This is a genomic window from Brevibacterium litoralis (assembly GCF_040212315.1).
Classification (GTDB): domain Bacteria; phylum Actinomycetota; class Actinomycetes; order Actinomycetales; family Brevibacteriaceae; genus Brevibacterium; species Brevibacterium litoralis.
Map to the genome: position 1 here is coordinate 1 of NZ_JBDIUY010000023.1, position 83,133 is coordinate 83,133.

At 70.6% G+C, this 83,133-nt stretch carries 68 protein-coding genes, 2 tRNA genes, 2 pseudogenes and 1 riboswitch; of the genes and pseudogenes, 31 read left to right on the forward strand and 41 right to left on the reverse strand.

Going from position 1 to position 83,133, the window contains the following annotated elements; genetic code table 11:
• Positions 1-91 precede the first annotated feature (91 nt).
• From AAD496_RS08620 to dctP (AAD496_RS08635), 4 genes are all read left to right on the forward strand, one after another.
• Entirely contained in the window at positions 92-280 is a 189-nt protein-coding gene (locus AAD496_RS08620; protein WP_349828258.1) for a hypothetical protein, read from the forward strand.
• On the forward strand, positions 277-612 hold the full coding sequence (locus tag AAD496_RS08625; protein WP_349828259.1) for a hypothetical protein: 336 nt from the start codon (positions 277-279) through the stop codon (positions 610-612). The genes AAD496_RS08620 and AAD496_RS08625 overlap by 4 nt, the downstream gene beginning before the upstream one ends.
• Positions 613-665: 53 nt before the next feature.
• Entirely contained in the window at positions 666-1,967 is a 1,302-nt protein-coding gene (gene dctP, locus AAD496_RS08630) for a TRAP transporter substrate-binding protein DctP (protein ID WP_349828260.1), read from the forward strand.
• 143 nt (positions 1,968-2,110) lie between these two features.
• A complete protein-coding gene (gene dctP / locus AAD496_RS08635) occupies positions 2,111-3,442 on the forward strand; it encodes a TRAP transporter substrate-binding protein DctP (RefSeq protein ID WP_349828261.1) in 1,332 nt (443 codons plus the stop codon).
• Positions 3,443-3,460: 18 nt separating this feature from the next.
• Here dctP (AAD496_RS08635) and AAD496_RS08640 read toward each other — a convergent pair whose 3' ends face one another.
• From AAD496_RS08640 to AAD496_RS08650, 3 genes are all read right to left on the reverse strand, one after another.
• Positions 3,461-5,194, reverse strand: coding sequence for an AMP-binding protein (locus AAD496_RS08640; protein ID WP_349828262.1), 1,734 nt, complete (start codon positions 5,192-5,194; stop codon positions 3,461-3,463).
• A 112-nt stretch (positions 5,195-5,306) separates the two neighbouring features.
• Positions 5,307-6,527, reverse strand: coding sequence for a trans-sulfuration enzyme family protein (locus AAD496_RS08645; protein WP_349828263.1), 1,221 nt, complete (start codon positions 6,525-6,527; stop codon positions 5,307-5,309).
• 64 nt (positions 6,528-6,591) lie between these two features.
• On the reverse strand, positions 6,592-7,584 hold the full coding sequence (locus AAD496_RS08650) for a LysR family transcriptional regulator (RefSeq protein WP_349828264.1): 993 nt from the start codon (positions 7,582-7,584) through the stop codon (positions 6,592-6,594).
• A gap of 97 nt (positions 7,585-7,681) precedes the next feature.
• Here AAD496_RS08650 and AAD496_RS08655 point away from each other — a divergent pair, with 97 nt between their 5' ends.
• Both AAD496_RS08655 and AAD496_RS08660 read left to right on the forward strand, forming a co-directional pair.
• Entirely contained in the window at positions 7,682-8,884 is a 1,203-nt protein-coding gene (locus tag AAD496_RS08655) for a YeiH family protein (RefSeq protein ID WP_349828324.1), read from the forward strand.
• 312 nt (positions 8,885-9,196) lie between these two features.
• Positions 9,197-10,645 (forward strand): SLC13 family permease, encoded by a 1,449-nt coding sequence (locus tag AAD496_RS08660; protein ID WP_349828265.1) that lies wholly within the window; start codon positions 9,197-9,199, stop codon positions 10,643-10,645.
• A 24-nt stretch (positions 10,646-10,669) separates the two neighbouring features.
• On the opposite strand, the gene AAD496_RS08665 is transcribed toward AAD496_RS08660, so the two are convergent.
• Positions 10,670-11,269, reverse strand: a complete 600-nt coding sequence (locus tag AAD496_RS08665; RefSeq protein ID WP_349828266.1) for a MarR family winged helix-turn-helix transcriptional regulator — start codon at positions 11,267-11,269, stop codon at positions 10,670-10,672.
• 168 nt (positions 11,270-11,437) lie between these two features.
• On the opposite strand from AAD496_RS08665, the gene AAD496_RS08670 reads away from it, so the two are divergent.
• Both AAD496_RS08670 and AAD496_RS08675 read left to right on the forward strand, forming a co-directional pair.
• Positions 11,438-13,618, forward strand: coding sequence for an MMPL family transporter (locus tag AAD496_RS08670; RefSeq protein WP_349828267.1), 2,181 nt, complete (start codon positions 11,438-11,440; stop codon positions 13,616-13,618).
• Between the two features lie 76 nt (positions 13,619-13,694).
• Positions 13,695-15,311: a DUF418 domain-containing protein gene (locus AAD496_RS08675; RefSeq protein WP_349828268.1), complete on the forward strand. Its 1,617-nt coding sequence runs from the start codon at positions 13,695-13,697 to the stop codon at positions 15,309-15,311.
• Between the two features lie 28 nt (positions 15,312-15,339).
• Here the strand turns inward: AAD496_RS08675 and AAD496_RS08680 are convergent, their stop codons facing one another.
• Positions 15,340-16,284: an ornithine cyclodeaminase family protein gene (locus AAD496_RS08680; RefSeq protein ID WP_349828269.1), complete on the reverse strand. Its 945-nt coding sequence runs from the start codon at positions 16,282-16,284 to the stop codon at positions 15,340-15,342.
• A gap of 139 nt (positions 16,285-16,423) precedes the next feature.
• Here AAD496_RS08680 and AAD496_RS08685 point away from each other — a divergent pair, with 139 nt between their 5' ends.
• From AAD496_RS08685 to AAD496_RS08695, 3 genes are all read left to right on the forward strand, one after another.
• Positions 16,424-16,807, forward strand: a complete 384-nt coding sequence (locus tag AAD496_RS08685) for a GNAT family N-acetyltransferase (protein ID WP_349828270.1) — start codon at positions 16,424-16,426, stop codon at positions 16,805-16,807.
• A gap of 305 nt (positions 16,808-17,112) precedes the next feature.
• Positions 17,113-18,567: an NAD-dependent succinate-semialdehyde dehydrogenase gene (locus AAD496_RS08690; protein WP_349828271.1), complete on the forward strand. Its 1,455-nt coding sequence runs from the start codon at positions 17,113-17,115 to the stop codon at positions 18,565-18,567.
• Positions 18,568-18,682: 115 nt separating this feature from the next.
• Complete coding sequence (locus AAD496_RS08695) at positions 18,683-19,702, forward strand: acetamidase/formamidase family protein (RefSeq protein ID WP_349828272.1); 1,020 nt, start codon at positions 18,683-18,685, stop codon at positions 19,700-19,702.
• Between the two features lie 215 nt (positions 19,703-19,917).
• Here AAD496_RS08695 and AAD496_RS08700 read toward each other — a convergent pair whose 3' ends face one another.
• The 3 genes from AAD496_RS08700 to galU form a co-directional block, all read right to left on the reverse strand.
• On the reverse strand, positions 19,918-22,086 hold the full coding sequence (locus AAD496_RS08700; protein ID WP_349828273.1) for a hypothetical protein: 2,169 nt from the start codon (positions 22,084-22,086) through the stop codon (positions 19,918-19,920).
• Positions 22,087-22,125: 39 nt separating this feature from the next.
• Entirely contained in the window at positions 22,126-22,914 is a 789-nt protein-coding gene (locus AAD496_RS08705; RefSeq protein ID WP_349828274.1) for a GNAT family N-acetyltransferase, read from the reverse strand.
• A gap of 171 nt (positions 22,915-23,085) precedes the next feature.
• Positions 23,086-23,988 carry a UTP--glucose-1-phosphate uridylyltransferase GalU gene (galU, locus tag AAD496_RS08710; RefSeq protein WP_349828275.1) on the reverse strand — a complete coding sequence of 301 codons (903 nt, stop codon included), beginning with the start codon at positions 23,986-23,988 and terminating at the stop codon, positions 23,086-23,088.
• A gap of 49 nt (positions 23,989-24,037) precedes the next feature.
• Between galU and AAD496_RS08715 the strand changes: the two genes are divergently transcribed.
• From AAD496_RS08715 to AAD496_RS08725, 3 genes and pseudogenes are all read left to right on the forward strand, one after another.
• Positions 24,038-24,691, forward strand: coding sequence for a 5-formyltetrahydrofolate cyclo-ligase (locus AAD496_RS08715; protein ID WP_349828276.1), 654 nt, complete (start codon positions 24,038-24,040; stop codon positions 24,689-24,691).
• 32 nt (positions 24,692-24,723) lie between these two features.
• A pseudogene (locus AAD496_RS08720) lies at positions 24,724-24,915 on the forward strand (FmdB family zinc ribbon protein); the annotation flags it as partial.
• 172 nt (positions 24,916-25,087) lie between these two features.
• Positions 25,088-25,948 carry an SAF domain-containing protein gene (locus tag AAD496_RS08725; protein WP_349828277.1) on the forward strand — a complete coding sequence of 287 codons (861 nt, stop codon included), beginning with the start codon at positions 25,088-25,090 and terminating at the stop codon, positions 25,946-25,948.
• 61 nt (positions 25,949-26,009) lie between these two features.
• Here the strand turns inward: AAD496_RS08725 and mscL are convergent, their stop codons facing one another.
• From mscL to AAD496_RS08740, 3 genes are read right to left on the reverse strand one after another with little or no spacing between them, the layout of a single operon-like run.
• Positions 26,010-26,447 (reverse strand): large conductance mechanosensitive channel protein MscL, encoded by a 438-nt coding sequence (gene mscL, locus AAD496_RS08730; RefSeq protein WP_349828278.1) that lies wholly within the window; start codon positions 26,445-26,447, stop codon positions 26,010-26,012.
• Positions 26,448-26,504: 57 nt separating this feature from the next.
• Positions 26,505-26,756 carry a hypothetical protein gene (locus tag AAD496_RS08735; protein WP_349828279.1) on the reverse strand — a complete coding sequence of 84 codons (252 nt, stop codon included), beginning with the start codon at positions 26,754-26,756 and terminating at the stop codon, positions 26,505-26,507.
• Positions 26,746-31,731: a DUF4011 domain-containing protein gene (locus AAD496_RS08740; protein WP_349828280.1), complete on the reverse strand. Its 4,986-nt coding sequence runs from the start codon at positions 31,729-31,731 to the stop codon at positions 26,746-26,748. Before AAD496_RS08740 ends, AAD496_RS08735 begins: the two co-directional genes overlap by 11 nt.
• 115 nt (positions 31,732-31,846) lie before the next feature.
• Here AAD496_RS08740 and AAD496_RS08745 point away from each other — a divergent pair.
• Positions 31,847-31,919 (forward strand) — tRNA-Arg (locus AAD496_RS08745).
• Between the two features lie 106 nt (positions 31,920-32,025).
• On the opposite strand, the gene AAD496_RS08750 is transcribed toward AAD496_RS08745, so the two are convergent.
• The 5 genes from AAD496_RS08750 to pdxH form a co-directional block, all read right to left on the reverse strand.
• Positions 32,026-33,057: a universal stress protein gene (locus AAD496_RS08750; protein WP_349828281.1), complete on the reverse strand. Its 1,032-nt coding sequence runs from the start codon at positions 33,055-33,057 to the stop codon at positions 32,026-32,028.
• 205 nt (positions 33,058-33,262) lie between these two features.
• Entirely contained in the window at positions 33,263-33,766 is a 504-nt protein-coding gene (locus tag AAD496_RS08755) for an HNH endonuclease (protein WP_349828282.1), read from the reverse strand.
• 491 nt (positions 33,767-34,257) lie between these two features.
• Positions 34,258-35,130 carry a C40 family peptidase gene (locus tag AAD496_RS08760; protein WP_349828283.1) on the reverse strand — a complete coding sequence of 291 codons (873 nt, stop codon included), beginning with the start codon at positions 35,128-35,130 and terminating at the stop codon, positions 34,258-34,260.
• Positions 35,128-35,269: riboswitch (cyclic di-AMP (ydaO/yuaA leader) on the reverse strand. It overlaps the preceding gene by 3 nt.
• A gap of 319 nt (positions 35,270-35,588) precedes the next feature.
• Positions 35,589-36,275, reverse strand: coding sequence for an iron-dependent transcriptional repressor DtxR (locus AAD496_RS08765; protein ID WP_349828284.1), 687 nt, complete (start codon positions 36,273-36,275; stop codon positions 35,589-35,591).
• Between the two features lie 271 nt (positions 36,276-36,546).
• The gene (pdxH, locus tag AAD496_RS08770; RefSeq protein WP_349828285.1) at positions 36,547-37,275 is read right to left on the reverse strand and encodes a pyridoxamine 5'-phosphate oxidase; all 729 of its coding nucleotides are present in this window, start codon (positions 37,273-37,275) and stop codon (positions 36,547-36,549) included.
• Positions 37,276-37,312: 37 nt separating this feature from the next.
• Between pdxH and serC the strand changes: the two genes are divergently transcribed.
• Entirely contained in the window at positions 37,313-38,443 is a 1,131-nt protein-coding gene (gene serC, locus AAD496_RS08775; RefSeq protein WP_349828286.1) for a phosphoserine transaminase, read from the forward strand.
• 89 nt (positions 38,444-38,532) lie between these two features.
• On the opposite strand, the gene AAD496_RS08780 is transcribed toward serC, so the two are convergent.
• The 5 genes from AAD496_RS08780 to AAD496_RS08800 all read right to left on the reverse strand — a co-directional run bounded on the left by AAD496_RS08780 (position 38,533) and on the right by AAD496_RS08800 (position 42,344).
• Positions 38,533-39,027 carry a DUF456 domain-containing protein gene (locus AAD496_RS08780; protein WP_349828287.1) on the reverse strand — a complete coding sequence of 165 codons (495 nt, stop codon included), beginning with the start codon at positions 39,025-39,027 and terminating at the stop codon, positions 38,533-38,535.
• Positions 39,028-39,111: 84 nt separating this feature from the next.
• Positions 39,112-40,374, reverse strand: coding sequence for an MFS transporter (locus tag AAD496_RS08785; protein WP_349828288.1), 1,263 nt, complete (start codon positions 40,372-40,374; stop codon positions 39,112-39,114).
• 100 nt (positions 40,375-40,474) lie between these two features.
• Entirely contained in the window at positions 40,475-41,467 is a 993-nt protein-coding gene (locus AAD496_RS08790) for a DUF3027 domain-containing protein (RefSeq protein WP_349828289.1), read from the reverse strand.
• The gene (locus AAD496_RS08795; protein ID WP_349828290.1) at positions 41,467-41,847 is read right to left on the reverse strand and encodes a cold-shock protein; all 381 of its coding nucleotides are present in this window, start codon (positions 41,845-41,847) and stop codon (positions 41,467-41,469) included. The genes AAD496_RS08790 and AAD496_RS08795 overlap by 1 nt, the downstream gene beginning before the upstream one ends.
• Positions 41,848-42,095: 248 nt before the next feature.
• Positions 42,096-42,344 carry a hypothetical protein gene (locus AAD496_RS08800; RefSeq protein WP_349828291.1) on the reverse strand — a complete coding sequence of 83 codons (249 nt, stop codon included), beginning with the start codon at positions 42,342-42,344 and terminating at the stop codon, positions 42,096-42,098.
• Between the two features lie 127 nt (positions 42,345-42,471).
• Between AAD496_RS08800 and AAD496_RS08805 the strand changes: the two genes are divergently transcribed.
• The 8 genes from AAD496_RS08805 (at position 42,472) to htpX (ending at position 52,832) form a co-directional block, all read left to right on the forward strand.
• A complete protein-coding gene (locus AAD496_RS08805) occupies positions 42,472-44,640 on the forward strand; it encodes a helicase-associated domain-containing protein (protein ID WP_349828292.1) in 2,169 nt (722 codons plus the stop codon).
• On the forward strand, positions 44,637-46,286 hold the full coding sequence (locus AAD496_RS08810; protein ID WP_349828293.1) for a DNA repair helicase XPB: 1,650 nt from the start codon (positions 44,637-44,639) through the stop codon (positions 46,284-46,286). The genes AAD496_RS08805 and AAD496_RS08810 overlap by 4 nt, the downstream gene beginning before the upstream one ends.
• Before the next feature lie 66 nt (positions 46,287-46,352).
• Positions 46,353-47,111: a response regulator transcription factor gene (locus tag AAD496_RS08815; protein ID WP_349828294.1), complete on the forward strand. Its 759-nt coding sequence runs from the start codon at positions 46,353-46,355 to the stop codon at positions 47,109-47,111.
• A gap of 77 nt (positions 47,112-47,188) precedes the next feature.
• Positions 47,189-48,976 (forward strand): sensor histidine kinase, encoded by a 1,788-nt coding sequence (locus AAD496_RS08820; RefSeq protein WP_433913748.1) that lies wholly within the window; start codon positions 47,189-47,191, stop codon positions 48,974-48,976.
• An 18-nt stretch (positions 48,977-48,994) separates the two neighbouring features.
• Positions 48,995-50,563: a S1C family serine protease gene (locus tag AAD496_RS08825; RefSeq protein WP_349828296.1), complete on the forward strand. Its 1,569-nt coding sequence runs from the start codon at positions 48,995-48,997 to the stop codon at positions 50,561-50,563.
• Between the two features lie 125 nt (positions 50,564-50,688).
• Entirely contained in the window at positions 50,689-51,489 is an 801-nt protein-coding gene (locus AAD496_RS08830) for a PspA/IM30 family protein (RefSeq protein ID WP_349828297.1), read from the forward strand.
• Positions 51,486-51,770: a PspA-associated protein PspAA gene (gene pspAA, locus AAD496_RS08835; protein WP_349828298.1), complete on the forward strand. Its 285-nt coding sequence runs from the start codon at positions 51,486-51,488 to the stop codon at positions 51,768-51,770. Before AAD496_RS08830 ends, pspAA begins: the two co-directional genes overlap by 4 nt.
• Positions 51,771-51,932: 162 nt before the next feature.
• Complete coding sequence (gene htpX / locus AAD496_RS08840) at positions 51,933-52,832, forward strand: zinc metalloprotease HtpX (protein WP_349828299.1); 900 nt, start codon at positions 51,933-51,935, stop codon at positions 52,830-52,832.
• Here the strand turns inward: htpX and pspAB are convergent.
• The 4 genes from pspAB to AAD496_RS08860 all read right to left on the reverse strand — a co-directional run bounded on the left by pspAB (position 52,822) and on the right by AAD496_RS08860 (position 55,369).
• Complete coding sequence (gene pspAB / locus AAD496_RS08845) at positions 52,822-53,403, reverse strand: PspA-associated protein PspAB (protein WP_349828300.1); 582 nt, start codon at positions 53,401-53,403, stop codon at positions 52,822-52,824. The two genes, htpX and pspAB, sit on opposite strands and share 11 nt — an antisense overlap.
• A gap of 16 nt (positions 53,404-53,419) precedes the next feature.
• Positions 53,420-53,668, reverse strand: a complete 249-nt coding sequence (locus AAD496_RS08850) for an RNA-binding S4 domain-containing protein (RefSeq protein ID WP_349828301.1) — start codon at positions 53,666-53,668, stop codon at positions 53,420-53,422.
• Entirely contained in the window at positions 53,668-54,477 is an 810-nt protein-coding gene (locus tag AAD496_RS08855; RefSeq protein ID WP_349828302.1) for a hypothetical protein, read from the reverse strand. Before AAD496_RS08855 ends, AAD496_RS08850 begins: the two co-directional genes overlap by 1 nt.
• A gap of 136 nt (positions 54,478-54,613) precedes the next feature.
• Positions 54,614-55,369 (reverse strand): sulfite exporter TauE/SafE family protein, encoded by a 756-nt coding sequence (locus tag AAD496_RS08860; protein ID WP_349828303.1) that lies wholly within the window; start codon positions 55,367-55,369, stop codon positions 54,614-54,616.
• Between the two features lie 136 nt (positions 55,370-55,505).
• Between AAD496_RS08860 and AAD496_RS08865 the strand changes: the two genes are divergently transcribed.
• Positions 55,506-56,237: a DUF1707 SHOCT-like domain-containing protein gene (locus AAD496_RS08865; protein ID WP_349828304.1), complete on the forward strand. Its 732-nt coding sequence runs from the start codon at positions 55,506-55,508 to the stop codon at positions 56,235-56,237.
• 94 nt (positions 56,238-56,331) lie between these two features.
• Here the strand turns inward: AAD496_RS08865 and groL are convergent, their stop codons facing one another.
• On the reverse strand, positions 56,332-57,969 hold the full coding sequence (groL, locus tag AAD496_RS08870; RefSeq protein ID WP_349828305.1) for a chaperonin GroEL: 1,638 nt from the start codon (positions 57,967-57,969) through the stop codon (positions 56,332-56,334).
• Positions 57,970-58,193: 224 nt separating this feature from the next.
• On the opposite strand from groL, the gene AAD496_RS08875 reads away from it, so the two are divergent.
• Positions 58,194-59,669: an MFS transporter gene (locus AAD496_RS08875; protein ID WP_349828306.1), complete on the forward strand. Its 1,476-nt coding sequence runs from the start codon at positions 58,194-58,196 to the stop codon at positions 59,667-59,669.
• 158 nt (positions 59,670-59,827) lie between these two features.
• On the opposite strand, the gene AAD496_RS08880 is transcribed toward AAD496_RS08875, so the two are convergent.
• From AAD496_RS08880 to AAD496_RS08895, 4 genes are all read right to left on the reverse strand, one after another.
• Entirely contained in the window at positions 59,828-60,031 is a 204-nt protein-coding gene (locus AAD496_RS08880; protein WP_349828307.1) for a cold-shock protein, read from the reverse strand.
• Between the two features lie 290 nt (positions 60,032-60,321).
• Positions 60,322-60,918 carry a LytR C-terminal domain-containing protein gene (locus tag AAD496_RS08885; protein WP_349828308.1) on the reverse strand — a complete coding sequence of 199 codons (597 nt, stop codon included), beginning with the start codon at positions 60,916-60,918 and terminating at the stop codon, positions 60,322-60,324.
• 2 nt (positions 60,919-60,920) lie between these two features.
• Positions 60,921-61,268, reverse strand: a complete 348-nt coding sequence (locus AAD496_RS08890; protein ID WP_349828309.1) for a DUF3263 domain-containing protein — start codon at positions 61,266-61,268, stop codon at positions 60,921-60,923.
• 363 nt (positions 61,269-61,631) lie between these two features.
• Positions 61,632-63,110: an aldehyde dehydrogenase family protein gene (locus tag AAD496_RS08895; RefSeq protein WP_349828310.1), complete on the reverse strand. Its 1,479-nt coding sequence runs from the start codon at positions 63,108-63,110 to the stop codon at positions 61,632-61,634.
• Positions 63,111-63,248: 138 nt separating this feature from the next.
• Here AAD496_RS08895 and AAD496_RS08900 point away from each other — a divergent pair, with 138 nt between their 5' ends.
• Positions 63,249-63,995, forward strand: a complete 747-nt coding sequence (locus AAD496_RS08900) for a uracil-DNA glycosylase (RefSeq protein ID WP_349828311.1) — start codon at positions 63,249-63,251, stop codon at positions 63,993-63,995.
• A gap of 102 nt (positions 63,996-64,097) precedes the next feature.
• On the opposite strand, the gene AAD496_RS08905 is transcribed toward AAD496_RS08900, so the two are convergent.
• Both AAD496_RS08905 and AAD496_RS08910 read right to left on the reverse strand, forming a co-directional pair.
• A complete protein-coding gene (locus AAD496_RS08905; RefSeq protein ID WP_349828312.1) occupies positions 64,098-66,383 on the reverse strand; it encodes a threonine/serine exporter family protein in 2,286 nt (761 codons plus the stop codon).
• Positions 66,384-66,492: 109 nt separating this feature from the next.
• The gene (locus AAD496_RS08910; protein WP_349828313.1) at positions 66,493-67,767 is read right to left on the reverse strand and encodes an amidohydrolase; all 1,275 of its coding nucleotides are present in this window, start codon (positions 67,765-67,767) and stop codon (positions 66,493-66,495) included.
• 117 nt (positions 67,768-67,884) lie between these two features.
• Between AAD496_RS08910 and AAD496_RS08915 the strand changes: the two genes are divergently transcribed.
• The gene (locus AAD496_RS08915; protein WP_349828314.1) at positions 67,885-68,904 is read left to right on the forward strand and encodes an SGNH/GDSL hydrolase family protein; all 1,020 of its coding nucleotides are present in this window, start codon (positions 67,885-67,887) and stop codon (positions 68,902-68,904) included.
• A gap of 326 nt (positions 68,905-69,230) precedes the next feature.
• On the opposite strand, the gene AAD496_RS08920 is transcribed toward AAD496_RS08915, so the two are convergent.
• Positions 69,231-70,745 carry an NCS2 family permease gene (locus AAD496_RS08920; RefSeq protein WP_349828315.1) on the reverse strand — a complete coding sequence of 505 codons (1,515 nt, stop codon included), beginning with the start codon at positions 70,743-70,745 and terminating at the stop codon, positions 69,231-69,233.
• A 298-nt stretch (positions 70,746-71,043) separates the two neighbouring features.
• Between AAD496_RS08920 and AAD496_RS08925 the strand changes: the two genes are divergently transcribed.
• Positions 71,044-72,165 carry an SPFH domain-containing protein gene (locus tag AAD496_RS08925; RefSeq protein WP_349828316.1) on the forward strand — a complete coding sequence of 374 codons (1,122 nt, stop codon included), beginning with the start codon at positions 71,044-71,046 and terminating at the stop codon, positions 72,163-72,165.
• A 168-nt stretch (positions 72,166-72,333) separates the two neighbouring features.
• Here the strand turns inward: AAD496_RS08925 and AAD496_RS08930 are convergent, their stop codons facing one another.
• From AAD496_RS08930 to AAD496_RS08960, 7 genes are all read right to left on the reverse strand, one after another.
• Entirely contained in the window at positions 72,334-73,521 is a 1,188-nt protein-coding gene (locus AAD496_RS08930; protein WP_349828317.1) for an ABC transporter ATP-binding protein, read from the reverse strand.
• 3 nt (positions 73,522-73,524) lie between these two features.
• On the reverse strand, positions 73,525-74,889 hold the full coding sequence (locus AAD496_RS08935; protein ID WP_349828318.1) for an ABC transporter substrate-binding protein: 1,365 nt from the start codon (positions 74,887-74,889) through the stop codon (positions 73,525-73,527).
• Positions 74,890-74,945: 56 nt separating this feature from the next.
• A complete protein-coding gene (locus AAD496_RS08940) occupies positions 74,946-75,800 on the reverse strand; it encodes a carbohydrate ABC transporter permease (protein ID WP_349828325.1) in 855 nt (284 codons plus the stop codon).
• Between the two features lie 110 nt (positions 75,801-75,910).
• Positions 75,911-76,912, reverse strand: a complete 1,002-nt coding sequence (locus AAD496_RS08945) for a carbohydrate ABC transporter permease (protein ID WP_349828319.1) — start codon at positions 76,910-76,912, stop codon at positions 75,911-75,913.
• A 192-nt stretch (positions 76,913-77,104) separates the two neighbouring features.
• Positions 77,105-77,177, reverse strand: a tRNA-Thr gene (locus AAD496_RS08950).
• 111 nt (positions 77,178-77,288) lie between these two features.
• A complete protein-coding gene (locus AAD496_RS08955; protein WP_349828320.1) occupies positions 77,289-78,182 on the reverse strand; it encodes a DsbA family protein in 894 nt (297 codons plus the stop codon).
• A 149-nt stretch (positions 78,183-78,331) separates the two neighbouring features.
• Positions 78,332-80,269 (reverse strand): serine/threonine-protein kinase, encoded by a 1,938-nt coding sequence (locus tag AAD496_RS08960; RefSeq protein ID WP_349828321.1) that lies wholly within the window; start codon positions 80,267-80,269, stop codon positions 78,332-78,334.
• Between the two features lie 134 nt (positions 80,270-80,403).
• On the opposite strand from AAD496_RS08960, the gene AAD496_RS08965 reads away from it, so the two are divergent.
• On the forward strand, positions 80,404-81,939 hold the full coding sequence (locus AAD496_RS08965) for an alpha,alpha-trehalose-phosphate synthase (UDP-forming) (protein ID WP_349828322.1): 1,536 nt from the start codon (positions 80,404-80,406) through the stop codon (positions 81,937-81,939).
• Positions 81,924-82,859 (forward strand): trehalose-phosphatase, encoded by a 936-nt coding sequence (locus tag AAD496_RS08970; RefSeq protein WP_349828323.1) that lies wholly within the window; start codon positions 81,924-81,926, stop codon positions 82,857-82,859. The genes AAD496_RS08965 and AAD496_RS08970 overlap by 16 nt, the downstream gene beginning before the upstream one ends.
• Positions 82,860-82,928: 69 nt before the next feature.
• On the opposite strand, the pseudogene AAD496_RS08975 reads toward AAD496_RS08970, so the two are convergent.
• A pseudogene (locus AAD496_RS08975) lies at positions 82,929-83,133 on the reverse strand (C4-dicarboxylate ABC transporter substrate-binding protein); the annotation flags it as partial.

An 83,133-nucleotide genomic window follows, 5' to 3' on the forward strand; every position in this document is an offset into this window, starting at 1 on the left:
GGGGCGGACCCCACACGGGTCCGCCCCGGCTCACGCCGTGTCCGGACACGGGCACGGTCCGACCACAGGACGACAACAGGAGACACCTGACGTGAAGCGATCCATCCGCCTTCTCGCCCCCGCCCTCGCCGCGGGCGCCGCACTCACCCTCACCGCATGCGCCGGTTCCGCCGGCAGCACCGGGGGTGGGGCCACCACCGGTGACGGCGCCGGATTCGAGTACGGAGCGAGCCAGGAGGAGGTCGACGCGGCGATCGCGGACCTCGACCCGGTGGCATGACCGCCGTGATCGGTGGCAGCGCGGACGCGGTCGCCCAGGCCAAGGCCGCCGGTGGCACCGTCCAGGCCTTCGACGAGGACGTCCAGTCCGCGATCGGTGAGCACTCCACCTCCCTCATCGAGGCCGGTGTCGAGAACGGTGTCCTGCCCGCGGACATCACCACGCAGATCGCCGACGGAGTCGCATACTGGCAGGAGGAGTTCGCCGGGGTCGGTTACACCGACCAGGGTGACCTGTCCGACTTCGACGAGTGGTACGAGACCGACACGGACTACATGCCCTACGCCGAGATGCAGTACCTGCGTTCGGGGATCAACCACCGCCCCGAGTGACCCGCTCCATCCCCACCGTCACACCGACCGTCACATTCCAGAGGAGATACGTCTTGACGGACACGACCACCCGCCGGGGCCTGCGCGCCCTGACCACCCGCAGGGCCGGTGTCGGCCTCGCCGGCGCCGCCGCCCTCACCCTCGCCCTCACCGCCTGCGCCGGCGGTGTGAGCCAGTCCGGCGGTAGCGCCGGTGGCGGCACCGGCTACGAGCCGGGCGCCTCCCAGGAGGAGATCGACGCGGCCCTCGCCGACCTCGACCCCATCACCATCACCTACCAGCCCTCGGCCGCGTCCGAGGCGTCCGTGCAGTCGCCCTCGGGCACCGTCCTGCGCGACGCGATCGAGGAGCGTTCCGGCGGCAAGATCACCGTCGACACCGTCTGGGGTCAGGCGATCGCCGGCTACACCGAGGTGCACGAGGCTCTCGCCGACGGCCGTGTCGACCTCGCCTACACCCTTCCGGTGTACCTGCCGCAGGAGTACACCGCGGCCAACGCCCTCGGTGACGCCATGTCGACGCTGCCGCCCTCTCCCTACGTCGGCGAGATGGTGACGAACGCAGTGGCCACCTCGGTCGCCTGGGACACCCCGGAGATCATCGACCAGTACGAGGAGAAGGGCATCAGCCCGATCGCCCCCGTGGTCGCCTCGGGCGGCTACTACAACGTCTGCTCGGACCCTGTCACGGACATCGACGGTCTGCAGGGCAAGCAGGTGCGGATCGCCAGCTCCTCGCAGCACTCCATGGTCCAGGACCTCGGTGCCTCCCCCGTCTCGATCGAGTACGTCGAGACCTTCGAGGCCCTGCAGCGTGGCACCGTCGACTGCACCCTCGCCCAGCTGGTCCCGAGCGCCGAAGGCGGCATCTTCGAGGTCGCCCCGCACATCTCCTACTTCACGGACACGAGCGTCTCCCGAGCCCCGGGTGCGCTCCTGGCCGGGTCGTCCTTCGACTCCCTGCCGCTGGCCTACCAGCAGGTGATCTTCGACTCCTACGCCGACTACTTCCACGGCCAGATGCACACGACGATCGGCGGCAACGCCCACGCGGTCGGGATGTCCAAGGAGGCCGGTGGTGAGATCCAGCCCTTCGACGCGGAGGTCCAGGACACCGTCGCCGAGTTCAACACGACCCTGCGCGAAGAGGTCGACGCCGCCGGTGAGGGCGGCGAGGGCCTGGTCGCCAAGGTCGACGAGGCGACCGCGCACTACACCCAGCTGGTGAGCGAGCTCGGCTTCGAGGACTCCGGTGCCACCGAGGACTTCGACGAGTGGTTCGACCCCGAGACGGACTTCCGTCCCCTCGGCGAGGCGGTCTACGAGGAGGCACTCCTTCCCCACCGCCCGAGCTGATCCGACCTGACGTGAACGCCACCGGGCCCGGTCTGTGTCCTCGGACACAGACCGGGCCCGGTGACGTGCGTGCGGGACTACACTCCCTGACGGCCGTCTGCACACCGGTGGCCCTTGTTTGTACACAACCGTCAGGAGTCCTCGTGACCGTCCCCTCGCCGTTCCGTCCTCACCGCGCCGCCGCGACACGGCCCCGGACCCGCCGCACGACCGCGATCCTCGCCGGTTCCGTCGCCGCCGGCATGGTCCTCACCGGCTGTGCGGCCGGCGTGGGATCCGGAGGGCAGGGCGCCTCGGCCGCGGAGGACGGCACCGACTCGACCGGATACGCCTGGGGCGCCCCGCAGGCCGAGGTCGACGCGGCCCTCGACGACCTCGACCCGATCACGCTGACCTACCAGCCCACCGCGGCGAGCGGGGAGTCGATCATGGCGCCCGGCGGCACGGTACTCGCCGAGGCGATCGAGGAGCGCTCCGGCGGGAAGATCGAGGTCGACGTCGTGTGGGGCCAGGCGATCGCCGGGTACACCGAGATGCACGACGCCCTCGCGGACGGCCGCGTGGACCTCGCCTTCACCCTGCCCTCGTACACCCCGGCCGAGTACGCGAGCTTCGACGCGATCGGCACAGCGATGTCGGAACTGCCCACCTCGCCCTTCGTCGGCGAACTCGCGACGAATGCCGCCGGCATCGACCTGGCGTGGAACACGCCCGGTGTCCTCGCGGACTTCGAGGCACAGGGGCTCGTGCCGCTCATCCCGCTCATCGCCTCCGGCGGGTACTACACGATGTGCTCGGAGCCGGTGTCCTCGGCGGCGGACTGGGACGGCCTGCAGGTGCGGGTCGGTTCGGCCGCGGCGGACAAGCAGGTGCGGAACCTGGGCGCCTCGCCGGTGTCGATCAGCTTCCCGGAGACGTACGAGGCGCTCCAGCGCGGCACCGTCGACTGTGACCTCGGGCAGTTGATCCCGAACGTCGAGGCGGGCACCTTCGAGGTGGCGCCGCACATCGGCTACACGACCGATCACAGCTTCTCGCGGTCGGCCGGTGCCTACCTGGCCGGGCAGACCTACTCCGAGCTGCCGGTGGCCTACCAGCAGGTCGTCTTCGACTCGATGGTCGCCGCCTTCGACGGCCAGATGCAGGTGTCCGTCGGCGGGAACGCGCAGGCCGTCGCCGCGGCCAAGGACGCCGGGGGCACGATCACCGAGTTCGACCAGGACGTCCAGGACACCCTCGGGGAGCACGCGGCCGGGCTCGCCGCGACCGCCGGGGACGAGGTCGGTGAACCGGAGCTGGCCACGGACCTCGTCGAGGCGGGCGAGACGTGGACCGCCCGGGTCGAGGAGCTCGGCTACACCGACGGTGGCGGGTTCCCCGAGCTCGACGAGTGGTACCCCGAGGACACCGACTACTCGCTGCTCGGCACGGAGATCTTCGAACAGGTCATGCTGCCGCACCGCCCGGGCGCCTGATCAGGCCCGGGCGTCGGATCACACCTCCTGGCGCAACACCGTCTTCTGGATCTTCCCCGTACCCGAACGTGGGAAGGCGTCCTTGACGATCACGTCCTTGGGCAGCTTGTACCGGGCGAGCTTGCCGTCGCAGAAGTCCCGGATCTCGTCGAGCGTGGGCGGGGTGTCGGTGTCGGTGTCGGTCGTCGGCACGATGATTGCCACCGGCACCTCGCCCCACCTCTCGTCCGCCCGGCCGACGACCGCGACCTCCGCGACCTTCGGATGCCAGGCGATGACGTTCTCCAGCTCGGCGCAGTAGATGTTCTCGCCACCGGAGATGATCATGTCCTTGACCCGGTCGACGACGTAGAGGAACCCCTCCTCGTCCTGTCGGACCAGGTCGCCGGAGTGGAACCACCCGCCGGCGAAGGCCTCCGCGGTCGCCTCCGGCCTGTTCCAGTAGCGGCTCATGACGCCCGGTCCGCGGTAGACGATCTCGCCCACTTCACCGGGCGCGACGTCGATCAACTGCTCGTTGCCGTCCGCGTCGACGTCGACGATCCCCGGCTGCACCACCCGGATGCTGAAGTTCCGGTCCGGCACACCCACGCTCCCGAGCTTGCGCACCGAGTCCTCGTGACTGAGCGACACCCCGGAGGCCGAGGTCTCCGTCTGCCCGAAGGCCGCCTGCGAGCTCGACCCGGGGAAGGTCGCGGTCATCTGTTCGAGGAGCGCCTCGGTCGCGGGTGCCGCGCCCCAGCTCCAGAACTGCAGGGACACGTCCCGCGGGTTCCGGCCCTGCTCGTCGGCGAGCATCTGCCACTGCGCGGGCACCATGAAGGTCCGGGTGACGCCGTGGGCGGCCATGACGTCGAGCAACCCGCCCGCGTCGAACCCGCTGGACGGGGTCACCACGCACCGGGCGCCGTTCGCGAGCGAGGTGGTGAGCACGTTGAAGGCGGCGATGTGGAACATCGGGCTGCCGATGAGCACCGAGTCCCGCCCCGGCACGTACCCCCAGGACGCCGAGGACCGCATGGTCGTCGACAGGAAGTTCGAGTAGCTGAGGACCGCCCCCTTGGGCCGTCCCGTCGTCCCCGAGGTGTACATGATCGCCTGGTCGTCGTCGAGCGCGGGCACCGCCGGTGCGGGGACGAGCAGGTCGTCCCCCGCTCCCGAGGCGCCCTGCCCTCCGGTGCCCGACTGCCCTGCGCTGACCGCGTCGAGGTCCAGCAGGGTCGGCTGCGTGGCCGGCGCGGTCGAGGCCGGTGTGCCGGGAGCGGCGGAGCCCTGCTCCTCGTTCGCCGCCAGTGCGGCCTCGACGGTGGCACGGCGTTCCTCGTCGACGACGACGGCGACCGGTGCACTGTCGGCGAGGATGTAGGCCACCTCGCCGGCGGCCAGCCGGAAGTTCACCGGCACGATGATCGCGCCCAGGTACTGCGCGGCGTAGACGACGACCGCGTAGGTCGCGCAGTTGCCGGCGACGATCGCCACCCGGTCGCCCGGGCGCACACCGGTGGCGGCCAGCCGGGCGGCCGCCAGACGAATGCGGTCCCAGAACTCGGCATAGGTGAGGGTGGCGGCGGTGCTGCCGGGAGCGGAGGGCGCCTCGGCGGCGGGGTCCGTCGCGGCGGACGCGGGGTCGGCGTCGACGAGGGCGATCGAGTCGGGGATCTCGTCGGCGTGCCGGACGATCCCGGCGATCGGCAGGTGGGTGCGGGAGAGGTGCAGACCCAGGGTGGGGTCCAGTGCGGGGAGGGCGACCACGGCAACTCCTTCGTTGCGGACGGCGGCTGATGCACGCCCTATCTTAACGGACGTTCAATCACCTGGCCCGGGTGTCCCGGACGGCGGACACCGCCATCCGGGACGCCGCCGGTCACAGGACGCGGTCGAGTGCCCGCTTGAGGTCGGCCCAGAGGTCGTCGACGTGTTCGATACCGACGCTCAACCGCACGAGTCCCTCCGGGACGGAATGCGGTTCCGCGTCATGGCGCCGACGGCGTTCGATGAGTGATTCGACGCCCCCGAGCGAGGTCGCCGGGGTCCACAGACGGACGGTCTCGCAGAGCTCCTGGGCCTGGGCACCGGTGGGGAGGACGAGACACACGACCGCACCGAAACCGGTCATCTGGGCGGCGGCGCGGGTGTGCCCGGGGTCGTCGGGCAGACCGGGGAAGCGGACCTCGAGGCCGGGCATCTCAGCGAGGCGGTGGGCGAGTTCGAGGGCGTTCTCCTGCGAGCGCTCGACCCGCAGGGCCATGGTCCGCAGGCCGCGCAGGCCCAGCCACACCTCGAAGGGACCGGCGATCGAACCGCGGATGGTCCGGTGACCGTGCAGGCGTTCCCGCAGAGCGGGGTCACGGGTGACGGTCGCGCCGAGGACGACGTCGGAGTGCCCGGCGATGTACTTGGTCGCGGAGTGGACGACCACGTCCGCGCCGTGGTCCAGGGGCCGCTGGACGAGCGGGGTGCAGAAGGTGTTGTCGACGACGGTGAGCGCGCCGGCCTCCTTCGCGTGGCCGAGAACGGCCGGGAGGTCGGCGACCTCGAGCATGGGGTTCGTGGGACTCTCGATCCACAGGAGGGTGCCGAACTCGTCGACCCCCGTCCCGATCCCCTGTTCCTGCGCCCGCTCCACCGCCCGGCCGACCGCGGCCTTCACCGCCGCGGTGTCGGCCATGTCGACGGGGACGAGTTCGAACCGACCGGTCGCCGCCGTCTGCTGGGCCCCGGACAGGGTGCCCAGATAAGCGTGCACGGGCAGCACGACGGTACCGCCGGGGGCCACGAGATCGAGCGCCGCGGTGATGGCCGCGAGGCCGGAACCGAACACGAGGCCGGGCAGGTCACTGCCCTCCAGCTGTGCGAGGAGGGACTCGAAGGGGTCCCAGGTGGGGTTGCCCTGCCGGGCGTAGCCGTACTCGCCCGGCTGGTCCGGACCCGTCCCGATGTACGTCGAGGTGAGCGTGATGGGGTGGTTGAGGGGGGCGTCGTGCCGCCGGTCAGGGCGAGCCGCCTCGACGAGCAGGGTCTCGGGGGCGAGATGATCCGGGCCGGGGACCGTGTGCGCGGGGGACTGGGGATCCTGGGTACTCATGCGGTGAATGCTAGTGCCGTACGCACCCGGGGCCGCACGCACTCCCACCGTCCGGACGTACCCCTCACGAGAGGGGGCGGCCGAGGGCGATGGAGACGAAGTCGGCCGCGAGCGCGGACGGCTTGCTGCCCGGCGCCCACACGGCGCGCAGGTTGCGGGAGAGGTCGACCTCGGGATCCACCGCGAGGACGACGAGGTCCCCGCTGCGCACGGCGTCGGCGAGTGCCACGCGGGACAGTGCCACGGGCGCCAGGCCTGCCGTGGCCGCGACCTTGCAGGCGGCGTTCGACCCGAGTTCCTGCGCGATCACGAGTCCCCCGAAGCCGTCCAGCGCGTCCTCGACGACGCCACGGGTGCCGGACCCCTCCTCCCGGACGAGGAGCGGGAGCGCGGCGAGCTGCTCGCCGGACAGGCGCCTCGGCGGCATCCCGTCCCCGCCGGCGGGGTGGTCGCTCGCGGCCGGGAGGCCGTACCGGCGGGCCAGGGGGTGGTGCGCGGCGACGGCGATCTGCAGGGAGTCCTCGCCGACCGTCGTGTACTCGACACCCTCCGGTGCGGGGGCCGACTCGACGAAACCGAGATCCCGGGCGCCGGTGCGCAGGTGGTCGACGACGGCCGCGGAGTTCTCGACGGTGAGACCCACCTGGACCTCGGGGTGGCGAGTGCGGAAACGTTCGAGCCAGCCGGGCAGCAGGTGCTCGGCGACGGTCATCGAGGCGCTCACCTGGAGGGTGGCGGTGAGGCCGGCCCGGAGTGCCTCGGTGCCCGAGAGCAGGTGGTCGTAGCCGTCGACGACCTCGGCGGCCCAGGCGGCGAGCGCGGCGCCGCGTTCGGTGAGGCGCGACCCACGCGGCGAGCGCTCGAGGAGGGGAAAGCCCAGGTCCTCCTCGTAGAGGCTGATCATGCGCGAGGCATTGGGCTGGGCGATGCCGAGGGCGTGGGCCGCCGATCCGATCGAGGCGGTCCGGCCGGCGCCACGGGCACGGTCGATCTCGACGAGCAGCGCGAGCGTGAGGGGGTCGGGTGGGCGGGTGGAGATCCGCTGGCGCGTCGACACGTGGTGATTCTCGCACAAGAGGACATATCGGATCCATATGGGTCACCCGGCCGCCCGGTCCTACCGGGCGGGATGGAGAACCGGGATCGTGGACGGCATGTCCCGGACCTCCACGCATGTGCTCGCCTCCACGCCCGCGGACCGCGTTCGCTCGTCAGCGACGGGGACGGCGGGATCGTGGTCCCGGATCCGGCGGACGGTACCCGGACTGGCGGTCGTCGGCCTCGCGACCGCGCTGTGCATGACGCTGCAGGCCCTGCTCGGCGGCGTCCTGCCCTTCCTCAGCGCCGTCCTGCTCGCGATCCTCGGCGGGATCCTCGTGCGGAACCTGTGCCCACCCCTGCCCGCCGCACTCGGTCCGGGCGTCGATGTCGCCGCGAAGCCGCTCCTACGCACGGGTGTCGTGTTGCTCGGCGCCCAGCTGGCACTCGGACAGGTGCTCGATCTCGGGTGGGGCGTCGTGGTGCTCGCCGTCCTCGTCGTCGTCGCAGGATTCCTGGCCGCGTGGGGGTGCGGGCGTGCGCTCGGGGTCGACCGGGACCTCTCCCTGCTCATCGGCGCCGGGTTCTCGATCTGTGGCGCCGCTGCGGTGGCCGGGGCCCAGACCGTCGTGCGGGCCGGCAAGGAACACGTGGCGACCGCCGTGGCGCTCGTCGTCCTGAGCGGCACGGCGATGATCGCCCTCGTCCCGGCACTCGCCGGTCTGCTCGGACTCGAGGGCGGACGGGCCGGGGTGCTCGCCGGTGCCGCGACCCACGAGGTCGCCCAGGTCGTCGCGATCGGGGCGCTACTGACCGATGCCGCGGGCGGTGGCCCCGGTCCCGGAGGCACCGACCTCGCCGATTCCGCTCTCGACGCGGCGGTGCTCACCAAGCTCACACGGGCCCTCCTGCTCGCCCCGGTCGTCGCGGTGCTCGGGCTCGTCCTGTCCCGTGCGGTCGGCCTCGGGCCCGCGCGGGACGGGAGACGGCAAGGCGTGATGCGAGGGCAGGACCGAATGCATGGGCAGGGCGCCTCGGCAGCGGGGACCCGGGAGACCGCTCCGCCGCTCGTGCCGCTGTGGGTGCTGCTCTTCCTCGCCGTGGCGGGGCTGCGAACCCTCGGCCTGCTGCCGGGGTGGGCCGTCGACCTCGCGGCACTCGGACAGACGGTGTGCCTCACCGCGGCGATGTTCGCCCTCGGACTCGGCGTGAGCGCACGGTCGCTGCGCACCACGGGGTTCCGACCACTGGTTCTCGCACTCCTCGTCACCGCGGTCGTCACCGCCGTCGCGACGGCAGGCGCCCTGCTCCTCGTCTGATCCGGAAACCGTCGACCGGGCCTGAACGCGACCCACCGCACGAAACGCCGGACGCAGTCGTCGGAAACTGACACTCCCCTGATAGTTTTTCGTCCATCACGCACAGGAGGACGGCGCCGTCGCTCTAGCGTGCACCCGGTGCGACCGGCGGTTCGAGTCCCGCCGCGCACCGACCGGCACCACAATCCCCGTCCGACAACCCCGTCGCACCCGCCGGTCCACCCCGCCACACGGCAGTCCGCTCAGTCCTGGGGCTCGCCCGTCCTGTGGCAGGAGTGGGTCGCGCCCGGGTGACCGACCCGAGGAGACCTCGTGGCCACACAGATACTCGCAGTACTCGTCTTCGTCGCGGTGTTCGCGATCGGCGCCGTCCGCGGCGTCCACATCGGCATCCTCATGATCGCCGGCGCCTCCGGGACAGCGCTGCTGCTCAGCGACATGACCCTCGACGACGTCGTCGCCGGATTCCCCCTCAGTCTCATGGTGCTGCTCACCGGTGTCACGTACTTCTTCGCGATCGCCCAGAGCAACGGGACGGTCGACACCCTCATCGACAAGGCACTCGCGAAGGTCGGCTCGAACGCGGTCCTCCTGCCCCTCGTCTTCTTCGTCATCACCGGTGGCATCGCGGCCATGGGTGCACCGCTCGCCGGTCTCGTCATGATGCCCGTCGGCATGCAGGTGGCCCGCCGCTACAACGTCGACTTCGCGCTCATGGGCCTGGCGATCTGTTTCGCCATCGGCGCCGGCGGGTTCGCCCCCACGAGCCTCTACGGCATCGTCACCTACGGCACCGCACACGATGCGGGCATCGCCCTCAACCCCTTCGTGCTGTGGGGCATCACGATCGCCACCTACCTGCTCATGCTCATCGGCGCGTACCTGCTCTACGGTCGGGAGGCCTTCCGGAACCGTGGCCGCACCCCGTTCCACGTGAACCCGCACCTCGCCGAGGCGGACGCTCCCGGCAACCACCCCTTCGAACGGCAGACGGCCATCTCCCGTGGGGGCGCCTCGGCCGCGGACATCGACTTCGGGGAGGACGACGAGGACGCGGCGAAGTTCGACGAGTCGACCGCTTCCGGTTCGGGAGCGGGTTCGGGCGATTCCGAGGACGGCACCATGCCCGGCGCCCTGGCCTCCTTCGGTTTCGTCCAGTGGCTCACCGTCGCCTTCATGGGCGTGCTCATCGCCTCCGTCGTCGTGCTCGCCGCGCTCGGCCTCGACCCGGACATCGGCCTCATCTGTTTCGGGCTCGCCTCGATCCTCACCCTCGTGGACCCCGGCACCGCCAAGTCCGCCGTCGGCAAGATCGACTGGTCGACCGTGCTGCTCGTGGGCGGCATCATCATGTTCGTCGGCGTGCTCCAACACATGGGTGCGGTCGACATGCTCGGCAATGCGGCGAAGTCGATCGGGTCCCCGCTCGTCGCCGCCTTCGTCCTGTGCATGATCGGTGGTCTCGTCTCGGCCTTCGCTTCGACGACCGGCATTCTCGCCGCGCTCGTCCCGCTCGCACTGCCCCTGGTCGCCGAGGGTGACCTGCCCGGCTGGGCGCTGCTCGCCGCTCTCGGTGTCTGCTCCGCGGTCGTCGACGTGAGCCCCTACTCGACCCTCGGCGCCACGACCGTCGCCACCGCGCCGGAGGAGGCCCGCCAGCGCCTGGTCGGCATCCTCATCCGATTCGGCCTGTCGATGGTCGTCGTCGGACCGATCCTGCTCGTCGGTGGTCTCGTGTTCCCGGCGATGCTCGCGAGCTGAGGTCGGGTCGCCCGGCCTCCCCGCTCAGCCGCGCCCGGGGTCCGCACCCGGATACACGTCGTCGTCGCGTGCGGGGAGTCCGTCCTCCGTCACGGCCGTGAGGTTCCTGAGGAACCGGAGGACCGCCGCCCGTTCGGTGGAGTCGAGGTCCGCGGCGACGACGAACCTCCGGGAGTGGTCCCGCCCGACGGTCGACCACGCCGCCTGCCGTGTCCCCTCGCTCACCTCGACGACGGTGCTCCTGCCGTCGTTCGGATGGGGACGTCGGACGATGTGTCCTCCGGCTTCCAGACGGCGGAGGAGCTTCGTCGTCGACGGCATGGTGATGCCCAGGTGCTCGGCGATCGCCACAGGGGTCGCCACTCGACGGTGATTACCCATCGCGAGGAGGAAACGGACCGCCGCCATGTCGGTCTCCCCGAGTTCCATGTACCGCCGGGACGCTTCCCGCGACCTCCGCTCGGCGGAGTGCCAGTCACGCAGGGCTTCGAGCACGGCGACGGCGCCGGCGATCCTCTCCGGCTCCATCCCCGCCAGATCGACGTGACGTCTCGCGGGGTCGAGCACGCGGGGATCCATCATCGACGGATCAGACTGGTGCCGCGGTACTGCTTCCGAATCCACGGCAGGAGTCTATGCCGCGGCATCGCGGGAGACCGACTTCACCTCACCGATTCCACCCCCATCCTAATCCTCAATCAGGAATCCTTGGTGAGGAGGACGTGTAGTCTTCGAGAAGATACTTAGCCAGGCTCACCATCATCTCGCTCCCGGCCCCGGAAAGGTGCTCCGATGACCGCTCCACGCCTCACTCCCCTTTCGTCTGTGACGCGGTGGACGCGGGTTCTCGTCCCCGCCCTTCTGATCCTTGCCTGGACCCTCTCCGCGGGGCTCGGAGGACCTCTGTTCGGTCGTGTCGACGAGGTGTCCTCGAACGACCGAACGGCGTACCTGCCTGATTCCGCCGAGGCTACGGCCGTCGCCGAACGCCTCGCGGGTTTCCGCACCTCCGAGACGATTCCCGCGATCGTCGTCCTCGGCGCCGAGGACACTTGGGACGACTCCACACGGAAGGTCGTGGACGACCGGAGGAACGAGGTCGACGCACTCGAGGTCGTCACCGGGGAGCCCTCTCCCGTCATCCCCTCCGAGGACGGACGTGCCCTGCAGGTGATCGTCCCCGTGGACCCGGAGGCGGATCCGGGTCGGGCCGCCGCGGAGATCCGAGACGTCTTCGCCACGGGACTGCCAGAAGGCGCCGTCGTCCACGTGACCGGTCCGGTGGGGTTCTCCGCCGACCTCTCAGCCGCCTTCTCGGGAATCGACGGGTTGCTCCTCGTGGTCGCCCTGGCCGCGGTGTTGATCATCCTCGTGGCCGTCTACCGTTCCCTGCTCCTCCCCGCAATCGTCCTCCTCACGAGTCTCTTCGCACTGTGCACCGCACTCCTCGTCGTGTGGCACCTCGCCGACGCCGGAGTGCTCCTCCTCACCGGACAGACCCAGGGCATCCTGTTCATCCTCGTCATCGGCGCGGCCACCGACTACTCGCTCCTCTACGTGGCCCGGTTCCGGGAAGAACTCACCCACACCGCGTCCCGGTGGGTGGCGACCCGCCGCGCCTGGCGGGCCTCTCTCGAACCCGTCCTCGCATCCGGCGGCACCGTCGCGGCAGGACTCCTGTGTCTTCTCCTGAGCGAATTGCGGTCGAACAGTGCCCTCGGCCCGATCGCGGCGATCGGTGTGGGTTTCGCCGTCCTCGCCGCGCTCTCGCTACTGCCCGCTCTCCTGTTCGTCACAGGGCGTGCCGCGTTCTGGCCCCGTATTCCGACACCTCGGCCCACCGGTGCCGACGGGGACCGGCTCCCGGGCGGGCCTTGGGCTCGCGTGGCAGGACTCGTCTCGCGGCACACCCGTCCCGTGTGGATCGTGACCGCTCTCGTCCTCGCCGTCGGCTGTCTGGGACTCACCCGACTCGACGCCTCGGGCGTCCCTCAGTCGGATCTCGTGCTCGGCGCCTCCGACGCCCGTGCTGGGCAGGAACTCCTCGCTGCCCACTTCCCCGCCGGATCGGGGAGCCCGGTCCAGGTCGTCGTCGACGAGGACGAGGCCGACCGTGCCGCCGAGGTCCTCCTCGACACCGCGGGTGTCGCTTCCCTCACCGTCGCTGTCGACTCCCCTGCGGGCTCCGCGCCCTTCCCCGGTGACGACCTCGGCCCGGCAGGACAGGAGGGAGCGCCCGCGCCCCTCGTCTCCGACGGCATGGTCCTGCTGGAGGCGACGCTCTCGGACCCCGCGGATTCACTCGCCGCGGAGGCCACGGTCGAGGAGGTCCGGACCGCGCTGGAGGGGCCGGCACCCTCGGCGCTCGTCGGCGGGGAATCGGCGACCGATCTCGACACCAACGACGCCTCCGAACGGGACCGGACGCTCATCGTCCCCGTCGTCCTTCTCGTCATCCTCGTGTTCCTCGTCCTCCTGCTCCGGTCCGTCGTGGCCCCCGTGCTGCTGGTCCTCTCGACCGTGCTGTCGTTCGGCACCGCCATGGGCATCGCCGCACTGGTGTTCACCCACCTCCTCGATTTCCCCGGCGCCGACCCTGCGGTGCCGCTCTACGGCTTCGTGTTCCTCGTGGCGCTCGGGATCGACTACAACATCTTCCTCATGACACGGGTCCGGGAGGAGGCCCTCGTCCACGGCACTCGGCAGGGGGTCCTGCGAGGGCTCCGCCTCACCGGCGGGATCATCACGTCCGCCGGGGTGGTGCTCGCCGCAACCTTCGCCGCTCTCGGCGTCGTCCCGGTGTTGTTCCTCGCGCAGCTCGCCTTCATCGTCGCCTTCGGCGTTCTGCTCGACACCTTCGTGGTCCGATCGCTGCTCGTCCCTGCCCTCGCGCTGGAGCTCGAGCGCGTGTTGTGGTGGCCGTCCCGTCGTATCCGATCGACACGCTCCACCACGTCCCCGACCACCCCGTGATCGTCCCCGTCGAGGTCGAACCGATCTGGGGACATTCCCCTGTGGAAGCCGTCGAGGCGCCCTCTAGGCTGGCACCATGACGGACCCCTCGCACTCCCCCGACCGCGACGCCGCACAGTCCCGTTTCGCACCCCCGGGTGAACGCCCTGTTCCTGCACCCGGACCCGCCCACACCACCGGGTCCACGTACTCCACCGGCCCCGCCGAGGCACCACCTCCGCCGTCGGCACCTCCGACCACACCCGGGACCGTCCCCGAGGGGTACGTGGCCGTCCCGGTGGATGCGGCCGGGCAGTATGCCGCGGCACCGCAGCACCCGGCGGCACCGCAGTACCCGACGACACAGCCCTACCCGGCGGGCGCCTCGGCCGCGGTGGTCCCGCGGGACCCGACGGTCCGGCGCGGACCCGTCACCGTGCGGGAACGCGCGGTCGCACCGGACCTCGCCCGCGGGTTCGCACTGCTCTTCATCGCACTGGCGAACACGCCGTTCTGGTTCTTCGGCGACGCCGCGCCGGATCCGCTGTCCGGTTCGCTCCACCCCGCGGGTTCCGGGCTCTGGGACCAGGTGGTCAACGCCTTCGTCATGATCGCGATCGACCAACGCACCTATCCGCTCTTCGCCCTCCTGTTCGGCTACGGGATGATGCTCGCCCACCGACGCCAGGTGGAGGCCGGCACGCACCCCGACACCGCCCGGAACCTGCTCATCCGCCGGAACCTGTGGCTCCTCGCCTTCGGAGGCGTCCACGCCCTCCTGTTGTTCAGCGGCGACATCCTCGGTGCCTACGGCCTCACCGGCATCATCGTCGCCGCCGCCTTCCTCAAGGTCCGCGACCGGACCCTCGGCATCTGGTTCTGGTCCCTCCTCGGCCTGCAGGTGGTGTTCGGTGGCCTCATGGTCGGGCTCGTGTTCCTCATGGGTTCCTTCGTCAGCGACCAGGACCTCGCGGCACAGACCGGCGATCCGACAGCCGGGATGATCGACCCCACCCTCCTCGACGAGGCGGCCCAGTCCAACTACTTCCTCGCGATGCTGTTGCGTCTGGGCAACTGGGTCCTCGCCACCCCGATGACCGTCCTCATGCTCACGGTGCCCACCATGTTCCTCGCCGGGATCTGGGCCGCACGGAAACACCTGCTCGAACAGCCCTTCACCCGCACCCGCCTGCTCGTCTGGACCGCGGTCCTCGGTCTGCTGGTCGGATGGGGCTCGGCCGTTCCCGGCGCGCTCGTGCACCTGGGCGTGCTCGACATGCCGCTGCTCTCGCAATCGGGCCTGCTCACCGTCTCGACGGTCACGGGCATGGCCGCCGGCCTGGGGTACGCCGCGCTCTTCGGTCTGCTGGGCGGCGCGGTCCAGGCCTCCCGGGCCCGCAGGGCCGTCCGGCGGGCGGAGCGTGGCGCACCGGTCCCGGACCACGAGCCCTGGGGCCTCCCCCGGGTGCTCGGCGCCGTCGGCAGTCGCTCGCTCACCTGCTATCTGCTGCAGTCGGTGGTCTTCGCCCCCGCCCTCGCCGCCTGGGGATTCGGTCTCGGGGACGACCTGGGCCCGGCGACGATGGCCGCCTTCGCCCTCTCCGTCTGGGCGTTCACCGTCCTCGTCGCCTGCGTTCTCGAGGCGTGCGGCGTGCGCGGCCCGGCCGAATCGCTGTTGCGTCGCCTCACCTATCGCCGGGCCGCTCGCGCCTGAGGCGCCCCACCCGGGGCCGTGGGGAGGTTCAGAGGTTCTTCTCGTACACCGCCGAGGCGACGACCAGGTCCTCCCACGACATTCCCGTCGTCTTGAAGACGAACGGCCGGTCATCGGGCACCTGCTCGCCCCCGGCTTGCACGACCTCCCGGAGAGTGAGGACGTCGTCCCAGGTGAACGTACCGTCGGCGATGGCCATCACGACGTCACCGGCCTCGGCACGGGCCGTGTGTTCCGACTCGACGAGGACCGTCGACCGCCCGAGCAGCGCGGCCGGCAGCTCCCGCTTGCCCGGGTCGTGCGACCCCATGGCGACGACCACCGCGTCGTCGGCCACGTCGGAGTCCGCGACGACCGGCTCACCTGCCGGAGTCGCAGTGACGACGAGACCCGAGGCCCGGAGCGCGGCCGAAGCCGCCTCCGATCCGAGCACCGCCTCGGCCGCCTCGACACCGAGGTCCGCGCAGTGGGCCAGGAACGACTCCCCGCGCCCGGCACTGCGGACGAGGACGGTCGCCTTACGGACCGGGAGCACGGCGAGCGCGGCGTCGACGTGCAGCGAACCCTGGATTCCGCCGCCGACGACGGTCATCTCCACACCGTCCGGGAACCGGCGGGCCAGGACGTCGGCCACACCGGCCAGCGATACGGCCGGGGTGCGCAGGTTGGTGAGAGCCACGCCGTCGAGCAGAGCGAGCGTGGCGTGGGTGTGCGAATCGAGGAGCAGGCAGCTGCCCTGGATGAGCGGGTTGTCCTCGGCCGGGTTGTCCGGGGTGACCGTGAGGATCTTGACGCCCGCGTACTTCCCGATCTCCGACGGCATGAAGAGGAACTGGCCGCGCGACAGCGGGGCGGGGATCCGGGTGGCATCCGTCCGTGGGTCGTACCCGGATCGGAGCGCATCACGCAGGGCCTCGATCGCGCCGGCGTGGTCGAGGGAGGCGTTGAACTGGTCCGCGTCGATGTGTTTCATGCCCTTTACTCTCCCACGACCCTCGGACACCGGAGTGACCCAGGTCTCCGACCGCCCACCGACACGGGTCGTCCACCGCACCCCTTACGGTCCTCCTCCACCCGATGACAGCGGGCCGCCGAGGTGGGACCATGGCCCCATGGCCGCAGAACCCCTCCTCGTCCCCCTCGACGGTCTCACCGTCCGCCTGAGCCACCTGCCGGCCGAGCGTCGGTACGTGGCGGAACTCGTCACGCCCCAGGGCAACGACTGGCACGCCCACGGCCGTGTCGGCTTCGCCTCCTATGTCGACTCCGGCCACCCCGACCACGACGCCGCCGACGCCGGGTCCGACCCGACGGCCGAACGGACCTTCGACCACACCGTCACCCACCACCGCTACGAGGGCAAGGGCATCGCCGCCGCGCTCGTCCGGTACGCCCTCGACGACACCGTCGCTGCTGGATTCCGCATCGTCCCGGTCTGCTCCTATGTCGTCTCCTTCGTCCGGGACCACCCCGACTGGGACTCCCACCTCGCCTGAGCGGCACGGGAGCACCGCCACCGCGGCGAACTCGTAAGCTCGAAGCCCGACCCCGGGGCGTCTTCGCTCCTCCGCCTTGTCCTGACGGCACTCCGGCACCGCTCACGAGGGGGTGTCCCCGCGGTCAACGGCACGTCACGGCCGTCTCACCGTCCCCGGGACGTCCGTGCGGCGTCCCACGTCGTGGAAGGTGTGACCTGACCCACCTGACCCACCCCCTAGACTGGGCGGTGTTTCCCCACGGGGCGGGTTCCGACAACCGGGCACCCGTCCTCACGACTTCGACCCAGACACGGAGGCCAGACGTGGACGTCCAGCCCATCATCGACAAGATCAACACCGGCCTGTACATCAACGGTGAGTGGCGCCCCGCCGAGGGCGGCAAGACGATCGACGTCGTCAATCCCGCCACCGGGAAGGTCCTCACCACCGTCGCCGACGGTTCGGCCGCCGATGCCCAGGAGGCCATCGAGGTCGCCGGTGCCACCCAGAAGTCCTGGGCCGCGACCCCGCCACGTGAGCGTGGCGAGATCCTGCGCCGCGCCTGGGAGCTCCTCATCGAGCGCCAGGACGAGATCGCGGCCGTCATGACCGCCGAGATGGGCAAGCCCCTGTCCGAGGCCAAGGGTGAGGTCGCCTACGGCGCCGAGTTCTTCCGCTGGTTCGCCGAGGAGGCCGTGCGCATCGGCGGCGACTACACCATGTCGACCGACGGCAAGACCCGCCTCATGATCAGCCACGAGCCGGTCGGCCCCGCCGTCCTCGTCACCCCGTGGAACTTCCCGCTGGCCATGGGCACCCGCAAGATCGGCCCGGCCGTCGCCGCCGGCTGCACCATGGTGTTCAAGCCCGCCAAACTCACCCCGCTCACCTCGCTCATGCTCGTCCAGGCCCTCGAGGACGCAGGGCTCCCCAAGGGCGTCATCAACGTCGTCACCTCGAACTCCGCCGGGCGCGTCGTCACCCCGTGGATGGAGTCGGGCATCGCCCGCAAGGTCACCTTCACCGGCTCGACCGAGGTGGGCGTGGGTCTGCTCAAGCAGGCCGCCGACAACGTCATGAAGTCCTCGATGGAGCTGGGCGGCAACGCGCCGTTCATCGTCGCCGAGGACGCCGACCTGGACAAGGCCGTCGAGGGCGCCATGCTCGCCAAGATGCGCAACATCGGTGAGGCCTGCACCGCCGCCAACCGCTTCTTCGTGCACCGCTCGGTCGCCGACGAGTTCTCGCAGCGCCTGGCCGACCGCATGGGCGCCATGAAGCTCGGCAACGGTCTGGACGAGGGCGTCGAGGTCGGCCCGCTCGTCGAGGAGAAGGCCCGCGACAAGGTCGCCGAGCTCGTCGACGACGCCGTGGCCAAGGGTGCCAAGGTCCTCACCGGCGGATCCGCCGTCGAGGGCGAGGGCTACTTCTACGAGCCCACCGTCCTCACGAACGTCGCCGACGACGCGGACATCACGACCGAGGAGATCTTCGGCCCCGTCGCCCCCGTCTTCGTCTTCGACACCGACGAGGAGGCCCTCGAGAAGGCCAACGCCGTGGAGTTCGGTCTCGCCGGCTACATCTTCTCCGAGAACCTGGAGCGCGCCCTGCGCCTGTCGGAGAACCTGGAGTGCGGCATGATCGGCCTCAACACCGGCCTCGTCTCCAACCCCGCCGCTCCCTTCGGTGGCGTCAAGCAGTCGGGCCTCGGCCGCGAGGGCGGCTCCGTCGGCATCGAGGAGTTCCTCGAGATCAAGTACGTCGCCACCCCGCGCTGATCCCGCGCGCAGGCACCCGGCGGGGTCCCTCCCCCGCTCCCGAGGCGCCCTGGTCTTCTCCACGACGCAACCTCATCGTCGGGGAGAAGACCAGGGCGCCTCGTACTATTGCGGGATGACCACTCCCCCTTCATCCCCCACACCCGACCACCTCGTCGTCGCCGACGCCTCGAACTCGATCATGGGGTTCTTCCCCCAGGACCATCCGCCGGCCGTCCGCGTCGCCAGTGGCGCGACCGTCCGGATCGACGCGGTCAACCAGTTCGGCGTCCACCACCCCGACGGCCCCACCGCGTACTTCGCGGAGCTCGGCGTCGATCCGGCCGACGTCCTCCCCGAGTTGGAGGACATCGCGCGTCTGCCCCGGCCCGACTTCGCCTCCGGTCACGTCCTCACCGGCCCCGTGTACGTCGAGGACGCCCGGCCGGGAAGCGTCCTGCGCGTCGACATCCTCGACATCTCTCCGCGCGTGGACTACGGCGTCAACGTCTCGGGGCACGGGTCCGGGGTGCTCCCGGATCTCCTGGAGGGCCGTCACGTGCGCCTGCTGCGGCTCGATACGACCCGGTCCCACTACGACTTCGAGGCCGGCATCCGCGTGCCCTTCCGTCCCTTCAGCGGCATCACGGCCGTCGCCCCGCCCGATTCCGCCGGTGACGTCTCCGCGAACCCGCCGGACCGGTGGGGCGGCAACATGGACATCAAGGACTTCGTCGCGGGCTCGACGCTGTACTTCCCCGTCTTCCAGCCCGGCGGCCAGTTCTGGATCGGTGACACCCACGGCGCCCAGGGGCACGGCGAGGTCAATCAGACCGCCGTCGAACACTCCATGTCGTTCACGGCACGGTTCACCGTCGAGGAGCGTCCGGCCGACCACGGCCCCCTCGAATGGCCGCGTGCGAAGGTGGCCGACCACTGGGTGCTCATGGGCGCGCACGAGGACCTCGACGTGGCCCTGGAGATCGCGGTGCAGCAGGCCATCGACTTCCTCGTCGAGTACACGGCCGGGGCCCTCGACACCGCGGCGGCCTACTCCCTGTGCTCGATCGCGGTCGACTTCGTCGTCGGCGAGGCCGTCGACGGCAACAAACTCGTCGCCGCCTACGTGCCCGACCACCTGCTCGAGGGCTTCTGAGCCCACCCACACGGATCACCTGCTGGAAGACCCGCGGTTTCACAGCGGCCCGTGAGCGCAGGTCTTTCAGCAGCCGATCTCCGTATCCGCCCTGAGGGTGGAGACGGGTGTGCCACCAAGGCGGAGGAGCGAAGACGCCCTCGTTTCAGTTCAATGAACGCTGCGGGCTTCGAGCGACGACAACGCCGGTGGTGCGCCCGTATCCGCCCTCAGGGTCAGGCGCGGCGGCGGGCGAGGAGTTCGTCGAGTCCCCCGGTCATCGCCGTCCGGGTGCGGTCGGCGCCGATCGCCGTCCGCCCGTGGTCGAGGGCGCCGGAGGTCTCCCGCGCACTGTCGGCCAGTTCCGGCCGGAAGCCCAGTTCCTCCGCGAACTCCGCCGCGATCGACTCCCGCGTGCGCGGTTCGAGGCTGAAGGAGGTCGCATCGGCCACGACCGGATCCGGTGCGTTCCGCGGTGCCTGGTCCTTGCCGACGTAGGTGGGTGTCGGCACCGGCGAGGGCTTCCAGGCCGTGTCGGCCCCGATCCGGGCGGCGGCCTTCTTCGCGTTCTCCCGGCGGGCGGCGTCCATCCGCTGCTCGAACAGACCCCGCCGGGACCCCGTCGGGACCGTCCGCGGAGTCTCCGTCGCGAGGTCGTCCCCGCCGTTCGCCTCCGGGGTCGTCGCCGCCGAGGCGCCCTCCCCGGCCCCTGCCCGCGTGTCCGCGGCAGCCGTCCGGTCGGTGGTGCCGGCAGTGCCCGCCTGCGCGGACTCGTCGGTCCGCGAGGCCCCCGCGGTCCGGCGCTTGACGCGTTCCTGCCAAGGCTTCTCGGTGCGCTCGGTGAGCAGCGGCACGCGGACGGTGTCCGTGCCGGAGATGATCGCGACCTCGTCCTCCCGGACGGAACCGGGCAGGACCACCCGGTCGACCCCGGCCTCGGCGGCCGAACCCGAGGTGGCCTGCGTCGAGGTGGACTGTGTCGAGGCGGACTGCGTCGAGCCCGCCGGCGCCGAGGTGGATCGTGCTTCGGCGGCCTTCCCGGTCGCGGCGGTCCGCGTGGTCGGGGTGGACGGTGCCCGGTCGGACGCGACCTCGTTCGAGGCCGCCTCGGCCGCGGACTTCTTCGGGACGGTCTTCCGCGCGGTGGCGGCTCGACGGGCGGCGGCCGCCCGGGCCATCGGCGAGGCGGTCCCCGGCCGGTCCTCCGCCGAGGACGCGCGACCCGAAGACTCACGACCTGCCGAGGAGGTACGACCCGACGTGGCCGCACCCTCACGTGCCGAGACAGCCGAGTCCCGCGCGCCGGCCGCACCGGACCGGTCCCGCGCCGTGACACCGCGGGGCGACACGTGCCGGGCACCCGAGGCCTCCTCGGGCTGCCGACCGGTCAGCGTCCTGATCCGGGTGTGGAGGGTGCGGAGGACGACGAAGGCGCCGGCCGCGAGTACGGCGCACAGACCCGGCAGAGCCCAGGAGACGAGGGAGAAGACGGCGAGCAGTGCGGAGACGAGTGCCGCTCCTCCGAACAGGACGACGAGACCCCCGGCGATCGGCACGGTCCGACGGACGGACCGCAACTGCTCGGACACGCCGTCGGTGTCGGCCCGGTCCACGCCCTGGTGCCCCCGACCGGCGGTCGCGGACGCGAGGCGGTCACCGTCCCGACGCCCGGACCGTACGGAACCGGCGGTGTGACGGGAGGTGGAGGGCGCCTCGGGAGCGGAGTCCGAACCCGCACGCGGGGAGCGCCCTGCTGGTGCCGACCCGGTCGACGCGGGCCGGGGACGACCGGCCGCCCGGCGGACACCGGCGGGGGCCGGGCGGGAGGGGCCGCGACCGGCGGCGGGACGGGATCCGGGGGTACCGGACCCGGGTCCGCGGGAGGGACGGCGGGCGTCGCCGGAGGGCGTCTGGTTCGAAGGGCTCATCGAGATGTCCGGACGGTCGAGGTCGGGGGAAGCAGTGAATGTGGGCACGGTGTACAGGGGACCGCTCTGGCCGACGGCGAGGGGGAGCACCTGGACGTCCTCCTCGACCGCGGACCCCACGTCGGCGACGGGCTCGGCCTCGACCTCCCGCGTGGCGCCGGGTGCGGAGAGGTCCCCGTCGATGACGGAGAACTGCGGGAGGGCGCGGTCCAGGCGGAGGCGGGGCGCCTCGGTGGCGCAGTCGGGGCCCGCCGGGGGCAGGAACGCCGCGGCCTCGGTCTCGGCGTCGAGGAGCCGGGGCCCGTCGGAGCGCAGGCAGGAACCGACTCCGGTATCCGGCCCGACCTCCTGCGCCTGGGCGGGCACCCTGTCGAGGTCCGCACGTTCGGCCGCCCGGCCGATCCGCTTGAGGAAGGAGGGCAGCACGACGGCGAACACAACTGCGAAGATGAGTGCGATCGTGATGCTCGTGTCCACGGGTACAACCCTAGGGGTGCGGACCGGATCACGATCGCATCACGACTCGCGTGTCGGACCACTTTCCGGACCGTGTCCACCGATCCCGCCCGACACGCCGTCCGGGGTCTCCTCCGTGTCGAGAGCCCAGGTCCCGGGGTCGTCGGGCCAGTGCTCCGGGTCCTCGCCGCCGAGGAGCCCCGCCGCGGCCGTCCCGTCGACCTCCCCGTCCTCCTCGGCGTGGAGGGCACGCAGGTGTTCGAGCTCACGCAACCATCCGTGCAGAAGACCGTGCGGAGCGTCCTCCCTGGTGAGGGCGAAGGTGCGGTGGTCACGCCAGGCTCCGTCGATGTGCATGAAGTTCCGGCGCACACCCTCGTCCCGGAAACCGAGCTTCTCCACGACACGGAGGCTCGCGGTGTTCTCCGGCCGGATGTTGATCTCCATCCGATGGACCCCGAGGGCGAACCAGCAGTGGTCGGTCGCGAGCGCCACGGCGGTCGGGGTGATGCCGCGGCCGGCCATCCGCCGGTCGATCCAGTACCCGAGCGTCGCGTTGAGCATCGACCCCCACTGGAAGGGGCCGACGGTGAGTTGTCCGCGCAGTTCTCCGTCGACCTCGACGGCGAAGGGGAGCATGTGCCCGCGGCGACCTTGGTCGGCGAGCATCCGGCGCATCTCGTGGAACCGGGGAGGGCCCTGGTCGGAGCCCGGGACGGTCGCCTCCCAGGGTCGCAACCACGCGGTGTTGGCCCGCCGGATCTCCGCGTAGGCGCGGGCGTCCTTGCGGTGGAAAGGACGCAGGACGATCCCGTCCGCTTCGAGGGTCACCGGCCAGAAACGCGACATGGGAGGAGAGTAGTCCCTCTCCTCCCATGTCGTGCCACCCGGGGCGCCGGGCGGCGTCGGATTCAGCGGGGGTGCCGGGGTCCGGGCGGCGTCGGACTCAGCGGTGGGGTGCCGGGATCCGGGCTGCGTCGGATTCAGCGGTGGGGTGCCGGGGTCCGGGCGGCGTCGGACTCAGTCGAGGCCCGCGACGTACTCCTTGAGCCACTCGTTGAGCTCGTCACCCAGGTCGTCCCGCTTGCCCGCGAGGATGACGTTGGCCTTGAGGTAGCTGAGCTTGTCGCCGGTGTCGTACCGGTCGCCGGAGAAGACGACGCCGTAGACGCCGTTGCCCAGTTCGTCGGCGGCCATGGTCTGCAGTGCGTCGGTCAGCTGGATCTCGTTGCCGCGGCCGGGCTTGGTGTTCGCCAGGACCTCGAAGATCTCCGGGGCGAGCACGTACCGGCCGATGATCGCGAGGTTCGAGGGCGCGTCCTTCGCCTCCGGCTTCTCGACGAGCCCGGTGATCTTCACGACCCCTTCCTCGCCGGTCTTCTCGACGGCCGCACACCCGTACAGGTGCACGTCCTCCTCCGGGACCTCCATGAGCGCGACCACGCACCCACCGGTCCGCTCCTGCACCTCGATCATCTGCGGCAGGATCGGGCAGTCCTCACCGATGAGGTCGTCGCCCAGCAGCACGGCGAAGGGTTCGTCGCTCACGTGCTGGGCCCCCTTGAGCACCGCGTGACCGAGGCCCAGCGGGTCGCCCTGACGCACGTAGTGCACGTCCGCGAGTTCGCTGGCCTCCTGCACCGCCGACAGCTTCTTGTAGTCACGCTTCTTCGTGAGCGCGTCCTCCAACCCGTCGACCTTGTCGAAGTGGTTCTCCAGAGGGTGCTTGGCCCGGCCGGTCACCATGAGGATGTCCTTGAGGCCCGCGCCGACGGCCTCCTCCACGACGTACTGGATGGCGGGCTTGTCGACGACCGGCAGCATCTCCTTCGGGATCGCCTTCGTCGCCGGCAGGAACCGGGTGCCCAGACCCGCGACCGGGATGACGGCCTTGCGCACAGAGGGGTTCTTCGTCGATGTCATGCCCGGAAGTCTAATGTGGCGGTGTGACACACCTCGTGAGAACACCCTCATGCAGGCCGGATTTCACCTGCGCGTCATCCGGTGGGCCGTCGTGACCGACGCTCGGGAACGCTTGCGCCGCGGGATCCGCGAGAGCCGCCGGGCCCGCACCGCGGCTCTCCCCGCCGCCGAGGCGCCCTCCCCCTTCACCCGCCCCCTCGCTCCTCTGCTCGCCGGGGCGGACCTCGTCGTCGGGTACGCCGCGCTGCCGGGTGAACCGGACGTCGACGCCGCGCTCGAGGCGGTCCCGGCCACCGGCGGCCGGGTGCTCCTGCCCGTCACCCACCGGGGCGAACCCCTGTTTTTCGGTCCCGCCACGCCACCGCTGTCGGCGCTGGCCCGCCGCGGGCCGTTCCGCATCCGTGAGCCGGAGGCGTCGTGGTCCGCCACCGACCTGCCGGACCTGCCCGCCTGGCGGTCCGGCCGTGTCGTCGTCCTCGTCCCGGGCCTCGCGTTCTCACCGGCCGGCGGGCGACTGGGGAACGGTGGCGGGTTCTACGACCGCACCTTCGGACCCACGGGCGTCGTCCCCCTCGACCGTGAGCCGACCGTCACGACCCTCGGCGTGTGCTGGGACGAGGAGGTCCGCGACGACGTCCCCCTGGCCGACTGGGATCTCCGCGTCGACCGGATCGTCACCGAGGCGGGGACGCGCGACCTATAATCGAGTGTTCACGTTTCGCGAAAGGATGCTCAGTGCCCACGTACACGTATTCCTGCAAGAGCTGCGGCCACGTCTTCGACGCCCGGCAGTCCTTCACCGAGGACTCCCTCTCGGTGTGCCCGGAGTGCTCGGGTGCGCTCAAGAAGGTCTTCGGGAACGTCGGCGTGACCTTCAAGGGTGACGGCTTCTACCGCACCGACTCCCGCGCCTCCGCACCCGCCGCCGACTGAGCCCTCGGCCGCCCGAGCCCGCAAGGGTGCCGGCTTCACCAGGGCGGATGCACCGGAGGTCACAGGTGGCGCACTCAAGGTCACCTGTGGACAGCGGGGGCCGAGCCGTCCACAGGCGGAAATGACCCCTTCCGGTCGCGCACGGGACCCCGCAGTCTCGGGTGGTATGACGACCTTTCTCTCCGTCCTCGCGCGGTTCCTCCACGCCCTGCCCGTCATCGGCCGCTTCGTCCCCGCGGCCACGTCCGCTCCACCACCGGCGACCCGGAGACCGGGCGCCCGGCGCACCGTCCGCCGACTCCTCGCCGCCGGGTGCCTGGGAGTGGCGACCGTCCTCGTCATCGACCTCTTCCTCCCCGAGTCCGCGGACGTCCCCGCCGTCGTCACGACACGGGACGTTCCCGCCGGCCAGGAGCTCACCGCGGCCGATCTCGAGATCCGTACCTTCACCCCGGGCACCGTCCCCGCGGGCGCACCCGCCACCGTCGCCGAGGTCGCCGGCGCCACGACGGCCGGGGTCCTCGGCGCGGGGACCCCGATCACGCCCGCCGCCCTCGTCTCCGCGGACGCCGGGGCGGGTTCCGTCCCACCCGGGATGCTCCTCATGCCACTCACGGTTACCGACCCGGCACTCGCCCAGGTCGTCTCGACCGGCCGCCACCTGCGCATCTTCGCCCGCGCGTCGAGTGCCGGCTACACCGTCCAACCGCCCTATCCGGGCGACGGGACGACCGAGGACGAGGAGGACTCCGAGGGTTCTTCCGGGGACGCGGACGCCGGGACGCACGACGCCGCCGCGGCATCCCCGTCCGGGGACACCGCGGCGGCGGGTGGGGCGACGGTCCTCGTCCCGGACACGGTCGTGACGAGCGTGACCGAACTGGGCGGCGGCGCCATGTCGACCTCCACGGGCACCGTGCTCGTCGTGCTCGTCACCGAGCAGGAGGCCGCGACGCTCTCGGCTTATCAGGCCACCGGTTTCGGTTTCGCGCTCCTGCCGACGGCCGAGGAACGCGCACCGGACTGATACCGGGGACCGGGCGGCGTCCTATTCAGGACCGCGGTGGGGTACCCGGTCCGGCCGGCGATCACGACCGCGGTCCGTCCTCGCCGAGCACCTCCTGCGCACGGGCGGAGTTCTGCTCCTTGAGGAGGTCGCGGGTCTCGATGAGCAGGTCGTCGGTCGAGGGCGGCACCTCCTCCTCGTCGGCGCCGGCCTTGCGCATCGCGGCGACCTTGTTCATCGGTGCGACGAAGACGAAGTAGACGACGGCCGCGACGATGACGAAGTTGATGGCCGCGGTGATGACGACACCCAGGTCGATGGTCGTCGTCTCGGCGAGAGCCGGACGGATGGTCCACGTCAGCGCCGAGGAGTCCGGCGAGCCGATCGCGGCGATGATCGGGTTGATGACGTGCTCGGAGATCGCCGTGACGATCGCCGTGAAGGCGGCACCGACGATGACGGCGGTGGCGAGTTCGATGACGTTGCCACGGAGCAGGAAGTCCTTGAAGCCCTGGAACATGGAGACCCTTCGCATTCGAGTGGGAGAGGAGGGAACACTCAGGAGATTACCAGGACATCAGGACCCCCTGTCGGAACCCCGGTCCTCGTCCTTCCGCCCGTTCCGCTCGTTCCGCGCCGTGGACCGGAACCTTCCGGCCACCGTGGGAGGGGCCCAGTGGGGCGGCCGGTCGGCCAGGTAGGCCGCATCGCTCGACGCACCACGGCCCGCGTCCCCGTCCGGCTCCTCCGCGCCACCGGATTCATTGCGCAGGGTCCGCTTGTAGGACTCGATCGCACGGCGCGCGGCCGCGGATCGATCATCGCCCATCCGCAGAACCCTTCCGATCGGAGTCCGCCGAGGCGCCCTCCCCGTCCTTCGTGGACGTGTCCTGCGTGGACGTGTCCTTCGTGGACGTGTCCTTCGTGGACGTGTCCTTCGTGGACGTGTCCTTCGGGTTCGTGCCCTTCACGGTCTCACCCGCCGACTCCTCGCCCTTCCCGGACGCGGGATCACCGGACCCGGCGCCCTTCCCGAGCGCACCCTGCAGGCGGGCGAGCAGGGGCCCGTCCGAGGGAGTCCCCCGCAGACCAGCGTCGAGGAGGTCCTGTTCGCGTAGCTTGCCGGTGTCGAAGAGAGGCATGACCTCGGCCTGGTCGACTGCGGCCCCACGGGTCTCGAAGTGGACGTCCCCGTCCGCCCTACCGGAGTCCTCCGCCGACCCTGCGGCACGGTCCGTTCCGTCGGTGCCGGCCTCGGCCCCTGCGGCGCCGGTTCCCGCGGGGCCTGAGCCCTTGCCCGCGGCACCCGCGAGGTCCCGCACCTCGGCGGCGGTCCGCTTCGTCTCCTGGAACCGCTTGCGGTAGCGGGCGACGGCGGAGTCGAGCACCCGCTCGACCCGGGGACTCGCACCCTTCTGGGCGAAGGCCGCCCGGAGGTGCGCCTTGATCTCCGCGTCGGAGCGGCCGATCCCGTCGGACTGGATCCAGTCGACGGTCGCGTCGATGTCCTCCTGCGCGTATTTGTGCAGCGGCAGGCCCGGGGTCACCTTGGGGCGGGTGCCCTGTCGGCCGACGACGACCGCCGCCGCCCGGGCCGCGTTGAGCACCGCCTGGGGCGAGAGGTCCTCGACGGTCTCCTTCCACACCTCGAAGATCTTCTCCGCCTGGGACTGGGGATCGACGAAGGCGTCGGTCGACCACAGGCGCTGGCACCGCCACCCGCGGCGGGCCAGGATCTCCGGGCGCAGGCGCTCGCGCTCGCGCAGGGAGGGGGTGCGGGCGTAGTCGGGTCCGTCCGTCTCGACTGCCAGGGCCATGCCCTGGTCGTCCTCGTGCGACACGGCGACCGCGAGGTCGATCCCGGCGTAGTCCTCCTCGCCGGCGACCCCCATCCGCCACAGGCGCTGGGCGATGTCGATGACGAGCGGGTCCTTCTCCTCACCGGTGACGGCCGGCCGGGTCCGGCCTCCGGCGGCGACGGCGGCCAACAGGTCCGGCAGGAGACGCGCACCGTGGGCCAGACGCCGCCGGTCGAAGTCCTCCGGCGAGAAGCAGGAGACGAGGGTGAGCTTGCGACGGGCCCGCGTGATCGCGGCGGCGAGCATGCGTTCACCACCGAGCTTCGACAGGGCGCCGAAGTCCGGGAGCACCCGGCCCTGGAGCGTCCGACCGTAGCCGAGCGAGAAGATCACCGAGTCCCGGGCCATCCCGTGGATCCGTTCGCAGTCGGTCACGACGAAGGGTTCCTTCGAGGCGTCGGTGAAGAAGGACGCCACGTAGGGGTACTGCCGGATCGCCTGCTGGATCCCGGTGGCCACCCGTTGCGCGTGCCAGGGGGTGAGCGTGACGACGGCCAGGGACTGCCGCGACCGGGTCCGGGCGTGCCGGATGACGAGGTCGACCACCCGCTGCACCTCGGCGTCGGGGCTCTCGACCTGACCGGTGGCGGTGTCCGGGGACCCGAGGGCATCGGCCACGTAGGAGAACTCCAGCCCGGGGCCCTCGTGGGTGAGCGCCGTCGGCAGGCTCGTGACCGCGTCGTCGTAGAACAGGTCGTTGACGAGGTCGACGAGTCCCGGCGGCGAGACCCGGTAGTTCATGTGCAGCCGGTGCACAGGCAGGAACTCCGCGAGCTCGGAGAAGACGCTGCGTGTGCCCTCCTCCGGGGTCGGGGTCCGGCGGTCGACGGTGACGGAGAAGTCCCGCGGGCCGAGCAGCCGGTCGTCACCGAGGGCGATCACCTGCTTGGCACGGGCGATCGCCGGGAGCACCTCGGGCACGGTGAGGCGCCCGGCGTCGGCGACGACGACGGTGTCGAACAGGGGCGCGGCGGCGAACAGCTCCGGCACCCGGAGGGGGCTGGCCATCCACACCGGGGCGATCGACGTGAGGATGTCCGGCGCCTCGGCACTGAAGGCGCGGACGTCCAGGTGGGTGGACCGCAGGTGAGCACGTGCGGCCTTCGCCTGGTCGCCGCGGTCCCCGATCGCGGCCTTCCACTTCTTCGAGTGGCTGAAACGCAGACGGTCGGCCCCGGCGGCCACGTACTTCTTGTCGCTGATCCGGTAGTCCGCGGCGACCCGGTGGAGGGCCAGTCCGTCGTGCCCGCCGACCTGCGGGTCGGCGACCGCGAGGCTCTGGAGGACCGAGGCCCAGTAGGCGAGGTCGAACTCCTGCCCGACCGCCTCGTGCGGCACCCGGCGCGCCCGCAGGTCGTCGAGCAGGGCGCCGAGCCCGGCGTCCCGCAGCGTGTCGTCGAGCGCGGTGCAGGCCGGCAGGGCCACGAGCCCGGCCTTGTCCTCACCGAGCGCCTGGAGCCGGGCCTGCAGCTCCTGGAGGTCCATCGACTCCAGGTCACCACCGTCGGGGGTCGTCTCCAGGTAGGGCGCCAGCTGCGCGAGGTCGCGGGTGATCTCCCGGTGCGCCTCGTCGGCCTCCAGCAGTCCCCGGGGCACCCGCGGACGGGTGGGACCGCCGGAGAGCTCCGCGAGCGCCTCGCGCTGCTTCTTCGCGTCGACGAGGGCGGAGTGCAGGTCGTTCACCACGACTCCGGGGCGCAGGAACTCCTTGGCCGCCTTGCGCAGGCGGCGCCGCTCCCACACGCCCATCTCAATACCCTGGGCCTTCCGGTACTCGGCGTCGCCGGTCGCGGCGATGAGATCGGTGAGTCCGTGGGAGAACACGTCCGGGGAGAAGGAGTCGAGCGTCCGGCGCACCCCGAGCAGGAGTGACAGCGCCCGCCCCCAGGCCGCGACCGTCCGTGTGGGCTCGACCTGGGCCCGCTCGAGCACCGGCTCGGCGAGCTCGACGAGACCCGGCAGCCGCTTGGCGGCCCGGGCGGCGAGCGCGCGGGCCTTCTCCGCCTCCTCGGTGTCCGTGAAACGCGCACCGAACCACACGGTGTCGGCGACGTCGAGGGTGAAGGCGCCGAGTGAGGAGTACTCCAGCAGCTTCCTCCGCAGCTCGGCCCGGCGTTCCGGGACCGCCTCGACGATCGCGGCGTCGAACCGGACCGGTGTCGAGGGGCCCGCATGATCGGCGGTGAGCGCCGCCAGGTGTTCCATCGTCGAGTGCACCGACACGCCCCAGGGTTCGCGGACCCGGTGCAGGGACTCGGTGTGCGCGAGCAGCGTCTCCCGCTGCTCGGTGAGCGTCTTCAGCAGGTCCGTGAGGTCCGGCTTCTCGGCCTTCTCGGCCGACCCGATGAGCGAGATCAGCCGCTTGTGCACGTCCGTCGTCGAATCCCGGCCGTCGACCGCGAAGTCGGGCAGGCCGCAGGAGGCCATCCGGGCGGCGAAGTCGTCGAGCGCATCGGAGTTCTGGGCGACGTAGAGGACGCTGCGTCCCATGTGGGCGAGCGTCGTCGCGACCGCGACGGCCACCTGGGTCGCACCGGTGCCCGGGGGCGTGTCCACGACGACGGAACGACCGGCCATCGCCGCGTCGACGACGGCCTGCTGGTCACCGTCGACGTCGATCGCCACGAACTCCTCCTGCGGCCGGCGGTCTGGCAGCGGCGTCGGGGTCCGACCCGCGGTCGTCGGGGCGGGGGTGACGGCGGGGTCCTCCGTCGCTTCCTCCCCCGCGGCCGGGTCCTTCTCCGCCTCCGCCGCCGAGGCGCCCTCCCCGGAGGGTGCCGAGGTGGGCTTCTCGGCCGTGTCGGTCTTCGCCGGTGTCCCGGCCTTGGCGGTCTTGTCGCTCTTCTCCGGCTTCTCGACCTTTTCGCTCGTGTCGACCGTGTCGGTCTTCTCCGGCTTCGCGGCGTTCCGGGCCGAGCCCGAGAGCACGCCGCCGGCAGTGAGCGAGACCGCTTCCGTCCGGGGCGGCTCGACGGAGGACTTCCCTTCGGCGGCCGACTGCCCCTCCGCAGGGGTCTTCTCCGCGGACGCGTCCTTCTCCTCGGCAGGTGACTTTCCGGCCTTCTCCGCGGTCGGTGCCTCGTCGGCGGGAATCGGGACGGTGGCCGCCGGGTCCCCGGCGATCCGCTCGGTCGGGCGGGCGTCGTGGTCGACGGAGGCCTGTGCGGCCACCGGTCCACCGAAGCCCACGCGGGCGGTCTTCTCGCCGGCGAGCGCACGGAGCATCGGGTGGGCGGCCGGGAGTTCGTCGGTCGTGAAGGGGGTGACGATGTTCGCGAAGGTGCCGATCACGTAGCGCTGGTTGACGAGCACACCGGCCACACCCTTCGTCACGGCGCGCAGACGCTCGTAGACGGGGTGCGGGTCGAAGGTCTGGCCACCGCCGGTCGCGGCGACCCACTCGGCGACGTCGATCTCGATGCCGTGCTCGCGTTCCAGGTAGCTCACGAGCGCGGGGTTGACGGTGACGTCGGCGTCGAGGGCGACCTCGTAGTCCTCGACGGTCGTACCACGCGGCACGAGGGTCACATGACGGAGGAGGACCGGGGCGGAGTACTCGGTGCGCGAGGGCGTGTCCGTCCGGGTCCAGGTGGCGAAGCCGATCGCCAGGTGCGCGGTGTTGATCCCGCGGTCGCTCGCCAGCCGCTCGGCCTTCTGCCGGATCGAGCGGGCGCGACGGCGTGCGTCGGAGAGCACCTCGGGATCGCGGAGCAGGCTCGACAGCCGCGTGGACCGCCCGGCGAGCAACTGCGCCAGGCCGGAGGGGTGGGCGCCGGACAGGTCGATGGTGCCGTCCCGGGAGTCCCGGTGGTGGAGCATCGTGTCACGTCCGCCGATCCGGGCAGCACTGTCCCGCCACGCGGCGAAGGCATCGCTGACCGCGGTCCGGGTCGCGGCCCGGTCGTCACCGGAGGACGTCTGTGGAGCGGAGTTCGGATTCGACACATTCGGAAGCCTATCTGTCCCGCGCGCCACTGCGTGGGTGGCGCGCCGGGGCACGGGACACCTGGCGGACACTGGTAGAATCTGGTCGGTCCGGTCGCGTCGAGCGGCCGGGTCCGGCTCCGTAGCTCAGGGGATAGAGCACCGCTCTCCTAAAGCGGGTGTCGTAGGTTCGAATCCTATCGGGGCCACTCGGTCATCGTGGTCGAGATCGAAGCGGAGGGGCCCTGTCGCCCGCCAGTCCACAACTGGCGAGCGACAGGGCCCCTCATCTATTCATCGGTCCGATGGAATCGGTCAGAGATTCAGTTCCGGGGGTGGGGTGTGCAGGTGCCGGGTGTGCTTGGCCTCGACGACCATGGTCGGGCACCCGGAGTAGGGCAGCACCGACTGCGAGGTCGAACCGAGCAGGAGACCGGCGAACCCACCACGTCCACGGGTGCCGATGACGAGGACCTCGGCAGTGTCCGAGGCCCGGACGAGCACCTCGGCGGGCTGACCGTCGTAGAGCGTCCAGTGCACCGTGAGATCGGGGAACTTCTCCCCCACCACGGCTGCGGCGGCCCGCAGCTTGTCGGTGCCCTCGTCGAGCAGCCGCTGCATGTCACCGGCACTCGGCAGCCACTCCGGTCCGACCACGGTCGTCGAGACGACCGCGATGATCCGCAGCGGCGTCCCCCGCTTCCGGGCCAGGGCCGCGGCGGCCCAGAGTGCCGGCGAGTCCTTGCCGAGCGAGTCGACCCCGACGACGACACTGCCGGAGTGGTCGAGACCGGGCACGGTCTCCGCGTCCTCGTCGAGGGAAAACTCTGTGCCCGCGTCGTCGCGGACCGGCCGTGACGAGCTGTTCTTGGGCGTCCGTTCTGCGTCCGCCGACCAATCGACGGGCACGACGACGGTCGGGCAGTGGGAGTGGGCCGGCAGCGCACTCGACACGGTGCCGAGCAGACGCCCTGCGAACCCGCCGCGTCCGCGCGACCCGACGACCGTGAGCACGGCCTGCGATGACTCCTCGACGAGCACCCCGGCGGCGTCACCGATCTCGATGACGGCCTCGACCTCGACGCCGGCGGCCTTGACCTCCGCCGCGGCCTCCTTGAGGACGGCGGTGACCGAGGCCCGGATCGAGGTGTCGTCGATGGGCACGTAGGACACGTCGATGGTCGCCGCGGCGACACTGGGGATGGTGTAGGCGCCGACGAGCCGGATGGACCGGCCGAGCGCCCGGGCCTCCGTGATCGCCCATCCCAGGGCGTTCCGGCTGGCCTTGGATCCGTCGATTCCGACGACGATCGCCTGCGGATCGGCGACGGTGACCTTGTCCGTCATGGCTCTTCCTCCTCGTGCCTCGTCACGTGGTGACGGCCCCCGGGTGTCGGCCCCGGGTGTCGGACCGTCCCACCTCGCTGAGACGTGTCCCACTGTAATGGCCCGTGACCGGGCACGGCAGGCCCCGGACGGATTTCGATCGCGGGTGTCTCACAAGGGAGAACGCCCGCTCCACCGGAGCGTGGCAGGTTCCGGAAGAAACCGCTCAGGCGGCCGTCGCGTAGGACAGGAAGGGTCGCCACTGCTCGACGGGGGCGTCGACGTCACGCAGCCAGAAGTTGCCGGTGCGCGGCCGGGTGGGCGTGAAGCGCAGCTCCCACCCGATCTCCTCCGGGGTCCGGTCACCCTTGCGGTTGTTGCACGTCCGGCAGCAGGCGACGAGGTTCTCCCAGGTGTTCGCCCCGCCTCGGGACCGCGGCAGGACGTGGTCGACGGTCGTCGCGTGCCCGTCGCAGTACGCGCAACGGTGCCGGTCCCGCCGGAGCACACCACGGCGCGAGAGCGCCACCGACCGGTCCCGCGGCGGCCGCACGTAGCGGCGCAGGAGGATGACGGAGGGTTGCTCCATCGACAGCGTCGCGCTGCGCACGCGCGCCCCCTCCTCCGCGGCGAGCACGGTCGCCTTGCCCGCGAGGACGAGGACGACCGCGCGGCGGAACGAGACGATCGACATCGGCTCGTACCCGGCGTTGAGGACCAGTGTCTTCATGGCAGTACTCCTTGCTCCGGGCGAGTCCGTGCCCGGTCCAGGAAACGACACGAGGCGCTGCGCAGGAGCGCAACGCCTCGGGTGAAGGGCGGGAAGGGTATCCGGTCGTGCTCGACGACGGACACACGCACGGGTATCCGCACGGCGGTGACGGATATCCGGTGTCCCGGCCGCACTCCACCCCGGGCCCGGGTGTCGACGACACGGGCCCGCGAGCGATGCACACCGTGGTGCAGGCGGCGACGGGACACGGTTCTCCTCCTCATCGCGACCCCGCGAGAGGGGGTCACTGCGGATCCTTCCGCCTGCCAGCCTAACCCAGGAGGTGACGTACACCACTCAGGAAGGGGTCAGGGGGAGGACCGGGACATGAATGTCCGGTGAATGCATCGATCGATGAATGCACCGATCCGCCCCACCCGGACAGGACGACCGGAGGAGGCGGATCGGTGGTGAGGGACGCGCTGCGGCGAGCAGCGCGATCCGGGAGATCAGAGCACGCGGATGTAGGTGACCGAACCCATCCAGGAGTGCGAGCGGTACGAGGTGCCGGAGCTCGGGGAACCGGCGTCGTACATCATGCCGTTGCCGGCGTAGATACCGATGTGGCCGGGGCGGTAGACGAGGTCGCCGGGACGGGCCTCCGAGGCGGAGACGGTGTAGCCGGCAGCGGCCTGGGCGCCGGAGGTGCGCGGGAGGTCGACGCCCACCTGGGAGAAGACGTAGGCGGTGTAGCCGGAGCAGTCCCACCCGGAGGTGCTCGTGCCACCGTAGACGTAGGGCACGCCGGTGTACTGGGCGGCGATCGAGATCACCGAGGAGGCGGAACCGGAAGCCTGCGACGAGGCCGAGGACTCCGAGGAGGACGATGCCGAGGACTCCGAGGAGGACGACGATGCCGAGGACTCCGAGGAGGACGACGATGAGTCGGAGCTCGACCGCTCGTTCGAGCGGGAGCTGGAGGTGCCACGGTCGGACCGGTCCGAGGAGGACGCGGAGACGGGCTCCGGCTCCGGCTCCGGCTCGGGTTCCGGGGCGGCCTCGGCGGTGACGGAGGTGGAGGCGGACACCATCGGGAGGGCGTTGTCGCCCTCCTCGGGTGCGGCCACGGTGACCGACTGCGAGGTGTACTCGACGGCCTCGGGCTTCTGCGCCTCGGTCGAGACCTGCGGGGCGTCGGACTTCTCGTCCGTCTGGCCGATCGCCGGCATGCCGGCGGCCACGACGAGTCCACCGGCGGCGGCCACGACGGCCGCGCGGCGGCCGACGGCACCGGAGTTGGCGCCGAGGGCGGCGGTGAGATCGGTGAGCGGGGTCTTGACGCGGGTGTCGGCCGCGCGACGACCGTGCTTCTTCTGGGTCACTGTGTCCTCCACTGCCGCCGGGGTGAGCTGTCGGGCTCGGACGAAGGATGTCCGGTCCGCCGGTGCGGACTTCGCCCCGAGTTCCTGTGCGAGCAGGAACGAGAGGTGGGTCCCCCGTTGCCGTCGGAATGTCCTGTGTCCTCCGTGAGCGGCGACGGCACCAGGCACTCCGCTCGAAGGGTCACCCCCATCGAAGGGCGACGGGAAAACAGTAACCGAACGACAACGCAATGTCACATTACGATCACGGGATCGTGTCGAAACCGTGGCGAGAGCACCTGTTCTCCCTGGTCACGGCTCTGTAACGAAAAAATGTGATTCATAACGGACCCGCCGCGACACAGCATGCGCTGAGCGGCGCGGGAGTGCGTGCAGGGCAAGGCGGAGGAGCGAAGGAGTACGTGGGTTTGGTACTTCGAGCGATCGACAACGCAGCCCTGCGCGTGCTCCCGCGTCGCTCAGGTCAGGGTCACGAAGACGTGGGAGGCAGTTTCTTCGGGCAGGTCGAGGACGGTGTCGTTCCCCGGGGTGCGCAGGGTGACGTACTCACCGGCCTGGACGACCTCCACCTCGGCACCGGGCATCACACCGGTCTCCTGGAACTGCGCGAGGAGATGGATGTCCACCTGGAGGGGCTCGCCGAACCACACGATCCACACCCGGTCGCCCACTCGTGCGGGTGCGACCCGGGCCAGCGACTGCGTGGTCGGCGTGGGCACGGCCTCGACGCCGAGCGCTTCGAGACCCGGCACGGGGTTCCCGTAGGGGCTCGTCGAGTGTTCGGGGAGGATTTCGACCAGGCGTCGTTCCACCTGCTCGCTCATCACGTGCTCCCACCGGCAGGCCTCGTCGTGGACGAGTTCCCAGTCGAGCCCGATGACGTCCGAGAGCAGACGCTCGGCCAGGCGGTGCTTGCGCATCACGCCGGTCGCGATCGCCCGCCCCTCGGCGGTGAGCTCGAGATGCCGGTCCGCGTCGACGACGAGCAGCCCGTCCCGTTCCATCCGAGCCACGGTCTGCGACACGGTGGGGCCCGAGTGGTCCAGCCGCTCGGCGATCCGGGCGCGCAGGGGCACGATGCCCTGCTCCTCCAGCTCGACGATGGCCTTGAGGTACATCTCGGTGGTGTCGATCAGATCGTTCACGTGCCGCCTTCAGCTCCCGGTGTCCGTCTCACCCGCATCCTAATCGGGTGCGGGGTGCCCGTGCGCCCGCCGTCCGCCCGGCGAGGACCGCCGACCGGCACGACGACCGTCGGGCCACGATCCAGTTTAGAACGATTCCATTCTGTGCGGGAGGGGCAGGACAGGCCCCACCACCGCTCACGGCTGTGTTCCACGCCGCCCGAACCCCGGCACCCCTCCACTGCTCACGGCTGTATCGCGCGCCGCCCGAACCCCGGCACCCCTCCACTGCTCACGGCTGTAGCCGCGTGGCGGACCAGTCCGCGGCTTCCGCGAGGCTGGCCTCGTCCACCCCGGCGCGGAACACGAAGCGGTCGTGGAGGCGGTGGGCACCGCCCTGCCAGAACTCGATCGTCGTGGGCCGCACCCGGTACCCGCCCCAGTGGGGTGGCCGCTCCCCCACCCCCTCCCGGAACCGGGGCTCGGCGGCCAGGGCCTCCAGCCGTGCCTCCAGAGTCGCGCGGTCGGCGATCGGCTCCGACTGCTTGCTCGCCCAGGCACCCAGCCGGGCACCCTCGTCGCGGGACAGGAAATAGGTGTCGGACTCCGCGGCCGTCACCTGCTCCACGACGCCCCTCACCCGGACCTGGCGCTGCACCGGGTGCCACGGGAAGGTGAGTGCGGCACGGGGGTCGGCGGTGAGCTGCCGACCCTTGGCAGACAGGTAGTTGGTGTAGAAGACGAACCCGTCGGGGGCGAATCCCTTGAGCAGGACGATGCGCGCGTCCGGACCGTCCGCGTCCGCCGTCGCGACCACCATCGCGTTGGGCTCGACGATGCCCGGATCCGCGCCCGCCTCGCGGTACCACCGCACGAAGAGTTCGTACGGGGTCGCCGGCACCTCGCGGAGACGGTCCTGCCCGTATTCCCGTCGGGTGGCGGCGAGCAGGGCGAAGGGGTCGTCGGGGATGGTTCCCGGTCCGGAACCGTTGTCCGCACTGTGGGAGGAGTGGGAGTCCATGCGGGCAGGATAGACCCACGCGACTAGAATCACACGGGTGACTGACACCCAGAATCCCATGAAGATCCCTGCCGAACTCCTCCCGGCCGACGGCCGTTTCGGATCCGGTCCCGCCCGCGTCCGCGACGCCCAGATGCAGGCGCTGTCCGCCGCCGGGCGCACCGTGATGGGCACCTCCCACCGCCAGGCCCCCGTGAAGGACCTCGTGGGCCGTGTACGCACGGGCCTCACCGAGCTCTACGACCTGCCCGCCGGGTACGAGGTCGTCCTCGGCAACGGCGGCTCCACGGTCTTCTGGGACGTCGCCGCCTTCGGGCTCGTGCGGAACAGGGCGGCCCACTCCCAGTTCGGCGAATTCGGTTCCAAGTTCGCCAAGGCGACCCGCACGGCGCCCTTCCTCGACGAGTCCGTGGTCGTCGACGTCGCGCCCGGCTCCGGCGGTGTCCCCACCGCGGTCGAAGGGGCCGACGTCTACGCCTGGCCGCACAACGAGACCTCCACCGGTGTCGCCACACGCATCGAGCGCCCCGCGGGTATCGACGACGACGCCCTCGTCCTCATCGACGCCACCTCCGCGGCCGGTGGCCTGGACGTCGACATCACGCAGACGGACGTCTACTACTTCGCCCCACAGAAGAACATGGGCTCCGACGGCGGCCTGTGGATCGCGATCATGTCCCCGCGGGCGATCGCGCGCGCACAGGAGATCAAGGAGTCCGGCCGGTGGATCCCGGCCTCGCTCGACCTCGTCACCGCGATCGACAACTCGCGCAAGAACCAGACCTACAACACCCCCTCCGTCGCCACCCTCCTGCTGCTGGCCGAGCAGATCGAGTGGATCAACGGCAACGGCGGGCTGTCCTGGGCCGCCGAACGCACCGCCACCTCCTCCGGCCTCGTCTACGACTGGGCCGCGGACTCCGATGTCGCCACCCCCTACGTCACCGACGCGGCCGACCGCTCGTCCGTCGTGTGCACCATCGACTTCGACGAGTCCGTCGACGCCGCCACCGTCGCGAAGATCCTGCGCGCCAACGGTGTCGTCGACGTCGAGCCGTACCGCAAGCTCGGCCGTAACCAGCTGCGGATCGCCACCTTCGTCTCCGTCGACCCGGAGGACGTGAAGGCGCTTCTCGGCTGCCTCGACTACGTGCTCAGCGGCATGTGAGATCACGGAAAACGGCACGGATCACGGGTTCCGGAACCCGTGATCCGTGCCGTTTTCCGTGATCTCACCCGGGGCCGAAGAGGTACGCCTCAGATCCAGTGGACGAGGTTGCCGACCGTGAAGGTGCCCGCGGCGAGGGCCGCGCAGCCGAACTCGACGATGATGCCGATGCCCGCCGCCTTGATCGCGGTCCAGCTGGAGTCCCAGGCCTCACGGGGGTCCTTGAGACGGACGTACTCGGACAGGTAGAGACCCGCGACGAACCCGACCAGCAGCCCGATCACCGGGATGACGAAGAAACCGACGATCGCGGCGAGCCCGCCCCACAGCAGGGACGAGTTGGGGATCCCCCGGTCCTTGAGCTTCGTCCCGGTGAGGATCCACGAGGCGCTCATGCCCGCGGCGACGAGCACGGCGACGATGCCGAACACCACCCAGCCGGTCGTGCCCCCGATGAAGAACGCCCACACGAGGACCGCGAGCCCGATGAGGATCGAGCCGGGCAGCACGGGCAGGACGATGCCCAGGCAGCCGACGAGGACGGCGAGGGAAGCGAGGACGGTGACGATCACATCGGCGGTCATACCGCGATTCTCCCACGCGTACCCGCCCCCTCACCCCGAGGAGAACCCCAGACACCGGCTGCCGACGAGTCCGCGCCGCCCGCCTCAGGGATGCCCGTCGTAGCTCAGGTGGAGCCGCAGCCGGGAGACCCGCCGCACCCGCATGTGCTTGGCGGTCACCATCCAGCCGGCACCGATGAGGATCCCGACGACACCGGCCGCCCCGGCGATGAGGAGCCCGACCCTCGGCCCCCACAGGTCGACGGCCCACCCGGCCAGGGGTGCGCCCAGCGGTGTCCCTCCCATGATGACGGCGGCGTGGATCGACATGACCCGGCCACGCACGTGGGCCGGCGTCGTCATCTGGATGTACGCGTTCGCCTGCGTCATCATCGACACACTGGAGAACCCGATCGCCACGAGCGCGACGACGAAGGTGACGTAGGTCGGCATCACGGAGGCCACGAGACAGGCGAGGCCGAAACCACCGGCGAACAGGAAGATCCTCCGCAGGCGCGGGTTCGCCCGCCGGGCGGCGATCAGCGCACCGGCGAGTGACCCGACGGCCATCACCGAGTTCATGAGCCCGAACCCGCCGGCGTCCTGTCCGAACTCGATGCTCGCCATCGTCGCGGTGTACAGGCCGAAGTTGAACCCGAGCGTCGTGATGACGAAGAGGATGGCGAGCACCACCGCGAGGTCCGACCGTCCGGCGATGTACCGGAAGCCACCGACCAGGCCCCGGAGCCCGCCCTGGCGTCGCCGTTCCGAACGCCGCAGACGGCCGGTGTCCATGAGCAGCATGCCGACGATGACACCGAAGAACCCGAGTCCGCTGAGCAGGAACACCGGCCCCGCGCCGAGCACGACCGTGAGCACACCGGCCACGGCGGGGCCCACGAGGCGTGCGGAGTTGAAGGAGGCGGAGTTGAGCGCCACGGCGTTGGGCAGCAGCTTCTCGCCCACGAGTTCGGACACGAAAGTCTGCCGGTTCGGGGCGTCCCAGGTGGCGACCACCCCGAAGAACAGTGCCGTCGCGTAGACGTGCCAGAGCTCCAACCATCCCCCGACGGTGAGGACGAACAGCAGGAGCCCGGTGCAGCCCATGAGCGCCTTCGTGACCATGAGCTGATGCCGCTTGTCGAAACGGTCGGAGAGCGCACCGGTGAAGGGGAACAGGAGGAGCTGCGGGAGCATCTGCAGCGCCATCGTGAGGCCGAGCGCCACCGAGTCGTGGTCGGTGAGCATCGTGAGGACCACCCAGTCCTGCGCCGTGCGCTGCATCCACTGCCCCGTGTTCGACACGGTGACGCCCGCGAACCAGTTGCGGTAGTTGGGCTCGGACAGTGAACGGAAGGTCGCGCTCATGGGGGTGACGGGGATCCTGATCTGCGCGGGCCGCGCGGGGAGGGTGCAGCAGGGAAGAGGAACCGCCGACGGCGCGGGGCCATCGGCGGGTGGGATGTGATCAGTGGTGCACGAGATCGCCGGAGGAGGCGGCACCCGTCCGACCGGGATCGCCCCCGACGACGTCGAGGTCCTCGTGCAGGTCGTCGACCACCGGGCTGGGACGCTGCGGATCCGAGCGCTCGTGGTCGGTCTCCGAGTGCGCACCGCACCCGGCGTCGAGGGCGACCACCCGCCCGTCGAAGGGCGACCAGGCGTTGGCGCACACGCCGAACCGGGTGCGGAAGGACCCGGCCATCGGCATGAGGTAACCGCACGTCGAGCAGGGTGCGGAGGCCTTCTGCGCGTACTCGCCACCGGGCCCGGCCTCGGACTCCTCCCAGCGGGTCGCGGCGGCCCGGATCCCCTCCGGCGAGAGCACCCGGGTCCTCCCGAGGCCCAGCTCGTAGGTCTGCAGCTGGTCGATGTCGGCGTTCTCCGACCAGTCGACCTGGGCCAGTCCCGGCTCCAGGTTCGGGTCGTCGTCGACCTTCGGCAGGGTGTCCTTGGGCGTCATGTCACCCGGCTGGACGCGCTTCTCCCACGGCACCCAGGCGGGCGCCACGAGCGCTTCGTCGCCGGGCAGCAGGGCGGTCTCGCAGACCGTCACCTTCTTCGACCGCGGCGCGCGCGCCAGCACGGCGACCCAGTGCCAGCCGCGGTACCGACGGTCGGTGCACACGAAGGAGTGCGTGGCCAGTCGCTGCCCCTCCATGACGGCACCCAGGTGGTCGCCGATGTGCGCGGGGTCCGCGACCTCCGCGATCGCCGACCGGGCCACGTCCACGGCGGCCAGCAGGATCGCGTCCTGCGCGGGCTTGGCGGGACGGGCCCGGCGGGCCCGCGGCTTCGTCTCCTCGGTCGTGCCCTCGACGGTCGCGGCCGAGGCGCCCTGCCCGGGACCGGCCTGGGTGCCCGAGGCAACGGGTGCGGTCTGTTCCACGCCGGTCGGCGCGGCGCGGGAGGCTGCCGCCTTACCCGCTGCGTCCGACCACCGTGCGAACAACTCGCTCATCAATTCTCCAATTCGTCTGCGACGGCCCGCAGGACCGAGGCGATCCTGTGGGAGTGTCCGGCATCAGGATACCGGCCCTTGCGCAGACCCGCCGACGTGTCGTCGAGGACCTTGATGACGTCCTCGATCATGACGGCCACCTTCTCCGGATCCTTGCGGCGGGGCTTGCGCCGGGGTGCGGGATCGTCGAGCACCCGGGCCTTGAGCACCTGCTTGCCCTTGCGGCCGTCGATCATGTCGAAGTCCAGGCGCATCCCGGCGTGCGGTTCGACCCCGGCGGGCACCGTCGAGGCGTGGAGGAACACCTCCTCACCGTCGTCGGCGGCCACGAAACCGAAACCCTTGTCGGCGTCGTACCACTTCACGCGTCCGTGCGGCATGTCGATCACTGTCCTTTTCGTCCGGTGGGTCCCACCGCGGTCGAGGTGGGTCCGGGGCCACCCCGCCGTCCGCTCCGCAACCCGCCGCCGACAGCGACGGGAGGTGTACGGACGCACGGCAGGTGCTCCGGTTCGAGATGGGTTTCCACGGGATCGCGCCCGTGGTCGGTGGGCATCCGTGACCACGGGAGTCGTCCTCCCGGTGGTGGGATGCAGCGCGCGCGGCCGGTGTCGTCGGCCCGTCGGGGTCAGGCGGCGGATCTCCGGGCCAGGAACGACCTGACCAGTTCGATGGCCATGACGAGGAACGCCAGCGGGATCACGATCATTCCGAACCACGTGAGGACCACACTCGGTGTCGCACCGGCGATCCCCTGCACGCTCACGATCACGATCGCGAGGAATCCGAGGACCCCCACACCCGCGGCCCAGAGCAGGACACCTGACACACGCCGGGATCGCGCTGCCGCCGACCCGTCCGTCGTCGTCCTGCTCACGAGGACCTCCTGAAGTCCGATCTGTCTCACGTCCTCCCGCCGCCGGTCGGACACGGGGATCCCACGGCGGAAGGAGCGGACCTCGAGTATATAGGGACCACGGCCGCACGGTCGTAGGGTGGGGACGATGTCCTCCTCGACCCCCCTCACCTTCACCGCCTGGTTGCGTGGTGCCCCGGACGCCCGGTTCGGGGCCTTCTGCCGCACCCGGCGGGATCTGTTGCGCACCGACGCCCCCGGTCTGCGCGCCGTGGCCGCGGCCGCCGCCTCCCGCTCCTCCGTCGCCCTCGTCCTCGAATCCCTCGACACCGGCCTGCTGCGCATCGTCCACCGTGCCGCCGTCGCCGCCCGTGTCGAACCCGTCGTCCCGGCCCACGTGCTCGGGGCGGGCCCCGAGGAGATCTCCCGACTGCTCGACCTCGGTCTCCTGTGGCCGGCCCACGCCGCGGACCTCCCGGATCCCGTGGGCGCCACGGCCTTCCGCCTCCAGACGGAGGCCGTCGGTCTGCTGCCCACATCCGCCGCCGAGCGGGCCACTCCCCCGGCCTGGTCCGAGGAGTCCCCCACCGCCGCCCAGGCGCCCTCCCCTCCCCGGGTCCGGACCGTTCCGGGCCCGATCGTCGAGAACGCCCAGGCCGCGGCGACCGCGCACGTGCTCTCCCAGGTGTTCGGCCTCGCCGACGCGCTCGAGGCGGAACCCGCCTCACAGCTGGTGAGCGGCGGGATCGGCAAACGGGACGTCCAGCGGCTGGCCCGGGCGCTCGACGTCGACGTCGCCCATGCCGTGTTCCTCCTGGAGACCGCCGGTGCCGCGGGACTACTGGGGGTCGGGGGATCGGAGACCGATCCCGCCTGGGAACCGACCCTCGAGTACGACCGACTCCTCGCTGCGGACCGGGCCGAGGCCTGGGGCGTGCTCGTCCGCGCCTGGGCGACCCGCGAGGTCGACACCGCGCACGTCCTCGAGGGCCGCACCGGCCGTGGGGACCGGACCCACGCCCTGGCGACCGTCGCACGAGCCGGCGGTCCCTCGCCCTATGGCGGGTTCCCGTCCTCGCGTCCCCAGGTCCCGTGGCTCACCCATCTCGTCCTCCTCACACTCGCGGACCTCGCGGGCGACACGGAGGGAAGGGCGGTGGCCGACGCGGACCTCGTCGACCGCCTCCGCTGGGACCACCCCCTGTCCCCCGCGGTGAACGCCGCCTCGATCTCCCACGTCCTCGCGGAGGCCGAGGCCTTCGGTCTCCTGTGCACCCCTCTCGCGGACCCCCACGCCCACGCGCTCACCGGACTCGGCGGGCACCTGATCGACGACCACCGCACCGCGATGGCGGGCCTGCCACCTCTGCTCCCCTTCGACCCGGACCTCGTCACGGTCTCCCCCGGGCTCCTGGAGCGGGTCCGGGAACTGCTGCCGGCGACCACCTCGACCGTCGTCCTCCAGTCCGATCTCACGGCCGTGGCCACCGGACCCGTCGACCCCCGGGTCCACGCACAGCTGCGCCGTGTCGCCCGGGTCGACACCCGGGGGCAGGGCACTGTCTACCGGTTCACCGCCGACTCCGTGGGGGACGCCCTGCGGGACGGCATGGAGGCCGGCGACGTCACGGCGCTGTTGCGGCGGATCTCGACGACGGGTGTCCCCCAGCCCCTCACCTTCCTCCTGGAGGACGCCGCTGCCCGGCTGCGTCGGACCCGGCTGGCCCCGGCCCGCTCGGTGATCGTCGTCGACGACCCCGACGACCTCACGACCCTGCTCGCGGATCCGCTGCTCGTCTCCGCCGGTCTCGAACGCCTCACCGACACCGTGGGCATCGCACAGGTCACCCAGGACCGTCTGGCCCACCTCATGGAGGCGGCAGGGCGTCCGACCCTGCGCCACGAGGTCTCCGGTCCCGCACCCCGTGCACCCCGGCCACCCCGCCCGGCCCCGGCGGTGCGGAGGACCACACGGGTCCCCGACCACCGGCTGGAATCCTTCATGGCATCCCTGCGTTCCCCTGCCGCCGAGGGGTCCGGGGACGCCGAGGTCGCCCCGGTGAGCGTCCTCGACGTCCTGCGCGACGCGGCGGCGACCCGTACTGAGGTCGACGTGCTCGTCGTCGGCTCCGACGGCACCCGGCGCACCCTGCGCCTGCGGCCCACCCACGTGTCCGCGGGGCGGGTCCGGGCCGTGCGCCGGTCCCGGGCCGGCGACACCGAGGTGACCCTCGGGATCTCCCGCATCGTCTCGGTGCGCGGGACCGGGACGACACGCGGTGAGGAACAGCGCGAGGAACAGGGAGGAGACCGGTGAACGGACCACTCATCGTCCAGTCGGACCGCACGGTCCTGTTGGAGTCGGGACACGAGGACGCCGCGGAGGCCGCGATCGCGATCGCACCTTTCGCGCAGTTGGCGCGCACCCCCGAACACGTGCACACGTACACGATCACCTCACTGGGACTGTGGAACGCCCGGGCGAGCGGGCACGACGCGGAGAGCGTGGTCGACACCCTGCTGGAGTACGCCAAGTACCCCGTCCCGCACGAACTCCTCCTCGAGATCGTCGACGTCATGGACCGGTTCGGGGTGCTCACCCTCCACCAGCACCCGATCCACGGGCTCGTGCTGCGCAGTGCTGACACGGCCCTCCTCACGGATCTCGTCGGGCAGCCGGATCTCGTGGGGCTGTTCGGACCACGCGTCGAGGACGACACCGTCCTCGTCCACCCCTCGGAGCGTGGCGAGCTCAAGCACCGCCTGCTCAAGCTCGGCCATCCGGTCGCCGACCACGCCGGGTACGTGGACGGGGAGGCCCACCGGATCGCGCTGTCCGACGACACCCATGCCGCCGACCCGGGGACGGCGAAGTGGCACCTGCGCGACTACCAGGCCGATGCGGTCGACGCCTTCATGCACGGCGAGTCCGGGGTCGTCGTCCTGCCCTGCGGTGCCGGGAAGACGGTCGTGGGCGCCGCGACCATGGCCGAGGTCGGGACGACGACGCTCATCCTCGTGACGAACTCCGTGTCCGCCAAGCAGTGGAAGGCGGAGCTGCTGCGCCGGACCTCGCTCACCGAGGACGAGATCGGCGAGTACTCCGGGGCCGTCAAGGAGATCCGGCCGGTGACGATCGCCACCTACCAGGTGCTCACCACCCGAAGGAAGGGCTCCTACCTGCACCTGGAGCTCCTCGACGCCCGCGACTGGGGCCTCGTCGTGTACGACGAGGTGCACCTGTTGCCGGCACCTGTCTTCCGCCTCACCGCTTCGCTCCAGGCCCGCCGTCGGCTGGGTCTCACGGCGACCCTCGTGCGCGAGGACGGCCGCGAGGACGAAGTGTTCTCCCTCATCGGCCCCAAGCAGTTCGAGGTGCCCTGGAAGGAGATCGAGAAGGCCGGGTACATCGCGACCGCCACGTGCCACGAGGTGCGCGTGCGCCTCGACTCCTCCTCCCGGATCGCCTACGCCCACGCCGAGGGCGAGGACCGGTACCGGATGGCGGCGACGACGGACATGAAGGTCCCGGTCGTCGAACGTCTGGTCGCCGAGCACCCGGACGCCCAGGTCCTCGTCATCGGCCAGTACCTCGACCAGTTGGAGGAACTCGGCGCCGCCCTCGGGGCCCCGGTCCTCACCGGGAACACGCCGCTGGGCGAGCGCCAAAGGCTGTTCGCCGGGTTCCGGGACAAGGAGATCCGGGTGCTCGTGGTCTCGAAGGTGGCGAACTTCTCCGTCGACCTGCCCGAGGCCTCCGTCGCGATCCAGGTCTCCGGGTCCTTCGGGTCCCGCCAGGAGGAGGCGCAGCGCCTGGGCCGGATCCTGCGACCCAAGGAGCACGCGGAGCCGGCGACCTTCTACACCGTCGTCGCCGCGGACACCGTCGACGAACAGTTCGCCGCCCACCGCCGCCGGTTCCTCACCGAACAGGGCTACGACTACACCATCAGCAATGCGTGACCGAGGCTGCACTCGCGTACAGCTGAGGTTCAGGAGACATCCAGGATCGGACTTCATGCTGGATCCATGACTGCACAGAGCGAACCCCAGGAGGTCGAGGCCACGCTGCTGGTCGTCGACGACGAGCCCAACATCCGGGAGCTCCTGTCCACCAGCCTCCGCTTCGCCGGTTTCGACGTGCTGTCCGCGGCCAACGGCGCGGAGGCACTCCGACTGGCCGAGCAGGCCGAACCCGACCTGCTCGTGCTCGACGTGATGCTGCCGGACATGGACGGCTTCACCGTCACTCGTCGCCTCCGCCAGGCCGGCCGGCACATCCCGGTCGTGTTCCTCACCGCACGTGACGACACCACCGACAAGATCACGGGGCTCACCGTCGGCGGCGACGACTACGTGACGAAGCCCTTCAGCCTCGAGGAGGTCGTCGCCCGCATCCGCGCCGTCCTGCGCCGCACACACGCCGCGGACGAGGAGGACGCGGCCGTCATCGAGGTCGGCGATCTGGAGCTCGACGACGACACCCACGAGGTGCGCCGCGGGGGGATCCTCATCGACCTCTCGCCCACCGAGTTCAAGCTGTTGCGCTACCTCATGCTCAACGCCAACCGCGTGCTGTCGAAGGCCCAGATCCTCGACCACGTGTGGGAGTACGACTTCGGCGGCGACACCGGCATCGTCGAGTCCTACATCTCCTACCTGCGCCGCAAGATCGACGCCGCACCGACGACCGACGAGGCCGGCAACCCGATCGACGTCACCTGGGCCCCGATGATCCAGACCAAGCGTGGCGTCGGCTACATGCTGCGGACCGCCGAGGCCAAGTGACTTCCTCCCGCCACGGGGCGGGCCCCCGCAGGGTGTTGTGGGAGGACTGGTCGCTCACGACCAAACTCCTCGTCATCATGCTCACCCTCGTCACCCTCGTCCTCACCGGGACGAGTTCCTGGGTACTGGCCAACCTGCGCGCCAGTCTCATCGAGCGGACGGACCAACGTCTCATCGACACCTCCTCGGCCCTGGCCGTGGAGGCCGCGGAGATCGTGTTCACCCCCACTCCGGAGACGACGAACGAACAGGAGTCACGCGCCGAGGAGTCGCTGCGGGACCTCCTCCCGCCGTCCTACTACGTGCAGTTCTACCTGCTCGACGGCACCCGGGTGTACGACCCCGTCTCACCGACGACCGACAACACACCGGCCCTGCCGACCATCGACTCGCAGACCGTGTCGTACATGAACGGCAGTCCGTTCACCGTCAACGGCACCGGCTCGCAGTGGCGGGTCCGGGCGCTCAAGGTGGAGAACTCCGATCTCCTCGTGGCGATCGCCATCCCGTTCGACGCGGATGTCGACGCCATCAGTGAACGGGCCCGGAACACGATGGTGGGGATCGGTCTGCTCGCCTTCGCGCTCGTCGCCGGAGTGGGCTACTTCCTCATCACGAACACCTTCCGTCCCCTCAAGGACATCGAGAAGACCGCCTCGCGCATCGCCGCCGGGGACCTCTCGCAACGTGTCACCCCCTATCCGCGGGGCACCGAGCTCGGCCGTCTCTCGGCGGCACTCAACACGATGCTCGGACACATCGAGGACTCCTTCGACGGGCAGACCCGCTCGGAGAAGAGGATGCGGCAGTTCATCTCCGACGCCTCGCACGAACTCCGGACCCCGCTGGTGACCATCCGCGGGTACGCCGAGCTCCACCGGGTCGGGGCGCTCACCGATCCCGAACACCTCGGCCAGGCCATGGGACGGATCGAGGCGGAGGCCAAGCGTCTGGGTGTGCTCGTCGACGACCTCGTCGTCCTCGCCCGCCTCGACGAGAAGCGGGCCACGGAGATCGGTGCCGTCGACATCGGGGCGATCGTCCGCGACGCCGCCGCCGACGCCGCCGCCCAGGCCCCGGACCGTGACATCGCGTTCCTGTCGCTGAGCGGCGGGGACGCCGAGGAGGTGCCCGCCGTCCTCGGCTCCGAGGCGAAACTGCGACAGGTGATCGTCAACCTCGCGGCCAATGCCGTGCGGCACACGCCCGAGGGCACGGCGATCGAGTTCGCCGTCGGCGTCGTCGGACGCCCGGGCACCACCGTCGACCCGGACACCGGCGAGACGCTCACCGTCGACGAGGAGACGGAGAACACACCGGACACAGGCAGGACCAAGGATGCACTCGGCTTCGTCACGGGGCCCGTCCGTATTCTCGGTTTCGGCAACAGATCAGGAAACAAGGAGAACGACGGGGGTTCCGGACAGGAGCCGTCGACGCCGGACGGGCCCGGTCCCGCACCGGACACCGGGAGCAGGGAACCACAGAGATCCGAGGGCCTCACCGGGGAACAGACCCTCATCCGACCGGACGTCACCGCGGCCGGCGGGGTGAGCGTGAGCGACCGGCTCGCGGGTTTCCCCGACGGCCGGGTCCGGTTCGAGGTCCGTGACCATGGCGAGGGCATCGACCCCGAGCTCGTCCCACGGATCTTCGAACGGTTCTACCGCCTCGACGCCTCCCGCACCCGGGACACCGGCGGCTCCGGCCTCGGACTGTCGATCGTCAAGGCGATCGTCGAGTCGCACCAGGGCGAGATCTCCGTGCATCCCACCCCCGGCGGCGGCGCGACGTTCCGCGTCGACCTCCCCGTCCCTCCTTCCAACGGATCCGGCACCGCTCCCTCGACGGACGGCGGCCGATGATCGAAAGGTGTTTCATCGATGACCGATCCCACACGGCCCGATCCCACCCGTCCCGACGCCGCCGGGCCGACCGGTCCGGCGGCACCGACCCCTCCGGACCACGCACCGTCCACGGGCCGGACCCGCGCCACCGGACAGGCACTCTCCGCTGACGAGGCGACCTCCCCGCAGGTCCCGCCCGTTCCCCACGGTGCCCCGCAGGGTGCCGCCGGACCCGGCTCGCCCTACGGTCACCGTGGTCCGCTGCCGGGGTCCGCACCCGGGCAGGGATCCGCGTACGGGCAGAACCTCCCGTACGGACAGAGTTCGCCTCACGGGCAGACCTCCCCCTACGGACAGGGCGCATGGCAGGGACAGGGATCCGGCCAGGGGCAGGGCGCCTCGGCGGCGGGGACCTTCGGAGCGGCACCGGGGGCACGGCCTCCCGGAGGGTCGGCTCCCGAGGGTCCGCGGCGTGGTCGTCGGGGCCCCGGCTGGGGCGGGGTCCTCGGGATCGCCCTCGTCGCGGCCCTGCTCGGCGGCGGTCTGGGGGCCGGGTCCGCCTGGTTCCTCGACGACTCCGCGGGTTCCGCGACCACCCCGACGGTCGCGGCCGGCAAGGACTCCCCCGACGCTGTGAACACGGACGGGCTGGCGTGGACCGATGTCGCCGCCGCCGCGTCCCCGGCGGTCACCGCCATCCAGGTGGTGGTCGGCGGGCAGTTGGCCGGGCAGGGATCCGGCTGGGTGTACGACGCCGAGAACGGATACATCGTCACGAACAACCACGTCGTCGCCGAGGCGGACACCCCCGGCGGTACGGTGCAGGTGGTCTTCAGTGACGGGCAGACCGTCGAGGCCACGATCGTCGGCCGCGACCCGGAGACGGACATCGCCGTCATCCAGGTCCAGCAGCTGCCCGAGGGCACCCCGGCCCTGTCGATCGGTGACTCCTCCGGCCTCGAGGTCGGCGACCCCGTCATGGCGCTCGGCAACCCCCTGGGACTCGCGGACACCGTGACGACCGGGATCGTCTCCGCGCTCGACCGGCCGGTGACGACGACGAACATCGGGCAGAACGCGAGCGAGCAGGAGGTGGCGCAGACCATCACCTCGGCGATCCAGACGGACGCCGCGATCAACCCCGGCAACTCCGGCGGACCGCTCGTGAACGCCGCCGGTGAACTCGTGGGCGTGAACTCCTCGGCGGCGACCCTGCAGGACGCCGGGGCCTCCGGGCAGGCCGGGTCGATCGGCATCGGGTTCGCCATCCCCGCGTCCCAGGCGCAGAACATCGCCGACCAGTTGATCGAGCACGGGTCCGCCGAACACCCGGTCCTCGGCGTCTCGATCGCCTCCGGCGAGGCGGAGGTCAACGGACTGCCACGGGCGGCCGTCACCCTCGTCGACGTCCAGGCCGACTCCCCCGCCGCCGATGCCGGGCTGCAGGCCGACGACCGGGTGATCTCGGTCGACGGCAAATACGTCAACGGGATCATCTCGCTCCAGGCGCTCGTCCGTGCCCACGCCGTCGGTGACGAGGTCACCATCGGGTACGTGCGTGACGGCGAGGTCGAGGAGACCACCGCGGTCCTCGCCGGGGAGTGAGGCCGGGTGGCGGTCCGGATGTGTCCCGGCCGCCACCCGGGGGAAATCCGGGAGGCAACATCCAGACTCCCCCGGTAGTGTTGGGCGCGACACAAGGACCGGTCGTCCGAAGGAGACACCCCCGCATGAGCATCTTCAAGCGCATTGCGATGATTTTCGGCGCCAAGGCCAACAAGGCCCTGGACAAGGCCGAGAACCCGAACGAAACGCTCGACTACTCGTACCAGAAGCAGCTCGAACTGCTGCAGAAGGTCCGTCGCGGTGTGGCCGACGTGGCGACCAGCCGCAAGCGGTTGGAACTCCAGATCGGGCAGCTGGAACAGCAGCAGGGCAAGCTCACCGAACAGGCCCAGAAGGCCATGTCGATGGGTCGGGAGGACCTGGCACGCGAGGCCCTGACCCGCAAGTCCGGTCTCACCAACCAGATCAACGACCTGCAGACCCAGCACCAGGCACTCCAGCAGGAGGAGCAGAAGCTCACCACCGCCTCGCAGCGCCTGCAGGCCAAGGTCGACGCCTTCCGTACCAAGAAGGAGACCATCAAGGCCACCTACACCGCCGCCGAGGCGCAGACCCGGATCGGCGAGGCCTTCTCCGGCATCTCCGAGGAGTTCGGTGACGTCGGGATGGCCGTGCAGCGGGCCGAGGACAAGACCGCGGAGCTGCAGGCCCGCGGTGCCGCCGTCGACGAGCTCATCGCCACCGGTGCCCTCGACGACGTGACCGGTTCCGGTCAGGACGACATCTCCCGCCAGCTCGACGCCCTGTCGAGCGACAACGAGGTGGAGATGGAGCTCGCCCGCATGCGGGAGGGCCTGCCCGCCGGTCAGTCGACCCCGCGCGCGGCGCTCGAGGCCGAGGACGCCACGGTCGTCGACCCGCAGCAGCAGACCACCGGTCAGCCGCAGCAGGGAGGTGCCCAGTGATCGTCCGCATCATGGGAGAGGGCCAGTTCGACGTCGCCGACGTCGAGCAGGACACCCTGCAGAAGTACGACGACGAGGTCGAGACCGCCGTCGAGGGCGGCGACTCCGAGCACGTCCACTCCGCGCTCGTCGCCCTGCGCGAGTTCGTCCTCACGCACGCCAAGCCGGTCCCGGACGACTACCTGGGTGCCTCCGACATCGTCGTGCCCTACCCGGACGCGGAGATCGCGGAGATCACCGAGCTCCTCACCGGTGAGGGATTCATCCCCGAACTCGGCTGAACTTCACGCCGCCCGAGCCCCGGCACCCCGCCGCTGCTCACGGCTGATGCACCTCCCGACTGAATCCACCGACGGGACCCGGTACGCCACGAGCGTGCCGGGTCCCGTCGATTGACACCCTCGCCCGCCTTCCACGTCCCAGCACCACTCGAAAGGCTCCTCATGGCTTCCTCCCGCTTCGTCAAGGACCGTGGACTGTCCGCCCGGATGGGTCTCACGATCTTCCTCAACGGGCTGATCTACGTCGTCCTCATCCTGGCGATCTGGTACCTGCTGGGCCGCAGCCTCCTCGGCGTCCTCGGTGCGGTGGCACTGAGCGCCGGGATCTTCTTCTTCCAGTGGTACAGCTCGGACAAGCTCGCCATGCGCTCGATCGGTGCCCGGGAGGTGTCCGCGCAGGACGCCCCGGAGCTCCACATGATGGTCGACCGGCTGTGCCAGTTGGCGGACATGCCCAAGCCGCGGGTCGCCTACTCCCCCTCGGCGGTGCCCAACGCCTTCGCGACCGGCCGCTCCCCCGACCACTCCGTCGTGTGTGTGACCCGCGGACTCCTGGAGACCCTGGAGCCCCCGGAGGTCGAGGCCGTCCTCGCCCACGAGCTCTCCCACGTCGCCCACCGCGACGTCACCGTGATGACCGTCGCCGGCGTCACCGGTGTCGTCGCCGGCCTCATGATGCGGTCCTTCCTCTACGTCCGGATGGGAGGTCGGGACAACAAGGGGCTACCGGTCATGCTCGTGGCGATGCTCGTCGGGGCACTCGTCTACGCCCTGAGCTTCGTGCTCATCCGGGTGCTCTCCCGGTACCGGGAACTCGCCGCCGACCGGGCGGCCGCCCATCTCACCGGTGCACCCTCCACGCTGGCCGCGGCACTCACGAAGATCAGCGGACAGGCCACGCAGGTCCCCGCGAAGGACCTGCGGGAGACCTCCGCCGCGAACCATCTGGCGTTCATCCCCGCGATCAACGGGAAGGACGTCCGTCAGTTCTTCTCGACGCACCCGTCGCTGGAGAAGCGTCTGGAGCAGCTCGCGGAGATCTCCCGCGACCTCAGTCGGTGAGGCCGGGGGCGTCCCAGACCGGGGACCAGCGGGACATGTCCGATTCGATGTCGAGATCGGTCGACAGGACCCCACGCATCTGGATCTCCAGGGCGGAGTCGCGCGTGTGTGGACCGGTCTGCGCGAACGGGTAGAAGGTCCCGCGCTTGTACAGGTAGACGAGCGCCATCCGCCGTCCCTGTGGATCGGCCAGGTACAGTGTCGAGCACAGCAGCATGGGGCCGAACCCCTGGTTCTCCAGGGAGGAGTTCACCGCGTGCATGCTCGTCACCAGGTGCGGCACGTCCGTGACCGCCGCGGTGTTCGTGATGACCTGCCAGGTGAAGCCGTAGCCGTCGTTCTCCTGCCGGACCGTCGTGTCCGGATCCGAGGCGATGAGGGCACGGCTCTCGGCCTCCACCGAGTCGAAGGCCGCACCCTCGACCTCCCGGAAGGCCACCGCGGCGACCCCCGTCGGGGTGAAACCGGTGGCCGCCTGCACGGTGAGGACCGCCGGGGGCAGTGCGAAGAGGTCGTCGAGGTTCGCCTTCTTGGGCGTCGACCGGCCGAACAGGGCGTCGAGGAATCCCATGCGTGCGTGTCCCGCCTCAGCGCAGCGGCGCGCTCTGGCCGCGGGAGGCGATCTCGAACTCGACCCCGGCCGCGGGGACGGCCACGACGTCACCGACGTGCAGGCGCTTGCCCCGGCGGGTGTCCGGCTCGCCGTTCACCAGGACCTCGCCGGCGGCGATCATGTCCTTGGCCATGGCGCCGTGCTCGGCCACCCCGTGGAGCTTGAGCACCTGGCCCAACTGGATCTCCGCGTCGCGGATCTCCACCCGTTCCCGTTCAGTCATCAGAAATCGAATCCTCCGAAGTCGCCACCGAAATCGCCGCCGAAGTCGCCTCCGGCGTCACCACCCATGTCGCCGCCCGTGTCACCGGAGGCGGCACCGTCCTCGTACCCCTCGGCATAGGAACCGTCCCAGCCGCCACCGAATCCACCCATGAGCATGGAGCCCATGAGGATGCCCGGCAAAAGTCCGGAGCCCGCATAGGAGTTGAAGTAGCCGCGGTTGTACTCGGCATAGGCCGGGCCCGCCTCGTAGTAGGCCCGGCGGCCGTGCCCGTCGGCGGTGGCCACCTTGCGGACGGCGGGTTCGGCACCGACGGCCACCCGCTCGGCATCGGCGGCGCAGACCGGCACGGGACGCAACTGGCCACCGGCCGGGGCCCAGTCGACGTCCTCGACGCTCGGGCCGTGCTGGGGGTTGAAGAAACAGGGCGGACGGCGGACCGGCAGGTCCTCCCCCGCGATCCGGGCCCGCACGCACTTCGCGGCGTAGCGGCCGTCCTCGAGCGCCTCGGTGACGTGCCGGACGTCCTCCGGCTCGTCGATGCACTCGAGGGTCTCCTTCGCGGTGTCGTAGGCCTCGAGCGCCCGCTGGTAGTCCTGCCGGGCACCGTCGTCGAGGTCGACACCGGCGGTGACGACGTCGAGGTCGGCGACCTCCTCACCGAAGGACGTGACGTCCTCGGCGGTCGCCTTCTTCACCAGGTCCAACTCGTGGCGCTTCTGCTCCAGTTCCCGCTGCTTGGTACGGCGGGAGGATATGACGAAGACGACGAGTCCACCGATGAGGAGGGCGAAGAACAGATAAGCCATGTGGTCTACTCCGTGGTCGTGCGGACCGGTCGTGCGGTGGCGGACGGTACCGATTGTCCGTCGGGATCCTGTGGGGCGGCTGTGTTCGGCAAAGGGGACTTGCCGACCCGGGTCCGTTCCCGCCCCGGGCAGGAGATCACAGGAGCCCGGTCACGCCCTTGACCAGGGTGAACGCTCCCCCGGCGAAGGCCAGCGCGATCATCCCGGCCCGGGCGGCGCCGAGCGGGACCCGCCGGGACAGCCCGTCGCCCGCCGCGAGTCCCACGAGCATGGCCACGAGGATCGCCACCCACACCTGCCAGGTGAGGTGCGGCAGTGCCCGCGCCGGGTCCAGGGCCACCTTGGCGATCACCGCACAGGCGGCGTTGGCGAGGAAGTAGCCCTGGGCCGTCGCGGCGAAACTGCGCTGTTCCCAGCGGGTCATGATCGCGTAGACGCTCAGCGCCGGACCCCCGACCCCGGCGGCTCCGCTCATGAACCCGGAGACCACACCGGCGGTCCCGGACTTCCACGGGCGTGGGACGACGGGAGCGGCGAACCGGGAGCCGAGCAGGGAGGAGGCGATTCCGAGCACGATGAGTCCCCCGACGAGCACGTACAGCGCATCGGAGCCCATCGACACTGCCAGCCACGCGCCCGGCAGGATGCCCACGAGTGACCCGGCCAGCAGGACCGCCACCCGCTTCCACCGCACCTGGCGCCACACACGGGTGAGCACGAGGGCCGCCGACACGACACTGCACAGGTTGACGAGGACGACCCCGGGCACCGGGTCGAGCAGGAGGACGAGGAACGGGCCGGCGACGAGTGCGAACCCCATCCCGGTGATCCGTTGGGTCGCAGCACCCACGAAGACGGCGGCGAGGACGAGGAGGACGACGGTGACGGACACCCCGCGAGTCTATTTGCCGGGGTCCGTGCCCTGCGCCGGGGTCCGTGCCCGTGCCTCCTGTGCACATTCTCCGCGTCTCGTCCGGGTCTCCGACTCCGGGCCCCGTACACCCGCCGTCGGGACTACCCTGTGGGGCATGGCTCTCAACCCCTCCCACTGGGACGGCTTCACCGCCGACCCGCACGAGACCCCGGACCTCCGCGCCTCGGACGCGGACCGGGAAGTCTTGTTCGAGGTGCTCGGGACCGCCTTCTCCCAGGGCCTGCTCGACGTGGACGAACACGCCGAACGCATGGAGACCGCCGGATCCGTCCGGACCCTCGGGCAGGTGCTCCCCCTGCTCCAGGACATCGTCGCCCCGCCGGGCACGGACACCGGGACGGGCACCTCGGCGGCGTTCTCCGGCTCCCACGACCTCGTGCGTCGCGCCACCGGACCGACCACCCCGGCAGCCCGCCGTGCCCTGCGCGATCTCGACGAGCTCGACGGGCTGCCCACGGACCCCGAAGGCATCGAGGACGCAGCCCTCGCCCACTTCAAGGACCGGATGCGGCGTTCGATCGGGTCCGCGGCCGTCCCCATCGGGATCACGCTCGCGATCTGGCTGGTGAGCGTCCTCGCGTCCGGCTCGTTCATCTTCTTCTGGCCGGTCTTCGTCATCCTCGGCTTCGGCTCGAACGTCGCGAGCACAGCATTCAACCGGCAGAGCATCATCACCGAGCGTCGCCGCCTGCTCACCACCCGGGCCCGGGCCAAGCTCGGCGACCCGGAGGCCCGCGCCCAGGTCGAGGCCAAGCCGAGCCTCTACTCGCCCGAACACCTGAGCAGCACCCGCGCCCAGCGTCGGCACCGCAAGCGCCGGCGGTGAATGCGACGGACCCCCGTCCCGACCCTGAGGTCGGTGACGGGGGTCCGTCGTGGTGCAGGCGCCTCGGCGTCGCCGAGGGGGCCTGGCGGTGGGATCAGAAGCCCATGCCGCCCATGCCACCCATGTCGCCCATGCCCTCGGCACCGGCGGCCGGAGCGGGCTCCGGCTTGTCGGCGACGACGGCCTCGGTCGTGAGGAACAGACCGGCGATGGACGCGGCGTTCTGCAGGGCCGAACGGGTCACCTTGACCGGGTCGTTGACACCGGCGGCCAGCAGGTCCTCGTACTCACCGGTGGCGGCGTTGAGGCCGTGACCGGCGGGCAGACCCTTGACCTTCTCGGCGACGACACCGGGCTCGAGGCCGGCGTTCGTGGCGATCTGCTTGAGCGGCGCCTCGATGGCGACCTTGACGATGGAGGCACCGGTGGCCTCGTCGCCGGACACCTCGAGGGTCTCGAAGGCGGTCTTGCCGGCCTGGATGAGCGCGACGCCACCACCGGCGACGATGCCCTCCTCGACGGCGGCCTTCGCGTTGCGCACGGCGTCCTCGATGCGGTGCTTGCGCTCCTTGAGCTCGACCTCGGTGGCGGCACCGGCCTTGATGACGGCCACGCCGCCGGCCAGCTTGGCCAGGCGCTCCTGGAGCTTCTCGCGGTCGTAGTCGGAGTCCGAGTTCTCGATCTCCGCACGGATCTGGGCCACGCGACCGGCGATCTCGTCGGCGTCACCGGCACCCTCGACGATCGTCGTCTCGTCCTTCGTGACGACGACCTTGCGGGCGGTACCGAGCAGATCGGCGGTGACGTTCTCGAGCTTGAGGCCGACCTCCTCGGCGATGACCTGACCGCCGGTGAGGATGGCGATGTCGGCCAGCTGCGCCTTGCGGCGGTCACCGAAGCCGGGGGCCTTGACGGCCACGGACTTGAAGGTGCCGCGGATCTTGTTGACGACGAGCACGGCCAGGGCCTCGCCCTCGACGTCCTCGGCGATGATGAGCAGCGGCTTGCCCGACTGCTGCACCGTCTCGAGGACCGGGAGCAGGTCCTTCACGTTCGAGATCTTCGAGTTGACGATGAGGATGTAGGGGTCCTCGAGCACCGTCTCCTGACGCTCCTGGTCGGTCACGAAGTAACCGGACAGGTAGCCCTTGTCGAAGCGCATGCCCTCGGTGAGCTCGAGGTCGATGCCGAAGGTGTTCGACTCCTCGACGGTGACGACGCCTTCCTTGCCCACCTTGTCGATGGCCTCGGCGATCTTCTCACCGATCTCGGCGTCACCGGCGGAGATGCCTGCGGTCGCGGCGATCTCCTCCTTGGTCTCGATCTCCTTGGCGGAGTCGAGCAGGACACCGGAGACCGCCTCGACGGCCTTCTCGATGCCGCGCTTGAGCGACAGCGGGTCGGCACCGGCGGCGACGTTGCGCAGGCCCTCGCGGACGAGTGCCTGGGCGAGCACCGTGGCGGTCGTCGTGCCGTCACCGGCCACGTCGTCCGTCTTCTTCGCGACCTCCTTGACGAGGTTCGCGCCGATCTTCTCGTAGGGGTCCTCGAGCTCGATCTCCTTGGCGATGGAGACACCGTCGTTGGTGATCGTGGGGGCGCCCCACTGCTTCTCCAGAACGACGTTGCGGCCACGCGGGCCGAGGGTCACCTTGACGGCGTCGGCCAGCGTGTTGAGGCCGGTCTCCAGACCGCGACGAGCTTCCTCGTCGAATGCAATGAGCTTTGCCATGTGACTGGGGTCCTCCCTGACAGGGGTGGATGGAACGAATCGACCCGCAGGCGCCCGCGACGGCAGGACCCCACCGCATTTCTCGTCAACGCGGATGGGAGTCCACGACCTGCTCGGTCGAATTTCACCGCTCACAGTTTTAGCACTCTCCCCACCCGAGTGCAAAGTGACCACCCGGGGGTGACGCCACCCATGGCCGCCGGAAACCGGATAGCCTCCGGACTGTGGTGAAGACGCCTGCTCCCCCGAATCCCCCCGCACCGGGCCCCACCGGTCACCGACCCCGTCCCCCGGCCCCGGAGTGGGCCGTCGTCGCGTCCCTGGCCTTCGCCGGGATGTGCTCGGCCTTCATGTTCACGCTCGTCGTCCCCCTCCAGGCCGACCTGCCACGCCTGCTCGACGCCTCCCGGTCCGACACCTCGTGGGTCGTGACGATCACCCTGCTCGTCTCCGCGGTCGCCACCCCTATCAGCGGACGCCTGGGCGACATGTACGGGAAACGGCGGGTGCTCGTGTACCTGCTCGCCGCACTCATGGTCGGCTCCCTCATCTGCACGTTCGCCCCCTCGATCGAGTGGCTGATCCTCGGTCGCGGGCTGCAGGGCATCACCTCCGGCACGATCCCGCTGGGGATCGCCGTCATGCGCGACGTGCTCCCGGCCGAGAAGTTGGGCACGGCCGTCGCACTCATGTCCGCGACGATGGGTGCCGGCGGCGCCTTCGGCATGCCCCTGGCCGCCTACCTCGCGCAGGGCCACGACTGGCGCACCCTCTTCTGGGTCTCCTTCGGACTCGGACTGATCGGCGCGCTCGCGATCCGGTTCGTCCTCCCCCGCGACACGCTGTTCGCGCCGGGGCGCCTCGACCTGCTCGGCGTCCTGGGGCTCGCCGGTGGCCTCACGGGGCTGCTGCTCTACGTCTCCCGCGGCGGCACCTGGGGCTGGGGCTCACCGGTCTCCCTCGGCACGCTGGCCGCGGGCGTCCTCGTCCTCGCCGTCTGGGGCGTGTACCAGTGGCGGACCCACGATCCGCTCGTCGACCTCCGGGTCGCCTCACGCCCGGCGGTGCTGCTCACCAATCTCGCCGCGATCGGCATGGGGTTCGCGATGTTCGGCTCCCAGGTGTCGTTCCCCCAGCTCATGCAGTTGCCGCAGGAGACCGGGATCGGGATGGGGCTCACGATGGTGGAGTCCGCGCTGTGCATCATGCCGGCGGGCATCATCATGATGGTGCTCTCGCCGCTCTCGGGACACCTGCAGAAGGCCTTCGGACCCCGACCCCTGTTCACCGTCGGCACGACCGGGATCGTCGTGTCCTACGTCTTCGTGCTCCTGTGGTCCGACCAGGTGTGGCACATCGTCGTCGCCAGCTGCGGTGTCGGACTGGGCATCGCCTTCTCCTTCGCCGCGATGCCGATGATCATCATGCGGGCCGTCCCCGCCGACGAGACCGGTGTCTCGAACGGACTCAACGCCCTGTTCCGGTCGATCGGCACCTCCTCGGCCGCGGCGGTCATGGGTGGCGTGCTCGCCACCCAGGTCGTCCGGGTCGAGGGCCTGCAGGTGAACACCCCGACCGCGGACGCCTTCGCCCTGTGCTTCTGGATCGCGATCGGCGCCGCGGCCGTCGCCATGGCGCTCACCTTCTTCATCCCGCGGCACCGCCCCGAGGACACCCGCCGCACCTGCCCCACGGACTGAGTGCGCCCGGGACTGAGTGCGCCCGGGTCCCCCGGACACGAGAGAAGCACCGGAGGACGAATCCTCCGGTGCTTCTCTCACAAGCCCTGCCGCGATGAACGGATCACCGCGACGGAGCCGAAACCTGGGGGTCCCAGGTCGGTGTGATCAGGGGCTGATCAGAGCGGGGAGACCTTCTCCGCCTGCGGGCCCTTGTCGCCCGAGCCGACCTCGAACTGGACCTGCTGACCCTCTTCGAGGGAGCGGTAGCCGTCCATCTCGATCGCGGACCAGTGGACGAAAACGTCCTGGTCGTCGCCGTCAACGGTGATGAAGCCGTAGCCCTTTTCAGCGTTGAACCACTTGACGGTGCCTTGTGCCATGAATTTCTCCGTAGAACTGTTTCGGTGGATGCGGTCGCATCCTCAACCGGCGTCCGAACGGGCCGATGTGCACCTTTCGCGCACCGGACCGTACGAAACGAAAACCGATCCCGACCAGGAGAATCGGAGAAACCCTGGAAGAGGTGGTGTAATCATTTCGTGACATTTACACCTTACCACGGGAAATCGTCCCGGGAGGACCGGTCCACGACAATTTCACCTGCGGCGGAAATGCGGCGCCACCTGGGAAAACGCTGACAGGACGTGGATCACGTCCCCGCCGCGGGAGGTCACTCCTCCTCGGTCGTCCCCGTGGGCTCCTCCGTGTCCTCCGCCGCCGGCGGATCGTTCGCGATGTCCGAGCACAGCACGATCGTGAGGTCGGCGGTCGTGAAGTCGGTGGACTCCTCCGCACCGGCGGCACCGATCTCCTCGGCCAGGAGGGTGGCCTGGGCCTCGAACTCGGGGTCCGAGTAGTAGACGAAGGTCTCCGAGTCCGGGGTCGAGTGGTTGCCGACCTCGACGACCTCCCAGTCGCGGTCCGCGACCGCGGTCTCGAAGTCCGCGCCGGCACCGGAGACCCCGGAGGCGTTGAGGACGGAGACGGTCGCCGTCTTGTCGATCGCCGGTGCCGAACTCTCGACCTCGGTCGGCTCCGCGGTCGCCTCGGCCCCGGAGCTCTCCTCGGCGATGACGTCCGCCGGGTCGGAGGTCGAGCGTTGGATGATGTTCACCGCGCCGACCACCAGCAGGATCGCGGCGAGCGCGAGCACCACCACGAGGGCGACGGCGCCGGCCTGCGAGGAGGGTCCGGACGTCCGGCGGTGGGCGCCACGGCGCTCACTGGGCTCCAGACGGTCGAATTCGTCGGTCGGGTACTCGGACATCGTCACCTCGCGATTCGGGCCTGTGCACGGGTCCGACGACGGGTGTCGCGGATCCGGCGGAGTCGTGTGATGAGCACGGGGTCCGCGGCCTGGGCGGCCGGGTCGTCGAGCAGCGCCCCGAGCATCTGGAAGTAGGCGGCCGCGGACATGTCGAAGCGTTCGCGGATGGCGTGGTCCTTGGCGCCCCCGTAGGTGGACCACCGGCGCTCGAACTCCAGGACCTCCGCCTGCAGGTCGGTCAGTCCCCGGGCCTCGGCGACACTCGTGGGGCGGTGTTCAACCCGTGCGGGGGCGTCACCACCCGCCGGCGTCGAGGTGTCCCCGGGACGCGCCGCTGGTTCCTCTGGCATGTCACCGACTTCCTTCTCCTGCGTGGTCGGACCCATCCTAGCGAGGAACGACACCCCTGTGGTTCCGGTGCACACGGTGTCGCATCACAAAAGGAGCAAAGCAGCCGGACGTCGGCCACGAACGCCCACGACCCGGACACCTCCGAGCCGGACGGAGCGGCGAGGTGCCCGGCAATCATGCCGAGGAGGGCAGGGCGTGGGGTCCACCCCGAGGGGAGAGCGGCCGGGCATACGATGCCGCCGCCCCCGACCGGAGTCCTACGGAGGTCGGGGGCGGCGGCATCGTGGGCGGGAGGGGTGGACCCCACGCCCCGCCCGTCACACGAGATGCCAACTCCAGGGCACCTCGGGCGCGGAAGAACCTCAGCCGAACTTCACGTTCACCTGTTTGATCTGGGTGAACCCTTCCAGCAGACCCTCCAGCGAGGCCTCACGGCCGAAGCCGGAGGTCTTGTACCCGCCGTAGGACTGGCCGGCCATCTGGGGACCGCCCTGGTTGACCTGGACCCAGCCGGACTCGATCCGGTCGGCCATGGACAGGGCCTTGTCGATGTCCTTGCTGAAGACGAAGGCGGCCAGACCGTAGTCGCTGTCGTTGGCCATCGAGACGACCTCGTCCTCGTCCTTCCACGGGATCACCGAGAGGACGGGACCGAAGATCTCCTCGCGGCTGGTGCGCCACTCGTTGCGCGCCTTCGAGAGGATGAGCGGCGCGTGGTAGAAGCCGGGCTCGCCGACGGTGAGGGACTCCCGCCCGTCGTAGGCGATCTCCACCCCGTCCATCGAGGTGCCGATCTCGATGTAGTCGGCGATCCGCTTCCACTGCTTCTCGTTGATGACACAACCGATGTCGGTCGCCTCGTCGCGCGGGTCGCCGACGGTCATGCGGGAGATCCGCTCGACGACGCCGGCCAGGAACTCGTCGTAGACGTCCTCGTGGAGGAACAGCCGCGATCCCGAGGTGCACGACTGCCCCTGTCGGGCGAAGCGGGTGGTGAGGACGACCTGGTCCATGACGTCCTCGGTCGCGGAGTCCGGGAAGACGATGGTGGGGCTCTTGCCCCCGAGTTCCATCGAGGAGTGCGCGAGGCGGGCGCCTGCGACCTCCGCGACGTGACGTCCCACCTGGGTCGACCCGGTGAAGGACACCTTGTCGACGTCCGCGTGCTGGACGAGCGCCTCGCCGATGACGCCGCCGAGTCCGGTGACGATGTTGAGGACGCCGGCCGGCAGGAACTCCTCGATGATCTGACCCATCCGCAGGATCGTGAGGGGGGCGTCCTCGGCGCACTTGAGGACGAGGGTGTTGCCGGCGGCGAGAGCGGCCGGGGTCTTGAAGGCGGCGATCATGAGCGGCGAGTTCCACGGCAGGATGCCCGCGACGACACCCAGGGGTTCGCGACGGGTGTACTGCAGCTGCCCCTCACCGGCGGGCAGGGTCACGCCCTTGACCTCCCCGGCGACACCTCCCATGTACCGGAACAGGTCGACGAGCGTGCCGGTCTCGGGACGGGCCTGGGTACGCAGCGCGTTGCCGGTGTCGAGCGCCGTGAGCTGCGCGAGTTCCTCGGCGTGTGCCTCGAGTGCGTCGGCGGCGGCGAGCAGGCGCTTCTGGCGCTCCTTGAAGTGCAGGGCGCTCCAGGCCGGGAAGGCCGCACGTGCGGCGGCGACCGCCCGGTCCGCGTCCGCGGCCTTGCCCTCGGGCACACGCGCGATCACGACGTTCCGGTCGATCGGGGTGATGACGTCGGCGCGTTCTCCGTCGAGCGCGTCGACCCACTCACCGCCGATGAGCATCTTCCAGTCCTGGGCGGCGGGGAACTCTGCCGGGAGGTCCGTCATGAGCGGTCCTTTCGTCGGGGATGTCGGGGGTGTGGGTTGCCGGGGGACCCTGTGGCGGACGCCACTGTCCTCCCGGTCGATCTTCGCACGCCCACCGGGCGCACCGCGACCATGGACTCCCCGCTAGTCTCGGAGCCCATGAGCACCCCGCACGGCACACCCGTCCCCGGATCCACCCCTGGATCCGCCGCTGAGTCCGCCGCCGGTGCACGGCGGCCCCTCACGGAGATCATGAGCCCGGACTGGGCCGCGGCACTCGCGCCCGTCGAGGACCACATCCACGCGATGGGCGACTTCCTCCGGGCCGAGAACGCCGCCGGCCGTGGCTACCTGCCCGCGGGCGAGGACGTCTTCCGCGCCTTCCGCGAGCCCCTCGCCGATGTGCGGGTGCTCGTCGTCGGGCAGGACCCCTACCCCACCCCCGGGCACGCGATCGGGCTCTCCTTCGCCGTCGCCCCCGAGGTCCGCCCGATCCCCCGCTCCCTGCAGAACATCTACGCCGAACTCGCCGACGACCTGGGCATCCCGCCGGCACCCCACGGTGACCTCCGTGCCTGGTCCCGCCAGGGCGTCATGCTCCTCAACCGCGTCCTCACCGTCCCGCCGGGGAACGCCGCCGGCCACCGCGGCAAGGGGTGGGAGGCCGTCACCGACCTCGCGATCGACACCCTCGCGGCACGCGGCGGACCGCTCGTCGCGCTGCTCTGGGGCCGCGACGCCCAGTCGCTCACTCCCCGCCTGGGCCGGGTGCCGATCGTCGCGAGCCCGCACCCCTCTCCGCTGTCGGCCCGCCGCGGGTTCTTCGGGTCCCGCCCCTTCTCCCAGGTCAACGCCCTGCTCGAACAGCAGGCGGCCACCCCCGTCGACTGGCGCCTCGACGGCTGATCTCACCGCCGCCCCGTCCCCGGCACCCCACCGGCCGACCGACCCGCCGCCGAGGCGCCCTGCCCGGGGCACAGCAGGTCCGGGGCACTTCGGGAGCGCTGGTCAGCGGGCCGGTTCGGTCGCCTCCGCGCCGTCGGTGGACGGGGTGTCCTCCTCCGCGCGGGCATCCTCGTCGGCGACGACGATCTCGTGGGCGCCGAACCGCTTGCCCAGGCGCTTGCTCACCGGACGGGCCAGCCAGTCACCGAGCACGACGCCGACGGCGATCGCCGCGTTCGCGATGATCGCGGCGAACAGCGCACCGAGACCGGTGGCCAGCGGCACGTACTCGGTGGGCTGGACGATCTGGTAGACGGCGGCGAACACGCTCAGACCCTGCAGCAGCGGGAAGACGCCGGGGATCACCATGACGACGGCCGGGGACCCCCGGTAGAGGGCGACGGGCCGGCACAGGAACCCGACGAAGGTGGCCGCGATGAACGTCACGAGGATGTTGTCGAGGCCCAGGCGCGCGAGCAGGGTCCACGCGATGAACCCGGCCATACCGATGAGCGCGGCCGGGAGGATGATGCGCTTGGAGGTCTGCATGCCCACCGCGCCCGTCGCGGCGACGCCGAAGGCCGCCACGAAACTGAGGATCCAGACGAGACTGCTGCCCCCGCGGGACTCGACGAGCACCTCGATCTCGTGCATCCCGAAGGCCTGCCCGATCATGAGCGACACCGCGATACCGGTGACGATACCCGCGAGTGACATGACGACCTGGACGGTCCGCCCGGCCGCCGTGATCGGGAACCCGAGGAGGGCGTCCTCGATGACGGAGATGAGCGTCTGCGTGGGCAACAACAGGATGATCCCGCTGGCGACCAGGTACTGCGGTGACCCGATGAGCTCGAACTCGGCGGCCGTCATCGCGACGAGGGTCGTGAAGGCCGCCATCACCGCGGCGGAGAAGAAGGCCGGTAGACCCAGACCGCCGAGCTTGGCGCCCACCCGGTCGTTGAGCACCGCCATGAGCATGCCCAGCAGGGCCGACGGGTAGGACCCGCCGATGAGGAGGGCGAAGCACCCCGCGAGGATCCCCCACGCGATCGTGACCGCCCAGTTGGTCCAGGGGCGCTTCTGCCGGCGGATCGCGTCGATGCGTTCGCGGGCCGTCACGTAGTCGATCTCGTGGTCGACGATGTCGAGCACGAGGGCGTGGACGGCCGAGAGCTTGGCGTAGTGGAAGGACTGCTCACGGGCCACCCGCATGACCGTCACCAGACGCCCGTCCGGGTCCTGGTAGTGGGCGACGAGCGAGTTCGCCGTGAGGTCGACCTCCGCGGTGTCGAGGCCGAGGGCACCGCAGGTCGCGATGACGGAGACCTCGACGTCCGAGGTGCCGGCACCGGCCCGCAGCATGATCGACCCGATGTCGACCGCGAGGTCGAGGATCATCCGGGCCTCGTCCTCGCTGCGCCGCTCGGCGACGATGGGCTCCTGATAGGGCGTCCCGCGCAGGACGGAGACGATGGGGATCGGCTGGGTGTCGGCCTCCTCGGCCGCCCGCGTGGAGAACCGCGACTTCGCCGACCGCACCAGGTAGTCCGAGATCTTCTTCGAGGCGCGCCCGCCCGACTTCAGCAGTTTCTCCGCCTTGTCGCGCTTGCGTTCCCCCGTCTCTCCCGCGAGGTCGGGGGCGAGTGCCGGATCCGCGGCCGCGGCGCGCGCCGCGTCCACCTGCCACCCGGCTCCCGACCGCTGCTCGGCGGTGTCCGGGGACGGGGTGTCGTGGTGGTGCCCACGGCGGGGGCGCGAGCGCTCGCGGAAGTACTCGGAGACCTTCTCGGAGCGCCCGTGCCGGCGCCTCCGGTCGGTGTCGGCCGGCGCGTCGGGGTCGGTGGAGGCGTCTGGTTCGGTGGGTCCCTCGGGTTCGGCCCGCCCGGTGTCGGTCCGCTCGGTGTCCGGTACCGCCGAGGCGTCCTGTCCATCGTCCGTCGCGCCACCGGCCGGACAAGCGAAGGCGGTTCCCGGCAGCGAGGCACCCGGCACCTCGTCGGTGTCCGTGCCCGCGACGGTGGGGCTGGGCGTGGAGGGCGCCTCGGGAGCGGGGGTCCGGGTCGGAGCCCGGTGCACAGTGGTGAGGACGTCTCCGGTGTCCGGGTCGGTGTGGTCGGCCGAAGGGTCGTCGACGTGGGGGATCTCGGCGGTCTCGGCGTCGTCGGATTCGAGGATCTCGCCGTGTTCGTCGGTGTAGAGGCCGGCCTCGGCCAGGGCGTCGGCAGCGAGCTCGCGGGAGTTCGCCGTGGTGCGCAGGGCGGCTCCGGCGGTGGGGCCGGTGTAGCCCTGGTCCTCCGGATCCGTGTGCGGGGAGTGCGCGTCGTCCCGGTCCTGCTCGTCGTGCATGTGCCGCTCCGTCCTGCCTCTGGTGTCCGATCGTCGGGGATGTGGGGAGGGATGACCCGTGTGAGAGGGGGTCGTGGCCGGTGGGCCTGCCGTCGGGCGAGGAGTGCCGTCAGGCGGGGGTGGCCACGTAGGTCTCGCCGAAGGGGTCGGCCCACAGGCCCTTGCCCGTCGCGGCGTCGTGCGTGTAGACCTCGCGGCCGCCCACATAGACGTGCTCGGCGCGGGCGTCGAGGTCGAGCGGGTGGCGGTCCCACACGACGACGTCCGCGTCCTTGCCGACCTCGAGCGAGCCGATGCGCTCGTCGAGACCGAGGATCCGGGCCGGGTTGACCGTCACGGTCTCCAGCGCCACGACCGGGTCGAGTCCCGCCTTCACACAGAGGGCCGCCTCGTGGATGAGGAAGTCGATCGGGATGACCGGGGCGTCGGTGGTGAGCGCGATGCGGACGCCGGCCTCGGCGAGGACGGCCGGGGTGGCGAGCGTCCGGTTGCGCAGTTCCACCTTCGAACGGGTGGTCATGAGCGGGCCGACGATCGCGTCGACGCCCTTGGCCGCGATGTAGTCGGCGATCAGGTGGCCCTCGGTGCCGTGGTTGACGACGAGGCGGTAGCCGAACTCCTCGCTCAGGCGGATCGCGGTGGCGATGTCGTCGGCGCGGTGGCAGTGCTGGTCCCAGGCGAGCGTGCCGTCGAGGACCTCGGCCAGGGTCTCGAGCTCGAGATCGCGGTCGAAGGGCTCACCCTTCTCCTCGGCGGCCGCACGCTTGGCCGCGTAGTTGGAGGCCGCGACGAAGGCGTCGCGGATGACCTTGGCGGTGCCCATCCGGGTCGAGGGCAGCTGGGTCCGTTCCCCGTAGACACGCTTGGGGTTCTCGCCGAGGGCCGACTTCACGGACACGTCCTGCGAGATGAGCATCTCGTCGACGATCCGACCCCACAGCTTGATGGCGGCGGTCCGGCCCCCGATCGCGTTGCCGGAACCGGGCTTGACGACCGCGGCGGTGACGCCCCCGCGCAGGGCGTCCTTCATACCGATCTCGCACGGGTCGATCCCGTCGATCGCGCGGACACCGGCCTGGTTGGGCGCGGTCATCTCGTTCGTGTCGTTGCCGGACCAGCCCTCGCCGTCCTCGTGGATGCCGACGTGGCCGTGGGCCTCGACGAGGCCGGGCGTGACGACCTTGCCGGAGACGTCGACCGTGGTCGCGCCCTCGGGGACCGTGACCGAGGCGGCCGGACCGACGGCGGTGAGGCGGCCGTTCTCGAGGACGACGGTGCCGTTCTCGATCGGCGCAGCCCGTTCACCGCGCGCTGCGATCGGCAGGACGGTTCCCCCGGTGAGTACGACGGTGGTCACGGGCGGGACGGGGACGGATGTGTACATTCTTCGGATACTCCTGATCGGGGATGGAGGGTGCACGGACAACGGTAGTCGGTGCGCGCCGGTGGCGGAGACCGCTCCGCGGTGCCGACGGACGCCCACCGGACTAGAGTGCGGTCCATGACCTCGACGATCACGCGTTACGTCGCCCTCGGTGACTCGTTCACCGAGGGCCTCAACGATCCCGACCCCACCGGGACGCCCGACCGGTTCCGTGGCTGGGCCGACCGGCTGGCCGAGTCCCTCGTGACCTCCCCGGCCGGCAGTCCCGACCTGGAGTACGCCAACCTCGCGGTGCGCGGTCGGCTGCTCGAACGGATCATCGACGAGCAGATCCCCCGCGCGCTCGCGCTCGAACCGGACTTCGTGACGATCTGCGCCGGCGGGAACGACTGCATCCGGCCGGGAACCGATGTCGAGTTCCTGGCCGAGAGCTTCGAGCGTGCGATCACGGTGCTGCGCGAGGAGGGGATCCGGGTGCTCATCGTCAACGGGTTCGACACCTACGCCTCCTCGCCGCTGTTCCGCACGCTGCGTCCCAAGGTCGCCGTCTACAACTGTCACCTGTGGACGATCGCCCAGCGCCACGGTTGCCAGATGCTCGACATCTGGGGCCTGCGGGAGCTCTACGCCGCCGAGTGCTGGTCGGAGGACCGTCTGCACCTGAGCTCCACCGGTCACACCCTCGTCGCCGAGGAGGCGCTCAGTACCCTCGAACGTTCCTGGCTCTTCCGTGGCGGCGTGCCCGGCGAGTCCGCCCACCCGGACGAGGCCGCCACGGTCCTCGCCGAGGGGTCCACAGGTGTTGTCGGAGGGCAGGGCACCTCGGCCGCGGGATCGGACGGGGCCGGTGCGACCGACGATCCGGCCGAGTCCGTTCTCGCCGACGAGGTGGCCGCCACCCACCGGGCGACCGCCGGTCCCGAGACACACGACCCACGCCGCGGCTTCAAGGTGACGCCGCGTCCGCCGCGCCCCGTCAGGGACGCCCTCATGGAGGAGTCGGTGTGGTTCCGCGAGTACTTCGTCCCCTGGGTGAGCCGTCGTCTGCGCGGGGTGAGCTCCGGGGACGCCGTCCGCCCTAAACGCCCCGTCCCCACCCCGGTGGTCGACCCCGAAGCCCCCGACCCCGAGTCCTGACCCTCCCCACACGAAATCACGTACTTCGGCTCGGATCACGGGTTCCGAAACACGTGATCCGAGCCGTTTCCCGTGATCCCACATCCCACCGAAGTGAATGACTCGGAGACCGGGCGCGACCCCACCCGAGGACCCCAGCCGTCATGCCAAAGGAGGGCGCGGCGCGGGGAAACCCCGAGGGGAGTGGCTTCGGGCATATGACGACGGACCCCCGACCGGAGCGCTGGCGCAGGTCGGGGGTCCGTCGTCATGGGCGGGAGGGGTTCCCCGCGCCGCGCCCGTCACGAGAAATGCCAGCAACAGGGCACCTCGGCAGCAGGGAGCCGTCAGGCGAAGAGCTGCTGGAGGGGCCCACTCACGAAGTACACGACGAACATCGCGGCGCTCACGTACATGAGCGGGTGCACCTGGCGGCCCTTGCCGCGCAGCAGCTTGATGGCGACGTAGGTGATGAAGCCGGCGCCGATGCCGTTGGTGATCGAGTACGAGAACGGCATGAGGACGATCGTCATGAAGGCCGGGATGGCGATCTCGACGTCGGCCCAGTCCACCCGGGTGATCTGCTGCATCATGAGGAAGCCGACGAGCACGAGGGTCGCGGCGGCCGCCTCGGAGGGCACGATGTTCGCGACCGGGGCGAGCACGATGGTGAGCAGGAACAGGACACCGGTGACGACCGAGGCCAGGCCGGTGCGGGCGCCGTCGCCGACGCCGACGGTCGACTCGACGAAGCCGGAGTTCGAGGAGGTCGAGCCCATGCCACCGCCGATGGCGCCGAGGGCGTCGGCGACCATGATGCGACGGGAGGAGGGGATCTCACCCTTCTCGTCCTTGATGTCACCCTGGTTGGAGATCGCGACCATGGTGCCGAGCAGGTCGAAGAAGTTGGCGATGAGGAGGGTGAAGACGGCGAGCGCGGAGACGACGATGCCGACGTTCGTCCAGGAACCGAGCAGGTTGAAGTTGCCGATGAGCGAGAGGTCGGGGAGGACGAACCACTGCTGGTCGAGGCTCGGGACGGTGAGGCCCCACCCGGTCGGGTTGACCGCGCCGTCGTCACCGATCTTGGGGCCCACGCGGAAAGCGCGCTCGAAGATCAGCGCGAGCACGGTGGCACCGATGATCGAGTAGAGGATCGCGCCCTTGACCTTGGCCGAGTGCATGGTGAACAGGCCGACGAGGGAGATGACGAAGACGAGCATGGGCCAGCCGAACAGGGAGCCCGCGTTGCCGAGCGTCAGGCCGTTGCCGCCGGCGTTCGAGATGAAACCGGCGTTGATCATGCCGATGAGGGCGATGAACAGTCCGATGCCCACGCTGATCGCGTCCTTGAGGGACTGCGGCACGGAGTCGAAGATCGCCTTGCGGAAACCGGTGAGGACGAGCACGAGGAGAACGATGCCCTCGAGGACGACGAGGCCCATGGCGTCGGCCCAGGTCATCCCCGGCAACACGACGATCGCGGCGACGAGGAAGGCGGACAGGCCGAGCGAGGACGACACGGCCATCGGGAAGTTGCCGACCAGACCCATGAGGATCGTGAGGAGGCCGGTGACGAGCGAGGTGGCCGCGGCGATCGCGGCGAGGTTCGGGGTCTCGCCGCCGCCCAGGTAGTTGCCCATCGAGTCGGTGACGGTCCCGAGGATGATCGGGTTGAGGACGATGATGTAGGCCATCGCGAGGAAGGTCGAGAGACCGCCGCGCAGCTCGCGGGTGACGTTCGACCCCCGCTCGGTGATCTTGAAGAAGCGGTCGAGGGCGGAGGCGTCGCCCGCCCCGGCCCCCGTGGCCGCGCCGGCCGTCGTCTGTGTCGTGGACTCCGCGCTCACGGATACCTTCATTCTGTGCTCGGTGGCACGCGGGTGTCCGGACCGCGCCGGGATCGACGCGGTCGGGCACGGATCCGTGCCGGTGAAAGGGGTCCTCGCCAGTGTAGGACCGGGCAGGTGACGAGATCGGTACGGATCCCGGCCTTTGTAGCCCATCGCACACCGATAGGCTGAGGGACGAGCCCGAACGCGTCACCCGGGTCACCCGGTGGTTCGCGGGTCGGAACCATCCACTGGGTTCGCGGTGTGCGTCGCACACACGCACCGCGCACGCGCTCCCCACTCGCACACCCATTGAGAGGACGGGAACATGACAGTCGCAGTACTCGTGGTCGTCGCCGTCATCGTCGTCGGATTCTTCATCCTCCTCGCGCTGCTGTTCGGCGGCCTGAGGACGAGCATCTTCTTCACCGTGAAGACGCAGGAGAACGTGATCGTCGAACACTTCGGCAAGTTCAAGAAGGTCGCCACCCCCGGCCTCAACACGAAGATGCCCTTCGTCGAGACGACGACCAAGCCGATCTCGCTGCGGATCCAGCAGTTGGAGGTCAACATCGAGACGAAGACGAAGGACAACGTGTTCGTCTCGATCCCGGTCGCCGTGCAGTACCAGGTCGATGCCAACCGCGTGGCCGACGCCTACTACATGCTGTCCAACCCGCAGGAGCAGATCCGTTCCTACGTGTTCGACACCGTGCGCTCGGCCCTGTCCTCCCTCACCCTCGACAGCGCCTTCGAGTCGAAGGACGACATCGCCAAGAGCGTCGAGCAGCGCCTGTCGCAGTCGATGAGCGCCTACGGCTTCATCATCCGCAACACCCTCGTCACCGACATCGCCCCGGACATGCGGGTGCGCGACTCGATGAACTCCATCAACGCCGCCCAGCGCGACCGCGAGGCCGCCCAGGCCCTGGCCGAGGCCGACAAGATCAAGCGCGTCACCCAGGCCCAGGCCGAGGCCGAGTCCAAGCGCCTCCAGGGTGAGGGTGTGGCCGCGCAGCGCAAGGCGATCGCCACCGGTATCGCCGAGCAGTACGAGATGCTCAAGAAGGTGGGCATCGAGCAGACCGCCGAGCAGCTGCTCCTCATGACCCAGTACTTCGACACGATGCAGGACGTGGCCCGCAACGGTCGGTCGAACGTCCTGTTCCTGCCCTCGAACCCGGGCCACCTGGGCGAGATGTCCCAGGAGATCCAGAACGCCCTGCTCACCTCCTCCGAGGCCGCGAAGGCCCGCGACACGGCCGGTCCCTCGGTCCCGGAGATGGAGGAGACAGCGCACGACGAGGAGGAGAAGGAGCACTCCCGCCGCAACCGCCGCATGCAGGAGCAGGTCGAGGCCGCCCGCGCCCGTGCCGCCCAGGCCGCCCAGCAGGCGTCCCAGGGCTTCGGGAACATCCCGGGTCCCCCGCAGACGCCGCCCATGCAGTGAGACGGCTGCGGTGAGCACACCACCGCGGTGAGATGCCTCGCCGACACCGGAGCCGCCGAGGCGCCCCACCCCACACGAGAACCCCGCACGTCCCTTCCGGGAGGTGCGGGGTTCTCACGTCGTGCGGGTCGTCGTGCAGGGATCTCGCGTCGTGCGCGGTGTCGACCCTCAGGCCGGGGCCGGCGTCGTGACCGGCTCCGCAGCGGGTTCCGACACCCGCGCCCCGGAACCCAGTCGGGCCTCCGACCCGGCGTCGAAGACGAGCACCCGTTCCGGGTCGACCCCCAACCGCAGTCGGGTGCCCACCGCCGGGTGCTCTCCCTTGGGCAGACGGGCCACGTACCGTTTGTCCGGGACGTCGCCCTCGCGCACGCCGTACACGTAGGAGTCCGAGCCGAGTTCCTCGACGAGTTCGACGACCACCTCGAACCGTCCCATCTCCTCCGGTGCCGGAGCAGCCGGGTCCGCCGCGCCCGAGGCGCCCGTCGTCCGGGTGCCGTCCCCGACGACGTGCAGGTCCTCCGGGCGGATCCCGACGAGCACCGGACCGGTCGGATCCACGCCCGCGAGCAGCGGCACCGTGAACTCCCCGTCGACGGCGCGACCGTCCTCCACCCGGGCCGGGAGGAGGTTCATGGTCGGGGACCCGATGAAGCCCGCGACGAACAGGGTCGCCGGGGTGTCGTAGAGCTCCCGCGGTGTGCCGACCTGTTCGACGCGGCCACCGTTCATCACGACGACCCGGTCGCCCATCGTCATCGCCTCGGTCTGGTCGTGGGTGACGTAGACCGTCGTGACACCCAGGCGTCGCTGTAGCGAACTGATCTGCGCCCGGGTCTGCACGCGCAGTTTCGCGTCGAGGTTCGACAGGGGTTCGTCCATGAGGAACACCTGCGGGTCGCGCACGATCGCCCGGCCCATCGCCACGCGCTGCCGCTGCCCGCCCGAGAGCTGCCGCGGTTTGCGGTCGAGGAGCCCGTCGAGTTCGAGGATCGCGGCGGCCTGGTGGATCCGCCGTCGGCGTTCCTCCTTGGGCACCCCGGCGTTCTTCAACGAGAACTCCATGTTCCCGGCCACCGTCATGTGGGGGTACAGGGCGTAGCTCTGGAACACCATGGCGACGTCGCGGTCACGCGCGGTGACCGCGGTGACGTCCTCCTCACCGAAGCGGATCGACCCGGCACTCGGCAGTTCGAGACCCGCGAGCATCCGCAGGGTCGTCGACTTGCCGCACCCCGAGGGACCGACGAGGACCAGGAACTCGCCGTCGGCGATCTCCAGGTCCACGTCGGCGACCGCGGGCCGGTCCGCGCCGTCGTAGGTGAGCGAGACGCCGGAGACGGAGACTGCGACCACGACTCAGTTCTCCAGGGTGTCGGCGAGGTCCGACTCGTAGAGTCCGGTCATGGTCTCCTGCGAGGCCTGCAGACGTTCCTCGACGTCGACGTCCGTCGTGAGGATCTCCTGGAGGGCCTGCGAGAGCTCGTGGTCACCGCCGGGCAGCAGCACACGGCCGAAGTCCTGGGTGCGCGAACGCTCCTCGAGCTGGTTGACCGCGATCTCGTAGTTCGGGTTCTGCTCGTAGAGCGCCGAGAGGTCCGAGTCCGTCCGCACCGGCATGTAACCGGTGAACTCCGAGAACTCCGCGGTGTTCTCCGCGTTCGTCACGAAGTCCATGAACTGCGCGGCCGCCAGCTGCTCCTCCGGGGTGGACTTGGCGGAGATGCCGATACCGGCACCACCGGTCGGCACGACGAGATCCTGCTCGACAGGGCCGCCGGGCAGCAGTCCGACGCCCACCTCGAAGTCGGCGGAGTCGGTGACACCGCCGAGCGATCCGGTCGAACCGATGTACATCGAGGCGGCACCGGCGGCGAAGTCGTCTCCGGCGGAGTTCGAGGACACCGTCGCCCAGCCGTCCTGGACGGCGGTCTGTGCGAAGGTGACGGCCTCGACGGTCTCCGGGGAGGTCAGCGCGCTCATGTCCCACTCGTCGGACCAGCCGCCGCCGTACCCCCAGACGAGGTTGTTGAGGACCCAGGCCGGGTAACCGTCGGCCGGCGGGAAGGCGAAGGCCGCCTGCTGTCCCTCGATGTCGGCGTCCATGAGCGTCTGCGCGGCGGCCTTCACGCCCTCCCAGTCGGACGGGACGGCGTCGTCGAGACCGGCGGCCGCGAAGTGGTCCTTGTTGTAGTAGAAGACCGTCGTCGACCGCGAGTAGGGGACGCCGTAGTGGGAGTCCTCGTACAGGTAGTCGTCGTAGAGGGTCTGCTGATAGGTCGAGACGTCGTTCCCGACGGCCTCCATCACCTCGTCGACGGGCAGCAGCGAACCGTTGACGTGGTTGGAGAACCAGGTCGCGTCGGAGACGACGACCATGTCACCGATGTCGTTCGAGGTCTGCGCGGTCTGGAACTTCTGCGAGACCTCCTCGTAGTTCGCACCGGCGGTCACGAGCTCGACCTCGATCCCGGTCTCCTCGGTGAAGGCGTCGATGAACTCCTGCTCGAGCTCCATCGTGCCGCCGGGGTGGTTGGACCAGAAGGAGATGGAGTCCGCGGGTTCCACGGTGGCCCAGTCCACGGCGGCGGCCTCGTCGGAGCCGGAGTCGTCACCGACGGCGGGGCCGCAGGCGCTCAGGCCGAGTGCGGCGACACCGGCCAGGGCCGCGACAGGGAGGGCGCGCGCCTGCAGGACGCGGGGGAACGGGGTGTGACGGGTCATGTGTGGGTTCTCCTCGGGAGTGGATGGATCCGGGGTGGTCGGGGTGGTCGGAGAGATCATTTGACGGCCCCCTGCGTGAGACCGGCGACGATGTACCTCTGGAGCGCGGCGAAGACGACGAGCACGGGGATGACGACGAGCACGGCACCGGCCATGAGCACGCCGTAGGAGCCTGTCGAAGTCTCCAGCGACTGCAGGAGGTTGAGACCGACGGGCAGGGTCATGACCTCGGGGGTGTCCGTGATGACGAGCGGCCACATGAAGTTGTTCCACTCCCCCACGATGGTCACGAGCGCGACGGTCGCGATGCTCGGCGCGGAGACCGGCACGACGACCGTCCACATCCGCTTCCAGTGACCGGCGCCGTCCATCTCGGCGGCCTCGAGGAGTTCCTTCGGCAGCGTCTTGAACTGCTGGCGCAGCAGGAAGGTGCCGAAGGCCGTCCCGAGGCCGGGCAACAGGATGCCCAGCAGGGTGTTCCGCAACCCCAGGCCGGTGATCGTCATGTAGTTGGGCAGCAGGGCGACCTCCGGCGGCACCATGAGTGCGACGAGGATCGCGATGAAGATGACGTTCTTGAACCGCACGTCGACGAAGACGAGCGCATAGGCCGTCGCGATCGCCAGGTACACCTTGATCGCGGAGCCGACGACGGTGACGATCACGCTGTTCGTCATGACCCGCAGCAGCGGGACCTGGTCGGCGACCGCGCGGTAGTTGTCGAGGGTCGGGTCCTGCGGGAGGAGACGGGGGCTCGTCGTCGTGATCTCGTGGGGCGGCTTGAACGATCCGATGACCATCCAGAGCAGCGGCAGCACGATGAGCAGGAACGCGATGAGCAGCGGCAGGTAGCCGCCCAGGAGCGTCGCGGCGAGGTTCTGCCGCGAGAAGGGACCCCCGCCGCGCAGCACTCGCCGCTTCTTGGCGGCCGCGGTCCTCCCCGGATCCCGAGGCGCCCCGTCCCCGAGTGCCGCCCGCTCGGTGTCCGGCCGCTCGAGCGTGGTGGTGGTCTCGGTCGTGCTCACGAGTAGTGCACCTTCCGTTCGACGAAGCGCATCTGGACGGCGGTGATGACGAACAGCGCGAGGAAGAGGACGACGGAGATCGTCGCGGAGTAGCCGGCACGCTGGTAGGCACCGAAGCCTTGGAGGTACAGCTCGAAGACGATGGTGTTCGTACCGTTGCCGGACGGGGTCATGATCTTGAGGATGTCGAAGGCCTGCATGGAGCTGAGGATCGTCGTGATGAAGAGGAAGAACACGGTGGGGCTCAGCAGCGGCAGGACGACCGTGAAGAAACGGCGTACCGGCCCGGCCTTGTCGATCGCGGCGGCTTCGAGCAGGTCCTGTGGGATCGACTGGAGGCCGGCGAGATAGACGACCGCGCAGTAGCCCAGGTTCTTCCACACGTAGACGATGATGACCATGACGAGCGCGAGGTCCGGGTCGAGGAACCACTGTGGCGAATTCATGCCCCACTGGCGCAGGAAGTAGCCGAGGACGCCGATCGCCGGGTCGAAGATGAACGACCAGATCATGCCCACGCCGACTCCGGAGAGGACGTAGGGGCTGAACAGGGCCGTCCGCGCGAGGGTCCGACCGGGCAGCGCCCGGTCGAGGACGAGGGCGAGGAGCAGGCCGACGACCATGGCACCGAGCACCGTGGTCCCGGTGAAGATCAGGGTGACCCGCCACATCTCCAGGCCCGCCGGGTCCGTGAAGAGCTTCACGTAATTGTCGAACCCGGCCCAGGAGGCAGCTCCCGCACCCATCCGCCAGTCGAGGAACGAGTAGTACACGTTCGAGACGAGCGGGTAGTAGATGAACGCCGCGATGATGAGGATGTTGGGCCCCGCGAGGGCGGCGAACACCAGCCAGATGCGGGCGGCCCGGCGGCGTCGGGTCCGGCGGATCCCGGCGGTACCACGGGAGACAGGGCCTGTGGCGGCGGTCGGGCCGGGGGCGGTGGCCGCCGCGGTCGGGGTGTCAGGCCCGGGGACGGGTCCGGTCACCTGCACGGTCATGGAGGGTCCTCACTGGGAACGGGGATGTCATGTGGTGTTCGTTCGAACACCGCATGACAGCCAATCGTTCCGGTGTGAACTGCTGACGCGGAAAAGGTGAACGGAGGAAAAAGCCCAGGTGAAAGAGGTGCGGGCGCGCACATGCGACAGGCCCGGGTCGGACGTGATGTCCGGCCCGGGCCTGTGAATCGGAGCCCCCTGTCGGGATCGAACCGACGACCTACGCTTTACAAGAGCGTCGCTCTGCCAGCTGAGCTAAGGAGGCGTGCCGTGCAATGGTACGGCACCCCGGCGCGGCCCGTCATATCGATCGACGTCGACGGACCCGCCGGGAGACGGGGGTGGCGATCAGCCTGTGTGGATCAGCCCGTGGTGATCAGCTGCTCGCCTGGATGAGCGTGGTGGCGAAGGACTGCGGGTTGCCCCACACGTCGCCCTCGACGGCCTCGCCGTTCACCAGGACGGTCGGCGTACCGGACACTCCTTCGTCGCCCATCGCCTCGGTCGTCGTCTTGCCGACGGTGTCTGCGAAGGTCTGCTCGGTGATGCACTGCTCGACCGTGGGTGCCGCACCCTCCTCGGGCACGGTGGCGATCGGGGTGGACGGGTCGACCCCGGCCTCCTCGGCCAGTGCGATGAGCTGCGCGTCCTCCATGCCGTTCTGGCCCTCGGCCGGCTGGTTGGCGAAGAGCGTCTGCATGAACGGGACGAGCGTCGCGTCCTGACCGGAGTCGGCCACACACGCGAAGGCGTTGGCCGAACGGGTCGAGTACTCGTTGCCGTTGGACTGCGAGTCGAGGAAGGCGATCGGTTCGAGCTCCATGACGAGCGAGCCGTCGGCGATCATGTTGCCGATAGCGGTGCCGTTGCCCTCCTCGAAGGCCTTGCACGCCGGGCACTGGAAGTCGAGGTAGACCTTGAGGTGGGCGGCCGTGTCCTGGGCACCCGAGTCGGCGACCGTGGGGAGGCCGGCGGGCACCTCGGCGTCGCCGGGCTCCGGGGAGGCGACGACCTGCAGTTCCTCGGAGTCCGCTGCTTTGGCGAGCGTGACGCCGCCGCTGACGTAGGCCTGCGGGCTCAGGGCCGGCTTGTTCGCCTGGACGAGCAGGAAGGTGATGACGAGGGCCACCGCCACGACCACCAGACCCAGGCCGGAGAACAGGATGATGCGCGAGAGCTTGTCCCGGCGGGCCTGTTCGTCGGCCAGCTGGCGGGCCTTCTCGCGTGCGTTCTGCCTGCGCTCCGGGCCGGAGGGCGTGTTCTTGGCCATGGGTCCTCACATGATCGACGGGTGCGTCCGGGAGCCATCCTAACGGGGAGGGCGGTGCTGGGAGGGCCGTGGGGGCGACCGGAAGTTGAACCTTCAAGCAACTCTCGGGAACGCGCCCGGGAGCGGCCCGAGGGAGGCCTCGCCGACGCTCAGTTCGTCATCGGCACGTGGGAGAACAGGTTCTCCCCCGCCGGCCACCACAGGGTCGCGGCGCCGGAGACGACCGCGGCGATCGCGAGCACCCCGACGGTCGCCAGACCCGCGAGTGCGATCCACTGTCCGACGGGGATCCGCACGACGGCGCGGACGATCTGCCGGGACCCCACCCTCAGGTGGACGGAGCCGGGACCGAGCCACAGGACGACCCCCGCGACGGCACCGGCCGCCCACAGGGAGAACACCTCGGACATCCCGTCGGGCACGATCCCCAGCGGGTCGAGCCGCATGAGCACCGCGACGGCGAGCGCGGCGACGATCGGCAGCACGTGCGTGACGAGGCCGAGTGCCGCCTCGGCGAGGAGCGCCAGCGGCACCCGCCCCACCGACCCCATGGTGCTCAGTGCGCCGGGCCCGTAGACCGTGAGGGTCCGGTGCCGATACCGCAGGACGTTGGCGACGGTGCGCGCCGCGAGCACCCACAGGAAGGACAGGAAGGCGACGACGAAGGGGCCCAGCGGCGTCATGGCCGTACCGAGGAAGGCCATACCGAGCACGGCCCAGTTCCCGAAGGACGCCGCCGAGGTGCCCTGTCCCCCACCGACACCCGCGCCCGGCATCTGCCCGGGGGCACCGGCCGGAGCGTTCGGACGGTGTGGGACCGGGGTACCGGGGGCCGGGCCGGAACCCTGGGGACGGTCGAGGCCGAGCGGACCGTAGGGCCGTGCACCGGGACGCGGACCCGAACCGGCCGGGGCCTGCCGGGCCGGGGCGTTCGGGCCGGGACCACCCGGGGGTGCACCGGGGCCGGGCCGACCCTGCGGGGAGCCGGGGCCGGGACGGTGTGGGGGTGGACCGGTCGGGGCGCCTCGGCCGCGGGGATCCGTGGGAGCGCCGGGAGGGACCTGTCCGCCGGGGCCCGTGGGCGGACCGGGACGGGGACCACCGGGGCCGGCGGGTCGCCCGTGGGGACCGGGCGGGACGACGACCCCGGCACCGGTCCCGCCGGCACCGCCGGGCACCGGACGACCGGCACCCGGGTGCTGCTGCCGGGGCACACCGGCCTGGACCGGCATGCCACCGGGACCGGGACGGGGCACGGGCGGACCCGGACGCCGGGACTGCCCGAGCGTCGGCATCCGCCCGGACTCGATGTCGACGAGTGCTTCGAGGATCATGTCGCCGCTGGGGCGCCGCTCCGGCCGCGGATCGAGACAGGCCCGCAGGAGCGGGACGAAGAGCGAGGGGACCCCGGTGAGGTCCGAACGGCCCATCGCCACGCGTCCGAGGACCGCTTCGAGCGGGCCCGACCCGTAGGGGTTGCGGCCCGTGGCGGCGAAGGCCATCGTCGCGGCCCAGCCCCACCAGTCGGTCTTCTCGTTCGAGGGCTTCCCGTCGGCGATCTCCGGACTCAGGTAACCCGGGGTGCCCATGACGAGGCCGGTCGCGGTGACACGGACTTCGTCGGCGACCTGGGCGATACCGAAGTCGATGACCATCGGCTCGCCGTCCATGATCATGACGTTCGCCGGTTTGAGGTCACGATGGATGACCCCGGCGTCGTGGACCGCCCGGAGTGCGTCGAGGAGCCCGTGGCCGAAGTGGACGAGTTCGTCCTCGGCGAAGGGTCCGTTCTGGCGGACGTCGTCGGACAGGGTCATGCCGTCGACGAACTCGGTGATGATGAAGGGGTGGTCGGAGTCGAGCTCCGCGTCGAGGACCTCCGCGATCCGCGGGTGCTTGATGCGACGCAGGGTCCGCACCTCGCGGGCCAGGCGGGCACGGGCGGTCTCGTCGTTCGCGATGTGCGCATGGAGAACCTTGACGGCGACCGGGTTGCCGTCCCCGTCCACGCCGAGGTGGACGATCCCCATGCCGCCCGAGCCCAGCTGTTCGAGTAGGCGGTATCCGCCCAGTTCTTCCTGTTCCATCGGCCCCAAGACTACCGGTTGCCGAAACATTCACTCGGTACGCTGAAGGGCACGGCCCGGATCCCCCTGTCAGGACGCCCCGCGTCCGTGCCCCGGGCCGCTGACAAGGACGAACAGTGAGGAGACACGTGGACATGCTTTCCACCGAGACACCCGAGCGATCCGTCCCCCGCCCCTTCCCCGCCACACAGGCGGGCGGTCCGGGCGCCGGCACGTCCCCGGGCAAGGACTTCGTCGTCATCGCCAACCGGCTCCCCGTCGACCGCGACGACTCCGCGGACTCCCCCGGGTGGAAGACCTCTCCCGGCGGACTCGTCACGGCACTGCAGCCGGTGATGAGATCCCATGACGGAGCGTGGATCGGCTGGGCGGGCGTCCCCGACGAGGACCTCGACCCCTTCGACATCGACGGCATGCACCTCGTTCCGCTCCGGCTGTCGCCGGCCGAGATCGAGCTCTACTACGAGGGGTTCTCGAACGCGACCCTGTGGCCGCTCTACCACGACGTCATCGTGCCCCCGGAGTTCCACCGCACCTGGTGGGACTCGTACAAGAAGGTCAACCGCCGGTTCGCCGAGGCGGCCGCGGCCACCGCGGCACCGGGCGCCACGGTGTGGGTGCACGACTACCAGTTGCAGCTCGTCCCGCAGATGTTGCGCAGCCTGCGACCGGACGTGTCGATCGGGTTCTTCAACCACATCCCGTTCCCGCCCTGGGAGATCTTCGCGCAGTTGCCGTGGCGTACCCGGATCCTCGAGGGTCTGCTCGGCGCCGACCTCATCGGCTTCCAACGTCCCACCGATGCGAGCAACTTCCGTCGCTGTGTGCGGATGAACTTCGGCTGGCGGACCAAGGGCGAGTCGATCCGGGTCCCCGCACGCGAGGCGACCGACACCACCCCGGCGACCGACGAGCACGTGGCCGCCGCCAAGGCCTTCCCGATCTCGATCGACACCGGGACGCTCGACCGGGCCTCCCGGGACCCCCGTCTGATGGAGAGGGCCCGGGAGATCCGCCAGGAACTCGGCGACCCGAAGGTGCTCCTCCTCGGTGTCGACCGGCTCGACTACACGAAGGGCATCCGACACCGCCTCAAGGCCTACGAGGAACTCCTGGGCGACGGCCGGCTCAGCACCGAGGACGTCACCCTCCTGCAGATCGCCACGCCCAGTCGGGAGCGGATCGACCAGTACCAGCAGATCCGGACGGACGTGGAACTCGCGGTCGGCCGCATCAACGGGGAGTACTCCGGGCTGGGCAACCAGGCCGTCCACTACTTCCACCACTCGTACCCCCGGGACGAGATGACGGCTCTCTATCTCGCCGCCGACGTCGTGCTCGTCACGAGCCTGCGGGACGGCATGAATCTCGTGGCCAAGGAGTACGTGGCCTGCCGGACGTCCGGCGACGGGGTCCTCGTGCTCTCCGAATTCACCGGGGCCGCGGACCAGCTCACCCAGGCGCTCATGGTGAACCCGCACGACATCACCCACCTCAAGGACACGATCGTCCGTGCCGTCGAGATGGACCCGAAGGAGCAGCGTCGCCGCATGAAGGCGATGCGACGCAAGCTCCGCCACGAGGACGTGCAGACCTGGTCGGCGGACTTCCTGGCCGCCCTCGACGAGTTCGACTCCGACAAGGAGATCCGCGGGTGGGAGAAGCCGTGAGCGACCGGCAGCACCTGCATCCTCCTGTCCGCGCCGCCGCCGAGGTCGACCTCTCCACGCTCGTGGGCGCCCGGCGTCTGCTCGTCGCGCTCGACTTCGACGGGGTCGTCGCACCTCTGCAGGACGACCCGGAAACCTCGGCACCCCTGCCGACGACCGCCCGCGCGATCGAGGCACTCGTCGCTCTCCCGGACACCGTCGTCGGGTTCCTCTCGGGTCGACCTCTGGAGGTGCTCCGGCGGCTGGCGCGGGCGCCGCACGGTGCCGTCTTCATCGGTTCCCACGGCGCCGAGGAGGACTTCTCGGGTCTCGCCCGTTCCACGGGGAACGCCGGGGGTACGGCGGGCACGGAGACCGTGAGGAGCGCGGACGCCGCGGACGAGGCGCCCTCCCCCGCCGAGCAGGACATGCTCGACCGCCTCGACGCCGGCTTCGACCGCATCGCCTCTGCGGCGCCCGCGGACGGTGAGGGCGATCTGCGACTGGAGGACAAGCCCCTGGGCCGGACCTTCCACCTGCGCGGGGTCACCGGTGAGCGGCGGGAGTACTTCGAGCAGGCCGTCGACGCGCTGGCCGACCAGGTACCCGAGGCCCGTCACCTGCACGGCAACGAGGTCATCGAGTACGCGGTGCGCACCCACACGAAGGCCGACGGACTGGAGCACATGGCGCGGGTGGTCGGGGCGGATGCGCTCGTGTTCCTCGGCGACGACCGCACCGACGAGGACGCCTTCGCCCTCATCCGGGAGTCGGAACGCACGCGGGGTTCGGGCGCCTCGGCGGTGCTCCCGCCGGCGGTCGGCATCAAGGTCGGCGAGGCGGACACCGTGGCCCCGACCCGGATCGCCGATCCCGCGGCCGTCGGCGCACTGCTCACCCGCCTCGCCGCCGAGCGCGCCGCCGCGCACTCCACCCCATGAATCGACTGTGCGCGGATCGGCGTTCGACAGGGTCGTGAACGCCGATCCGCGCACAGTCGATCGCCGGAATCAGGCCGGCCGGTGGTCGAGCATCGACTCCTCGTAGAGTTCCGTCGCGATCGGACGGTAGTCGGTGTCGTAGTCGTACCACTCCGACATGTCCTCGAAGGAGCCGCCGTCGGTGTACCCGAGCTCCTCGGCACGCTCCGCCCAGTGCGCGGAACGCTCGTCGAGACGGGTGAGGACGTCGTCACCGAGCACGCCGCTGGCCGCG

What these genes read in the sequence shown, in the direction of transcription:
- AAD496_RS08625 (WP_349828259.1), top strand. Translation starts at nt 277, where the DNA reads ATGACCGCCGTGATCGGTGGCAGCGCGGACGCGGTCGCCCAGGCCAAG.
- AAD496_RS08645 (WP_349828263.1), bottom strand. Translation starts at nt 6,527, where the DNA reads ATGAGTACCCAGGATCCCCAGTCCCCCGCGCACACGGTCCCCGGCCCG.
- AAD496_RS08655 (WP_349828324.1), top strand. Translation starts at nt 7,682, where the DNA reads ATGTCCCGGACCTCCACGCATGTGCTCGCCTCCACGCCCGCGGACCGC.
- AAD496_RS08670 (WP_349828267.1), top strand. Translation starts at nt 11,438, where the DNA reads ATGACCGCTCCACGCCTCACTCCCCTTTCGTCTGTGACGCGGTGGACG.
- AAD496_RS08675 (WP_349828268.1), top strand. Translation starts at nt 13,695, where the DNA reads ATGACGGACCCCTCGCACTCCCCCGACCGCGACGCCGCACAGTCCCGT.
- AAD496_RS08680 (WP_349828269.1), bottom strand. Translation starts at nt 16,284, where the DNA reads ATGAAACACATCGACGCGGACCAGTTCAACGCCTCCCTCGACCACGCC.
- AAD496_RS08685 (WP_349828270.1), top strand. Translation starts at nt 16,424, where the DNA reads ATGGCCGCAGAACCCCTCCTCGTCCCCCTCGACGGTCTCACCGTCCGC.
- AAD496_RS08695 (WP_349828272.1), top strand. Translation starts at nt 18,683, where the DNA reads ATGACCACTCCCCCTTCATCCCCCACACCCGACCACCTCGTCGTCGCC.
- AAD496_RS08705 (WP_349828274.1), bottom strand. Translation starts at nt 22,914, where the DNA reads ATGTCGCGTTTCTGGCCGGTGACCCTCGAAGCGGACGGGATCGTCCTG.
- galU (WP_349828275.1), bottom strand. Translation starts at nt 23,988, where the DNA reads ATGACATCGACGAAGAACCCCTCTGTGCGCAAGGCCGTCATCCCGGTC.
- AAD496_RS08715 (WP_349828276.1), top strand. Translation starts at nt 24,038, where the DNA reads ATGCAGGCCGGATTTCACCTGCGCGTCATCCGGTGGGCCGTCGTGACC.
- AAD496_RS08725 (WP_349828277.1), top strand. Translation starts at nt 25,088, where the DNA reads ATGACGACCTTTCTCTCCGTCCTCGCGCGGTTCCTCCACGCCCTGCCC.
- mscL (WP_349828278.1), bottom strand. Translation starts at nt 26,447, where the DNA reads ATGTTCCAGGGCTTCAAGGACTTCCTGCTCCGTGGCAACGTCATCGAA.
- AAD496_RS08735 (WP_349828279.1), bottom strand. Translation starts at nt 26,756, where the DNA reads ATGGGCGATGATCGATCCGCGGCCGCGCGCCGTGCGATCGAGTCCTAC.
- AAD496_RS08750 (WP_349828281.1), bottom strand. Translation starts at nt 33,057, where the DNA reads ATGACGGACAAGGTCACCGTCGCCGATCCGCAGGCGATCGTCGTCGGA.
- AAD496_RS08755 (WP_349828282.1), bottom strand. Translation starts at nt 33,766, where the DNA reads ATGAAGACACTGGTCCTCAACGCCGGGTACGAGCCGATGTCGATCGTC.
- pdxH (WP_349828285.1), bottom strand. Translation starts at nt 37,275, where the DNA reads ATGGACTCCCACTCCTCCCACAGTGCGGACAACGGTTCCGGACCGGGA.
- AAD496_RS08780 (WP_349828287.1), bottom strand. Translation starts at nt 39,027, where the DNA reads ATGACCGCCGATGTGATCGTCACCGTCCTCGCTTCCCTCGCCGTCCTC.
- AAD496_RS08785 (WP_349828288.1), bottom strand. Translation starts at nt 40,374, where the DNA reads ATGAGCGCGACCTTCCGTTCACTGTCCGAGCCCAACTACCGCAACTGG.
- AAD496_RS08790 (WP_349828289.1), bottom strand. Translation starts at nt 41,467, where the DNA reads ATGAGCGAGTTGTTCGCACGGTGGTCGGACGCAGCGGGTAAGGCGGCA.
- AAD496_RS08795 (WP_349828290.1), bottom strand. Translation starts at nt 41,847, where the DNA reads ATGCCGCACGGACGCGTGAAGTGGTACGACGCCGACAAGGGTTTCGGT.
- AAD496_RS08805 (WP_349828292.1), top strand. Translation starts at nt 42,472, where the DNA reads ATGTCCTCCTCGACCCCCCTCACCTTCACCGCCTGGTTGCGTGGTGCC.
- AAD496_RS08815 (WP_349828294.1), top strand. Translation starts at nt 46,353, where the DNA reads ATGACTGCACAGAGCGAACCCCAGGAGGTCGAGGCCACGCTGCTGGTC.
- AAD496_RS08820 (WP_433913748.1), top strand. Translation starts at nt 47,189, where the DNA reads ATGCTCACCCTCGTCACCCTCGTCCTCACCGGGACGAGTTCCTGGGTA.
- AAD496_RS08825 (WP_349828296.1), top strand. Translation starts at nt 48,995, where the DNA reads ATGACCGATCCCACACGGCCCGATCCCACCCGTCCCGACGCCGCCGGG.
- AAD496_RS08830 (WP_349828297.1), top strand. Translation starts at nt 50,689, where the DNA reads ATGAGCATCTTCAAGCGCATTGCGATGATTTTCGGCGCCAAGGCCAAC.
- htpX (WP_349828299.1), top strand. Translation starts at nt 51,933, where the DNA reads ATGGCTTCCTCCCGCTTCGTCAAGGACCGTGGACTGTCCGCCCGGATG.
- pspAB (WP_349828300.1), bottom strand. Translation starts at nt 53,403, where the DNA reads ATGGGATTCCTCGACGCCCTGTTCGGCCGGTCGACGCCCAAGAAGGCG.
- AAD496_RS08850 (WP_349828301.1), bottom strand. Translation starts at nt 53,668, where the DNA reads ATGACTGAACGGGAACGGGTGGAGATCCGCGACGCGGAGATCCAGTTG.
- AAD496_RS08855 (WP_349828302.1), bottom strand. Translation starts at nt 54,477, where the DNA reads ATGGCTTATCTGTTCTTCGCCCTCCTCATCGGTGGACTCGTCGTCTTC.
- AAD496_RS08865 (WP_349828304.1), top strand. Translation starts at nt 55,506, where the DNA reads ATGGCTCTCAACCCCTCCCACTGGGACGGCTTCACCGCCGACCCGCAC.
- groL (WP_349828305.1), bottom strand. Translation starts at nt 57,969, where the DNA reads ATGGCAAAGCTCATTGCATTCGACGAGGAAGCTCGTCGCGGTCTGGAG.
- AAD496_RS08880 (WP_349828307.1), bottom strand. Translation starts at nt 60,031, where the DNA reads ATGGCACAAGGCACCGTCAAGTGGTTCAACGCTGAAAAGGGCTACGGC.
- AAD496_RS08885 (WP_349828308.1), bottom strand. Translation starts at nt 60,918, where the DNA reads ATGTCCGAGTACCCGACCGACGAATTCGACCGTCTGGAGCCCAGTGAG.
- AAD496_RS08890 (WP_349828309.1), bottom strand. Translation starts at nt 61,268, where the DNA reads ATGCCAGAGGAACCAGCGGCGCGTCCCGGGGACACCTCGACGCCGGCG.
- AAD496_RS08895 (WP_349828310.1), bottom strand. Translation starts at nt 63,110, where the DNA reads ATGACGGACCTCCCGGCAGAGTTCCCCGCCGCCCAGGACTGGAAGATG.
- AAD496_RS08900 (WP_349828311.1), top strand. Translation starts at nt 63,249, where the DNA reads ATGAGCACCCCGCACGGCACACCCGTCCCCGGATCCACCCCTGGATCC.
- AAD496_RS08905 (WP_349828312.1), bottom strand. Translation starts at nt 66,383, where the DNA reads ATGCACGACGAGCAGGACCGGGACGACGCGCACTCCCCGCACACGGAT.
- AAD496_RS08910 (WP_349828313.1), bottom strand. Translation starts at nt 67,767, where the DNA reads ATGTACACATCCGTCCCCGTCCCGCCCGTGACCACCGTCGTACTCACC.
- AAD496_RS08915 (WP_349828314.1), top strand. Translation starts at nt 67,885, where the DNA reads ATGACCTCGACGATCACGCGTTACGTCGCCCTCGGTGACTCGTTCACC.
- AAD496_RS08920 (WP_349828315.1), bottom strand. Translation starts at nt 70,745, where the DNA reads ATGAAGGTATCCGTGAGCGCGGAGTCCACGACACAGACGACGGCCGGC.
- AAD496_RS08925 (WP_349828316.1), top strand. Translation starts at nt 71,044, where the DNA reads ATGACAGTCGCAGTACTCGTGGTCGTCGCCGTCATCGTCGTCGGATTC.
- AAD496_RS08935 (WP_349828318.1), bottom strand. Translation starts at nt 74,889, where the DNA reads ATGACCCGTCACACCCCGTTCCCCCGCGTCCTGCAGGCGCGCGCCCTC.
- AAD496_RS08945 (WP_349828319.1), bottom strand. Translation starts at nt 76,912, where the DNA reads ATGACCGTGCAGGTGACCGGACCCGTCCCCGGGCCTGACACCCCGACC.
- AAD496_RS08955 (WP_349828320.1), bottom strand. Translation starts at nt 78,182, where the DNA reads ATGGCCAAGAACACGCCCTCCGGCCCGGAGCGCAGGCAGAACGCACGC.
- AAD496_RS08960 (WP_349828321.1), bottom strand. Translation starts at nt 80,269, where the DNA reads ATGGAACAGGAAGAACTGGGCGGATACCGCCTACTCGAACAGCTGGGC.
- AAD496_RS08965 (WP_349828322.1), top strand. Translation starts at nt 80,404, where the DNA reads ATGCTTTCCACCGAGACACCCGAGCGATCCGTCCCCCGCCCCTTCCCC.